Below are 110,560 nucleotides of genomic sequence, written 5' to 3' on the forward strand. Positions count from 1 at the left end.
GAGGGACCACATGGCTACGCAGTTCCCCGAGCGGGTGCACTACCACTCCGGTGGTGGTGGCGACACCGGGGTGTTCGGGTACATCGTGCTCGGGTTGATCGTGCTGGGGATCATCGTGTTCGTCATCGCGGTGATCGTCCGGGTTTCGAAGATGCGCCGGGAAGAGGCGATGAAGAGGGGTGGGCAGTTCACGCCTTCGGGGAACTTCCCGCCGCAGCAGGGGTTTGCTCCGCCGCCGGGTGGGTTCGCCGCGCCGCAGCAAGGGTTTCCGCCTACGTCGGGTGGGTTCCCCGCGCCGCAGCAGGGGTCGGGTGGGTTCGCGACAGCCCAATCGGGGTCTGGTGGGTTCGCAGCGGCCCAGCCGGGGTCCGGTGGGTTCCCCGTGCCTCAGCAGGGGTCGGGTGGGTTCCCCTCGCCGCAGCCGGGGTATCCGCCTGCGCCGCAGGCCGGGTTCGCGCCGCAGCAGGCCGGGTTCCCGCCTGCGCAACCGATGCCGCAGCCGGGCTTCCCGCCGTCGCAGCCGGTGCCGCAGGGGCCGTACGGGCAGCGTCCGGCGGGCCCGGGAGCGGGTCCGCAGAGCTGGTGATCATCCCCTTCGACAGCGCTTCGCCGGTCCCGCCGTTCGAACAAGTGCGGTCCGGGTTCGCGACGCGGATCAACGACCGGAGCCTCCCGGTCGGCACGAAGCTGCCCACGGTCCGCGCCCTGGCGGCCGAGCTGGGCATCGCGCCGAACACGGTGGCCCGCGCGTACCGCGAGCTGGAGGAGGCGGGCCTGATCGAGACGCGAGGCCGGGCAGGCAGCTTCGTCGCGGCAGCGGGCGACCAGACCCGCCGCCGAGCCCAGCAGGCGGCGGCCGGCTACGCGGACCTCACCCGTAAGCTCGGCCTGGACGACGCCGAGGCGCTGGCGATAGTCCGCGCCGCGCTCGACGAAGGAAGGGGCTGACGGTGGTGCTGAGCGTCCTGACGCTGCTGATCATCCTGGTGCCGATCGCGGTCATCGTGACGGTGGTGGTCCTGGTGATCAAGATGAACAAGCCGAAGCAGCCGCCGTACCCGCCGCAGCAGTACCCGGGTTACCCACCCCAGCAGGGGTATCCGCGACAGCAACCGGGCTATCCGCCGCCGGGGTACCCGCAGCAGCCGGGTTATCCGCCGCAGCAGGGCTACCCGGGACAGCAGGGGTACCCCGGACAGCAAGGCTTCCCGCCCCAGCAGGGCGGCTATCCCCCGCAGCAGTAGGCCATCCCCGCCGCGCGCCAATGTTCGCGCGCGGCGGCGATCGAGCGCGCCCGCCCAACGCGGCCTAAAGCACCAGCTCCAACGCGGCACAACCCAGCCCACGGCAGCGCCCCAACCGCCCGCCCAACCCGGCGCCGCCCAGCCCACAGCGGCGACCTACGGCACCGGCCCCAAGGCGGCAAGGCGCAGCGCACCGCAGCTTCTCGGCCGACCGCCGCGGCCCGACCGCGGTTGCCGCGAGCACCCTGCCCAGCAGCCCGGCCCAGCTCGCCTCACAAACACCACGCAACCATCCCGCGGCGAGCCCGCCACCCGCGTCACATCGCGCGGTAGTCGCGCAACTCGATCCGCGGCCCGAACCGCGGCCGTCGATGTCCCGCCGCCTCCAGGTACCGCACCGCCCGCTGCCGCTGCGGCGCGTACGGCGCCAAGACCTCCGCCATCCCCGCGTCGTCCAGCTTCACGCCCAGCACCGCGTTCCCCACCATCGACGGGATGTTGTAGTCCCCGAAGCTGACCGCGTCCGGGTCGCCCCACGCGCGCTGCGCGATCTCCGCCGCCGTCCACACCCCGATGCCCGGCACGTGACGCAGCAAATGCCGCCCAGCCAGCCCGCGCAGCTCCACCGCCCGCTCCAGGTGGCCCGCCACCCGCGCCGCGTTCAGCAACGCCGTGCGCCGCTTGATGTCGACGCCCGCGCGGTGCCAGTGCCAGTCCGGCAACGAACGAAGCGCCACCGGTGTCGGCGGGACGCGCAGCCGCTCCGGCCCCGGTCCGGGCGCCGGCGCGCCGAACCGGCGGCACAGCTCGGCCCACGACCGGATCGCCTCCTTGCCGGTCACCTTCTGCTCCAGCACCGCCAGCACCAGCCAGTCCCACACCACGCCCGTCGCGCCCAGCCGCAGCTCCGGGTTCTCCCGCCGGGCTCGCGCGACGACGTCGTGGTGCGCGACGAACTCCGAATCGTCGTCGTCCGCGCCCAGCAGCGCCGGGACGCCGGTCAGCAACCGGTCCGCTCCCTCGCCCCACGCCGCCGCCTCGATGCGGCCGTCCGAAAGGCGGCGCAGCGCCAGCGTGCCCGGGCCGTCCGGCGTGTTCGACGCCAGCCACGTGATGCCGCGCTCGTCGGTCAGGATGTTGAGCGACCCGCGCCCGCGCTTCAGCGGACTCAGGACACTGCCCAAGTCGACCTCGAACGCGGGACGCCAGAACATCGGCTACGCGTCGCTCGAGAAGCGGACGGAACCGTCGGGCAGCACGGTGTCCGGCCAGATCCGGGCGCCGTCGAGGAGTTCGCAGCCGGCGCCGACGGACACGCCGTCGCCCAGCACGACGCCGCGCAGCACCGCGCCGGCGCCGACGCGCGCGCCGTGCCCGAGCACCGAACGCTCGACGATCGCGCCTTCGGAGACGGCCGCGCCGTCGAACAGCACCGAGCCGTCGATCTTCGCGCCGGAGCCGACGACCGCGCCGCCGCCGATGGTCGAACCACCACAGAGGTGGGCGTCTTCGGCGACGGAAGCGCCGTCGAGCACCAGGAAGTCGCCGGGACGCCCGGGCAGCGCCGACGTCGGCGCCACGCCCCGCACCAGGTCGGCGGACCCGCGCACGAACGCTTCCGGCGTGCCGACGTCCAGCCAGTAGGACGCGTCGACGAAGCCGTGGATGTGCGCGCCCTGCTCCAGCAGCTGCGGGAACGTCTCGCGCTCGACCGACACGCGGCGCCCGGTCGGGATGGCCTCGATCACGGGGCGGCGGAAGACGTAGCAGCCGGCGTTGATCTGGTCGGTCGGCGGGTTCGGCGTCTTCTCCAGGAACGCCTGGACGCGGCCGGTTTCGTCGGTCGGCACCGAACCGAACCGGCTCGGGTCGGGCACGCGCTGCAGGTGCAGCGTGACGTCGGCCTCGGACTCGCGGTGCACGCGCAGCTGCTCGCCGAGGTCGGAGCCGGAGATGATGTCGCCGTTGAAGACGATCACGTGGTCGGCGCGCAGCTTGTCGTAGACGTTGCGGATGGCGCCGGCCGTGTCGAGCGGCTCCTCCTCGACGACGTACTCGAGGTCCAGACCGATCGACTTGCCGTCGCCGAAGTACTCCTCGAACACCTCCGCCCGGTAGCTCGTGCCCAGCACGACGTGCCGGATCCCGGCCTCGCGGATGCGGGAGAACAGGTGGCTCAGGTAGGGCGTCCCGGCTGTCGGGAGCATCGGCTTCGGTGCCGAAAGGGTCAGTGGACGCAGGCGGGTGCCCTTGCCCCCGACCAGCACGACGGCATCGACCTCAACCTCGGACGTCACGGAAATCTCCTCCTGTATCACGCACCGCTGAGCGACAAGCCGCGGGAAACCCTGACGGAGGTCGCCCGGAGGGCCTACCCTAGACAGGAAACAGGCGGGCCTTTCCCCAGAGGGCCCCGGGTCAGTCGGGAGGCCGAGGGGATGGACCCCCGCGATCGGGCGGACGCCCTGCTCGCACGAGCCCAGGCGCGTGGTGTGTTCGTCGTGACACCCGACAGCGCGACGTCGCCGATGGACTCGTCGAACACCCAGCAGATACCCCGGGCGCAGATCGACGGGCTCGACCGCAGCCAGGACCCCGACACGACCACGCAGCTGCCGGCGTCGCTGATCGAGGAGAACGACCACCCGCTGGCCGGCGCGGCGCCGACGCGGCGGCTGGAGGCCCGTGGCGGCCGCCGCCCGCAGGCGACGACGCCGCTGAGCACGCCGTCGCCGACTACCCCGCTGCCCGCGCCGCAGGTGACCACGCCGCTCGCGCGCCGGCCCCAGGCCGAGCCGATCACGAGCCCGCTGAAGGAGCCGGACCCGGAGGACACCGGCCTGGTGCCGACGGTGACGCAGACGAACGGCAAGTCCGACCTTTCGCGCCGGCTCGACGGGATCTAGCGGGTCTCGAGCTTCAGCCGCACGGCGAGGCCGAGCTTGGCCAGCGCGAGCACGGGCTTCCAGGCGAGGCCCTGGTGGCGGTCGGCGAGGTAGCGGTAGGCGCTGTCGTGGTGGGCCTTGAGCATCTTCGCCGACGCCTGCGACGTCGAGTGGCCGCCTTCGTGGGTGACGCTCGCCGAGGGCACGTAGACGTTCAGCCAGCCGGCCTGGGCGAGGCGGTCACCGAGGTCGACGTCCTCGAAGTACATGAAGTAGCGCGTGTCGAAGCCGCCGACGGAGTCGAACGCCTCCCGCCGGATCAGCTGGCAGGAGCCGGACAGCCAGCCGGACGTGCGCTCGACCGGGGTGCCGGTCTCCTGGCGGTACTGGCGGGTCCAGGGGTTGCCGGGCCAGACCTTCGCGAAGACGGCGTGCCCGATGCCGCGCCCGAAGGAGGGCAGCAGGCGGGCGGAGGGGTAGACGGTGCCGTCGAGATCGTGGATGAGCGGCCCGAAGGCACCCCCGCGCGGCCACCGGCTCGCGGCGTCGAGCAGGGCGTCGAGCGACCCGGGCTCCCATTCGAGGTCGGGGTTGACGACGACGACCCAGCCGTACCGGTCGTCGAGCTCGGCAACGCCCCGGTTGGCGGCGGTGCCGTAGCCGACGTTCTCGCCGATGCTGAGCAGCTGGACGTTCTGCCGCTTCTTCGCGACTTCTTCGAGGGCGCCTTCGACGGAAGCGTTGTCGGCGACGACCACCTTGACCTCGCGCTCGGTGGCCTTCTCGAGGGTGTCGAGGAAACGTTCGATGGTGTCCTCGGAGAAGTAGGTCACGGTCACGACGCCGACATCGTCGCCATAGCGGGGGTGCTCAGTCACCCGGCCATTGTCCACCGGTCACCTACCGCAACCCCGCCACCCCGCGGACGGTGACAGCCGGTCGGACTCACTTGCCGTCATGCGCCTTCTTGGCGGCGCGCTCCCGCTGACGCCTCGCGGCGGCCACCGCACCGGCCGGCGCGAAATCGATGATGTCGCCGGGCTGGATGGCGAAGGTCCCCGGTTTCCGGTCGCCCGGGCTCCGGACGAGCCAGGCACTCCCCGGCGGGGGATTACGCCCCTCGAACCACACGTCCTGCTGGCGCTCGGTCGCGATCAGCGGGTCCGGAGGTGCCGGGACCAAGCCTTGGCGTAAGCCTCCCGATGCCGCTCAGCGGTCGTAGCCCAGGAAAACTCCTTGGCCCGCTGCTGAGCCGCCGTGGCCAGTTCGGCCCGCCGCCCCGGATCGGCCAGCAACTCCGCCAACCCCGCCGCCACGTCACCAGCGCCGACCCCGCAGTACGCCACCGCGTCCCCACCCACTTCGGGCAACGACAACCGCCGCGTGGTCAACACGCAAGCCCCGCAAGCCATCGCTTCCAGCACCGGCAAGCCGAACCCCTCGCCCAGCGACGGGTAAGCCACCAGCTCGGAACCCCCGAGGAACCCCGCCAGCGTCCCGAAGGGCAAATACCCTGCCCGAATTACGCGAAGCCGATGCGGAACGCCGTCCAACGCCCGCTCCACCTGGGTATCCCACCCCGGCTGCCCAGCCAACACCAACGCCGGCGCGTCACGCTGTCCCGCCACCGCCCGGGCGAACCCGCGGATCAGCGCCGGCACGTTCTTGCGCGGCTCCAACGCCCCCAGGAACGCCACGTACGGCGTCCGCCCGAGGCCTACCGCCGAACGGGCGGCCGCGACCTCCGATGGTGACGGTGGGTGAAACCGCTCGTTGTCGACGCCGTGGTGAATGACTTCCAGGGACGCGTGCCGGACCGGGCCGACGCGGGCCAGTTCCGCCGCCGTGGCCGCCGAGGGGACCACGCACAGCGTCGCGCGGCGCAACGCCGTTGCCGTCCACGCCCGGAAGAACCTCGCCTTCACCGACGAGTGCAGCACCGCGTCGGTGAAGAACGTCGCGTCGTGGAGCGTGACGACCGATGCCGCCGACGTGGCCAGCGGCATCGTGTAGTGCGGCGAGTGGACGACGTCCGCGCCCAGGCGGCGCACCAACCTCGGCAGGGTCGCCTGTTCCCAGGTCAGCCGCGCGGTGCGGGTGGTCGTCGACGGCGACGCGGGCACCACGCGCGAGCGCGGCGCCAGCCGATCGTAAAGCTGCAGGTCCCGGGGCTGGCACACGACGGTGAGCCGCGCCCCGTCCGCGTCGAGCGCGGCGACGAGCGAATCCACGTACCGGCCGACCCCGCCGCGGTCCGCGGGAACCGCGGTCGCGTCGATCAGCACCCGGGGATCATCGCTCACCCCTGCAGGGTACGGCGGTGACCCCGCGTCATGGTGGGGAACTGGCAAACCGGTCAGCTCAACGAGCGCGTGTGGATCGCCCAGACGGCTTCGGCCGCGCGGCGCCAGGTGAACGTCCGCGCGCGCTCCCGCCCCGATCGAGTGAGGTCGGCGGCCACGGAGGGTGAACCCAGCACCTCGCGCAACGCCGACGCCAACGCCCGGGCGTCGCCGCGCGGGACCGTGATCCCCGCGCCGCCCGCGACCTCGACCAGCGCCGGGACGTCCGTGTGCACCACCGGGACCCCGGCCGCCATCGCCTCGAGCAGGCCCATCCCGAACCCCTCGGCGAGGCTCGGCACGGCCAGCGCGCTCGCCCCGCGCAACGCCGTCGCCAGCTCGGCGTCCGACACCTTCCCCAGCGTCCGCAGCCGGTCCGCGGGAAGGCCGCGTTCGAGCGCCAGCGCGGCCGGGTCGATGCCGCCCCAGCCGGGCTGCCCGGCGAGCACCAGCGCCACTCCGTCGAGCGCCGCGACCGCGTCGACCAGCACGTCGATCCCCTTGCGCGGCTCGATCGTCCCGACGGCCAGCACGTACCGCGGCGGCAGGTCCAGCGGCGCCGAGCCGGCCGGGACGCGCACGCCGTGCGGCACCACGCGCACCGGGACGTCGACGTCGATCAGCACCGCCAGCTCGTCGGCGACCGCCCGCGTCGGCACCACCAGCCCGGACGCCCGCCGCGCGGCCCGCGCGATCATCGACCGGTGCCAGCTGACCCCGCGCGCGGTCAGCGTCTCGGGGTGGGTCCAGGGCACGGTGTCGTGCACGGTGACGCTCAACGTCTTCCCGGCCGGCGCGCGCGGCGGCGCGAACGGCGTCGGCGCGTGCACCGCGTCGCCGCCCGGCCACCACGGCAGCCCCAGCTGCCAGGCCCCGACCAGCACCCGCGGCGGCGAGCGCAGCACCCGCGGAGCTTCGACGCCGTCGAGCCGGGCCGCGCCGACGTCGGCGTGCCGCGCGACGACGCTGGAAACCGTCCAGCCCTTCGGCGCGGTCTGCGCGAGGGCGGGCAGCAGTTCGGCCGTGTAGCGCCCGGTGCCACCGGGCACGGGCGCGAGGAGCTGCTCGGCGAGCACGACCAGTTCGGGCACGCGGCTATTGTGCGGGACGTGACCGCGAATCCCGCCACCACGGTGGTCGTCGTGACCTGGCGGGGTGCCGGGCACGTCACCGCCTGCCTCGACGCGCTCGCCGCGCAGACGCGTCCACATCGGACGCTCGTGGTGGACAACGCCTCCGACGACGGCACCGCCGCCCTGCTCGCGGCCCATCCTTCGCGTCCGCAAGTAATTCGCCTGCCGCGCAACACGGGTTACGCGGGCGCGCTCGCCGTCGCCGCGAAACGCGTCGAGACGCCGCTGATGGCGTGGCTGAACGACGACGCCGAACCCGAGCCGGACTGGCTCGCGACGCTCGAGGACACGCTGGAAAAAGCGCCGTTGGCCGGCGCGGCGACCTCCCGGCTCGTGCGGCCGGACGGCACCACGCAGTCCGCCGGCGTCCGGCTGACCGCCGACGGCCACGGCGCCGACCTCACCGAACCCGCCGCCGAGGTGTTCGGCTTCTGCGGCGGCGCCGCGCTCCTGCGGACGGACGTGCTGACGAGCGTGCACGGCGTCCCGGCCGGCTTCTTCTGCTACTACGAGGACACCGACACGGCGTGGCGGCTGCGGCTGGCCGGCTGGGACGTCGTCGCGGCGCCCGAAGCCCGCGTCCGGCACGCCCACGGCGTCAGCACCGAGCTGGGCTCGCCGCTGTTCCACCGCTGGAACGAACGCAACCGGCTGCTCATGCTGCTGCGCTGCGCACCTCGTGAGGTCGCGGTGAACCAGCTGGTCCGCTTCGCCGTGTTGACAGCGTTGCTGCCGCTGCGGCCGGGACGTCCCGCCGCGGCGAACTTCCGGTTCGGCCTGCGCTGCCGGGTGCTGGCCGAGGTGGTGACGCGGCTGCCGGCGACGCTGGCGGCCCGCCGCGCGATCGGCCGGGACGCCGCGCTCGGCCGAGGCGCGGTCTGGGAGGCTTGGGCCGGGCTTTAAGCTGGCGCTCAATCCCGACGAAGGAGCTGCTTTGGCGCAGGGGGAACCGCAACCGCTCGTCTCGGTGATCGTGGTCAACTACCGCGGTGCCGACGACACGATCACCTGCCTGCGCGCGCTCGCCGAGCACGACTACCCCGAGCTCGAGCTGATCTGCGTCGACAACTCGGACGAAGCCGCGCGCATCCGCGAAGCCGTCCCCCAGGCGGAGGTGATCGAGGCCGGCCGCAACACCGGGTTCGCCGGCGGCTGCAACCTCGGCGCGAAGCACGCGAAGGGCACTGTCCTCGGCTTCCTCAACAACGACGCCCGCCCGGCGCCCGGCTGGGTCTCCGCCGCGGTCGCCGAGCTGCGCACGCAGCCCCGCGTCGCGGCCGTGGCCAGCAAGGTCCTCGACTGGGACGGCACCGGCACCGACTTCGTCGACGGCGGCCTGACCTGGTTCGGCATGGGCTACAAGCGCCACGCGGGCTCGCCGCTGGCCGACGTCCCGGCCGCCGAGCACGAGGTCGCGAAGGACGTTCTCTTCGGCACCGGCTCGGCGATGTTCGTGCGCTCCTCGGTGTTCGCCGAGCTGGGCGGCTTCGACGAGCGGTTCTTCATGTTCTACGAGGACGTCGACCTCGGCTGGCGGCTCAACCTGCGCGGCTGGCGCGTCCGGTACGTCCCGGAGTCGCTGACGTACCACCGCCACCACGGCACGATGGCCGCGGTCGACGCTCCGGAAACCGGCCGCGAGACCTTCCTCCTGGAGCGCAACGCCCTCGCCGCGCTCTACAAGAACCTTTCCGACGAGACGCTCGCCCGCGCGCTGCCCGCGGCGCTCGCACTGGCCGTGCGCCGGGCCACCGCCCGCGGCGAGCTGGACGCGACCCAGCTGGACCTCGAACAGGGCGTCGGCCCGATCGAGTCCGGTGACGTCGCCGTCCCGCGCACCACGCTCGCCGGGCTCCTCGCGATCGACCAGTTCGTCGAGCAGCTGCCGTCGCTGGCCGAGTCGCGCGCGGTCGAGCAGGCCGCCCGCGTCCGCACCGACACCGACCTGCTTCCCTTGCTGCGCAAGGCTTTGGAGCCCGCCTACCCGCTGCCGCGCTACCTGGCCGCGCACGACATCCTCGTCGAGGCGTTCGGCATCGAGAAAGCGTTCGGCCAGCGTCGCAAGATCCTCGTCATCACCGGCGACGCGCTGACCGAGCGGATGGCGGGCCCGGCGATCCGCGCGTGGAACATCGCGCTCGCGCTGTCCGCCGAGCACGACGTCCACCTCGTCACCACCAACCCGCTCGCGACGCCGCCGCCCGCGCCGTTCCGCGTCAGCGCCGGCAAGCACCGCGAGCTGGAAGCGCCGATCGCCTGGGCCGACGTCGTCGTCCTGCAGGGGCACGTGCTGGAACTCGCGCCGTCGCTGAAGAAGGAGCACAGCGGCAAGATCGTCGTCGCCGACCTCTACGACCCGATGCACCTCGAGCTGTTGGAGCAGGGCAAGGGCATCGCCGACGACCGGCGCGCGGCCGACCTCGCCGGCGTCACCCGCGTGCTGGACGCCCAGATCGAGCGCGGCGACTTCTTCCTCTGCGCGTCCGAACGGCAGCGCCACCTCTGGCTCGGCCACCTCGCCGCGCTCGGCCGGCTGTCCCCGCGGCTCTACGACGCCGACCCGACGACGCAGTCGCTGCTCGCGGTCGTCCCCTTTGGACTCTCGCCGCAGGCCCCGGTGCGCACCGGGCCGGGGCTGCGCTCGTCGCTGGGCATCGGCGGCACCGACCACGTCATCCTGTGGGCCGGCGGGGTCTACAGCTGGTTCGACCCGCTGACGCTGATCCGCGCGATGGACGAGCTGCGCCGCCGCCGCGCCGACGTCCGGCTGGTGTTCCTCGGCATGAAGCACCCGAACCCCGAGGTTGCCGAGATGGACATCGGCACGCGCACGATCCGGCTCGCGGATTCGCTGGGGCTGACCGGGAAGCACGTCTACTTCAACGAGCAGTGGGTGCCCTACCACGAGCGCCAGAACTGGCTGCTGGACGCGAACTGCGGCGTCACCACGCACTACGAGCACGTCGAGACGACGTTCGCGTTCCGCACGCGCGTGCTCGACTACCTGTGGGCCGGGCTGCCGATCGTCACGACCGACGGCGACTCGTTCGCCGACCTGGTGCGGGCCGAACGGCTGGGTGTCGTCGTCCCGGCAGAGGACGCTTCCGCGCTGGCGGACGCGCTCGAGAAGTGCATGTACGACGAGGAGTTCGCCGCCGGCTGCGTCGAGCGGATCGCCGTCGTCGCGCAGCGGTACACCTGGCCCGAGGCGCTGAAGCCGCTGGTGGAGTTCTGCCGCGACCCGCGCCCGGCGGCCGACCGGCTGCCCGGGTCGGCGGACCTGACGACGACGGCACCGGTCCGCGGCCGCGCCATGCTGCGCCGCGACGCCGACCTGGTCCGCGAGTACCTCGCCGCGGGTGGCGCGTCCGAGCTGGCGCGGCGCGTCGGCGGCCGGGTGCTGAAGGTCGCGAAGCAACGGCTCCGCCGTGGCTAGGTCCCTGAGCGTCCTCCTCGACGGCACCCCGCTGCTCGGCGCGCGCACCGGGATCGGCCGGTACACCTCGGCGCTGATCGAAGAGCTAGTGTCGATCCCCGAGGTGGACACGCGCGCGGTGGCGTTCACGCTGCGCGGCTGGCGCCGGCTGCGGCACGTGCTCCCGTACGGCGCCCGGGCACGCGGAATGCCGGTGGCGGCGCGCCTGCTGCGGGCGGCGTGGGAGCGTTCGGACTTTCCGCCGGTGGAGCTGTTCGCCGGCCCGACGGACGTCGTGCACGGCACGAACTTCGTGCTGCCGGGCCGGTTGCGCGCGGCGGGCGTGGTGACGATCCACGACCTGGCCTTTTTGGACAACCCAGCGGAGCTGGCCCCCAGCGACCGGGGCCTCCCGGAGCTGGTCCGCCGCGGCGCCCGCCGGGCCAACGTGATCTGCACCCCGACGGCGGCGGTGGCCGACTCGGTGGCGGAGCGCTTGGACGTGTCGCGCGACAAGATCGTGGTGACGCCGCTGGGGGTCAACCCGGCGTGGTTCACGGCGCGCCCACCGGACGACGAGCGGCGGGCGCGTCTCGGCTTGCCTGGGCGGTACTTGTTGTTCGCGGGCGCGGCGGGGCCGCGGAAGGGCCTGGACTGGCTGACCCGCACCCACGAGGCGGCACCGGACCTGCCGGACCTGGTGTTCGCGGGGCCGGGCCCGTTCCCGCGTTCGGCCCGGACTTCGCAGACCGGCTATCTGTCCGATGTGGACTTGCGCACGGTGGTGGCGGGAGCGTCGGCGTTGGTGCTGCCATCGCGGGACGAGGGTTTCGGGTTGCCGGTGCTGGAGGCGATGGCCTCGGACGTTCCGGTGGTGTGTACGGACATCCCGGCGTTGCGTGAGGTGGCGGGTGACTGCGCGAGCTTGGTCTCGTACGGCGATGTGGACGGGCTGGCGGAGGCGTTGCGCATGGCGGTGACGGACCCGCACGCGGTGGCGACGTCGGCTTCCCGGCGGGCGCACGCGGCCAACTTCACGTGGCGGACTTGTGCCGAGTTGACGGTCGGGGCTTATCGGATGGCCTCAGGCCGTCACTGAGCCTCGAAGTAGGCCGCCAGGGCTTCTTCCCACGGCCGCAGCGGGGTCAGCCATGCCTCTTTCCACGACGCCGGCGACAGCACCGAGTAAGCCGGCCGCGTAGCCGCCTGCGGGTACTCCGCCGAAGTGCACGGCTTGACCCGGGACGGATCCGCCCCCAACTGGGAAAAGATCGCCCGAGCAAACCCGAACCAGGTCACCGAACCGGCGTTCGTGCAGTGCAGGATCCGCCGCTCCGGCCCGTCGCCGGCAGCCACGCGCGAAGCCAGCTCGAGAAGCCCCGCGGCCAAATCCGCCGTCCAAGTAGGACCGCCGATCTGATCGTCCACAACAGACAATTCAGGGCGGGAAGACTCCAACCGCACCATGGTCTTCACGAAGTTCGAACCCGAATGCCCGTACAGCCATCCGGTCCGCACGACCCACGAGGAAGCCCCCGACCCGAGCACGGCGTCCTCGCCGGCGGCCTTGGTCCGGCCGTACGCCGAACGCGGTCCCAGCTCGTCCGATGGCTCGTACGGCGAAGAAGCGTCCCCGGAAAAGACGTAGTCCGTCGACACGTGGATCAACGGCACCCGCCGGGAAGCGCACGCCGCCGCCAGGACCCGGGGGCCGTCCGCGTTCACCGCGAACGCCCGCTCCTCGTCCGTCTCCGCCTTGTCGACCGCCGTGTACGCCGCCGCGTTCACCACGACCGGGGAAGACCCGTTCTCGCGGGCGCGGTCGGCCAGCGCGCCGACCGCGGCCAGCACCTGACCCGTCGAAGTCACGTCCAGCTCCGAAGAACCGGGCGCCACCACGTCCACGGAAGGAGACGCGAGCGCGGCCAGGTCGCGGCCGAGCTGCCCGGAACCCCCGGGCACAAGCACCGTCAGCGGCACGAAAACCCCTACTTCTTCAGCGCGGCCCGCTCCGCCAGGGGCTCCCACCACGCGCGATTGTCCGTGTACCAGGCCACTGTCGCGGCCAGACCGTCCTCGAAGGACACGCGCGGAGCGTACCCCAGCTCGTCACCGATCTTCGTGATGTCCACCGAGTACCGGCGGTCGTGACCCTTGCGGTCCTCGACCGGCTCGACGCTGTCCCAGCTCGCCCCCACCGCCTCGAGCAGCCTCTCCGTCAGTTCCCGGTTCGTCAGCTCGGTGCCGCCGCCGATGTTGTAGATCTCGCCCGGCCTCCCCGCCTCGGCGACCAGCTGGATGCCGTGGCAGTGGTCGTCCACGTGCAGCCAGTCACGGACGTTGAGGCCGTCGCCGTAGAGCGGCACCTTCCGGCCGTCCAGGAGGTTCGTGACGAACAGCGGGATGACCTTCTCCGGGAACTGGTACGGACCGTAGTTGTTGGAACACCGCGTGACGCACACCGGCAGCCCGTGGGTGCGGAAGAACGACCGCGCCACCAGGTCGGACGACGCCTTCGACGCCGAATACGGCGAGTTCGGCTCCAGCACGTGGTCTTCGGTCCACGACCCGGTCTCGATCGAGCCGTACACCTCGTCGGTGGACACGTGCACGAACTTCGAGACGCCCGCTTCCAGGGCCGCCTGCAGCAGGTTCTGCGTGCCCAGCACGTTCGTCAGCACGAAGTCGGCGGCGCCGAGGATCGAACGGTCCACATGCGACTCCGCGGCGAAGTGCACGACCAGGTCGACCCCGCGCATGACGTCCGCGACCTTCCGCGCGTCGCAGATGTCGCCGCGGACGAACTCGAGCCGCGGGTCGGCGGCGACCGGGGCCAGGTTGGCTTCGTTGCCGGCGTAGGTGAGCTTGTCCAGCACCACCACCTCGGCGTCACGCAGCGCCGGGTAGGCGCCGGTCAGCACCTGCCGGACGTAGTGCGACCCGATGAAGCCCGCACCACCGGTGACCAGGACCCGCATAACCCCGCCTTTCCTCGCGCCCCGGACGGGGCAATCGGCCCCCAGCCTACGGAGGCCTGACAACACCCTCAGTAGAGTCATGGTGGAGGCACATCGGTGCCCTGGGGGAAGCACGGGGTTTCACAGGGGAGGAAGCGCGTGACCGAATGGCCTGCGCCCACCGTCCCGGCGCGCCGGAGCCACGGCGCCGCGGTCTACGCCCGCCGCGGTGGCAAAGTAGTGGTTTCGTTGCTGTCCGTCGCGATCCTGGCCCTGACCTGGTACGGCTGGCACTTCATCGGTGACCCGAACACCGGCCTGACGACCACGAACGTCTTCGCCGACACCGAAGCGCACGCGAAGCCGCTCGACGGCGCGATCGACATCCTCCTGGTCGGCCAGGACAGCCGCACGGACGCGCAGGGCAACCCGCTGCCCCGCGAAGTGCTGGACATGCTGCACGCCGGCGTCTCCGACGGCGAGCTCAACACCGACACGATGATCCTCGTGCACATCCCCCAGAACGGGAAGCACGCGATCGCCATCTCGTTCCCCCGCGACTCCTGGGTCGAGCTGGCGGGCGGCTACGGCAAGCACAAGCTCAACAGCGCCTTCGTCTACGCGTACACGGACACCTACAAGACGTTGCAGCGCCAGGGCATGACCGACCTCAAGCAGGCCGACCAGGAAGCCAAGGTCGCCGGGCGGAAGAACCTGATCGCCACGATCGAGAAGTTCATCGGCAAGCCGGGCATGATCGACCGCTACGCCGAGGTCAACCTGGCGAGCTTCTACGAGATCACCAAGTCGATCGGCGGCGTCGAGGTCTGCCTCAACGGACCGGTCAAAGAGGTGAAGTCCGGCGTGGACCTGCCGGGCGGGCGCCAGACGATCGAGGGCGTGCAGGCGCTCGCGTTCGTCCGCCAGCGCTACGGCCTGCCCAACTACGACCTCGACCGGATCGCCCGCCAGCAGGCGTTCCTCTCCGGACTCGCCCGCAAGGTCATCTCGACCGACGTCCTCACGAGCCCGGGCAAGATCGCCGACCTCGTGGCGGCGGTCAAGAAGTCGGTCGTGCTCTCGCAGGGCTGGGACCTGACCGAGTTCGCCGAGCAGATGCGCGGCCTGACCGGCGGCAACATCGAGTTCCACACCATCCCGACGCTGGGCAACGCGGTGATCGGCGGCGCGGACGTCCTGCGCGTCGACCAGGCCGCCGTCCAGGCCGAGGTGACGCGGCTGACGTCGGACGGCGACGCCCCGGCCCAGCCGACGTCGACGCAGCTGCCGGGCGCGAAGGCCGTCACGGTGGAGCTGTTCGACGGCACGGGCGCGCCGTCGCTGGCCGGCCAGACCCACACGCTGCTCCAGGGCAAGGGCTTCACGCTCGCCGCCGACCAGAAGCTGAGCACCCGCAACACCACCGTCGTCCGGTACAACCCGGCCGACAGCGCCGCGCTGGACCTGGTCAAGCAGGCGCTGGGCACGACGGTCCAGGCCGAGCCGGACCGCGACGTCACCGCCGGGCACGTGCGCGTGCTGCTGGGCAAGGACTTCCGCAGCTCGGCCGCCGGACCGGGCGGCGCCCCGGCGTCGTCGGCCCCGAAGACGCCGCCGTCGACCGCGGTTTCGTCCGCCCCCGCCGCGCCGCCGATCACCGCGGGCGACGTTCCCTGCGTCAACTAGACTGAGCACGCAGGGTGGTCGGGGGAGGTAAGCAGGGGATGGACGACGAGCAGGAACAGCCGGAACCGGCCGAATCGCCGGTGACGCAGCGCGACGATCCGGAGTGGAAGCCGTCGCCGTTCCCGCGGACGGCTCCGGCGGCCGAAGCGCCGTCGCGGGTCCGCCGCGCCGGGCGGGTGACGCGCCGGGTCGCGATCGGGCTCGTCTCGCTGCTCGCGCTCGGCGCGAGCGGCTACGCCTACGTCACCAAGGACCAGCTCCAGCAGAACGTCCCGACGACCGACGCGCTCACCCCGCGGGCCGGCGAGCCCGCGCCGCCGCCCGCGGACGACGGCGCCGACGACATCCTGCTCGTCGGCAGCGACGCGCGGACCGACGCCCAGGGCAACCAGCTCCCGCTGCGCGTGCTGAAGGAACTGCGGACCGAGGCCAACAACGGCGCGGTGAACACCGACACGGTCATCCTGCTGCGCGTGCCCAAGGACGGCTCGAAGCCGTCGGCGGTGTCCGTGCCGCGGGACACGTGGACCGACGTCCCCGGCCGCGGCAAGGCGAAGATCAACTCGGCGTACGGCATCGCGAAGGCCCACTTCGCGCAGCAGCTGCGTGCGCAGGGCGAGCGTGACCAGGCGAAGATCGAGCGCGACTCCGACACCGAGGGCCGCCGCGTCCTGGTGCAGGCGGTGCAGGACCTCACGCAGGTCCGCGTCGACCACTACGCCGAGATCAACCTGCTGGGCTTCTACCTGCTCACCGAGGCGCTCGGTGGCGTCAAGGTGTGCCTGAACCACTCGACCGAGGACAAGGACTCGGGCGCGAACTTCCGCCGCGGCGAGCAGACGGTGTCGGGCGGCGAAGCGCTTTCGTTCGTCCGGCAGCGCAAGAACCTGCCGCGCGGCGACCTCGACCGGATCGTGCGGCAGCAGGCGTTCCTGTCCTCGGCACTGCACCAGGTGCTCTCGGCGGGCACGCTGACCAGCCCGGGCACGCTGAACAACCTGATGGACGCGGTGCACCGGTCGCTGGTCCTCGACCCGGGGCTCGACCTGCTGCAGTTCGCGCAGCAGGCGAAGGGCATCGCGTCAGGCGACCTGTCGTTCGCGACGATCCCGGTGATCACCGCGAACGGGCGCAGCGAAGACGGTCAGAGCATCGTGGAGATCGACCCGAAGGCGGTCCGCGCGTTCGTCGCCGGCTTGGCGGGCCGCCCGGCCCCTGGCGGCTCCCCGGCGGCCGGTGGCGCGCTGCCTGCGGGTGGTGGCGGCTCGGGCAGCGGCGCCGCCCCCGCCGCGGCACCGCTGCTCCAAGCCTCCGACGGAGTCCCCTGCGTCAACTGATGGCACTTTCCCTATGAAAGCTCCACCCGAGGCGCAGCTTTCATAGGGAAAGTGCCGCCCTCAGGGCTGCGCTCAGGCGAAGTCGGCGCGGTGGTCCTCCACCCACTGGCGGAACGTGCGCGGCGCGTGGCCGGTCACCTCGCGCACCACGTCCGTCACCACCGACGGCTCCCTCGCCGTCCGTGCCCAGGCCCGCAGGACCTCCGGCGGCACCTCGGGCGGCCAGCCCAGCGCGACCATCCGCTCGGCGGCCTCCTCCGGCGACAGCTCCTCGACCGGCAGCGGCTTGCCGAGGACGTCGGCGAGCACCGCTGCCTGCTCCCGGAAGCTGAGCGGCTCCGGCCCGCTGAGCTGCAGCGCCTCCCCGACGTGCGAGCCGTCGGCGAGGATCTTCGCCGCGACGTCGCCGATGTCCTTCTCGTGGATCGCGCCGACCCGCGAGTCCGGGTACGCGGTGCGGACGACCCCCGACGCGATGTCCGCGCGCCAGCCCAGGACGTTCGTCGCGAACGCGCCCGGGTTGAGCCGCGTCTCCCCGAACGGCGCCGCGATCAGCGCCCGCTCCACGGCGTGGTGGAGCGCGGCGATGCGGCTCTGCGCGGACTCCGGTTCGAGCGTCGCGCCCGACGACAGCAGCACGACGTGCCGCACGCCGGCCGCCTCGGCCGCCTTCACGAATCCCTCGATCCCCGACGGCCGCGTGTACAGGAACACCGAATCGACGCCGTCGAGCGCGGCGTCCAGTGTGGACGGATCTTCGAGGTCGGCGCTCACCTTCGCCGTCGGCACGTCGAGCGTCGTGGCATCACGGCTTGACGCGCGCACGTCCTGACCTGCGGCGACGAGCGCGTCGAGCACGGCGCGGCCGACGTGTCCGCGCGCACCCGTGACGAGAACGGTCATGGCTGTCCCCCAGCTCTCCAGTTACATTTGCTTGCAAAGCAAACGTACTGAGATCCGCGTGGCGGTGTCAACCGGCGAAGCGCGTGGTCCGCGCTTTAGCCTGTGCGCATGAGCCTGACCGACGAGCTGCTGCGCCCGCTGCTTGCCTCGCCCGCGAAACCGTTGATCACCCACTACGACGACCAGCTGGGCAGCCGCGTCGAGCTGTCCGTCGTGACGACCGCCAACTGGGCGGCCAAGACGGCCAACTGGCTGACCGAGGAGTTCGACGTCGAGCCGGGCGACGCCGTGGCCGTGCAGCTCCCGGCGCACTGGCAGACGGTCGGCGTGCTGCTCGGCGCCTGGTGGTGCGGGGCGCGCGTGGTGACCGAGGGCGCCGGCGCGCGGGTGGCGTTCGTCGGACCGGACGACCCGGAGCCGACCGGCGCCGCGGCGACGGCCGTCGTCACGCTCGACCCGATGGGCCGCGGGCTGGCCGAGCCGCCCGGCGGCGGCGCGTTCGACTACCTGACGGAGTCCCGCGCGGCGGGCGACCAGTACAGCCCGCTCTTCCCGATCGCGGGCGACACGGCCGCGCTCTTCCACTCCACTGTGGACGAAGTGCTGGCGGAAGCCCGTGCGCGGGCGGGAAAACTCGGTCTCACCGCCGACGACCGAGTACTGTCCACGCGGGACTGGAGCGGACCGGAGGGCATCCTCGACGGCCTGCTCGTCCCCCTCGCCGCGGGCGCCCACCTGGTCCACGTGAGCAACGCGGACCAGGCGAAGCTGGGTGCCCGCCGTGATGCCGAGCGCACCACGGCGGACCTCCCGGCCTAGGCGTTCTGCAGCTCGCCGACCTCGGCTTCGCGGCGCGCCCGCTTGCGACCCCACAGCAGGTGGTCCAGCGAGAGCCGGCCGCCGTTGAAGCCGAGGGCGAGCCCGGCCAGCGCGAGCACCAGGACCAGCTCGTAGCCGCCCTGCCCGGTCAGGCCGTTGTCGATGTGCACCGAAAGCAGCGCGCCGACCGAGATCACGACGTACCCGATGCCCACCAGCGGCATCAGGAACCCGACGATGAAGGCGATCGAACCCAGGATCTCGACGGTCATCGCGAACACCGCGGCGACCGTGGGCAGCGGGATGCCCGTCATCTCGAAGAACTTGGCCGTGCCGTCGATGCCGTTGTTCCACTTCTGGAGCCCGTGCGCGAGGAAGACGACCGCGACGCCGATCCTCCCCAGCAGCAGCGCCACGTCCTTGACTCGTCCGAACATCGGTTTCAGCTCCCCGGTGGGTGAATTTTCAACTGACCCGCCCCAAGTTAGGGGTCCGGAACGCCCGATCGAAGCTCCGGAGGGTGATCGACAGGGAACCGACAGGGACCGGAAAATGGCTTGGACGCGCCCGAAACCGGCGCTATCTTCGCTCTGACCTGCGTCAACGACCGTGAGGAGACCCCGATGCGCCGACAGACCGTTCCGCCCGGCCTGTCACCCGCATCACAAAGGACTCCTCGCGACCGTGAAAACCCTGAACATCGGCATCCTCGCGCACGTCGACGCCGGTAAGACCAGCCTGACCGAGCGCCTGCTCTTCGAAGCGGGCGCCATCGACCACCTCGGCAGCGTCGACGGCGGCGACACCCAGACCGACTCCCTGGAGCTGGAACGCCGTCGCGGCATCACCATCCGCTCCGCGGTGGTCTCGTTCGTGTCCGGCGACACCCGGATCACGCTGATCGACACCCCGGGCCACTCGGACTTCATCGCCGAGGTCGAGCGCGCGCTGCGCGTGCTCGACGGCGCCGTGCTCGTCGTCTCCGCTGTCGAAGGCGTCCAGGCCCAGACCCGCGTGCTGATGCGCACGCTGCGCCGGCTCGGCATCCCGACACTGGTCTTCGTCAACAAGGTCGACCGGATGGGCGCCCGCGACCAGCTCGGCGACATCCGCGCGAAGCTGGCGCCGCGGGCGGTCGCGGTGACCGACGCGACGTCGCCCGAATTCCTCGCCGACGGCGACGACGCGTTCCTGGAGTCCTATGTGGACGGCCGCGTCGACGAAGCCGCCTGCCGCGCGGAACTGGCCCGCCAGGTCGCGCGGGGCGTGGTGCACCCCGTCCTGACCGGCTCGGCGATCACCGGCGCCGGCGTCGCGGACCTGGTGGCGGCGATGACCGAGCTGCTCCCGGCGACCGAACGCACCGGCGACGGGCCCCTGTCCGCGACGGTGTTCAAGATCGACCGCGGCCGCGCCGGCGAGAAGATCGCCTACGCACGCCTGCACTCCGGCTCGCTGGCCCCGCGGCAACGGATTCCTTTCTACCGCGGCGAAGTCGAGCTGGCCGGCCGGGTCTCCGCGGTCGAGGTCACCGGTGACGACGTGGCGCTCGCGGGCGACGTCGCCCGGGTACGCGGCCTGCGCGAGGTCCGGATCGGCGACCGGCTCGGCTCCCCCGGCACCGCCCGCGACGGCGGGTTCGCGCCGCCGAGCCTGGAGACCGTGGTGCGGCCGGTCCGGCCCGAGCAGGCGGCGGCGATGTTCACGGCGCTGACGCGACTGTCCGAAGAGGACCCGTTGATCGACGTCCGCCGTCGCGGCCACGACGTCTCGGTCCGGCTCTACGGCGAGGTGCAGAAGGAGGTGCTGCGCTCGATGCTGGCCGAGGGCGCCGGCGTCGACGTCGAGTTCGAAGAGACGCGCACGCTGTACGTCGAAAAGCCGATCGGCGCCGGCGAGGCGGTCGAGGGGCTGGATCCGGAGCAGCGGCTGTACTTCTTCGCGACGGTCGGGCTGCGCGTCGAGCCCGGCTCCGGCGTCGGGTTCGGGCTCTCGGTCGAGCTGGGCTCGTTGCCGCTGGCGTTCCACAAGGCGATCGAGGAGACCGTGCACAGCACGCTCGAGCAGGGGCTCTACGGCTGGGAGGTGCTCGACGTCGCCGTGACGCTGACGCACACGGCGTTCTTCAGCCCGCTCAGCGCGGCGGGCGACTTCCGCAAGATGACACCGCTGGTGCTGATGGCGGCGCTGAAGCAGGCCGGGACGCGGGTGCACGAGCCGGTGCACCGCTTCGAGCTGGAGGTCCCGGCGAACGCCGTCAGCGCGGTGCTGCTCAAGCTCGCCCAGCTGCGCGCGGTGCCCGGCGAACCCGCCGTCGGGCCGTCGTCGTGCACGCTGCACGGCACGATCCCGGCCGAGCACGTCCACGCGTTCGAGCAGGCGTTGCCGGCCCTGAGCCAGGGCGAGGGCGTCTTCCTCAGCGAGTTCGCCGACTACCGGCCGTACCCCGGTCCGCCGCCGACGCGGCCGCGGACCGGCGAGAACCCGTTGGACCGCAAGGAGTACCTCGCGCAGGTGGCCCGGCGTTAGCGCTTGTGCGCCCAGGCGGCGCCGAAGCAGTACGCGCCGAACGCGGCGAGGCCGAGCGCGACGACGGTCAGCAGCACGGTGCCGAAGGGCTGGGCGGCGAGCGTCTTGAGGGCGGCGTCCAGCCCGCCGGCCTTGTTCGGGTCGGCCTGGAACCCGGCGATGGCGACGAGGACCCCGACGATCGCGAGGACGACACCCTTGGCGAGGTAGCCGACCCGGCCGACGCCGCCGATCCAGCGCTTGGTCTTGCCCGGCAGCTCGGTCGTGTTCAGGTCTTCGAGGAACTTCTTCTTCACGCCCTTGACGCCGGCGGCGATCGCGACGCCGATGATGCACGCGGCGGCGATGACCACGAGCGCGGGCCCGGCGGGCAGCTGGAGCAGCTTGGCGGTGAACTCCTGCTGCGTCTGGCTGCTCGACCCGCCGCCACCGCTGCCGGTGGCCATCCGGAAGGCGGTGAAGCCCAGCGCGATGACGACGACCCCGCGGGCGGCGGCGCCGATCCGCTTGCGCGTCCGCTTCCCGCCGCTGACCCACTCGTAGCCGGTGGCGGCCATCAGGAACTGCCAGAGGCCGAACAGGACGAGGCCGATGGCCAGGATCCACAGCAGGACCTGCCCGAACGCCGTCGAGCCGATCTGCTGCAGCGCGCCCTTCTGGTCGGCCTGCTCGCTGTCGCCGAAGGCCACCTGGACGGCGAGGTAGGCGATGACGAGGTGCACGACGCCGTAGCAGGCCATGCCGATCCGGCCGAGCAGCTGGGCGGTGTCGCTCTTTTCGCCCCGCTGGGCGTCGGCCTCGGTCCGGTGCACGCCGCTTTCGGCTTTCGCCTCGGCCCGGTTCGCGCCGTCTGATGTCCGGTTCATGCCTGCTCAGGTACCCACTCCGGGCCGTGATCGGCTGGGCCAAGCGGCCTAATCACGTGCTGTGCCCGTGGCAGGATCGCGGGGTGAACACGCGATTGGTCGGTTACTGGTCGGAGTCGGAGCTGTACCCCGGCTCGCCCGAGTACACCGAACTCGGCTTCCGCGCCGACGGGACGGGCTGGCAGTACTGGTCGAGCTGGAGCACGGGCTTCTGCGTCCACCGCTTCGACTGGGCCGAACCGGAGCCGGGCCGGCTGGCCGTGCGGCTGCGGATGGAGCTGGACGGCACGTGGTCACTGGTGGAGGGGGAGGTCACCCACCGCATCGAGCGCCGCCAGCACGTGGACGAGCTCATCGAGCTGACGTGGACCCTGGAGCCGGGCCCGGACCTGACGCTGGACCGCCCCCTCGCCGAGTTCCTGGGCGGCACGCGGTTCCGGCAGGTCGAGGGCGGCGGCACGGACCCGACCCTGGCTTAGGCGGGCCGGCGCCGGACTTCGTCGAGGCGTGCCCAGCCACCGTTGACGGCCAGCAGCGTCAGCACCTGCTCGGCCTGCTCACCAAAGCGCGCGAGATCGTCGTGCAGCAGGGCGGCGCGTTCACCGTCGAGCTGGTCGAAGTCGTCGAACCAGAGCGAGATGGCCGAGCCGGCCGTAACGGCGAGCCCCTGGGTCAGGCTGAGAAACCCGGGCGACGGCTCGCGGGCGGCCGCCCGGTAAGCGGTTTCAATCTCGTCACAGGCGGCAAGCAGGTCCCGCAGCTGCCGAACAGCTCCGGCAGGCGTGCCATCCCAGGCGGCGGTCGGCCAGGCGCGATCGGACAGCTCGAGCCACAGCCGCCAGCCGGCGACGAGCTCGGCTTCGTCGTGGGGCGTCCAGGACGCGGGAACGGGCCAGTACATGCTTCGAGGGTGACACCGCCGGAGCGCGATTCCGCCCCGGCGGTGGGTTATGTCTCATGTGGCAAAGCTCAGCTGATCACGGGCGGAACGAGCACACAGGGCGGCGTCTTGGCGTGGGCCGGATCGAGGGCGTTGAGGACGAGCCCCTGAGCGACGGGGTCGTAGGTGATCCCGAGGTGGTCGGTGAAGTCGAGCCCGCAGACGTTCTGCAGCAGGATGTTCTTGACGTTCGGTTTTTGAGCGAGGAACGCACTGGTGTAGGGCGTGACGACATCGTCGTACCGGGTCTGGATGACGGTGTACTGGATGCCGTCGACGGTTTCGCCCCCGGAGTTGAGCTGGGTGAGGAAGTCCGAGCCGACGGCCTGTTCGTTGCAGGCCTGACAGACGGTCCCGAGCGCGGCGGGCACCCCGGGGATCATTTCGAGGGTGCTGAGCAGCCCGAAGAGATCGGTCCCGTGGTTGGAGGGCGAGAGCCCGACGAGCCGGCTGATCTTGTCGGCGCCCCCGAGGTACTTGATCCAGTACCGGACGTTCATCCCGCCTTGCGAGTGCCCGACAACGTCGAGCTTGGCGGCCCCGGTGGCCTGAAGGATCTTGTCCCCGAAGGCGGCAAGCGCTTTCGTGGTGTCGGCAATGGGCCCGACGGTCTGCAGGAAGGAGCCGGGCGCCCCACCGAAGTTGCCGGCGAAGACGCAGTAGCCGGCGTTGGCGAGCTTCTGGGAGAGGTTGGCCCAGTTTTCGTAGGCGTTGGCGGTGGTCCCGTTGGAGAGAAGGACGGGGTTGGGATGAGCGGCGGTGGGCTTACAACCCCAGTCGTTGGCACCGGGAGGAGCAATGGTGGGGTTGCCGAGCGAGTAGACGGCGGCGGTGAGGATGTTGGGCTGAACGGGCCCGGTCGGTTCTCGTTCAGCAGCCTGAGCGGTCCCCGCCCCCAGTACAAGCACGGCCCCCAAGGCAGCGGCGGCCAAGAGCCACCCGCGCGTCATCGCACCCATCCGTTTCACCTCTCTGTGAACCGATGGTGATCCGCATCACCGAGGATCTAACGCGCGAATAACTCGTCCGGACACTCCCCCTAGTGGGTCATTTTCTTCCCCCACCGACCCAACCGGAGGCCGGCATGCCATCCGAAGGCCAACGGAACCCAGACCTCCCCGCAACCCCGATCCGAAGCCAGAACACGGCCGGCGGCACCGGGTCAAGGCATCTTTCCCGCCTTGACGCGGTACCGCCGGCCGTAGTCACAATCGGCGAGCGGGGTGGCGAAGCCGACCAGCCCGCGCGCACAAAAACGGCCCCCAGCGCAACACCGCGCCGGAGGCCGTTTCTAGTCTTCGAAGGTCAGCCCTTGAGCAACGCCCGAGCCATAACAACCTTCTGAATCTGGTTCGTACCCTCATAAATCTGCGTAATCTTGGCGTCCCGCATCATCCGCTCAACCGGGAAGTCCCGCGTGTACCCAGCCCCACCAAAAAGCTGAACGGCATCCGTGGTCACCTCCATAGCAATATCGGAGGCGTAAGCCTTCGCAGCCGAAGCCATGAACCCAGCCCGCTTGTCCCCACGCTCCGAAGCAGCAGCCGAGGCGTACACAAGGTGCCGAGCAGCCTCGATCTTCGTCCCCATATCAGCCAACATGAACTGAACGCCCTGGAACTCAGAGATCGACTTCCCGAACTGCCGACGGTCCTTCACATAAGCCACCGCAGCATCAAGCGCACCCTGAGCAATCCCCAAAGCCTGAGCCCCGATCGTCGGCCGAGTGTGATCCAACGTCCGCAGAGCCGTCTTCAACCCGGTCCCCGGCTCACCAACAATCCGGTCCTCAGGAATAGTGCAGTTCTCGAAGTAGATCTCACGAGTCGGAGACCCCTTGATGCCGAGCTTCTTCTCCTTCGGCCCCACGGAGAACCCCGGGTCGTCCTTGTGCACGACGAACGCCGAAATACCGTTGGCCTTCTTCTCGGCCTCCGGATCGGTAACAGCCATGACGGTGTACCACGAAGACTCACCGGCATTGGTGATCCACGCCTTGGTCCCGTTCAGCACCCAGTGGTCACCGTCCAACCGAGCCCGAGTCCGCATCGACGCCGTGTCCGACCCCGCCTCACGCTCCGACAACGCGTACGACGCCGAAGCCTCGCCCGACGCGATCGACGGCAGCACCAGCTTCTTCACGCTCTCCGAACCGGACAGGATGATCGGCTGCGTGCCGAGCTTGTTCACCGCCGGGATCAGCGACGCCGACGCGTCGACCCGCGCGACCTCTTCGATCACGATGCAGGCGCCGACGGCGTCCGCGCCCTGGCCGTCGTACTCCTCGCCGATGTGGACGGCGTTGAACCCGGACTTGACCAGCGCGTTGTACGCCTCGATCGGGTAGCGCTCGTTCTCGTCGACCTCGGCCGCGTACGGCGCGATCTCCTTCTCGGCCAGGGCCCGGACCGCGGCCCGCAGCTCCTCGTGCTCCTCGGCAAGCTGGTACAGGCCGTCGGTCACTTCGGGTCACCTTCTCTACGACGTCGGAAAGTCCTGTTCGATGTTAGCGCTCGTTCACCGACCGGCTGCGTCCTTGTGTCGCGGACCGCAGAATTCGTATGGTCGAGTGATGCCGATCACCGCGCCGACGACGCCGCCCGGTCTGCCCCCTTCCCTCGACTACCCCGAAGTCCCGGTCGGTTCGATCCTCGCCGCGGGCGCCGCGCGCTGGGGCGACCGGACCGCCTTCGCCCACGACGGCCGCAGCCTCACCTTCACCGAGACCTACCGCGCGGCCTGCCGCTTCGCCCACGCGCTGCGGGCGCGGGGCGTCGGCCGCGGCGACGTCGTCGCGCTGCACCTGCCGAACTGCCTCGCCTTCCCGGTCGCCTACTACGGCACCATGCTGGCCGGGGCCACCTTCAGCCCGGCCAACCCGCTGCTCCCGCCGGACGACCTCGCCTTCCAGCTCACCGACTGCGAGGCCGCCGCCGTCGTGACGTTCGGCCCGGTCGCGGGCGCGCTGGCGAGCGTCGCCGACCGGATCCCGGCGCGGCTGACCGTCGTCGTCGGGCCGACCGGCGACCTGCCCAAGGGCGCGTTCGAGTTCGAGGCGTTCCAAGCCGGCCACCCCGACACGCGCCCCGACGCGGACATCGACGTCCACGAAGACCTCGCGCACCTCGCCTACACCGGCGGCACCACCGGCCGGTCCAAGGGCGTCCGGCTCACGCACCGCAACGTCGTGGTCAACACCCTCCAGCACGCGTGCTGGGGCAGCGGCTCGGTCCCGGCGCTCGACCCCCGCGGCGACGTCACCATCGACCAGATCGGCAGCGCCGACGAGTGGCCGACGCGCCTGGGCACCGGCGTCGCGATCAACCTGACGCCGTGGTTCCACGCGATGGGCATCATCGGCGGCCTGAACGCGGCGGTGATCGCCGGCACATCGATCGTCCTGCACTCGCGCTTCGACCCGCCCGCGTACGTCGCCGACGCCGAACGGCTGCGCATCACCGGCATCGGCGGCGCGCCCGCGCTGTTCGCCGCGCTGCTCGCGACGCCGTCGTTCCACACCGCGGACCTCTCGTCGGTACGCGCGATCGGCTCGGGTGCCGCGCCGATGAACCACGCGATGATCAACGCGCTGCGCGAGCGGTTCCCGGGCGTGGTGGTCAGCGAGGGCTACGGCCTCACCGAGGCGACGATGGGCGCGGTGATCTCGCCGACGTACGCCTCCGGCACGCGCAAGGTCGGCTCGGTGGGCGTCCCGATCTTCGACACCGAGGTCAAGGTCGTCCCAGCCGAGGGCGGCGAGGACCCGCTCCCGGCGGGCGAGAAGGGCGAGGTCTGCCTGCGCGGGCCGCAGATCATGCAGGGCTACCGCAACCGCCCCGAGGAGACGGCGGCCGCCCTGGTCGACGGCTGGCTCCACACGGGCGACATCGGCATCCTCGACGCGGACGGCTACCTGTCCATCGTGGACCGCAAGAAGGACATGCTGCTGTACAAGGGGTACAACGTCTTCCCGCGCGAGCTGGAGGAGCTGCTGATCACGATGCCCGGCGTCGCGGCGGCGGCCGTGGTGGGCCGCCCGGACGTCGAGGTCGGCGAGCTGCCGGTGGCGTTCGTCGTCCTGCGCGGCGCACTGGACGCCGACGAGCTCATGGCCGCGGTGAACGAAAAGGTGCTGCCGTACAAGCGGTTGCGGGAGGTGCACGTCGTCGAGCAGATCCCGGTGTCCGCGGCCGGGAAGGTGCTCAAGCGGCAGCTGCGGGACCAGCTGATCGGCGAGCTCGAGTAGCCGGGTGGCACTCGGCCCGCCGAGCGGGCCGAGTCCGCCTACTTGCCGGCCTTGGCGCGCAGGGCCGCGTCCTTGTCCAGGACCAGCTTCTCCAGGTCCTGCTGGAACTTGGCCATCTTCGACCGCAGCCCCTCGTCGGACGCCGCCAGGATGCGGACCGCCAGCAGGCCCGCGTTGCGCGCGCCGCCCACCGACACCGTGGCCACCGGCACGCCCGCCGGCATCTGGACGATCGACAGCAGCGAGTCCAGTCCGTCCAGGTACTTCAGCGGGACCGGGACGCCGATCACCGGGAGCACCGTCGCCGAGGCCACCATGCCCGGGAGGTGGGCCGCGCCGCCCGCGCCCGCGATGATCACGCGGATGCCGCGCGCCACCGCCGACGTCGCGTAGTCCAGCATGCGCTGCGGGGTGCGGTGCGCCGAATACACGCCCACCTCGTACTCGACGCCGAACTCGTCCAGCGCCGCACCGGCCGCTTCCAGCACCGGCCAGTCCGAGTCGCTGCCCATGATCACGCCCACCTGCGGCGCCATACCCGATACTCCCGTCAGTGGATCTCGTAGCCGTCGAGCCAGACGGCGTGGGACAGCCAGTGCGCCGAAAGCAGCGCGCGGTTGCGCAGGTCGTCCATGCGCTCGCCGGTGAAGTTGACGTGCCCGAGCTTGCGCCCCGGGCGCTCCTGCTTGCCGTACAGGTGCACCCGGACCTCGGGGTACCGCGCGAACAGGTGGTGCAGCCGCTCGTCCGGCCCCATCTTCGGCAGCTCCGGCGCGCCCAGCACGTTCGCCATCACGCACGCCGGCGCGATCAGGTCCGTCCGGCCCAGCGGGTAGTCGAGCACCGCACGCAGGTGCTGCTCGAACTGGGACGTGCGCGAGCCGTCCATCGTCCAGTGCCCGGAGTTGTGCGGGCGCATCGCCAGCTCGTTCACCAGCAGCCCGGTGTCGGTCTCGAACAGCTCGACCGCGAGCAGCCCGGTGACGTCCAGCGTCGACGCGATCCGCAGCGCCAGGTCCTGGGCCTCGTGCACGCGCGAGTCGGACAGCCCAGGGGCCGGCGCCAGCACCTCGGTGTTGATGCCGCTGGACTGCACCGTCTCGACCACGGGGTACGCCGCGCCCTGGCCGAAGGGCGAGCGGGCGACGAGCGCGGCCAGCTCCCGCCGCATCGCCACCTTCTCCTCCACCAACAGCGGCGTGCCCGCTTCAAGCAGCTCCGGCACGGTCTCGCGGGCGTGCTGCGCGGTGTCGAGCATCCAGACGCCGCGGCCGTCGTAGCCACCGGACGACGCCTTGAGCACCACCGGCCAGCCGTGCTCGCCGCCGAAAGCCACCACGTCATCCACAGTGGACACCTCGGCGAACGCGGGACCCGGCACGCCGAGGCCGGCCATCATCTCGCGCATCACCAGCTTGTTCTGCGCGAAGCCCAGCGCCGACGGCGCCGGCCGGATCGCGTAGCCCTCCATCGCCAGCGTCAGCAGGTGCTCGCCCGGCACGTGCTCGTGGTCGAACGTGAGCACGTCGACCGACGCCGCGAACTTCCGCAGCGCGTCGAGGTCGGTGTGGTGGCCCAGCACCACGTCACCCGCGACGAGCCCCGCCGCTTCGTTCTCGCTCGCGGCGAGCACGCGCAGCGACTGGCCGAGGGAGATCGCCGCCTGGTGGGTCATCCGGGCCAGCTGGCCGCCGCCCACCATGCCCACGACGGGCAGACCGGTGTGTTTGTCCATAGCGCCGATCAGCCTAGACGGCGACGACCTGCGGTGACCGCCGGACCAGGCGAAGCTCACGCGCCGCCAGCCCGAGGATCCCGCCCGCCGCCGCGAGCACGTAGACGTTGCCGAGGACCGACCAGCCCAGGCCCCAGCCGAATTCCGTGTCGCCGCCGTTGGGCACCAGCATCACGATCTGCGAGACGAACAGCAGGCCGACCGCCGCCGCCCACCGCCACCGCGCCTTCACCACCAGCAGCGTGAGCAACGGCACGCACCAGACCCAGTGGTGCGACCACGACACGGGCGACAGCAGCAGCCCGTAGAACGCCGTCACCAGCAGCGCGCCCGCGTCCTCGCCGCGCCGGTGCAGCCGCACGACCAGCCACACCGCGGGCACGGCGAGCACCGCCGCGATCCCGACCGCCACCACCAGCGACCAGGAGGCCAGCCCCGAAGCACGGTTGACCAGCCCGTTGAGCGACTGGTTGAAGATCCAGTGCACCGACCCGACCCGGCTCGGGTCGGTCGCCGAATCCCGCCAGAACCGCGCCGCGTCGACCGGGATGACCGCGAACATCACCGCTTCGAGCGCCACGAACGTGCCCAGGGCCCGCAGCCCGTCCTTCCACCGGCCCGTGAAGAACAGGTGCGGCACGAAGATCAGCGGGGTCAGCTTGATCGCCGCCGCCACGCCGATCAGCACGCCCGCCCACCGCGACCCCCGCGCGGACAGCACCAGGACGTCCAGCACCACGAACGCCATCAGTATCAAGTTGATCTGACCCAGGAACAGCGTCTTCCACACCGGTTCCAGGACCAGAGCGATGGCCGTTCCCGCCGGCAGCGCCCACCACCTTCTTCCCAGAAGGGATGCACGCCCCGGCGGCGACGAAACCACCGTGATGACGACGATAAGGGCGACCACCGACAAAAACGCGATCACGCCCCAGACCAGGCCGGACGGCACGAGGGCGAGCGGCAGGAACAGCGGCGCGGCTGCCGGGGTGTAGGTGAAGGGCAGCCGCACCCAGTCCGGCAGCGCGGTCAGCACGTCCCGCGTGTACAGCGGATCGCCGTGCACCAGCGTCAACGCACCGGCGCGGTAGACGGCGCTGTCCGCGCCCAGGTGCCACCCGGCCAGCCAGACGACGACCCCGAAGGCCAGTACCAGCAGCGCGATCCCGCCGGCGAAGAAGCGGCCGGCGCGCGCCTCAGACGCGGGTCGCGACGTCGACATGCTCGTCCGAAGCCGCCTTCTTCCTGGCCCGCCGCTGCAGGCCCCAGCGCAGGATCAGCGCCGCGGCCAGCACGACCGGCATCAGGATGTAGGCGTCCCCCAGCACGTTCTGCCACACCTTCCAGTGCAGCTCGACGTTGCGGCCGTTCGGCAGGATCAGCAGCACGCAGCTGACGAACACGAACGCCACCGCCCCGGTCCCGACCCAGCGCCGCCACGCCGTCTTCGGCGTGGTCTTCGGCAGCCGCGAGACCAGCAGCACGATCAGCGGGATGACCCACACCCAGTGGTGGGTCCACGAGATCGGCGAGATCAGCAGCGTCCAGAACGCCGTGACGAGTAGCGCCGCCAGCGCCTGGCCCTTGCGGTGGAAGCGGATCAGCAGCCACAGCGCCGGGATGGCGAGCAGGAACCCGATGCCCATCGCCGCCTTCGACGCCCACGGCGCGAGGTCGGTGGCCCGGTTCATCAGCGCGTTCAGCGACTGGTTGCCCGCCCAGTGCACCGGGCCGATCCGGCCGGTGTCCGGCAGCGTCACGGTCCAGTACTTGGCCGCGTCGTGGGAGTTGATCAGGAACATCAGCCCCTGCAGCACGAGGAACGTCGCGAAGCCGCGGATCGCGTCCATCCGGCGGCCGGTGACGAACAGGTGCCCGAGGAACACCAGCGGCGTCAGCTTGATCGCCGCCGCGACGCCGACCAGCACACCACCCCAGCGGCTCCCCCGCGCGCCGATGACCAGCATGTCCAGCATGATCATGGCCATCAGGACCAGGTTGATCTGGCCGAGGAAGATCGTCCGCCACACCGGCTCGAGGCCGAGGAAGACCAGGAAGAACACGATGGTCGAGCGGGCGGGCGAGGCCCACCAGCGCGGGCCGTCGGAGGCCGGTCGGGGCAGCGCGCCGATCGCGATCCGGATCGACAGGGCCATCGCCGCCAGCGAGATCGCGGTGATCAGGCCCCACGAGATCTGCGTCGGGAACGCGGCGAGCGGCACGAAGATCAGTGCGGCCGTCGGCGGGTAGGTGAACGGCAGCAGCGCCCACCACGGTTCGGGGGCCAGCGTGTTCGCGTCGTAGAGGGAGTCGCCGTGCAGCAGCGTGAGGGCACCGGCGCGGTAGACGGCGCTGTCGACGCCCAGCACCCAGTCGTGCTGCCAGCCCCAGATGCCGTACCCGATCGCGACCAGCGGGATCACCGCGAGGATCAGGATCGACCGCGGGCGGACGGACAGGCGGGCGAGTGACTTGCGCAGGGCCAGGCGGTGCTGCGGTCTGGCCGCGACTGGGCCGTCGACGTCGGTGGGTACGGTCCGGGTCACCTCACCAGGAAATCATGAGCCGCGCGATCCGGGTCAGAAGGGTCCGGGCGGAACCGGACTTTTCGCGCGTTCTACACCCTGGCGAGACGTGCCAGCAGGTCGCAGGCCATTTCGTGGGTGGCGGGCAGGCGCACGGCCGACACCCGCGGCCGGCCCGCGTCGGCCAGCTGCGAGTCGACCGACAGCCGCTCGTGCAACGCCCTTCGCAGCGCGACGCCGTCCGAAGCGACCTTCTCGTCCTTCGGGACCAGCGCGGCGACTACGGACGGTCCCAGCGAAGCGACGCTCTGCCCGCTGTCGAAGACCGCCCGCAGCGCGTCGGCGACCAGGATCATCCCGGTCAGCCGCGGGAACCCGGCGACCGCGCTGAGGTCGAGCGAGACGACCAGCAGGACGTGGTCCTCGGCGGCGGGCCGCTCACGCGCCGCCGCGGCCTGGTAGACCTCGGCGAGCCGGGTGCGCAGGTAGGCGGCCGAGGGCAGGCCGGTCAGCGGGTCGGTGACCTCGGTGTGCACGAGCTGGTCGGTGGCGACGTCGGCCCAGGCCAGCGCGGTGGTCCGGAGCAGCCGGGACGGGGTGGCGTCGACGTCCGGGGAGACGAAGCCGTCCTCGCCGTGGCCGAGCACCGCGTGCAGCGCGGCCAGGTCGGTGAGGGTTTCCGCGAGGCCGGCGCCGGCCGCCGCCCGCGCCCTCGCCAGCCCGGCCAACGCGGTCTCGGCGGCTTCGGCGCGGCCCTTGGCCAGCACCGCCGCGCAGACGGCGTCGACCTCGGGCAGGGCCCAGTCGCTGGGGAAGCGCCAGCCCGCGGCCAGGCTGGCCGTGCGCCAGCGGGCCCGGAGCGCGAGCAGGGCGCGGTCGGCGGGCGGAGCGTCACCGGGACCGGAACGCGTAGCCGGAACGTCCACTGGCCCCCTGTCCCTTTCATCCGGTCCGTGTCGATCTTGCTCGGTGCTTCACGGTGAGGACGTGCCCCACCGGATCCCGTGACGCGTACTCGTGAGTTTTGTTAAGAAGCTTTTCCACGGCGCGACCCGGGGATGGGTGATTTTGCTCCGCCGACGGAGTCAACACCCCGACCACCGCGTGACGGCCCGGGGTGGGTCAGTCACACTTGTCTCGCGCCCCGGACCGGCCTGTAATGGCAGGTCCTGGCCCTAGCCGACCGAGGAGTGCCGTGTCCACCGTTCCCGCCGATCTCAGCGGAAAGAGTGACGCCGAACTGATCGCCGAGGTCCGCGCCGGGAAGATCGAGTCGTACGGGCCGCTCTACGAACGCCACACCGGAGCGGCGCACAACCTCGCTCGTCAGCTGGCCCGTTCGAGCTCCGAAGCCGACGACTTGGTGTCCGAGGCGTTCTCGAAGGTGCTGGACACTCTCCGTGGTGGCAAGGGGCCGGACACAGCCTTCCGGGCGTACCTGCTGACTGCGCTGCGTCACACCGCGTACGACCGCACGCGCAAGGAACGCCGGGTCGACCTCAACGAGGACATGGCCGACGTGCCCTCCGAGGCGCTCACCGTGCAGTTCTCCGACACCGCCGTCGCCGGGCTCGAGCGGACGATGGCCGCCAAGGCGTTCGCACGGCTGCCCGAACGCTGGCAAGCGGTGCTCTGGCACACCGAGATCGAGCAGCAGAGCCCGGCCGAGGTCGCGCCACTGCTGGGCTTGACCGCGAACGGCGTCTCGGCGCTCGCCTACCGCGCCCGCGAGGGGCTGCGCCAGGCGTACCTGCAGGTCCACCTGCAGGAGAACGCCGAGGAACGCTGCCGCGCGTGCGCCGAGCGGCTCGGCGCGTGGACCCGCGACGGCCTGTCGAAACGCGAACGCAACCAGGTCGAGAACCACCTCGACGAATGCGACAACTGCCGCGCGCTGGCCGCGGAACTCGCCGACGTCAACGGCGGGCTGCGCGCGATCGTCGCCCCGATCGTCCTGGGCGGCGCGGCGCTCGGCTACCTCGCGACCATCGGCGCGGCGAAGGCGAGCGCGGCCACCGCGGGCGTGGCGGCCGTCGGCGCCGCCGCGGCCGGGGGCAAGGCAGGCGCGGCCGCGGGAGCCGCCGCCGCGGGACCCCGCCAGTTCGCCGGCGTCGCGGCCTCGGGCACGGCGATCGTCGCGGCCGTCGTCATCGCGCTCACCGCCGGCGGGGGGACGCAGGAGATCCCCGTCGCGGCCCAGCAGCCGCCGCCCGCGGTCCAGCCCGTCGAGCCGCCGGCGCCGCCGAAGCCCGTGCCGCCAGCCCCGCCCGCGCCGCCGCAGCCGCCGCCCCCGCCCGTGGCGCCGGCGGTCGAGCCCCCGCCGCCCGCGGTCGAGCCGCCCGCGCCGGCCCCGCCGCCTCCGGCCCCGCCCGCCCCGGCGCCGCCGTCGATGTCCGCGACGGCCCCGCCGGACGGCGTCGAGCTCAGCCCCGGCTCGGCGACGAACGTGCCGATCACCGTCCGCAACGACGGCGGCAGCCCGTCCGAGCCGGTGGCTGTCGCGCTGAAGCTGCCCCCGGGCGTGCACGCGGTCGACGCCGGTGGCGGCGGCGCGCCGATGGCGTTCGCCCAGGGCGGCGCCCCGATCTCGGTGAACTGCCCCGGCGGCGAGGGCACGGTGACCTGCAAGACGGGCACCGGCCTGGAGCCCGGCCAGACCGCGACGCTCAACTTCCGGCTCCAGGCCGACGAGGACGCCCAAGGCGGCACGGTGACCGGCTCGGTCACCGCCGGCTTGCAGATCAACGTCTCGGTGAGCGTCAAGGTCACCGTGAAGCAGCCGCCGGACGCGGTGGTCCTCGAAGCGCAGGGCGACGGGCTCTCGGCGTTCCCGTGGACCCGCAACCCGCTGGTCTACGTGCGGGTCCGCAACACCGGCGAGACGACCCGGCCGGTCACGGTCACCTTCGACCACCCGCTGTGGCAGTGGTGGAGCCTGCGCGGCTTCCCCTGCACGACGACGTCCGACGGCGCGTCCTGCACGACGAAGAGCGCGGTCGCCCCCGGCCAGCACGTCAACCTGTGGGTGCGGCTGAAGGGCCGTCCCGACGACGGGCGCGTCACGATCGGCGCGAAGCTCGGCAAGGCGTCCGCGGCGCCGGTGACGATCGACTTCGGCTGCTACCACCACTGGTGCGGCAAGGACCCGCTGCCGTCGCCGACACCGTCTTCGACGACGCCGACCAAGCCGAAACCGACCTCGCCGAAGCCCACGTCAACGCCGCCGACCACGACGAGCGAGACCGAGCCGACGGTCGAGCCGCCGACGTCGTCGACCACGACCAGCGCGCCGCCGCGGCCGGGCACCAAGCCGGGCAACCAGCCGCCGACCGTCACCCCCGAGAAGGGATTCGGCTGGCTGACCGGGTAGCGTCCGCGCGGTGCGCGAGCTGCTGAAGAAGCATCGCGAGCTCCTCCGCTTCGCCGTCGTCGGCGGGATCAGCTTCGTGATCACGATGTCCGTCAACTACGGCTTGAAGTTCACCGTGCTGCGGACCCACCCGGTGACGGCGCTGATCGTCGGCGTCCTCGTCGCGACGATCTTCTCGTACGTCGCCAACCGCGAGTGGTCGTTCCGCACCCGCGGCGGCCGCGAGCGGACGCACGAAGCAGCGCTGTTCTTCCTGTTCAGCGGCATCGCGCTGGGCCTGAACGCGCTGCCGCAGTGGTTCTCGAGGTACGTGCTGGACCTGCAGGCGCCGCGGCTGTCGCCGTTCGGCGTCGAAGTGGCCGACTTCGTCAGCGGGATCGTCATCGGCACGCTGCTGGGCACGGTGTTCCGCTGGTGGGCGTTCAAGAAGTGGGTGTTCCCGGACGAGGGTGCGCGGGTGGTGGAGGTCGCGGAAGATCCGGACATTCAGGACCGCAAGGCCGCCTGAACCACAGGTCAACGCGGTGTGCTCCTAGACTGCGTGGTGTGACCGTTGTGGAAACCGTGCTCAAGCGCACGCCGGAACCACTGCGTTCGGTGCTGATCAAGCACCGGGAGCTGCTGAAGTTCGCGATCGTGGGCGGCACGACGTTCCTGGTCGACAACGGCGTCTGGTACTTCCTGAAGCTGTCGGTCCTGGAGTCGAAACCGACCACGGCGAAGGCGATCGCGATCATCGTCGCGACGATCGTGTCGTACATCCTCAACCGCGAGTGGTCGTTCCGCACCAGGGGTGGCCGCGAGCGTCACCACGAGGCCGCGCTGTTCTTCGTGATCAGCGGGATCGCCGTCGTGGTGAACCTGATCCCGCTGTACGTGTCCCGGTACGTGCTGGACTTGGAGGTCCCGCACGTGACGCGGCTGGTGCAGGAGGTCGCGGACTTCGCGAGCGGGTCGATCATCGGCATGCTGCTGGCGATGTTCTTCCGCTTCTGGGGGTTCAAGAAGTGGGTGTTCCCGGACGAGCTGGGCGAACGTCGACGCGACAGCGGCGACGTGACCCGCCTGCACTAGAGAAACTAGTTGTCTTCTGACATGTAGTTGTCTACAGTCATCTTCGTCAGTGTTCCTTCGTGAGGACGCCGTCCGGGTTCGGCCGGGCGAGCGGGACGATTCGAGGTGGTTTCCGAGCGCGAAGAGGTCGCACCTGCTCCGCGGGTGACGATGGAACCTTTTCCCGGCTCGACGGGACGTGCGTCAACGCGCGTCCGCATCTCTCGTCCCCCCTGACGAAACAAGGACAATTTCTTGAGCACCACCGCGCTGCAACGCGCTCAAAAACCAGCCCTTGCCGGGCTTTTCCTGTCCGTCTTCCTCGCGATGCTCGACGCCCAGGTCGTCGCCACCGCGCTCCCCCGGATCGCCGCCGACTTCGGCACCACCGGGACCTACGCCTGGGTCACCACCGCCTACCTGCTCGCCGGGAGCGTCACCGCTCCCCTCTACGGCAAGCTCGGCGACGTCTTCGGCCGCAAGCGCGTGCTCCTCGGCGCGCTCGCCCTGTTCCTGCTCGGTTCGCTCGCCTGCGGGCTCGCGCCGTCGGCCGCGACGCTGATCGCCGGGCGGGTTCTGCAGGGCGCCGGCTCCGGGGGCCTCTTCGTCTCCGTCGGTGCTTCGCTCGGCGAGATGTTCTCGCCCCGCGAAGGCGCGAAGTACTTCGGGTGGTTCTCGATCTGCTTCGCCGTCGCGTCGCTCGCCGGGCCCGTGGCTGGCGGGCTGCTCACCGGTGTCGCCGGGTGGCGGTCGATCTTCCTCGTCAACCTGCCGCTCGGCCTGGTCGCCGTCGCACTTCTGCGGAAACTCGACCTGCCGAGACGACGGCGGGAAGCGCCCTTCGACTTCGCCGGCGTCGTCCTGCTCGGCGGCGCCATCACCGGGTTCACCCTGCTCACGCCGTGGTCGGTCGCGCTCGGTGCCGTCGCGGCCGTCTTGTTCGTGCTCGTCGAACGCAAGGCCGAAGCTCCGGTCCTGCCGCTGAGACTCTTCAGAGACCGGACGTTCACCGTCTCCGTCGTGCTCAGCGTGTTCGCCGGGTTCGCCTTCCTCGGCTCGGTCAACTACATCGCCGTCCTCCTCCAGCAAGACGCCGGACCGGCCGAAGGCGGGCTCCTGCTCGCACCCATGACGCTCGCCGTGGCCGCGTCCTCCGTCGTCGCGAGCAAGGTCATCACCCGCACCGGCCACTACCGCTGGGCCCCGCGGCTCAGCATGGCGCTCGGACTGCTCGCCGTCCTCGGCCTGCTCACCGTGAAAACACTCCCGGCGATCGTCGCCTGCCTGGTCGTCTTCGGCCTCGCGGCCGGGCTCAATCTGCAGGTCCTGGCCCTCGCCACGCAGAACACCGCGCCACCCGAAGACCGTGGCGCGGTCGCCGCCGGCGTCAACCTCGCCCGCGCGCTCGGCTCGAGCCTCGGCCCGGTCGCGCTCGGCTTCGCCTACTCCGCCGGCACCCACGGCGTCTTCCTCGCCCTGCTGCCGGTCCTCGCGCTCGCCCTCGTCACGGCGTTCGCGCTCCCCCACGTCCCGCTCAAGACAGGAAACTCCCGATGATCTTCGTCCTCGGCGCCACCGGCAAGGTCGGCCGCGCCCTCGTCCCCGCCCTGCTGGACGCCGGCGCCGCCGTCCGCGCGCTGACCCGCGACCCGGCCAAGGCCCGCATCGATCCGCGCGCCGAAGTCGTGCAAGCCGACCTCGACACCGCCAATCTGCCCGCGCTGTTCGACGGCGCGGACCGCGTTTTCGTGCTCACCCAAGGCGCTCACCGCGAAAGCGCCGTCGCCGAAGCGGCCGCGCGGGCCGGCGTCACCCACCTCGTCAAGCTGTCCACCACCGGTGTCCACTTCGGACAGACGGACCCGATCACCCGCGCCCACGCCGAAGCCGAGCAGGCGGTCCGCGAAGCCGGTCCCGCCTGGACGATCCTGCGGCCCGGCGCGTTCATGGACAACCGGTTCGCCTGGCTCGGCTCGATCCGCGACGAGAACGCCGTGTACGTGCCCGAAGGCGACCCCGCCTCCGCGCTGGTCCACGTCCGGGACATCGCCGCGGTCGCGACGCTCGCCCTCACGACGTCCGGCCACGAAGGCGCGACCTACGAGCTCACCGGCGGCGAAGCCCTCACCACCGGACAGCAGGTCGCGATCCTCGCCGACGCGATCGGCCGTCCGGTTGAATTCGTCGAAGAACCGGAAACCGCCGCGCGGGAACGCATGGTGCGCCGATTCGGCTGGCCCGCCGCGGCCGTCGACGGGTTCTTCGCCCTGAAAAGGGAATCCGCCGCGCACGAACACATCGTCTTCGACACCGTCGGGCGCCTGCTCGGCCGGCCGCCGCTGACCTTCGCGAAATGGGCACGTGAGAACGCGGCCGCCTTCACCTACCATTACGGGGGGTGACAGCGGGGAGGTGACCGGATGGGTCTGCGCGTGCTCGTCGTGGACGACCACCCGTTGTTCCGGTTCGGCGTGTGCACGCTGCTGGACGCCGAGCCCGAGATCGAAATCGTGGGCGAGGCGGCCAGCGGCGCCGCGGCGATCGAGGCCGCGGGCGCGCTGCTGCCCGACGTCGCGGTCATGGACCTGCACCTGCCCGACCTGTCCGGGATCCAGGCGACCCGGCACATCGCGGCCGTGAGCCCGGACACCGGCGTGCTGATGCTGACGATGGCCGACGAAAGCGAGTCGGTCTTCGCGGCGATGCGCGCCGGTGCCCGCGGCTACCTGCTCAAGGACGCCGAGCCGGACGAGATCATCCGCGCCGTCCAGGCCGTCGCCCGGCGGGAGGCCATCTTCGGCCCCGACATCGCGAACCGCGTGCTCGGCTTCTTCAACCAGCCGCCGCCCACGAGCGAGCCGGTGTTCCCGGAGCTGACCGGGCGCGAGCGCGAGGTCCTGTCCCTCATCGCGGCCGGGCACAGCAACGGCGTCATCGCGAACACTCTCTGCCTGAGCCCGAAAACCGTCCGTAACCACATTTCGAACGTTTTCGCGAAACTGCACGTCGCCGACCGCGCGGAAGCGATCGTCCGGGCCCGCGACGCGGGACTCGGCCGGTCCTGACGGGCACCCCACCGGGCAATTCGGGACGCCGGTCCCATGCGCTCGGGACACCTTTCCGGGCACTGTGGGAAGGGTGAGGGGTGGAAACCCTCGCACCGTTCGAGGGGAATGGGTGACGATGTTCGAATCCGACAGGACGCCGGTGGTGGTCCGCGCCACCGATCCGATCCTGCACAACGGCGTCTGCATGGCGCTGCGTTCGCGCGACGAAGTCCGGGTGGTCGACGGGGAGGCGGCCGACTCGGCCATGGTCGCACTGCTGGTCGCCGACCGGCTCGACGAGACGATGACCCAGCTGCTGTCCGCGCTGCACCACCAGGGCTTCACCCGCATCGTGCTGGTCGCGGGCGAGGTCGACGACAACGAAATCCTCAACGCCGTCGAGCACGGGGTCTGCGCGGTCGCCCGCCGCGCCGACGCCGGGCCGGAGGTGCTCGTCCGGCTGATCAAGGCGGCCGCGGCCGGGGAGGGCGCGCTGCCGCCCGACCTGCTCGGCCGGCTGCTGAGCCGGGTGTCCCGCCTGCAGCGCCAGGTGCTCCAGCCGCGTGGCCTGCACCTGGGCGGGATGAGCAACCGGGAGACCGAGGTGCTGCGGCTCGTCGCGGCGGGGTACTCGACGCAGGAGATCGCCGACCAGCTGTGCTACTCGCAGCGCACGGTGAAGAGCATCCTGCACGACGTGACCAACCGGTTCCAGCTGCGCAACCGATCGCACGCGGTCGCGTACGCACTGCGTGAAGGGTTGATCTGACCCATGATCGCCCAGGTCGACGAGGCACTGTGCCGGCTGCTGCGGCCCCGCTTGCCGTCGGGGACGCAGATCCGGCTCGACCCGCCGAAACCGGCCTGGCAGACGGAGTCGCAGGTGCGGAGCGTGGAGCTGTTCCTCTTCGCGCTGCGCGACGCCGTCGGGGAGGGAAACGAGGGGGAAGGGAAGCGCGTGGCCCGGCGCTGCGCGCTTTCCTACCTCGTCACGGCGCGGGCCGGGGCGGTCCAGGACGAACACGCCCTGCTCGACGCGGCGCTGCACGCAGTCCTCGACGCCGGGCAGCTGCCCGCGGAAAGCGCTTCCCCAGTGCGGATGTCCTTGGCCGCAACGGATCCGACGGGACTGTGGACGAGCCTGGGCATGCCTGCGCGAGCCGCGTTCGTCCTGCTCGTCACGGCCGACGCCGACTAACGCGGGACGCGCTCCGCGGGCCACCGCACCTCGGGCACGTCACTCGGCCGCGGCACCTTGAGGAAGAGGCTGAACACCGCCGGCCGCCGGTTCGACAGCTCCAGCCGGCCGCCGTCCGCTTCCACGAGGGCACGCGCCAGTGCCAGCCCGACGCCGGTCGACCCGCCGCCCGAGAAGCCGCGCTCGAAGATGTGCGGGGCCAGCTCGTCCGGCACGCCGGAACCGGTGTCGCTGACCTCGATCACGACCGTGCCCTCGGCGTCGCCGCGGCGGGCGGCCACCGTGACCGTGCCCGAACCGTGGCGCAGGGCGTTGTCCAGCAGCACCCCGACCACCTCGCGCAGGCGCCCCGGGGTCGCGCGGGCCATCAGGCCGTCGGCCACCCGCATCCGGAGGTTGCGGCCTTCCGCGCGGAGCAGCTCGCGCCACTCCTGCGCCATCTCGGGCAGCTGGTGGGGCAGGTCCACCGGCTCCGCGCCGACCTCGCGCGCGGCACGGGCCGCCGCCAGCAGCTCGTCCAACGCCTCGGCGAGCCGGTCGGCCTGTTCCTGGGCGGCCTTCGACTCGTCGGCCACCTCTTCGTCCGGGTGCACGGTCAGCGGTTCCAGACGCAGCTGCAACGCCGTCAGCCGGCTGCGCAGCTGGTGCGAGACGTCGCCGACGAGCTGGCGCTCCCGCTGCACGAGCTGGGCGAGCGCCGTGCCCGACGCGTCCAGTGCCTCGGCGACCATGTCGAGCTCACCGACGCCGTAGCGGCTCGGGTCGGGCCGGAAGTCGCCGCCGCCGAGGCGGGACGCGCGTTCGGCCACGTGCCGCAGGGGCTTCGCGAGCCGCCGGGCCGTCGCGATGGCGACCACCGCGCCGGTGCCGACCGACAGCAGCACCAGCAGCACGACGACCAGCGTCACGGTCGTCTGGCGCTCGTGCATCGGACCGGCCGGGACGGCGATCGCGACCTTGCCGTCGCGGGCCAGGTCGGCCGTCTCGGCCACGGTCCGGGGCCCGGGGTCGTTGCCGTAGCGCTTCTCCTGCTGGTTGGGGACCTGCACGGTGAGCAGGCCGTTCGCCGGGACCGCCGCGCGCACCTGGTCGAGGTCGATCGCCTGGCCGTTGGCGATCTCGGTGTCGAGGATCGCCGCCGCCGCGCGGGCGTTCTCGGCGAGCGTCTCGCGGTAGCTGGACTCGATCTGCCAGCTCGCCACGATGCCCAGCGGGATGCCGAGCACCGCCGCGGTGACGGCGACGGCCAGCAGGATGGCCAGCAGGATGCGGCGGCGCACGGCTTATTCGGCGTTGAACCGGAAGCCGACGCCGCGGACGGTCGCGATCCGCCGCTCGCCGTCGTGGGCCTTGCTGGTGCGCCCGGCGGCTTCGTCGGCGGCGATCGAGAGCTTCCGCCGCAGCCACGACATGTGCATGTCGAGGGTCTTGGACGTCTTCGACTCGAGGTCGTTCCAGACCTCGGCGAGGATCTCGTCGCGGCTGACGACCTGCCCGGCGCGGCTCATCAGGACGCGCAGCAGCTCGAACTCCTTGTTCGCCAGCTGGACCTCGTGCAGGTCGACGGTGACCAGCCGCGCGCCGAGGTCCATCCGCACCCCGCCGGCCTCCAGCACCTCGGGCACCCGGCGGCGCAGCAGCGCGCGGATCCGGGCGAGCAGCTCGGCGAGCCGGAACGGCTTGGCGACGTAGTCGTCGGCGCCCGCGTCCAGGCCGACGACGAAGTCGACCTCGTCGGTCCGGGCGGTGAGCATCAGGACGGGCAGCTCGGTGCCGTTGGCGCGCAGGCGGCGGCAGACCTCGAGCCCGTCCATGCCGGGCAGCCCGAGGTCGAGCACGAGCAGGTCGACCTTCTGGGCGGCGGTGGCGTCGAGGACCGAAGGGCCGTCGGTGACGACGTGGATCTCGTATCCCTCGCGTTCGAGGGCGCGGGAGAGCGGTTCGGCGATGGCCGGATCGTCTTCGGCAAGTAGGACCATGCTCACCTGGCCAACTCTACGGCGCGCGGGCGTGAAAACATCGTGACCGTGCCTGGCTACGAAGATGATCTGGCCCTCGCCACCCGGCTGGCCGACGCCGCCGACGCGATCACGACGGCGCGGTTCCGCGCCCTGGACCTGGCGGTGGAGCGCAAGCCCGACCGCACGCCGGTGACCGACGCGGACACCGCGGTGGAGGACGCGATCCGTGCCGTGCTCACGGAAGAACGCCCGGACGACGCGGTGCTCGGCGAGGAGCGCGGCGGCTCGGCGGCGACCGGCCGGGCGTGGGTGCTCGACCCGATCGACGGCACCAAGAACTTCCTCCGAGGTGTACCCGTCTGGGCGACCCTCATCGCCCTCGTGGAGGACGGTGCCCCGGTCGTCGGCATGATCAGCGCGCCGCTGCTGGGCCGCCGCTGGTGGGCGGCTTCGGGCGCGGGCGCGTTTTCTTCCGACAGCGCGGGGACGCGACAGCTGTCGGTTTCGAAGGTTTCGTCCCTTTCGGACGCTTATCTGTCCACTACGGACTTGAACTCGTGGACGGAGTACCACTCGCGCGAGAAGTACCTCGGTCTGGTGGACGCGTGCTGGGAGACCCGCGCGTTCGGCGACTTCTGGCACCACGTGCTGGTGGCCGAGGGAGCACTGGACGTCGCGGCGGAGTGCATCGTGAACCCGTGGGACGTCGCGGCGGCGCAGGTGATCGTCACCGAAGCGGGCGGGCGGTTCAGCGACCTCGACGGCGTGGCGAAGTACGACAACGGCAGCGCGCTGTCGACGAACGGCCGCCTCCACGACGACGCCTTGGCGATCCTCAAGCGCTGAAGCCGTCGTGAGTGAGGAACAGTGTTCTAACCCTGTTCCCCACTCACGACCCGGGCAGCAGGCCGACGGCGCCGCGGGCGACCTGCGCCCAGGCCAGCCGGCCGAAGAGGTAGTGGCACGCCACCTGTTCGCTGGTGAACCGCGCCCAGTCGTAGCGGTTGCCCTGCTCCCGCCAGAAGACCTCCCACGCCTCGTCCTCGCCCTGCATCAGGCACCAGGCGTTGTCGACTTCGGCGCCGAGCGAGACGACCTCCGGCGGCACGCCCAGCACGCCGAGCCAGCGCTGGATCGACTGGGTGTTCATCAGTCCTCTTCCTGCTTGGCCTCGGCGAGGTAGCCGAGGGTCACGAGCTCGTCGGCCGCCAGCAGCGAGCGGTACCGCGTACCCCCGCCGACCTGGCCGAACCAGTTCGCGGTCTCCGCGCGCCACATCGGCACCGCGCGCACGACGACGTACCGGCGGTACTCGGCGTCCAGCATCCCGGGCGGCAGCGAGCGTTCCGCGAAGGGCGTGCCGTCGGCGAAGAACACGCGGCCGTGCGCCGGGCCGAAGCGGTCGAGCACGATGTTCATCGGGACCATCACCGGGTCGCCGTGGTCGACGCAGCCTTCGGGGTAGTAGTCGCCCGGCGGCCACGCGTATTCGGGCCCGAGCTCGCTGTGCCCGACGACGAACCGGCGGATCCACACCGCCTGCGTCGCGTGGGCGTACGGCACGTACCCGTCGGTCAGGTGCCGGGGCACCGGCCGCGAGGGCGCCGTCGGCGACCGGCGGAACCCGGCGGTGACGTTGGTGAGCGCCTGGTCGTCGAAGATCAGCCGGGCGTCCGGGTGGTCGTTCGGGCCGAAGCCGTCCGGGTCGTCGGGCAGCGGCAGCTGCAGCGCCGGCTTGTCCATCGCCACCGGCAGGTGCCCGATCGGGAACATGTGCACCAGGAACAAGGCGACAACGCTTTCCCGTTCCGTGCGCGGCGAACCGAGCGGCGGCAGCGGCGCCGGCGAACCGGGGCTGAGCGGCGGGCCCGCGACCGGCGGTGGCGGCGCGACCGGTGCGGGAGCCGACACCGGAGCCGGCGGGGCCGGGGGCAGCGGGAACGGCGGCAGCAGCGGCGACACCGCGTGCGGCCACGCCGCGGGGTTGCCCGAGGGCGGGGTCGGCGCCTCCTCGAAGGCACCGGAATCCGCAGGCCCGTATTCGGGCAGCCGGATCGGCCCCGTGTCGAGGTCGGCCTCGACCGGTTCGGAGCCCGCCTCGGAAGGCTCGGTCACACCCATCCTCCGGCTCGGTCGGTGCCCGCGGGCACACATCGTTCGACGCGGCCGCGGTGCTGCCGGTCCCCCTTGATACCGCACCTGTCCGGCGCGGGTGCGGGCGAGGTCAGCTCAGCGCGGCGACCACGCGGGACGGGCTCGGGCGGCCGAGCTGTCCCGCCATCCAGGTGCTGGCCGCCACCAGCGCGTCCAGGTCGGCTCCGTGAGCGATACCCAGCCCGTCGAGCATCCACACCAGGTCTTCGGTGGCCAGGTTCCCGGTCGCCGACTCGGCGTACGGGCAGCCGCCGAGCCCGCCCGCCGAAGAGTCCACAGTCGACACTCCACATCGGAGCGCCGCGAGCGTGTTGGCGAGAGCCTGACCGTAGGTGTCGTGGAAGTGCACGGCCAAAGTACCGACATCGCCGAACAGCCCGATCAGGTTCTCCACCTGGCCCGCGGTCGCGACGCCGATGGTGTCGCCCAGCGAAAGCTGCGAGCACCCCATGTCGAGCAGGCGTCGGCCGGCGTCGGCGACCTGCTTGGCCGGCACGGCGCCTTCCCACGGGTCGCCGAAGCACATCGAGAGGTAGCCGCGCACCTCGACGCCCGCCTCCCGCGCCCGCGTCACGACCGGCTCGAACATCGCGAACTGCTCGTCCAGTGTCGAGTTCAAGTTCTTCTGCGCGAACGTTTCGGTCGCGCTGGCGAAGATCGCGATGTGCTCGACGCCGGCGTCGAGGGCCCGGTTGAGGCCCTTCTCGTTCGGCACCAGCACGGGGTAGCGGACGCCCGCGCGACGATCCAGGCCGGCGAGCAGCTGATCGGCGTCGGCCAGCTGCGGCACCCACTTCGGGTGCACGAAGCTGGTCGCCTCCAGCGTCGTCAGGCCCGCGCCCGCGAGCCGGTCGAGGAACTCCAGCTTGACCTCGACCGGGACGATCGTCTTCTCGTTCTGCAGGCCATCCCGCGGGCCGACCTCCCAGATCGTCACGCGCTCGGGCAGTTCGTTCGAGGAGGGGACCCGCTCGGGCAGGCCCAGTTCACGCGTGCCCATCAGCGGCGTCGATCGCCGCGCGGCGGGTGCCCGCCCTGGGGCGGCAGCGGCGTGGTCTGCTGGGGCTGCTGCTGCTGGGTGCCCGGCCGGTAGTCGTCGTACGGGTTGTCGTTGACCTCGCGGTAGATGACCGTGTGCACCTTCTCGACGTGCGGGATGTCCTCGAACCGCAGCGGCTCGTCCGACGCCGACTCGATGATCAGGGTGCCGCAGCCGAAGACCCGGTCGAGCAGGCCGTGCTCGAACTGGACGCTGTTGATGCGGCCCATCGGGATGTCGATGCCGGTGCGCTTCAGCACGCCCTCGCGGGCGATGAGGCGGTCGGTCGTCACGATGAAGTGGGTGGTCCGCCAGCGGACGAGCGGCGCCAGGAACAGCCACACGATCAGCACGAGGGCGACGACCCCGATGGCGATCAGCCCGACCGTGTTCCACGGCGAGCCGGCGTCCTTCGCGAGGATCGCCAGCCAGATGCCGGCGCCCAGGGTGACCAGGAACGCGAGCGTCGGGAAGATCAGCATCTTGAAGTGCGGGTGACTGTGCACCACGACGTGCTCTTGCTCGCTGAGCAAATCGTCCGGATAAGCCACGGCGGACGCTCCCAAGGTCGGTGCGGCGGTGTCGCCTCACCGTACCGGCGAGACGCCCGGCCGGTGAGTGCAACGCCCCGAAGAATCAGGCCGGGCGGACGTGCACCACGTCACCCGCGAACACGGTGTGCCGCTGGCCGCCCGCCATGTCCACCTGGAGCTGGCCGGCGGCGTCGATGTCGGCGGCGCGCCCGGTGAGCGACGTGCCGTCCGGCAGCTGCACCTCGACGTCCTGGCCGAGGGTCGCGCAGTGGGCGCGGTAGTCGCCGAGCAGGCCCGCTTCGGTGAGGTCGCCGCCCGCCAGGCGCCAGCGCCGCTCGAGGTCGTCGAACTCGGTGAGCAGCGCGATCGCGACGTCGGTGCGGTCGGTGTTGGTGGCGCCGAGCTCGGCGAGCGACGTCGCGGGCAGGCCGCCCGCGCCCGGCTGGACGTCGCCGAGCGGCAGGACGTTGAGGCCGACGCCGAGCACGATCGACGGCGGGTTCCCGGCGACGGCCTCGGCGAGGATCCCGGCGCACTTGGCCCCGCCGGAGAGGACGTCGTTGGGCCATTTGAGCGCGGCGTCCACCCCGACGGACGCCGCGGCCGCCCGGACGGCGAGCCCGGCGACCACGGAGAGTGAACCCAGCGCCGTGAACGGGACCTCCGGCCGCAGTGCGACGCTGAGGTACAGCCCGGCGCCCTTCGGGGAGCTCCACTGACGCGCCCGCCTGCCCACCCCCGCGGTCTGCTCTTCGGCCAGCAGAACGGTCCGGTCCTCGGCGCCGTCTTCGAGGGCTTTCCGCAGGTCGGCGTTGGTGGAGCCGGTGCGCTCGACGACGTCGATCTTCGCGTACCGATCCTTCAGGGCCGAGGTGAGGCGAGCAGCGTCGATCTCAGTCATGTGTCCACCATATGAGAGTCCCCCTAACGTGCAAGCTACTCAGTCGTTCACCAAGAGGTGCGCTCTTCTAAGTTGGAACCCGTGACGACCAAGCCGACCTCCTGGGCTCGTGGCGCGGCCTTGCGCGGCCTCGTCGCGCTGCCGCTCGTCGCGGGTCTGGTCACCGCGGGCTGGCTGCTGGCCGACCGGTCGCCCGAGCCCGCGCCGGCGGCCGCGCTGCCGGTGGCGCGCGACGCGGCTTCGGGCCCGTCGGTCCTCGAAGTCAGCGCACCGGTGAAGGCGCAGGAACCGGGCCAGGGCGCGTCCGGCCAGGGCGGCAAGAGCCCGCTTCAGCAATGGGCCGACCAGCTGGCCGGGCCGTTGGACATCCCGGCGGACGCGCTGATCGGCTACGCGAACGGCGAACTGGCGCTGCGGAGCGAAGACCCGTCGTGCCACCTGTCGTGGGTCACGCTGGCGGGCGTCGGCGCGGCGGCGTCGAACCACGGCCGCGGCGGCGAGAACGTTCTCGGTCTGACGGCGGCACAGAACAAGAAGTACGGCGGCGAGGCCCCGATCGCGGCCGGCCGCGCGCTGTGCGCGGGCGGCACGGACCTCGGCGCGGGCCCGGGCTGGTGGAAGGCGATCGCGGCCTACCACCCGGGCAGCGACACGGAGCTGTTCCGCCAGCGCGTCCTCGGCATGGCCCAGCTGTACGCGACGCTTTCCCTGGACCCGGCGTCGGCTTCATCGCCGCGCGTCCAGGCGACGCGGTTCGCCTTGGGCCAGCTCGGCCTCCCGTACGTGTGGGGCGGCAACGGCCCCGACGCGGGCGCGGCGGGCTTCGACTGTTCAGGGTTGACGAAGGCGTCGTACGACAGCGCGGGGGTGTCGTTGCCGCGGACGGCGGACAGCCAGTTCCGCGCGCTGCCGCCGGTGCCGGCTTCGCAGGAGCCGCGCCTGGGCGACCTGGTGTTCTACGGCAGCCCGGCGACCCGCATCCACCACGTGGGGCTGTACCTGGGCAACGGCTTGATGATCAACGCGCCGACCGAGGGCCAGGCGATCCAGATCCACACGTACCACTCGAAGGGCGACGACTACGCGGGCGCGGGCCGGCCCGCCTGAGTCAGCTCACCCATCGCCTGAGCCAGCAGCGCGGCCTCGTCCTCGGGCAGCGACTGCCCCAGCCGCACCATCTGCACCGCGGTCAGCAGCGCCGTCCGGTCCTCCGCCGTCCCGAGGTCCCCGAGGTACGCCGGCAGCAGCACCCCGAGCGCCCGGAAGTCCTTGCGCTCGCACAACTTGCCCAGCAGCTCGGTCAGCGCGTCGTCGTCCTTCGGCGCCGGGCGCAGCGCCGCCGCGATCGTGAACCGCATCCCGTCGCGGTACGGCCCGGCCGGCGCGTCCTCGAGCCGCCCGGCCGCCTGCCGGTAGTGCTCCCGCGCGCGGTCGGGGTTCCCGAGTTCTTCGTGTGCACGGGCCAGGTTCAGGTGCAGCGACGGGTAGAACCCGCGGACCCGCTCGTCGCCCACGCGGTCGGCCCGTTCCAGGCACTCCTGGTTCCAGCGCAGCACGTCCTCGGGGGTCGTCTGGTGCCGGGCGAGGTAGTGGGCCGCAACGCAGGCGCCGTAGTCGTCGGTTGCCGCGTCCCATGCCTGCCGGAACAGCGCGTGGGCGTCGTCGTTCCGGCCCGCCGCTTCGGCCTGCATGCCCTCCGCGCACAGGCGCACGACCGCGTCGTCGAGATCCATGGCGCCCATTTTGTCGGTGGTGGCCGCTAGCGTCGAGGCATGTTCGAAGTCGACTTCGTCGAGTTCCCGTCCACGTCGGCCACCGCGTCCGGCGAGTTCTTCGCGCGCGCCTTCGGCTGGGAGGTGACGCCGTACGGCCCGGACTACACGGACGTCCGGGCCGCCGGCCCCACGTTCGGCTTCCAGTCGGACCAGGCGGAGCAAGCCCGCGCACCGCTGGTCACGATCCGCACGGACGACCTGGCGGCGGCCCGCACCGCGATCGAGGCGGCCGGTGGTGAGGTGACGAAGGAACCGTTCGCCTTCCCCGGCGGCCGGCGTTTCCACTTCCGCGAGCCGGGCGGGAGCGAGCTGGCGGTGTGGTGCCCGGAATAGCTACCTGGCCAGCGCTTCGACGTAACCGGCGGCCCCACCGCCGTAGTAGGTCGCGGGATCACCCGGTTCCAGCGGCAGGCCGAGCGCGAACCGCGTCACCAGATCGGGGTTCGCGACGAAGTGCCGTGCGTACGAAACGGCGTCCGCGATCCCGGCCTCGACCACGGCATCGCCGGAGGCGCGGTCGAAACCGTTGTTCACGATCAGCGAGCCGCGGAACAGCCGCCGATACCGGGCGAAGCCGGCGAAATCCGGTCCGGTGTCGGGCCCACGGAGATGGAGGTAAGCGATATCGAGTGAAGCCACCAGGTCGTCGTACTCGGCGCGCAACGGATCGTCCACAGTGAACAGTCCGCCGGTCCACCACGGCGAAAGCCGTACCCCGACGGCGATCCCAGCCGCGCGCACAGCGTCGACGACCTCCAACAGCAGCTTGCTCCGGGATCGGCCGTAGGCGTCGGTGCGCCGGTTCAGCCGCGGGTGCAGGAACTGCGCGAGCAGGTACACGCCGTTGGCGGCCAGCTCGACACCGTCGAAGCCGGCGCGTCGCGCGTTCTCCGCCGCGTGGGCGTAGTCCGCGACGACCGCCTGGATTTCGGCCGTGCTCAACTCGCGCGGGGTCACGGTCGGCCGTCGGCCGGACGCGGTGTGCACGATTTCCTCCGGGTCGACCGCCGACGGCCCCGCCGGCCGTTCGCCGAGGAAGTCCGCGTGGGACACCGCACCGGTGTGCCACAGCTGCGCCACGATCCGGGCGCCGAGGGCGTGCACGACGTCGGTGACCGGCCGCCACCCGGCGACCTGGTCGTCGGTGTACAACCCGGGAACGCCTTGGAAGCCGACGGCCTTTTCGCTCACCCAGGTGCCTTCGGTGACGATCAGCCCGGCGCCCGCACGTTGCGCGTAATACGCGGCCTGCAGTTCGCCTGGCACTCCGTCCGGGACGCGCGCGCGAGTCGTCGGCGCGAGCACGACGCGGTTCGGCAGGCGCCACGCGCCCAGGTCGGCAGGGGTCAGCAAGCTCATCGGTCACCTCTGGTCGCCGGGATTCGTCGGGAGTGCGACGGTGGGTGCGGGCGAAAGGTGACCGATGGACGAGCTGGCCGGGGAGTTCGAGGCCGAACGCGGCAGGCTGCGCGGGCTGGCGTTCCGGATGCTCGGCTCGCTGCCCGAGGCGGACGACGCCGTCCAGGAAGCCTGGCTGCGCCTGAACCGCGTGGACGCGGTCGACAACCTGGCGGCCTGGCTGACGACGGTCGTGTCCCGCGTCTGCCTCGACGTCCTGCGGTCGCGGAAGGCCCGCCGCGAGGACCCGTTCGAGGTCGTGCCGGAGCCGGCGGCCGACGCGGATCCCGCGGGCGAGGTCGAGCTGGCCGACTCGGTGGGCCGCGCGCTGCTCGTCGTGCTGGACGCGCTGGGCCCGGCCGAGCGGATCGCGTTCGTGCTGCACGACCTGTTCGCGGTGCCGTTCGAGCGGATCGCGCCGGTGCTGGACCGCACGCCGGTCGCGGCGAAGAAGCTCGCGAGCCGCGCGCGGCAGCGGGTCCGGGGCACGTCCCCGCTGCCCCCGGCCGACCTGGCCAGGCACCGCCGGGTGGTCGACGCCTTCCTCGCCGCGGCCCGCGGCGGCGACCTCGACGAGCTCCTGGACGTGCTGGCGCCCGACGTCGTCCGCCGCGCCGACGCGGCCGCGTTGCCGGCCGGCGCGGCCCTCGAAGTACGTGGGGCGCGGGCGGTGGCGCAGGAGACGCAGGTGTTCGGGAAACGGGCTCACTTCGCCGAAGCAGCCTTGGTGGACGGCGCGGTCGGTGTCGTCGTCGCCCCGCGCGGCCGGCTGCTGCTCGCGCTCGCCGTGGCGGTCGAAGGCGAGCGGGTGGCGGCGTACGAAGTGGTCGCCGACCCCGCCCGCCTGGCCGCGCTGCACGTCACGCTCCTCGCGTGACCCGGTAGGACAGGTGCGTCACGCCGGTGCCCTCGACGACCTCGGGGCCGGTCAGCGCGATGGTCTTGTCCAGGTTGTCGAAGAAGCGGACGCCTTCGCCGAGGAGCACCGGGATCAGGTCGACCTGGATGCCGTCGAGCAGCCCGAGGTTGAGGCACTGCTGCGCGATCGTCGTGCTGGCGACGGCGACGTTCTTCTCGCCGGCCACCTTCTTGGCCTGCTCGACGGCGCTTTCGAGGCCGTCGGTGACGAACGTGAACGGCGCTTCGGGGTGCGGCCAGTCCGCAGGCTCCTCGTGGGTGACGACGAAGACCGGCACGCCCATCGGGTGCGCGCCGCCCCAGCCCTGGGTGAGGGTGAAGAGGCGGCGGCCGGTGATCAGCGCGCCGACGTTGGCCATGGCATCGCGAAGCATCTTCGCGCTGGCTTCGGAGGTCTTGAAGGTCGCCCACTCGACGGCGGTGGGGACCTCGACGTCGCCGTTGCCGAACCACCCGAACAGGTGGTCGACGCGGTCCTCGGCGTCGGCCACGAAGCCGTCGAGGGACATGGACATGTTGGCGATGACGTCGGCCATTTCTAGCTCCTTTGCGCTGGTCAGAGGCGGTTTGCCTCGATGGGGAGAAGTCTTCCGCGCCGCCCCGGCCGGAAGATCTGCCACCTGGCCGACATCCGGCCGCGGGTGGCCGATGCCTTGACAGCCGACGCGGTTCCGGCGACCATGAACGTGTGTTCATGAACGCGTGTTCACCACGGAGGAGATGGGGATGACCGGGATCGTCAACACCGCGCAGGCCGAGGCGTGGAACGGGTACGAAGGGGAGCACTGGGCGTCGCACGCGGACCGCTACGACGCCGTGAACAGCGGGTTCAACGGCTACCTGGTCGACCGGATCGGTGCCGACGACCGGGTGCTCGACATCGGCTGCGGCAACGGCCAGCTGACGCGGCTGGCGGCGGCCCGGGCCCGGTCCGCGACCGGGGTCGACCTGTCCGGGCCGATGCTGGCGACCGCGCGGGCCCGCGCGGCGGAGGTGCCGAATGTGACGTTCGAGCAGGGGGACGTCCAGGTGCACCTGTTCGCCGAAGGCGGGTTCGACCTGGCGGTCAGCCGGTTCGGGGTGATGTTCTTCGCCGACCCGGTGGCGGCGTTCGCCAACGTCCGGCGGGCACTGAGCCCCGGCGGGCGGCTGGCGTTCCTGTGCATGACGGCACTGGCGGGCACCGACCTCGGCCGGGTGTTCGGTGCGCTGGCCGAGTACCTGCCCCAGCCGACGGGACCGGACGGCAGCGGGCCGACGTCGTTCGCGGACCCGGACCGCACGAAGGCGGTCCTGACCGAAGCCGGCTTCTCGGACGTGGTGTGCACCCGCGTCGAGGCCGACCAGGTCTGGGGGCACGACATCCCGGACGCGGCCCGGTTCATCGGCGACTGGGGTCCGGTCCGCCACCACCTCGCCATGGTCGACGGCGAGACGGCGGCCAAAGCTACCGAAGCCCTGACGGCGGCGCTGGCGCCGTACGCGGGCCCGGAGGCGGTCCGCCTGCGCGGAACGGCGTGGCTGGTCACGGGAAGGAGGTCGTGAGGCCCTTACGATGGCGGTGATGTCACCGAGGAAAGCCGCGGCGCAGCGGGACGGCCAGTCGCTGCACGACCTGCTGGTCGAGACCGCCCAGAAGATGATCGCCACGCACGGGACGACCGGGATGACCGTGCGCGAGATCGCGCGCATGGCGGGCGTCGCCGACGGCGTGCTCTACAACCACTTCTCCGACAAGGAGGAGCTGGTGGCCCGGGCCTTGCTGGAGCACGTGCGCACGACGGAAGCGGAACTGGGCGACCTGCCGGTGGCGGGCGAAGGCACGGTGGCGGGGAACCTCCGCCGCCACCTGGAGTTCGGGCTGGCGCTGCACAAGGTGATCGTGCCGGCGTTCAGCGGCCTGCTCGGCCAGCCGAGGGTGCTGGAGCGCTTCGCGGAGATCAGCGAGCGATCGGGCTACTGGCGCGACCGCCTGCTGACGTACCTGAAGGAGGAGCGAGCCCTCGGCAGGCTCCGACCGGAGTCCGAAGTGGACGCGGCAGCGGCGATGCTGGTCGGCTACTGCCACGCCGCGGTACTGGCGGCGGTCTTCCCGCACACGGGCCCCGTCGACCCGCCGACGGCGGACTCGGTGGTGCGGGCGATGCTCGAGGGCATCGCGCCGTAGCGGGCACCCGACCAGCCGGCCTCGCATCAATGTCCGTCCTTTGTGGAGTACTCGACACCAACACCACCATTCGCCGAAAAAGAAGGGAAAGACCGATGGACTCTGCCGCGATACCCTCGCGGTATGGACGACGTCGAGGTCCGTGAGCTGCGGTACTTCCGCGCGGTCGCCGAAGAGCTGAACTTCTCCCGCGCCGCCGAGCGGCTCGGGATGGCGCAGCCACCGCTGTCGCGCGCGATCCGGTTGCTGGAGCGGCGGCTGGGCGTCCAGCTCTTCGAGCGGACCAGCCGGCACGTCGAGCTGACGCCGGCGGGGAACGTCCTGTTCACGGAGTCGGCGAAGGCGCTGGACGCGGTCACGAACGCCGTCCGGCGGACCCGGCGGGTGGGTCAGCAACCGCCGGCGCTCGTCGTCGCCGCGAAACCCGGGGTGGCCACCGAACTGCTGCGCCGGATCGCCGACGCGTTCCCGGGCCCGGTCGAGATCCGGGCCAGCGGGTTCGGCGAGCAGGTGCACATGCTGCGCGACGGCCGGGCCGACGTGGCTGTCGTCGGCTGCCCGGGCGACCACGGCGCCCTGGACGTCGAGGTGCTGTTCACCGAGCCGCGCGTGGCCGCGTTGTCCTTCCGGCACGAGCTGGCCGGCCGGTCCGCGCTCACCTGTGCGGACTTCGCCGGGCGGCCGACACCGTGCTGGCCGGAGGCGTCGGCCGCGGACCGGGCTTACTGGTCGGGCCAGGACGTGACCGGCCGCCCGGTCACCCCGGGGCCGGTGGTGCGCGACAGCTCCCAGCTGCTGGAGACGGTCGCGCTCGGGCAGGCGATCGCGCTGCTGCCGGTCTCGTTCGCGGAGGAACACCAGCGGGCCGACGTCGTCTACCGCCCGGTCGGCGACGCGACGCCGTACTCGCTCGCCCTCGCCTGGCCAGCGGGCGCGCGGGACGTGCGGATCGCGCGGTTCGTGCGCACCGCCGTCGAGGTCAGCGAAGCACAACCTCGACCGGGAGCCGTCCCGACGGGGTGACCGAGCGGCCCACCGGGCGACCTGGTCCGGCCCCTCGCCGCCTACCTGGACGCGGCGTCGTCGATCGCCGAGACCGCTACGGCGCTCGGCGTGCACCGCCACACCGTGGCGGCCCGGGTCGCGAAGATCGAGAGCTGCTCGGCGTCGACCTGTCCCGGATCACGGACCGGCGTGGAACAGCGCCCAGGCTACGAGAATTCAGCCTGCCTGGGCCGCCAGTTCGCCGCGGAACGTCGACCGGTACGCGCTCGGCGACACCCCGAGTGCGGCCTGGAAGTGCTGGCGCAGCGACGCCGCCGTGCCGAACCCGGCCTCCGCCGCCACGCGGTCGACCGGCAGGTCCGACTCCTCCAGCAGCTGGCGGGCGCGCTCGATCCGTTGCTGCGTCAGCCATTGCAACGCCGAGATGCCGACCTCCTCGCGGAAGCGGCGGGTGAACGTCCGGGTGCTCATCGCCTCGCGGGCGGCCAGCTCGCGCAACGTCAGCGGCCGGTGCAGGTTCTCCAGCGCCCACGCGCGCGCCGCCTTCGTCGACGACGTGCGCGGCTCCGGCACCGGCCGCCGGACGAACTGGGCTTGACCGCCTTCGCGGTGCGGGGAGACGACCGTGCCGCGGGCGACGTCGTTGGCGACGGCCGCGCCGTGGTCGTGGCGGATCATGTGCAGCACCAGGTCGATGCCCGACGCGACACCCGCCGAGGTCAGGACGTTGCCGTCGTCGGTGTAGAGCACGTGCGGGTCGACGTCGACCTCCGGGAACCGGCACTGGAGCTCGTCGGCGGAGCGCCAGTGGGTGGTCGCGCGGCGGCCGTCGAGGAGGCCGGCCGCGGCGAGCACGAACGCGCCGGTGCAGATCGACGCGATGCGCGCGTCCGCCCGGATCCGTTCCAGCGCGGCGGCCAGCGGCGGGGTCAGCACGTGCGCGAGTGGTTCGTACTCGGCGCGCGACGCGGGGATGATGACGGTGTCGGCCTCGGCCAGCACCTCCGGCCCGCGGTCGATCGGGATGGCGAAGTCCGAGTCGGTGCGGACCGGCCCGGGTTCGAGAGCGCAGGTCACGACCTCGTACAACGGCTCGCCCGACGCCGAGCGCGCCTGCCCGAACAGCCGGTGGACGATGCCCAGCTCCATCACGAGCATGCCGTGCCGCACCAGCACGGCGACGTGGTGGCGGTCCGGGTGCTCGAATTCGGCCATGGCTCGATTCTTCCACATGTTGGCTATCAGGCCACTCGATCGAGCGGACGGCCCGCGTGACCATCGAGGTCATGAACGTGTTGTGGGTATTCGCGCATCCCGAACCGCGCTCGCTGAGCGGCGCCCTCCGCGACGACGGCGTCCGGACGCTTCGCGAGTTCGGTCACGACGTCCGCGAGTCGGATCTGTACGCGATGAAGTGGAACCCGGTGGTCGACGCGGCCGACTTCGGCGCCGAGGCCGGGGACGAGCGGCTGATCGTCGGAGCGACGTCGGCCCGCGCGCACGCGAACGGCGAACTGTGCCCGGACATCGTGGCGGAGCAGGAGAAACTCGACTGGGCGGACGCGCTCGTCGTGCAGTTCCCGCTGTGGTGGTACGGCCTGCCGGCGATCCTGAAGGGCTGGTTCGACCGGGTGTTCGTGAAGGGTTTCGGTTACGGCGTCCGCGCGGAGGACGGCCGCACGTTGCGTTACGGCGAAGGCCGGCTCGCGGGCAAGCGCGCGATGGTGGTGCTCACCGCGGGAGCCCGCGAGCCGGCCATGGGGCCGCGCGGGGTGAACGGCGCACTGAACGACACCTTGTGGCCGCTGCAGCACGGAACGCTGTTCTACGCGGGGATGTCGGTCCTGCCGCCGGTACCGGTGTACGGCGCCGACCGGATGCCGGCCGAGCAGTTCGCCGAGGCCCGGCAGCTACTGCGCACGCGCCTGCGAACGCTGGAGACGACGGACCCGATCCCGTTCCGCACGCAGAACGGCGGCGACTACGACGACGACCTGGTCCTGCGCCCCGAGCACGCCCAAGGCGCGACGGGCCTGGCCATCCACCTCACGCAGGCAGGGTGAGGTGGGCCGCAGAACCGCCCCGCCGGACTCACGCCGGCAACGTGAGCCGCTGGCCCAGCCCACCGTCCACCGGCAAATCCGCTCCCGTCGTGAACGTCGCCTCGAACGCCAAGAACAGCACCGCCGCCGCCACCTCTTCCACCGTCGCGTGCCTCTTCAACGGCGTCACCTCGTCGCCCGTCTCCTTGAACGCCGCCAGCACCGAATCCGGCACGCCTGTCACTCCCATCGTCGGGGTGTCCGTGTAGCCCGGGCTGACCACGTTCACCCGGATCCCGCGCGGCGCCAGCTCGGCCGCGTACGTCAGCGCGAACGACCGGACCGCCGCCTTCGCCGCCGAATACGGGCCCATTCCGGCGATTCCCGCGCCGGCCGCCACCGATGTCGTGAACACGAACGATCCGCCCGGCCGGACCAAGCCCGCCAGCCGCTGGGCCGTGAAGTACGCGCCCTTCGCGTTCACGTCGAACGTCCGGTCGTAGATCTCCGGCGTCGCCTCCTCGTACGGCGTCAACGTGGCGAACCCTACGTTGATGAACACCAGGTCCACCGCCCCGAGCCGGTCGCGAACGACCGCGGCCAGCGCGTCGATGTCCGTCAGCGAGGAAGCGTCCGACGACAGCAAGTGCGCCCCCGGGACGTCCAGTCCCGAGACGTCACGGCCGGTCGCCACGACCTCCGCGCCGCCGTCCAGCAGCGCGCGCACCACCGCCAGACCCATTCCGTGCGTGCCGCCCGTGACGACCGCCTTCTTCCCCGAAAACTTCACCGGATCTCCTCGATGACACTCGCGATCGCGTGCGAACCGTGACCCGAAGCCACCGCGCGATCGAACAACTCCTGTACAGCCAAAGGAACTGACGCATCGATGCCCTGGGCGCGGCTCGTCTCCACCAGCAGCCCCAGCCCGGCCGCGTTGATGTCCAAAGCGGACACATCCGTTTCGTAGTCGCCGCTCGCCACCTGCGCACCGATGCCCGGCAGAAACCCGCCGACCGCCGAGAGCCACGACAGCGCCATCGGCGTGAACGTCGAAGGCGCCACGCCCTCCGTGCCGACCAGCGCCAGCGCGTGCAGGTACCCGGCCATCGTCGACCACATGATGCCCAGCAGCGCCAGGTCGTACAGCGCCGCCAGCCCGGCGTCCTCGCCGAGGAACACCGGCTCCCCCAGCACCGACAGCACGTCGCGGTGCGCGTCGAACGTCGTCGGCGAACCGCCGTAGAGGATTCGCGCGGCGGGCGTCCCGATGCCCTGCGGCACGGCCATGATCACGCCGTCCACGTACTCGATCCCCGCCGACGACGCCCACGACGCGGTCGCGCGAGCCTCCGCGGGCGTCCCCGAAGTGAGGTTGACCAGCACCTTCGGCGACGCGGCTTCCAGCACCGGCCGCTGACTGTCGTATGTGGACAGACAGCTGAGGACGACGTCCGCCGAGGCCGCCTCCGCAGGCGTCGCCGCGAGACGCGCGCCCCGATCCACCAGCGGCCCGGCCTTGAGCGGCGACCGGTTCCACACCACGACGTCGTGGCCCGCCCCCAGCAGTGCCCCGGCGAGGGCGGCGCCCATCCGCCCCAGGCCGAGCACGCCCACCTGTTCCTTGCTTTCTCCCATGGCGATCATGCTGCTGACGCGCTTTACGATGGACAAGTACCGACTAATAAGTCGGGTACCCACCAAAACGTAAGGATCCTGCATGCTGGCGAGAACCTACCGCTGCGGCCTGGACGCGGCGATCGACGTGGTCGGCGGCCGCTGGAAGGCCCTGATCCTCTGGGCGCTGCACGCCGAGCCGCTGCGGTTCGGCCAGCTGAAGCGGAAGGTGGCCGGGATCAGCGAGAAGATGCTCATCCAGGCGCTGCGGGAGCTGGAGGCGGACGAAGTCGTGCACCGCGAGGTGTTCCACGAGATCCCGCCGAAGGTCGAGTACTCGCTGACCGACCTGGGTCAGCGGCTGAACACCGCGCTGCTGCCGCTGGGCGACTGGGGCGAGGAGAACATGACCGGCATCGCGAAGCGCCGCGGCGTCACCCCGGCGCCCCCGCACACCCCTTCGGCGTGATCGCGACGGAAGTCCCTACGCCGTAACCAGATCCGCGCCGGTGAAGAACGTCGTGGCCGCCGACATCGCGTCGGCGTCGAGGAGCACGTCGCCCGGGCGGCTGCCGTTGCCCAGCAGCACCCCGCCCCAGCCCATCGCCAGGTACTCCGCGCACAGCTCCAGCGTGCCGATCAGCGGCTGGGCCTCACGCGCCGTTTCGCTCAGGACGCTCACGCCCCACAGCGTCTTGCCGCGCATCTTCGGCTTGAACTCGACCGGCAGCCGCATCCAGCCGGACCAGTAGTCCAGGTAGAGCTTCACGCTCGCCGCGACCGAGTACCAGTACACCGGCGACACGATCACGATGTCGGTCGCCGCGAAGGTCGCGTCCATCAGCACCTGCTCGTTCTCGCCGGGCGCCGGGTGCGAACCGGCGCCGTGGCGGCGGTCCTCGAACGGCGGCAGCGGCAGCTCGGGCAGCCGGAGCCACCGCTGCTCGACGTCCGAAGGCAGCTCCTTCGCCGCGCGCCGGGCCAGCATCTCGGTGTTCCCGCCGGCCCGCGCCGCGCCGACCAGGAAGAGGAAGTTCCGCGTCATCGTCGATCCCCTCAGTTAGTTGCATGTACATATAAAGACTGCCCATGGACTATCCTGGCGTCAAGAGGAGGGCGGGAAATGACCGTCGACGAACAGTCCTGGGGACGCATGCTCGTGCTGCACGCCCGCATCGAGCAGGAGCTGAGCAAGGCACTGCAACGGCGCCACGGGCTCGGCCTGTCCGAGTACCGCGCGCTCGGCAAGCTGGTCGCGGGCCCGCGCGGCGGCCTGCGGATGCAGGAGCTCGCCGAGGCGATCGGGCTCAACCAGAGTTCGGTCAGCCGGATGTGCGCGCGCCTCGAAGACGCCGGCCTGACCATCCGCGACCTGTGCGAAGACGACCGCCGCGGCGTCTACTCGGTGATCACCGACGCCGGGCGCAAGCGCTACGCCGAGACCGAGCCGACGTATTGCGCGGTGCTGCGGACGGCGCTCGACAAGGCCGCGGGCGACCCGGAGCTGGCCGGCGCGGTCGCCGCCGTCCGCGGCGCTTGACCCGTATATGCCTCGATGGTTATATACAGGCATGCCCGCGAAACTGCTGACCGACGAGGACCGCCCCGCCCTCCGGCTGGAACGCCGGCTGAAGCACGCGCCCGAGCACGTCTGGCGAGCCATCACCGACCCCGCCGAACTCGAGCACTGGTTCCCGGCGAAGGTCGACGTCGAGCTGCGTGACGGCGGCGCCATCCGGTTCACCTTCCCCGGCGAGGACACCTCGACGACCGGCCGGGTCGTGACGGCCGACCCGCCGCGCGAGTTCACCTTCGTCTGGAACGACGACACCCTGCGCTGGCTCATCACCCCGGACGGCGACGGCAGCCTCCTGGAGTTCACACACACCTTCGGCCGCGGCGAGCCGGCGATCGCGAAGCTGGCCGCGGGCCGCACCGCCGCCGGCTGGGACGTCTGCCTCGACGCCCTCGACGCGCGCCTGTCCGGCCGCGACTTCGAGCAGCCGGAGGACTGGCACGGCCCGATGGCGTCCTATGTGGACGAATTCGGCCTCGGCTACGGCGAAGTGCTCGAAGACGGCACGATCCGGTTCCGCCGCGACCTCGTCTGGAAGCCGGTCGACGAGGTCCGCGCGCTGCTCCCGGACGAACCCGGCTGGCACGTCACCCAGGACCCCCTCGATGGCACGCGCGTCGAGTTCACCGAGGCGCCGGAAGCGGACGTCCCCGCTCAACTGGCTCGGCGGCACGAGCAGCTCGACAAGCTCTTCGCCGCGACGCACGGTGTCGAGCTGCCGGACTGGCCCGCCGACCGCGTCGAGGCCGTGAAGAAGCATTACGCGGAGCGTCCGACCCAGGGTTGACGCGCGGCGCGCGGGTCCCGCATTACGTTCGGTTCATGCGAATTCGCGTGGTTCTGGACGCGCTCGCGGTCGTGGTGCTGGCGTTCGGGGCCGGCGGGAACCTCGCTGCGGGGGCGTGGGCGCTCCCGCCGTGGCTGCCCGGGTGGCTGGGCTGGACGATCATGCTGACGAGCGTCAGCCCGATCCTGCTGCGGCGCTGGTGGCCGCGGCCCGCGTACGTCCTCTCCCTCATGCTGACCGCGGCGGCCATCCCGATCGGCGGGCCGGTGCTCGCGGTCGCCGTCGTGGGGGCCGGGTGCGCGCTCTACACGTTCGTCGTGGCGCGGGGCAGCCGGGCGTCGCGGGTCGGGTTCGTGGCCGGGCTGCTCGCGGTCGGCCTGCTCGGCGTCGCGGTGCCGAACCCGAGCGTCGCCACCACCGTGAACTTCGGGGTGTCGGCGCTGATCGTCGGGTTCGCGCTCGGCATCGCCGTCCACGGCCGCCGCGAATACGCCGCGGCCGAGCGGGAAAACCACGCGCGGGAAGCGGTTTCCGCGGAACGGCTGCGGATCGCGCGCGAGATGCACGACGTCGTCGCGCACAGCATGAGCCTGATCGCGGTGAAGGCGGCGGTCGGCAACCACGTCGCGCTGGAGCAGCCCGCCGAAGCGCGCGAAGCGTTGCGCGTCATCGAAGACACGAGCCGCGAGACGCTGGCCGAGCTGCGGCGGATGCTCGGCGTGCTGCGCGACGGCACCGGCGTCCCGGCCCTGGCCCCCGCCCCGACGCTCGACGACCTGCGCGCGCTGGCCGAACGCGCGGAGCAGGCGGGGCCCGCGGTCGACCTCGCCGTCGACGGGCTCGAGGAGCTGCCGGGCGGCGTCGGCCAGTCGGTGTACCGGATCGTGCAGGAGGCGCTGACCAACGTGGTCAAGCACGCGAGCGCGGCGACGTGCCGCGTCCGGGTGGCGGGGGCCGACGGCGAGGTGACGATCGAGGTCCGCGACGACGGCCGCGGCGGGTCCGCGACACCGGGCCACGGACTGATCGGCATGCGCGAGCGCGTCGCGGTCTACGGCGGCGAGTTCTCGGCCGGCCCGTGCGACCCGGGTTTCCGCGTGTTCGCCCGGCTGCCCTACGAGACGGCGGTGGCGTGATGACCCGCGTCCTGATCGCCGACGACCAGGCGTTGCTGCGCGGGAGTTTCCGGGTGCTGGTCGACAGCGCACCGGGCCTGGAGGTGGTCGGCGAGGCATCGGACGGCGTCGAGGCGGTGGCGCTGGCCCGGCGGTTCGCGCCGGACGTCGTGCTGATGGACGTGCGGATGCCGTCGATGGACGGCATCGAGGCGACGCGCCGGATCTGCGCCGCGTCGGAGGTCCGGGTGCTGATGCTGACGACGTTCGACCTGGACGAGTACGTGTACGCGGCGTTGCGCGCGGGCGCGAGCGGATTCTTGCTGAAGGACACGCGGCCGGCGGACCTGCTGTCGGCGATCTCGATCGTGGCGTCCGGCGAGGCGCTGTTGGCACCATCGGTGACGCGGCGACTGGTGGCGGAGTTCGCCCGGCTGCCGACGGGGCCGGTGAAGCGTCTTGAGGGGGTGACGGCGCGGGAGCAGGAGGTGCTGGCGTTGATCGCGCGCGGGTTGTCGAACGACGAGATCGCGGCCCGCCTGCACCTGGGGATCGCGACGGTGAAGACCCACATCGGCCGGTTGCTGCACAAGCTGGCGGCGCGGGATCGGGCACAACTGGTGATCGCGGCCTACGAGTCCGGCCTGGTGAGGCCCACGACGTCGTGAACCGGCCGGGGACGTTGCCTACGCCACACGCGAAGTGACTAGCAAGTAGCTAAGCTCCGGTGCCATGAGCAGTGCGACGGAGCCGCTCGGGACGCCGCCCGAGGATGAACCGGACATCCACACCACGGCCGGCAAGCTGGCCGACCTCTACCGCCGGTACGACGAGGCGGTGCACGCGGGCTCGGCCCGCGCCGTGGAGAAACAGCACGCCAAGGGCAAGAAAACCGCCCGCGAACGCATCGAGCTGCTCCTCGACGAGAACTCCTTCGTCGAGCTCGACGAGCTGGCCCGGCACCGCTCGACCAACTTCGGCCAGGAGAAAAACCGGCCCTACGGCGACGGCGTCGTCACCGGTTACGGCACCGTCGACGGCCGGCCCGTCTGCGTCTTCAGCCAGGACGTCACCGTCTTCGGCGGCAGCCTCGGCGAGGTCTACGGCGAGAAGATCGTCAAGGTCATGGACCTGGCGATCAAGACCGGCCGCCCGATCATCGGCATCAACGAGGGCGGCGGCGCGCGCATCCAGGAGGGCGTCGTCTCGCTCGGCCTCTACGGCGAGATCTTCAACCGGAACGTCAAGGCGTCCGGCGTCATCCCGCAGATCTCGCTGATCATGGGCGCCAACGCCGGCGGGCACGTCTACTCCCCCGCGCTGACCGACTTCGTCGTGATGGTCGACGAGACCTCGCAGATGTTCATCACCGGCCCGGACGTCGTCAAGACGGTCACCGGCGAGGACGTCACCTTCGAGGAGCTCGGCGGCGGCCGGACCCACAACACGAAGTCCGGCGTCGCGCACTACCTCGGCAACGACGACGAAGACGCCATCGCCTACGTCAAGGAACTGCTCTCCTACCTGCCGCAGAACAACCTCTCCGACGCGCCGGTGTTCGATCCACCGGCCGAACGGCCCGGCTTCTTCGACGACGTGACGGACTCCGACCGCGAACTCGACACGATCATCCCGGACTCGCCGAACACCCCGTACGACATGCACGAGGTGATCACCCGCGTGGTCGACGACGGCGAGTTCCTCGAGGTCCACGAGCTGTTCGCGCCGAACATCCTGGTCGGCTTCGGCCGCGTCGACGGCCAGTCGGTCGGCGTCGTCGCCAACCAGCCGACGCAGTTCGCCGGCTGCCTCGACATCGACGCCTCCGAGAAGGCCGCGCGGTTCGTCCGCACGTGCGACGCGTTCAACATCCCGGTGCTCACCTTCGTCGACGTTCCGGGCTTCCTCCCCGGCACCGACCAGGAGTGGAACGGCATCATCCGCCGCGGCGCGAAGCTGATCTACGCCTACGCCGAGGCCACGGTCCCGCTGGTCACGATCATCACGCGCAAGGCGTACGGCGGCGCGTACGACGTCATGGGGTCGAAGCACCTCGGCGCCGACATCAACCTCGCCTGGCCGACCGCGCAGGTCGCGGTGATGGGCGCCCAGGGCGCGGCGAACATCGTCCACCGCAAGACGCTGGCCAACGCGGCGAACGAGGGCAAGGACGTCGACGCCCTGCGCGCCGAGCTGATCCAGGAGTACGAGGACACGCTGCTCAACCCGTACGCGGCGGCCGAGCGCGGGTACGTCGACTCGGTGATCGTGCCGGCGCACACCCGCGGCCACGTCGCCCGGGCGCTGTCGCTGCTGCGCAACAAGCGCGAGTCGCTGCCGCCCAAGAAGCACGGGAACATCCCGCTGTGAGCGACGAAAAGCCCTTGCTGAGGGTGGTGCGAGGAAACCCGAGCGACGCCGAACTGGCGGCGCTGACGGCGGTCGTCGCCGCGGCTTCGGCCGCGAAGGCGCCGGAGAAGCCGAAGCCGCGTACGTCGTGGTGGGGCGATCACGCTGCTTCGCTGCGTCGACCGCTCCACCCCGGCGAAGGCGCTTGGCGCGCTTCGGGGCTTCCCGGCATCTAACACGGGCAGGACGGCCCCTCCGTACAGACTCACGGCCCGCTTGACAGGAGTGCATCAACTCCTGCCAAGCGGGCCTTGTTGTACACTCGTTTGAGGATTATTAAATCTCACGAGGGCGGCGTAGCCTAGCCCTGAAGATGTACTCTCCCGACTGACAAGCCCAGATGGATCGATGTGAGACAGTTTGAACCAGATTAGCAACATAGAGGTTTCAGAAGAAGCACTTGCACGCATCCGACTGCTTCAGGCGGCCTGGCGAGCGACCGAACGTGAGGTCATCGACCGGCTGCTAGACGCCTTCGCCCAGCCTCGGCCGGTCTTAGCCCACAACGAACGCGACCAAAATGAACTCGAGGTCCACTCGAGCTACGAAGGCCAACTCATCAAAGGCACTTTCGACAGGCGGACAAGCAGCCTGCGAGTCGAAGACGGACCACTCGCGGGCCAATCGTTCAAGTCCCCAAGCGGGGCAGCCATGGCCATCGTGCGCCACCTGAACCCCGATGTGCACAGCAATCGCAACGGCTGGACCTTTTGGACAGTCACGAACACCGGCTACCCGCTGCAGTCCGTGAGACCGGAAGCGCCACGGAGAACGACATGAACGACCTGGCCGACGCAGCAGTCACGATAACGATCGCAAGCGTCTCGTACTCCGCTCTTCGACTTGCGGTTTTCGGCTACATCGTCCGGCAAGGGCAACGCAAAGCGCCGCCGGAAAGCCAGGTCAAACTCATTGAAGCCAGCGCGCGACTTGGCACTCGACTGCCTGACTCCGGCGCCTCCAGGCTGTGGACCCACTTCCGCCGCCGCCGCTGACTCTTAGACGACGTCCAGGAACACCGTCGGCACCTCGTTGTCCCGCACCACCCGGCCCAGCAGCGCCGCGAGCCGGTCGCGGTCGGACGTGGGCAGGCCCGACGCCAGCTCGTCCACGCGCCGGCACGTTGCCGCGTAGAACTCCTCCGCCAGGTCGCGGCCTTCGTCGGTCAACACCACGTGCACCGCGCGGCGGTCGTCCGGGTCGGGCTCGCGGCGGACGAGCCCGCGCCGGACCGCGCGGTCGACCAGGCCCGTCAAGCTGGACTTCTCGAGGCCGAGCGTCCCACCGAGATCGCCCATCCCGTACGGCCGGCCCATCAGCACGCACAGCAGCTGCCCTTGCTGGACGGTCAGCCCGTACTCGCGGGCCGACTCGGCGTAGACGGCGTTCACCAGGAACGACGCCCGCACCAGGCCGGCCACCACGCCGAGGTCCTCCCCGTTCTTCCCCATCGCGCCAGCCTACTTCGCGACGGCTTCCCGCACGGCGGGCACGATCTCCTCGGCCCAGCGCGCGGCCGACACCGCGTCGGGCGTGCTGCCGCCGGGGCCGAAGAGGACGAACCCGGCGGCGGCGTGCTCCAGCACCGCGCCGGTCAGCTCCTCGATCCACTGGTCCGGCGAGCCACCGATCCAGCGGCCGTCTTCGGTGCGGGTCTTCGCCAGCGGCGCCTCGGTGATGCGGCCGGGAAAGTTGTAGACGGTGGCGATATCGGCGGGATCGCGCCCGGCGTCGACGGCGGCCTTGTCGATCAGCGGACGTGACGTGCGAAAGCGCTCGCTGAGCCAGTCGGCGGCGTGGCCGGGCATCCACCCGTCGGCGACCCGCCCGGTGACGGCGAGGGACTTCGGCCCGACAGACCCGGTCCACACCGGCGGCATGGCTTCTTTCGCCGGTGCCAGGTCGGTGACCTGGTAGAACTCGCCGTCGAAGGTGACGGGGTCGCCGCCTCCGCCGAGCATCTTCACCAGCCGGATGCCCTCTTCGAAAGCACGGACGGCCTGGCCGGGGGTCAGCTTGGTGAACCCGAGCCGCGCGATGTCGTCCCAGAGCCCGCCGACCCCCATGCCGAGCACGATCCGGCCGCCGGTGAGCGCGGACAGGCTCGTGATGGTGCGCGCGAGCATCGGCGCCGGGCGCGTCGGCAGGTTGGTGACGCTGACCAGGCCGGAGATCCGTTCGGTGCGGCCGAGCAGGACCCCGATTTCGGCGTACGCGTCGAGCCGGTCCGCGTGGTAGGGGTGATCGGAGACGGTGAGCAGGTCCAAGCCGGCGCGATCGATCTGGACGGCGAGTTCCAGGGTGCTCGGGACGGCGGCGACCGCAGTGGACACGCCGATGCCGAAGTGCGTCATGGTTCCTCCCAGTGGTAGTTCGTGATACGAACTTACCATACATAGTTCTTAGCACGAACTACTAACTGTCTGCCCCAGTCGCGGACTCTTAGACCGCCACTTGCCGACGTGCTCGCATCACCAACGCTTCGGCACTCCGGCCTGCTCGCTTGAAGTCTTCGGATGTGGCGGACGTGTGGCTGTAACCAGCCTTGGTTTTCAAGGAGAGGAGCGCGCGCAGAGCCCGGCTCGCGTCCTTGTCCACCTTGGCGAGCAGTTCGACCGCGTCGTTGTGACTGTCGCCCTGCGCGTGCTCCCCCAGACCCGCGCAGCACAACGCGTCGGCGGCGGCAATCCCCGCATGCACGCAAAGAGTCACGTAGGCGTCCCCGATCTCACCGGAGTCCTGCTCGACGGCGAGGTCGCGCACCATTCCGGCCACTTCCCAAAATTGTTCCGCCTTCGCCAAGCGGCCACGCAGGACATCGGGACCACATCTCTTCGTTCGCACTTCAGCTCTTCCTCTTCCGGATCTGCCCGGACAGCCAGGCGTGCCGGCCCGCCACGGTGAGACCGTCGCGCACCACATCGCTCAGCACCGGCTCGTCGCGGCCGCGAGCCGCAACCTCGGCCACGGTGAATTCGAGGATCCGGGCGTCGTTGCCCGTCCACCGGGAAACATCGGCAGCCAAGCCGTCGACCTGAAGGCCCCAGTGATCTTCGTCGACGTCGTCGGGCCGGACCAGCAGGAGGTCGATATCGCTCTCGGCGTTCATGGAACCGCGCGCAGCCGAGCCGAACATCGCCGCGTACCGCGGCCGCGGTTTCCAGGCCGCCAAAGCGGCTTCGATCCGTTCGAGCAGCTTTCCCCGCAATCCCGCCAAGCCGGTGATGTACTCCGCGGCGAGGTGGTCCCGATTGAACCGGTAAGCGAAAGCGTTGCCCACCCGGTCGGCGTGCACGACACCCTGGCGCACCAACCGCTGCAAGACTTTCCGGATTCCCTCTTCCGAATGCCTGCCCAGAACCCGATGCAGCTGCCCGGTCGTGTACGTCCCCTCGAAGCCGGCCAGCATGGCGAGCACGTCGCCGTCAAGGGTCGGGGTCACCGTGGCCATCGGCCGGTTCAGCTCCATCACACCACCCGTACTTTAGTACGCTTAGACCAATTATAGTACAGGTTCGTTCGGCCGGATATTCGGTTTCGCCCCGGCGCCGCGGCCGCTAACGTTGCTCTCGCCCGGTGCGGCGGTGAGGGTTACTTCTCTGGTATCCCTTGGGTTCGACTCCCGAAAGCCTTCACCACTTCGATCTCGGGCACCGCACTCCCGGTGCGAGCACGACCTCGGGAGTCACGGCTTCACCGATGCCCGGTGCGCAGGCGAGGGTTACTTCCACTCCTGATGGGCGGGTCGGGGGTTCGAATCCCTCCCGGACCACGTGGTCCGGTAGCTCAGCTGGCAGAGCAGCAACGTACCTTCACCGACTTCGATCTCGGGCATCGCTGTGGCCGTGACTCCCTCCGAAAACAGGGGGAGAAATGAGCAAGTTCAACACCGCCCGCGCGCCCGCTGCGACTTCACCCGTCCGCAGCGAGGCGCCCGGTGTCACCTACGAGAGTGGCGCCGGTTACGCGCGCGACGCCCGGTCCGAGCTCTTCCTGCTCGCCGTCACCAACATGGTCGGCGAGCACACCTTCTACGAGTCCGCGAACGCGCGCGACACGCGCTTCACCGCGCTCGTCCACACCGCGACGCTCGAGGATCCACAGTGGACCGCGCGGTTCCTGCGCTGGCTGCGGTCCGAGGCGAACCTGCGCACCGCGTCGCTCGTCGGCGCGGCCGAGTTCGTCAAGGCTCGCCGCGACGCCGGGCTCGAGGGGTTCGGCCGGCAGGTCGTCGCCGACGTCCTGCAGCGGGCCGACGAGCCCGGGGAACTGCTCGCCTACTGGACTTCCGTACACGGCAAGAACATCCCGAAGCCGGTCAAGCGCGGCGTCGCCGACGCGGCGCGGAAGCTCTACGACGAACGTTCCAACGTCAAGTGGGACTCGGCGGCGCGGGCGTTCCGCTTCGCCGACGTTCTCGAGCTGACGCACCCGGCCAACCGCGACGCCGCCCAGGGCGCGCTGTTCAAGCACGTCCTCGACGAGCGCCACGACCGCGGCAACCCGCTCCCGGACACGCTGAACGTGCTGCGCGCCCGCGCCGAGCTGACGGCGTGGGACGCGCCGCGCCGTCGCGAGCTGTTCGCGCGGCCGGACGCGGCGGACGTCCTGCGTGCGGCGGGGATGACGTGGGAGTCGGTCGCCGGCTGGCTGCAGGGTCCCCTGGACGCGCGCGTCTGGGAGGCGCTGATTCCGTCCATGGGCTACATGGCGCTCCTCCGCAACCTGCGCAACTTCGACGAGACCGGCGTCTCGGACGAGGTCGCGCAGCGGGTCGCCGCGAAGCTCGCCGATCCGGCGCAGGTCGCGAAGTCGCGGCAGCTGCCGATGCGGTTCCTCTCCGCCTACCGGGCCGCGCCGTCGCTGCGGTGGGCGTGGGCGCTGGAACAGGCCATCGCGCACTCGCTGGCGAACGTTCCGGAGCTGCCCGGCCGGACGCTCGTGCTCGTCGACACCTCCACGTCGATGAACATGGGCTTCAGCCGCGACGGCACCCTGCTGCGCTGGGACGCCGCCGCGGTCTTCGGGCTCGCTGTGGGCCGTCGGTGCGCCGAGGCCGACGTCGTGTCGTTCTCGGACCGGCTGCTCGGCGGCACGCGCACCAAGACGTTCAAGCTGCGGCCCGGCGGGTCGCTGCTGAGCGACGTCGAGCGCTGGAAGTCCGGCGGGTTCTTCCTCGGCGGCGGTACCAACACCGCCGGCGCGGTGCGGAAGCACTTCGCGCGGCACGACCGCGTCGTCATCCTCACCGACGAGCAGGCCGGGGACGGTGACGTCGGGCGGGCGCTGCCGGCGCACGTGCCGCTGTACACGTGGAACCTGGCGGGTTACCGGTTCGGTCACGCGCCGTCCGGGGTGCCGCACCGGCACGTCTTCGGCGGGCTGACCGACCAGGCGTTCCGGATGATTCCCCTGCTCGAGGCGGGGAGGAACGCCGACTGGCCGTTCTGAGAGAAGCCGCGGAGGCCCCCATGACGGGATCATGGGGGCCTTCGCGCTGTGTACGGACCGTCACAGAGTTGGCCGTCGACCGGAGACTGGTCTGCGCCGTATAGTCCACGTGGAATAACCGACCTGGAGTCATCCGAAGGGACTAAAGATCATGGCCTCGGCCAAGCTGACCCCGCTCGGCATCGCCGTGCTGGAGCTGCTCCACGAGAAGCCCATGCACCCGTACGAAATGGCCCAGCTCATGCGCGAGCGGTACGTCGACACGCGGGTCAACGTGAAGGCGGGCTCGCTCTACCACACCGTGGAGCGCCTGCAGCGCAACGGCTTCATCGAAGTCGTCGACACGCAGCGCGACGGCAGGCGGCCCGAACGGACCGTCTACGGCATGACCCAGGCCGGCCTGGACGAGTTCAACCAGCGCGGCCGCGAACTGCTCGGGGACCTCACGAAGGAGTACCCCGCCTACCTGTCCGGGCTCGCCGTCATCGACGAGCTGGGCCCGGAAGCGTCGCTGCTCGAGCTCGAACACCGCGTCACGCGGCTGCGCGCCGGCGTGGCCGCCGACCAGGCCGTGCTCGACCACCTCGGCGGCGACGGGACGCCGCGCATCTACTGGCTGGACTGGCAGTACCAGTGCGACCAGCGGAAGTTCGAGCTGGAGTGGACCGAGCGGCTGCTCGACGACCTGCGCTCCGGGCGGATCCCGTTCCAGGACCACCACAAGCAACGCCACCTGAGCCTCATCACCAAGGAAACCGACGATGAACGCAAGACAAGCTAACCCCTGGGCCGCGCTCGGCGCGCTGTGCCTCGGCTTCTTCATGATCCTGCTCGACACGACCATCGTGTCGATCGCGATCCCGACCATGCTGCGCGAGCTGAACGCCGGGCTGAACTCCGTCGTCTGGGTGATCAGCGTCTACCTGCTCACCTACGCCGTGCCGATGCTGTTCACCAGCCGGCTCGGCGACCGCTTCGGCCCGAAGCGGGTGTTCCTCGCCGGGCTGGTCGTGTTCACCGGCGCGTCGCTGTGGTGCGGCCTGTCCGGCAACGTCGAAATGCTGATCGCCGCGCGCGCGGTGCAGGGCCTCGGCGCCGCGCTGATGACGCCGCAGACGCTGGCGTTCATCACGCACCTGTTCCCGCCGGCCAAGCGCGGCCCGGCGATGGGCATGTGGGGCGGCGTCGCCGGCCTGGCGACCATCACCGGCCCGCTGCTCGGCGGCGTGCTCGTCGACCACTTCGGCTGGGAGTGGATCTTCTACGTCAACGTCCCGATCGGCGTGATCGCCATCGCCATGACGCTGGTCCTGGTGCCGGACTGGCAGCCGAAGCACTCGCACTCGTTCGACCTGATCGGCATCCTGCTCTCCAGCCTGGCGCTGCTGTTCATCGTGTTCGGCGTGCAGAACGGCCAGCAGTACGACTGGGGCACCGTCTGGGGCGGGATCACGGTGTTCGAGATCATCGGCGCCGGCGTGCTGCTGCTGATCGCGTTCCTGGTGTGGCAGAAGTACAACAAGCGCGAACCGCTGCTGCCGCTGCAGGTCTTCTCGAACCGCAACTTCTCGGCCGGGACGCTCACGGCGACGACGGTCGGCTTCGCGATGACCGGCATGTTCCTGCCGCTGGTCATCTACATCCAGTCGGTGCTCGGCCTGACGCCGACGATGGCCGGCCTGCTGACCGCGCCGATGTCGCTGCTGTCGGGGCTCGTGGCGCCGTTCGTCGGGAACCTTTCCGACAAGGTGAACGGCAAGTACCTGGTGATGTTCGGCCTGGCGGCGCTGGCCGGCGGGCTCGGCGTCATCGCGCTGCAGGCGTCGCCGGACAGCAGCCCGTGGAGCTTCATCCCGGCGCTCCTGCTCTGCGGCCTGGGGATCGGCTGCATCTTCTCGCCGATGAGCAACATGACGATGGGCTCGGTGGAACCCCGGCTGGCCGGGACGGCGTCCGGGATCTTCAACACCTCGCGCCAGGTCGGCGGCGTGCTCGGGTCCGCGGCGATCGGCGTGCTGCTGCAGGCGCGGGTCAGCTCGTCCATCGCGGACGAAGCGGCAAAGGCGGCGACGCAGCTGCCGGAGCAGTACCGGGCGCCGTTCGCGGAAGGAATCGCGAAGGCGGCGGCGAGCACCGGTGAGTTCGGGTCGGCCGGCGGGCCGGCGCCGATGCCGGGGCTGCCGGCCGAGGTCGCGGCGCAGGCGGGCAAGCTGGCCTCGGAGGCGGTCCACAGTGGACTGACCGACGCGGCCCGCGTGACGATGCTGCTGCCGATGGTCGTGCTGCTGCTCGGGGTGCTTTCGGCGGCCATGCTGCGGAAGGTGAAGCCGCGCTGGGAAACCCCGGCGCCGGCCACCGAGGCCGCCGCGGCGTGAAACCGGGCGAGCCTCCGGTGGTCGGGTACCGGAGGCTCGCACGGACCGCGGGAGCGGTGGCTCTAGTGCCGTCGATAAGACAGGCCGTACCCGTACGGGAACAGCGCCCGCTGCCCGTCACCGACGTTGATCGGTTCCTGCGACGAACTCTTCGGCCAGGTGAAGCTGAGCTTCCCGGTCGGGTTGTAGTCGCCGTACAGGACGTCCGCGACGCCGGCGCCCTCCGAACCCGGCAGCCAAGCGGCCACCAAGCCGTCGATCGAAGGCAGCTGCGCCGAAATGTCCAGCGGCCGCCCGGACACCGTCACCACGACCAGCGGCACGCCCGAGGCCTTCAGCTTGCCGATGAGGGCGACGTCTTCGGCGTCGAGGCCGAGTCCACCCGGCCGGTCTCCCTGCCCTTCGGCGTACGGCGTTTCGCCCACCACGGCGACTGCGACCTGGAAACTGGCGTCGATTCCATCACCCGAACGGTCATAGGTCACCTCCGTGCCCTTCCCGGCACCGCTCTTGATGCCGTCGAGGATCGTCGTGCCGGGGATCACGCGCTCGCCGCTCTGGCCCTGCCAGGTGAGCGTCCAGCCGCCCGCCTGGTTGCCCAGGTCGTTCGCGTTCTTCCCGGCCACGAAGATCTTGTTGTTCTTCTTCGCCAGCGGCAGGACGCCGGAGTTCTTCAGCAGCACCTGCGACTCGCGCACCGCCTGCCGCGCCACCGCGCGATGCGCCGCGCTGCCGAAGTCCTTCTGCAGCGAGCGATCCGTGTACGGGTGCTCGAACAGCCCCAGCTGGAACTTCTTCGTGAGGATCCGCCGGTTGGCGTCGTCGATGCGCGACAGCGGGACGTGTCCATTTTGGACTTCCGCACGCAGGGTGTCGATGAACTTCTGGTAGTCGTACGGGACCATCACCATGTCGATGCCGGCGTTGACGGCCTGGCTGACCTCGGCCGCGGTGAACCCCGGCTGGCCGTCGATCTGGTTGATGCCGTCCCAGTCCGAGATCACGTACCCGGAGAAGCGCAGCTCGCCCTTCAGCAGGTCGGTGATGAGGAACTTGTTGCCGTGGTCCTTGACGCCGTTCCAGCTGTTGAAGCTGATCATCACCGAGCCGACGCCGTGGTCGACCGCGGCCCGGAACGGCGGGAGGTGGATGCGCCGCAGCTCGTCCAGGCCGATCTGCGTGTTGCCCTGGTCGACGCCGCCGGTCGTGCCGCCGTCGCCGATGAAGTGCTTGGCCGTGGCCATGATCGAGTCGCGGTCCGCCAGTGAGCGGCCTTGCAGTCCTTCGATGACAACGGAATTCGCGACGGCGTTGCGCGGGATCTCGCCGAAGGACTCGTACGTGCGGCCCCAGCGGTCGTCGCGCGCGACGCACAGGCACGGCGCGAAACCCCACTTCACGCCGGTGGCGGCGGCTTCGGACGCGGTGACCGCGCCGATCTTCTCGACCAGCCGCGGGTCGTTCGCCGCGCCGAGGCCGATGTTGTGCGGGAAGACCGTCGCGCCGTAGACGTTGTTGTGGCCGTGCACGGTGTCGGCGCCGTAGACGATCGGGATGCCGAGGCCGGTCGACGTCGCCGCCCGCTGGTACGCGTCGATCATGTCGGCCCAGCCGGCCGGGGTGTTCGGCGTCGGCGTCGACCCGCCGCCGGAGAGGACGGAGCCGAGGCGGGCGGTCGCGGACTGGGCGGGCGTGGCGGCCTGGCGCTCGGCCTCGGTCATCTGCCCGACCTTGTCGTCGAGCGTCATCCGCGACAGCAGGTCCTGGACGCGCGCGGACACCGGGGCGTGCGGGTTCTTGTAGAGCGGCGGCGCGGCGGCCGAGGCGACGGGCGCGGTGCCGGACAGGAGGAGAGCGGCGAAGACGGTGGCGCGCAGCGATCTCTTGGTGCGGAGGAGCGGCATTGTTCCCTCCGAAAACGATCAATCGACCCATATGTTGCGAGCCACAACAAACTAACTCCGTTGCGAAGTGACGCCGGTCACAATTCGGTCACGACGGGCACCCGGGTACGTTCGCGCTGTGCCCGTTCAAGCTGTGCAGTTCGTCCTCGCCTCCCAGTCCCCCGCCCGCCTCGCCCTCCTGCGTTCCGCGGGCCTCGACCCGGCCGTGTTCGTCTCCGGCGTCGACGAGGACGCCGTCGCGGCTTCGCTGACCGACCCGTCGCCGTCGGAGCTGGTCGCCGCCCTCGCCGCGGCCAAGGCCGAAGCGGTCGTCGACAAGGTCGCCGCGATCCACCCGGACGCCGTCGTCGTCGCCTGCGACTCGATGCTCAACATCGGCGGGCGGATGGTCGGCAAACCGGCCGATCCGGACACCGCGCGGGAGCGCTGGGCCGGGATGGCGGGGAAAACCGGTGAACTCCTCACCGGGCACGCGGTCGTCCGGCTCGACGGCGGGACGCGCGCGAAGGAGACCAGCGGCTGGGAAGCGACCACCGTCCGGTTCGGGACGCCCAGCCCGGCGGAGATCGACGCCTACATCGCCACCGGCGAGCCGCTGCACGTGGCGGGCGGGTTCACGATCGACGGCCTGGGCGGCTGGTTCGTCGACGGGCTCGACGGCGGCCACACGAGCGTCATCGGCATCAGCCTGCCGCTGACGCGCCGGCTGCTCGCCGAGGTCGGCGTGAGTGTCGTGGATCTCTGGCGTCGTTCCGCATCCTGAGAAAGGCGCCACACGAACGGGTCATCCGGAAGAGTCCCGCCTTGCCTAACGTTCTCTTGACGAGGCAAGACAGGAAATTTTCGAGCACCGGAGTAGCCCCGTGTCTTTCGTACGGACATACACCAAGCCGCGGGTGTTCGCGGCCGCAGTCCTCGGCTCCCTCGTCGTCGGCGCCCTGCTGGGTGTCGTCGCGCGGCAGACCGGGGCCGGCTGGCTGACCGATCTCCTCGACCAGATCGGCACCATCTTCACCACGCTGCTGCAGATCGCGGTGATCCCGCTGGTCTTCACGGCGATCGTGGTCGGCATCAACAGCCTGCGGAAGCTCGGCGGCGGCCGCACCGCCGCCCGGCTCGGCGGCAAGACCGTGCTGTGGTTCGCGATCACGTCGTTCATCGCGTCGCTGATCGGCATCGCGGTCGGCAAGATCTTCAACCCCGGCTCCGGCGGGCTCGGCGGCGTCACGGCGACCGCCAAGAACGCCGACAAGGCCGCGGCCAGCGTCGACCACTGGGGCTCCTGGGACGCCTTCGTCAACGGGCTGCTGCCGGAGAACTTCCTGAAGGCGTTCACCGACGGGGAGACGCTGCAGGTGCTGTTCCTCGCGCTGGTCATCGGCGCGGCCGCGTACAGCCTGGGTGACAAGGCGAAGCCGTTCGTGGACTTCACGACGAGCGTCTTCGAGATCATCCAGCGCTACCTCGGCTGGATCGTCCGGCTGGCCCCGATCGGCATCATCGGCCTGATCGGCGCGGCGGTGTCGAACTACGGCGACGCGCTGTTCCGCCCGCTGTTCTCGACGACGCTCGCGGTGTACGTCGGCTGCCTGCTCGTGCTGTTCGTCGTCTACCCGATCCTGCTGCAGTTCGTGGCGAAGGTCAGCCCGCTGAAGTTCTTCTCCAAGGCCGGCACGGCGATCCAGTTCGCGTTCGCTTCGCAGTCTTCGGCCGCGACGCTGCCGCTGACCCGCCAGTCCGCGGTGAACCTCGGCGTCCAGCCCGCGTACGCGGCGTTCGCGACCCCGCTCGGCAGCGCGACGAAGATGGACGGCTGCGCGGCGGTCTTCCCGGCGATCGCGGCGATCTTCGTCGCGAACATCGCCGGGGTGTCGCTGAACTTCTGGCAGTACGTCGGCATCGTGGTGGTCGCCGTGGTCGGCGCACTGGCGACGGCCGGGACCACCGGCTGGCTGACGGCGTTCACGCTGACGACGTCGTTCATCGGCCTCGACGCCAAGCAGGTGGCCCTCGGCCTGGCGCTGATCTACTCGGTCAACCCGATCATGGACATGATGCGCACGGCGACGAACGTGGCCGGCCAGGTCGCAGTGCCAGTGATCGTGGCGCGCGGCGAAGGCCTCCTCGACGACGAGGTCCTCAACGCCCCCACCGACCGCCCGCAGACAACGGACGACGGCACTTCAGCACGCCACACCGAGCCCGCCCCGGCCTGAGCGCCACTTTCGGTACGAAAGTGTTCTGGAGGTCAGTCCTCCGGAACACTTTCGTACCGAAAGCTCCGAGTTCGCTCAGGCGGGGCAGGTGCGGAGGTCGGCGCGCGTGAGGCGGATGTCCGGCCAGCCGCGCAGGTCCGACGGCGAGGTGTAGCGGCGCGTGCAGCCGAGCGACTTGCCCGTCACGTCGTACACCTGGCCCAGCACCGGGGCCGCGTCGCACTTGGCCGTGCCCGAGTCCGCGCCGCGGCAGTCGTGGCGGACCACGATCACGTCGGGCCGCCCGTCGGCCGTGACGTCGTAGAGGGACAACGTTCCCGCGTCCGCGAAGTACGGCTTGCCCGGCGCGCGCCACACCCCCGCGCTCGCCACGAGCAGCTCGCCGTACGCCGCTTTGCCTTCCTCGCCGACGTCGCCGCGGACCAGGCACGTCGGTGCCGCGCCGTCGATGCAGCGCAGCGAGTTCTGGTCCAGCCGCACGCCCAGCTGGGCGATCGACAGCTCGAACACCGTCCCCGGCTCGGCCCCGACGCGCACCCGCGCCGAGCCGCCCGCCGCGTCGGAGAGCAGCACGACCGGCGTCCCGCCGACCGTCACGGCCGCGAGCTGGCGGCACGGGCCGCCGCCGCACGTCACCACGGCGGTCACCGGGGCGGCCGCCGCGGGCTCGGCCGCGCCGGACGGCACCTCGGGCCGCGGCCGCAGCAGGAACACCGCGCCGATCGCGCCGAGCGTCACCACCGCCGCCAGCACCGCGGTGAGCAACGCCGACCGAGGCGTCCGCGCTGCCGAAGTCCGCATGAGACAGAGCGTAAGCCGCTTCGCGACTGTGTGTGGGCGGCGCCCCGGCGGGGTGTGGCCGAAATCCCCCGGCCGGGCACCCCGCCAGGTCAACCCGGCTTGACAGAGCGTGTCCGTCTATGTTGTCCGGGTGACCAACCCGAACCTTCCCCCTGCCCTGTACCTCCCGACCGGCCCGGCCAGCGCCGAGACCGAAGGCGCCTCGATCGAGCTGCGCCGCACGCCCGACGGCCGCACCGCCCTGGTCGCCTTCACCGCGCTGGACCGGCTGGTCGACTGCTGCGGCGAGCACCAGCCGTGGGTGCTGGTGAACACCGAGCACCTGCCGAAGGTGCACGCGGCGAACCCGTACGACGTCATCGTGCTGGACTCGCCGCTGCCCCAGGAGCTGCGCCACCACGTCTGAGCGTGGTTCAGCTCTCACTCAAGGGACTCCCGACGCCATATCCGTAGACTTCCCCGTACCGCGAAAGCGGTCAGCAATGCAGCTGTCGGGACGCAGGAGGTGCGGGGTGGCCGAGCAGGTCGGCGAATCCACCGGTGGTCCGGTGACCAAGATCCTGGTCGCCAACCGGGGCGAGATCGCGGTACGCGTGATCAGAGCCGCCAAGGACGCTGGACTGGCCAGCGTGGCGGTGTACGCCGATCCGGACCGCGACGCACCGCACGTGCGCCTGGCCGACGAGGCGTTCGCGCTCGGCGGCACGACGGCCGCCGAGAGCTACCTGAACTTCGACAAGCTCCTCGACGCCGCCAAGCGCGCGGGCGCCGACTCGGTGCACCCGGGCTACGGCTTCCTCTCCGAAAACGCGGACTTCGCCCAGGCCGTCCTCGACGCCGGGCTGACCTGGATCGGGCCGAGCCCGCAGGCCATCCGCGACCTCGGCGACAAGGTCACCGCCCGCCACATCGCGACGCGCGCGGGCGCGCCGCTGGTGCCGGGCACGAAGGAGCCGGTCAAGGACGCGTCCGAGATCGTCGCGTTCGCCGACGAGCACGGCCTGCCGGTGGCCATCAAGGCCGCGTTCGGCGGCGGTGGCCGCGGCCTCAAGGTCGCGCGCACCCGCGAAGAGATCCCCGAGCTGTTCGAGTCGGCGACGCGCGAGGCCGTCGCCGCGTTCGGCCGCGGCGAGTGCTTCGTCGAGCGCTACCTGGACAAGCCGCGCCACGTCGAGGCCCAGGTCCTGGCGGACATGCACGGCACCGCGATCGTCGTCGGCACCCGCGACTGCTCGCTGCAGCGCCGCCACCAGAAGCTCGTCGAAGAGGCGCCCGCGCCGTTCCTGAGCGACGAGCAGCGCAAGCGCATCCACGAGTCCGCGAAGGCGATCTGCAAGGAAGCCGGGTACTACGGCGCCGGCACGGTCGAGTACCTCGTCGCGACCGACGGCACGATCTCCTTCCTCGAGGTCAACACGCGGCTGCAGGTCGAGCACCCGGTTTCCGAGGAAACCACCGGTCTGGACCTCGTGCGCGAGATGTTCCGCATCGCGCGTGGCGAGAAGCTGCGGATCACCGAGGACCCCGAGCCGCGCGGCCACTCGATCGAGTTCCGCATCAACGGCGAGGACGCCGGCCGCGGCTTCCTGCCCGCGCCGGGCACGGTGACGAAGTTCGTCGCGCCGAGCGGTCCCGGCGTGCGCGTCGACTCCGGCGTCGAGTCCGGCAGCGTCATCGGCGGCCAGTTCGACTCGATGCTGGCGAAGCTGATCGTCACCGGCTCCGACCGGAACAACGCCCTGGAGCGCAGCCGCCGGGCGCTGGCCGAGATGGTCGTCGAGGGCATGGCGACGGTGCTGCCGTTCGACCGCGTGATCGTCGACGACCCCGCGTTCATCGGCGACGAGAACGGCTTCAGCGTGCACACGCGCTGGATCGAGACGGAGTTCGACAACAAGATCGAGCCGTTCGTGGCGCCGGACGTCGAGACGCCCGACGAGGAACCGCGGCAGAACGTCGTCGTCGAGGTCGGCGGGCGCCGGCTCGAGGTGTCGCTGCCGGGCGGGTTCGCGCTCGAAGGCGGCGGTGGCGGGGGCGGCACCGCCGTGAAGGCGAAGCCGCGCAAGCGGGCCGGCGGCGGGAAGGCCGCGGTGAGCGGCGACGCCGTCACCGCGCCGATGCAGGGCACCATCGTCAAGGTGGCCGTCGAAGAGGGCCAGAGCGTCGAAGCCGGCGAGCTGATCGTCGTGCTCGAGGCGATGAAGATGGAAAACCCGGTCACCGCGCACAAAGCGGGCACCGTCACCGGTCTTTCGGTCGAAGTGGGCGCCGCCGTGACGCAGGGCACGCAGCTTCTCGAGATCAAGTAGGACAGTTCGTTACAGATGTCGTGGTGGGCCGCCCCCGAGGCGGCCTACCATCGACTACGTGACCGAAGTCCCGTCTCCGCAGCTGCGGATCAGCGACCAGAACCGCGAGTCCGCGCTGTCCGCGCTCGGTGAGCACATGAGCGCGGGGCGGATCGACATCGACGAGTACGGCGAGCGCTCGGCGCGGATCACCGCGGCGAAGACGCGCGGCGAGCTCGTCGACATCTTCGCGGACCTCCCCGCGCCACACCCCCGGTACGAAGACGCGCCCCAGGCCATCGCGGCGCCCGAACCGGCGGCCGCGCCCGTGCCCGCGTCGCCGAAGACCCCCGACAACTGGTCGCCGCCGCAGCGGTTCCTCGCCGCGATCGTGCCGCTGGCGTTCATCGCCGCGATCGCGCTGATCGCCACGGGCACGCTGGGCTGGCCGATCATCTTCGTCCCGATCGGGCTGACCGTGTTCGGCAAGTCGATGTGGGGCCACGACTGGAACCACGACCAGCACCACCGCGACCGCCACGAACGGCACCTGCGCGACCGGGAGCGCCGGCGCGAGCTGCGCGACTCGTTCCGCGACCACCGGCGTGGCCTGGACCGCTGAGCCCGCCGTGAGCGACATTCGGTTGAGCGACGCCGAACGCCAGGACGCCCTGGACGTCCTCGAAGAGCACGTCCGCAGCGGGCGCCTCGACATCGACGAGTACGGGACCCGGTCCGCGAAGGTCACCGCGGCCAAGCGGGTCAGCGAGCTCGTCCCGCTGTTCGACGACCTGCCGTCGCCGCGGCCGAGCGCCCTGCTCAACGGGGCCGCCGCGCCCCAGGTGCCGGTGATGTCCGGCGACAGCCCGCTGGTCACCTTCCTGCAGCGCGGCGCGGTCCCGATCGCGATCGTCCTGGCGATCGTCGTGCTCATCCTGTCCCGCGGCCGCCTGCTGATCATCTCCATCGCGCTGCCGCTGGTGATCGCGATGCTCGCCGGAGCCCGCAGACGGCGCTGAGCCTGCGAGAATCGGCCCGTGATGGGCGTGGTTCCGGGCGCGCTGGACGCCCGAGGCGAACGGCTGGCGGGCCCGATCTTCACCGGGGTCGGCCTGGCCGCGCTCGCCGCGTGCGTGCTCTGGGGGCCCGGCGTCCGGGGCGCCACGCTGGTCGTCGTCGTGGTGACGGCGGTGTGGGTGCCGTTGCTGATCCCGCTGTTCCGGCACCGGCGGACGCACCCGTGGCTCGCCGCGGGCTACTACGCCGGCGTGCTCGCGGCGGCGACGCTGCTGGTGGCGCGCGAAGACACGTTCATGGGCTTCGCGTCCTTCGGCTATCCGCTCGCCTTCGTGCTCTTCCCGGCGCGGTGGGGGTTCTTCGCGGTGGCCGCGACGGCGACGCTGCCGCTGCTGGCCGCCAACTCGGACTCACCCAGCCCGACCTGGGTGCTCGTGCTGTCGATGGCCGGGCCGCTGCTGTACGCGGCGTGGTTCGTCGGCGTGGAGAGCGAGCAACGGCGGAAGGCGAACGTCCGGCTGGAAGCCGCGTTGGCCGAAAACGCGAGCCTGCACGCGCAGCTGGTGGCGCGGGCACGGGAAGCGGGCGTGCTCGACGAGCGGCAGCGGCTGGCCCGCGAAATCCACGACACGCTCGCCCAGGGCCTGACCGGGATCGTCACGCAGCTGCAGGCCGCCGACGGCGACGGCCCGGACCGTGACCGGCGGCTGGCGAAGGTGCGCGAGCTGGCCCGCGACAGCCTCGGCGAAGCGCGTCGCGCGGTCCAGGCACTGCGGCCGGAGCCCTTGGACGCGGCCCAGCTGCCGGAAGCGCTTTCCGAGCTGGCCGGCCGGGTGTCTTCAACGTCCGGCATCGCGGTCCGCGTCGAGACGACCGGCGAGACCCGGCCCCTGCTGCCCGAGCTGGAGGTGACGCTCTACCGCGTCGCCCAGGAGGCGCTGGCGAACGCGGAGAAGCACGCCCGGGCGTCCCGGATCGGGATCACCCTGTCCTATTCGGACGATCTGGTCCTGCTCGACGTCGTCGACGACGGCGTGGGTTTCCGCACGGGCGACCGCGGCGACGGCACCGGCTTCGGACTGGAGTCCATGCGCCGGCGCGTCCAGCGGGTGGCGGGCACGCTGACGGTCGAGAGCACGCCGGGCGACGGCACCGCCGTGAGCGCGCAGGTGCCCGCTCTCTGAGATTGCTCCGTTTGCCCGGCAACCGGTTCCCCTCCTCGGACGTGGAAGGCACGCAGGTCGGGGGAAAGGGGACGAAATGAAGCAGATGTGGATGCGGGCGGGGGTGCTCGCCACCGTGGCGATCGCCGTTACCGCACTGGGGGTTCCGGCGCAGGCGCAGGCCGGGAGGTTGTCGTGGAAACCGACGGTCCTGCCGTTGCCGGACGGCCCGAACTCGCTGGGGTACCTGACGGGCTCGAACGGCCACGGCGAGTACACCGGTTCGTTCCAGGTCGCCGGCAAGTTCCAGGTCGTGAGCTGGCGCGGCGGCAAGCCGGTGGTGCGCGGAGTTCCGGAGGGCTACGAGTGGGCGATGGCCGAGGACGAGAACAGCGCCGGAACGATCGTCGGCACGGCGATCGACTACGACACGAGCGTCACGCGGTCGTTCGTGCTCGACGCGACCGGCTTCCACCTGCGTGACACGCCGGCCGGCTACAAGGACACCCAGAGCAGGGCCGTCAACTCCCGCGGCGACGTGCTCGGCTCGGTCTTCCACTCCGACCCCGCCCAGGACGCCACCATCGTGTGGCCGGCGGACGGCAGTGCGCCGGTGATCATCCCGAAGGTCCACGAGTACCAGTACCCGATGGACATCGACGAGGACGGCACCGTCCTGTTCTCCGGGCCCGACCAGCCCCTGCTGTGGAAGGACGGCACCTACCGGTCGCTCGTCGCCCCGGGTTTCGAGTACGCCTCGGGGTACGGGATCCGCGACGGCGTGGTGGTCGGCTCGGCCTCGGACGGGACGGTCGCGGGCTCGCGGGCCGTCCGCTGGGATCCGGCGGGTGCGATGACCTTCCTGCCCGGCGGCGACGCTGCCTACGCGCTCAACCGGGCCGGCCTGTCCACCGGTACGGCCCCGGTCCCGGGCTCGTTCCGCGGCAAGCCGATCGCGTGGCGCGGCAGCACGCCGGGCGGCGACCTGAAGCGGCCGGGGACGTACGCCAACTTCCAAGCCCGCCTCGTCAGCGACGACGGGACGTTCGCCGGCACCGCGTCCGACCGCCCGCTGGACGAGGGCGGACTGCCGGTCGTCTGGCGCCTGACGCCCTGATCGGGGCCTTGATCACCAGGCCGGGGGCGACGCGCTCCCGGCCTGGCTAGGCTGGGCGGAGTGGAACCGGTGGAGATCAACGCGGGCACGTACTACCTGCGCCAGCTGCGCGCCGACCGGCACCTCGACGACCGCCCGCTGCTGATGGAGGCGTTCGCCGACCCGACGCACCGCAAGTACGTGCTGAACTACCGCTTGCGCACGCTCGACGAGGCCACCGAGTACGTCGCGCTGCGCGCGGCCCAGTGGGCGGGCGACGAGCGCTGTTCGTGGGCGATCGCGGAGCCGACGTCCGGCCGGCTGCTGGGCGAGGTGGGGTTGCGCGAGCTGGACTTGTCCTCGGCGTACGCGGAGGCGACGATCTGGGTGCACCCGACCGAGCGCGGCAAGGGCATCGCGACGACGGCGTTGAGCGCGGCGCTGCGGTTCGGGTTCGGCGGGCTGGGGTTGACCGAGGTGACGTACCGGTACGAGGAGAGCAACGCCGCCTCGGCGATCGTGGCGGAACGCTGCGGGTTCACGCTGGTGGGCCCGGAGGCCGAGCGGGCGCCGACCGGTGAGCGGCTGATCCGCTGGCACCGGACGGCCTGAAACAGCCCCCGCCGCTCCCAGGGGGGGCGTCCCCTTGGCCAGTCTATCGGCGCCCCCGGACAAAACCCGCGCCGAAGGCGGTCCGCCGCCTTGGTTGTCCACAACTGGCGGAGGCTGGGGACAACCTCTCAGCTCACCGGCTCCACGATGCCCGCCCGGGCCTCCGGAGCCGCCGACCTCAACGCGTCCGCCGCTTCGTCGCTCGGCTGGCTCTGCGACTCCCGCTCCGCCTCCACCCGCGCGTTGTAGACCTCGATCTCGCGCTTCACCGTTTCGGGTGACCAGCCCAGAACTTCACCCACCAGGGTGGCCACCTGCTCGGCGCAGTCCACGCCTCGGTGGGCGTACTCGATCGAAATGCGCGTGCGGCGGGCCAGCACGTCCTCCAGGTGCAGCGCGCCCTCGTGCGAAGCCGCGTACACCACCTCGACGCCCAGGTAGTCCGGGGCGTGCTCGATCGGCTTCAGCAGCTCGGGGCGGCCGCTCGCCGTTGCCAGGACCTCGTTGACCAGGGAGCCGTAGCGGTCCAGCAGGTGGCGGACCCGGTACGGGTGCAGGCCGTGCTCGGCGGCCAGGTGGTCGGCCTGGTTGACCAGCGCGTGGTAGCCGTCCGCGCCCAGCAGGGGGACCTTGTCCGTGATCGACGGTTGCGACCGGCCCGGCAGGTCGACCGCCGCCGCGTCGACCGCGTCCGCCGCCATCACCCGGTACGTCGTGTACTTGCCGCCCGCGATCGCGACCAGGCCGGGCGCCACCCGCGCCACCGCGTGCTCGCGCGAAAGCTTCGACGTCTCTTCGCTCTCCCCCGCCAGCAACGGACGAAGGCCCGCGTACACGCCTTCGATGTCGTCGTGCGTCAGCGGCGTCGCCAGGACGCTGTTGACGTGCTCCAGCAGGTAGTCGATGTCGTGCTTCGTCGCCGCCGGGTGGGCCAGGTCGAGGTTCCAGTCCGTGTCCGTGGTTCCCACGATCCAGTGATTCCGCCACGGGATGACGAACAGCACCGACTTCTCCGTGCGCAGGATCATCCCCGACTCCGAGACGATCCGGTCGCGCGGCACGACGATGTGCACGCCCTTGCTCGCCCGCACCCGGAACCGCCCGCGGCCGCCGGACAGGCGCTGCAGCTCGTCGGTCCAGACGCCGGTGCAGTTGATCACCGCGGCCGCCGAGATCTCCGTCTCGCGGCCGTCCTCGACGTCGCGCACGCGCACGCCGGACACCCGGTCGGCCTCGCGCAGGAAGCCGACGACCTGGGTGGACGTCCGCACGACCGCGCCGTAGTGCGCCGCCGTCCGCGCGACCGTCATCGTGTGGCGGGCGTCGTCGGACTGGGCGTCGTAGTAGCGGATCCCGCCGATCAGCGCCGACCGCTTGAGCGCGGGCACCATCCGCAGCGCGCCCGCGCGGGTCAGGTGCTTCTGGCCCGGGACGCTGCGGGCGCCGCCCATCGTGTCGTACATCAGCAGGCCGGCCGCGGTGTACGGCCGTTCCCAGACGCGGCGCGTCAGCGGGTAGAGGAAGCTGACCGGCTTGACGAGGTGCGGCGCGATGGTCGTCAACATCAGCTCGCGCTCGCGAAGCGCTTCCCGGACCAGGCCGAACTCGAGCTGTTCCAGGTAGCGCAGGCCGCCGTGGAACAGCTTGCTCGACCGGCTCGACGTCCCCGAAGCGAGATCTCGGGCTTCAACGAGCGCGACCCGCAGCCCGCGCGTCGCGGCGTCGAGCGCCGTGCCCGCGCCGACCACGCCGCCGCCGATGACGACGAGGTCGAACGTCTCGTTGCCGAGCCGTTGCCAGGTCTCGTCCCGTTTGGCCGGGCCCAGTCGAGCCGGGTTCGTCTCCGCTGCGTGCTGCGCCACGTGACATTCCTCCTCGTGCCGGCGAGGGTTCCAGCATCGCACGACCTGGTGATCCTCCGCCCGTTCGCGGATGACACGTGTGGCGTAACCCGCTTCGTTCGCAAAAAGATTCGGCTACCCGGTGCCTGGAATGATCTTCGGCGCACCGGTAACGTCCCCCGGACGTGGGTCGGCAACGGTGCCGTGGCACGCCGTGATCGACCCTGCGCAGAGTGTCCAGTGTGGAGGTGCAGCGGTGAGTGCTGGGGCAACAATCGTCTGGGAACTACTGGGAACGGCCGCGCTGATCCTGCTCGGCAACGGTGTGGTCGCGAACCACGTGCTCCGCAAGAACAACGGGCACCAAGCCGGCTTCCTGTTCATCAACTTCGGCTGGGCGTTCGCCGTCTTCACCGGCGCCAGCATCGCCGCGCCGAGCGGGGCCCACCTGAACCCGGCCGTGACGCTGGGGCTCGCGATCGCGGACAAGACGCCGTGGAAGGACGTGCCCTTCTACTTCATCGGGCAGTTCGCCGGCGCGATCATCGGCGCCGTGCTCTGCTGGGCCGCCTACAAGCTGCAGTTCGACGACCACCCCGAGCCCGAGAACACGCTCGGCATCTTCTCCACCGCACCGCAGATCCCCAACACCGTCTGGAACCTCGTCACCGAGGTCATCGGCACTTTCGTGCTGGTGGCCTGGATCCTGCTCAGCCCGGTCTTCGCGGCCGGCGACGGCGGCACCCCGAACTTCGGCAACTCCGCACTCGGCTACGCGGGCGTGTCGTTCGTCGTGCTCGTGATCGGTACCTCGCTCGGCGGGCCGACGGGCTACGCCATCAACCCGGCGCGCGACCTGGGTCCGCGCATCGCGTACGCGTTCCTGCTCCCGATCCGGAACAAGGCGAACGCCAACTGGGGTTACTCGTGGATCCCGGTCGTCGGCCCGCTCGCCGGTGGTGCGCTCGCCGCGTTGCTCTACCTCCTCGTGCACAACCTGACCTGATCGCCGTCCGAGAAGAACTCCTGGAGCACACATGACTTCGTACGTAGCCGCGATCGACCAGGGCACCACCTCGACCCGGTGCATGATCTTCAACCACGAAGGCCGCGTGGTCTCGGTCGACCAGCGCGAGCACGAGCAGATCTTCCCGAAGGCGGGCTGGGTCGAGCACAACGCCGAGGAGATCTGGGAGAACACGCGCCGGGTCGCCGCGGGCGCGCTGGCCAAGGCGGACCTGACCGCCAAGGACATCGCCGCCGTCGGCATCACCAACCAGCGCGAGACGGCGCTCGTCTGGGACAAGACGACCGGCAAGCCGGTGTACAACGCGATCGTCTGGCAGGACACCCGCACCGACAAGATCGTCACCGAGCTCGGCAACCTCGGCGGTGGCCAGGAGCGCTACCGCGACAAGGTCGGGCTCCCGCTCGCGACGTACTTCTCGGGGCCGAAGGTCAAGTGGATCCTCGACAACGTCGACGGCGCGCGCGAGAAGGCCGAAGCCGGTGACCTGATCTTCGGCAATATGGACACGTGGGTGCTGTGGAACATGACGGGCGGCGTCGACGGCGGCGTGCACGTCACCGACCCGACCAACGCGTCGCGCACGATGCTGATGGACCTCGACACCCTGCAGTGGGACGAGGGCATCGCCGGTGAGATGGGCATCCCGCTGTCGATGCTGCCGGAGATCCGGTCGTCGTCCGAGGAGTACGGCAAGGTCCGCGAGAAGGGCGCGCTGGCCGGCGTACCGATCGCGGGCATCCTGGGCGACCAGCAGGCCGCGACGTTCGGCCAGGCCTGCCTTTCGCCCGGCGAGGCCAAGAACACCTACGGCACCGGCAACTTCATGCTGCTCAACACCGGTACCGAGAAGGTGATGTCGCAGAACGGGCTCCTGACGACGGTCTGCTACAAGATCGGCTCGAACGACACGGTGTACGCGCTGGAAGGCTCCATCGCGGTGACCGGGTCGCTGGTGCAGTGGCTGCGCGACAACCTGGGCATGATCACGACGGCGGCCGAGATCGAGGAGCACGCGCGCAGCGTCGAGGACAACGGCGGCGCGTACTTCGTCCCGGCGTTCTCGGGTCTGTTCGCTCCTTACTGGCGTTCTGACGCACGCGGCGCGATCGTCGGGCTCACGCGGTTCGTCAACAAGGGACACCTGGCGAGGGCGGTCCTGGAGGCGACGGCGTTCCAGTCGCGCGAGGTGATCGACGCGATGAACGCCGACTCGGGTGTCCCGCTGAAGTCGCTGAAGGTGGACGGCGGCATGGTGGTCAACGAGCTGCTGATGCAGTTCCAGGCCGACATCCTCGGCGTGCCGGTGATCCGCCCGGTGGTGAACGAGACGACGGCACTGGGCGCGGCGTACGCGGCCGGGCTGGCGGTCGGGTTCTGGGAGTCCGAGGACGACATCCGGAACAACTGGGCGCAGGACAAGCAGTGGGACCCGGCGATGGACGACTCCCGCCGCGAGCGCGAGTACCGCAACTGGAAGAAGGCGGTGACGAAGACCTTCGACTGGGTCGCGGACGAGGACTGACGGCAAGGCGGGTCGGGGGCGCGAGTGCGCGCCCCCGGCCCGGCCGGCCTCAGTCCTCCCAGCCCTCCGGCTTCCCGGACCGCTCGTTCGGCGCGATGACCAAGAACGCCACCCCCTGGTCGTCCAGCACCCGCACCTGCCGCCCGTAAGGCGAATCGAACGGCTGGTCCAGCACTCGCCCACCCAGCTCGGTCACCCGAGCCGCACTCGCGTCGGCGTCCGCCACCGAGAAGTACGTCGACCAGTTCGACGGCACCTCCGCCGGTACCGACTCCGGCAGCGCACCGAGACCCCCGACCGGGCGGCCGTCGATCAGCAGCACCGCGTACGTGAACTCCTCGTTCGACAGATCTTCGAACCCGAACCCGAACACCTGCTCGTAGAACGCCTTCGCCGCCGGGTAGTCGCGGCTCATGCACTCGTTCCACGCCGGCGTGCCCGGGGCCGCCGTCACCTGCGTGCCCAGGTGGTGGCCCGGCTCCCACAGGCCGAACACCGCGCCCGCCGGGTCGGCCGCCACCGCCATCCGGCCTTCCTTCAGGACCTCCATCATCGGCATCACGATCCGGCCGCCCGCTTCGGTGATCGACGCGACCGTCTTGTCCACGTCGGACACCGACAGGTACGTCGTCCACACCGGAGGCACGTTCTGTCCCGGCGGGATCTGGCCGATGCCGGCGACCGGCCGGCCACTCAGCTCGGCCATGCCGTAGAAGCCGGTCTCATCACCGCCCGTCCGCACGTCCCAGCCGAACAGGCCGCTGTAGAACGCCACCGCTTTCGCCTGGTCGGGCACCATCAGGTCCACCCAGCTGGGCGTGCCGTCAGGCCACCGCTCGTCCCGGAACAACATTTCGCACTCCCAACCCTCGTCGGCGCCGCCTCGGGTGACGGCCGACACAGTCTGGCACCCACCCCCGACAAAACCAGGGCCGAAGGACTCTCAGCCGCCGATGAGGTGGGCGTACACCACGATGTTGTCGACGTAGTTGTGCGCGCTCCGGTCGAAGACACCGCCGCAGGTGATCAGCCGCAGCTCGGGCCCGGCCGTGTCGTCGTAGACGCCTTCCCCCTCGAACTCCTGCTTCGGCACCTGATGCACCTTCGTCACCTCGAACAGCGCCGTCGTGCCGTCCGCGCGCGCGATCGAGACGCGGTCGCCCGCGGTCAGCTCCTTGAGCCGGAAGAAGATGCCCTTCTGGTGGTTGCCGTCGACGTGCCCGAGGACGATCGCCGGGCCGACCTCGCCCGGCGTCGGCGCGTACGTGTACCAGCCCGCCTGCAGCGGCGTGGTCACCGGCGGCACCTGGATCGTGTTGTCCGCGTTGACGCCCAGCGGGACCAGCGACGAGTGCGCGCCGATCTTCGGGATGTCGATCGAAACCGGGTCCGACTTCGGCAACGCGGCGACGGCGCCGGGCGCCGGGTCCACCGCGACCGGCCGCGCGGGCGGCGGTTGCGCCGTCGACGGCTCGGGGTCGCCGCCGAGCGTCAGCGCCAGCACCACCAACGCGGCCAGCAGCGCCACGATCAGCGCGATCAGGTAACCCCGTCTGCCGGTGCTCCTCGTGGTCATGTGCTCCCCCTCGTGCGGTGACACGTCCGGGCGGCCCGGACGCTACCCCCTCAGCGGCGCCGGGCCCGCTTGGCCAGCACGAGACCGCCGCCGGCCGCGAGGACGCCCATCGCGGCCGCGGCCGCCAGTGGGTTGCCGTCGGACGGCCCGTCGGTACCGCCGGTCTGCGGCGCGCCCGCGGGCACCTTGGTGACCTGCTTGGCGGCCGAGGCACCCAGCACGGTGAACTTCGCCGTGATCTCCGCGCCCCCGCAGGAGAACGCCACCGGGTAGACGCCCGGCTCGACCTGCTTGACGACCGCGGTCGCGACGGCGGACGGCGCCACCGCGGGGTCGGTCTGCGGGCCGGTGCGGCGCAGCGCGCTGATCGTGAGCGCCGGTGACGTCAGCCCCTGCGTGCTCTCGGCGGCGCAGCCGAGGCGGATCTCCACCTTGCCGCCCGGGCGGGCGACCTTCGGCAGCACGCGCAGGTACGCCTTCGGCACGCCCGCGTGCTCCGAAGCGGGTTCCGGCGTGGTGGTCGGTGTGGTGCTCGCGAGCGCCGCACCGGGCGCGACGACGAGGAAAGCCGCGGCGACACCCGCGACGACAACGGTCTTCTTCATTCTTTACTCCCCTGTGGAATGATTCGGCACGGCAATTCCCTCCGGCGCCGGTCGCAGTTCCCCCTGCCTCGGCGTCGTCCGTTTGCCTATACCTTCAAGACGTCCCTACCTGCGCAAGGTTGCGCCCGGGCAAAACAAAAACCGCCCCGGAGCGAGGCTCCGGGGCGGTTCGGTGCAAAAGGAGAATCAGCCGGCCATGCTGCCGTCGCCGGCTTTCGCGGCGCCCGACGGCACCTTCGAAACCTGCGGCGCGGGCACGGTGAACTGCGTGGTGTACGTCTGGCCGCCGCAGGTGACGGTCAGCGGGTACGTCCCGGCTCCGGTACCCGGCTTGAGGGCGGCGTCGGCGCTGATGTTCGCGTCGGTGCCCATGAACGGGCCCGGCGTGTAGTTGGAGAACGTCAACGCGGGCGAGGAGAACTCCGGCGAAGCGCCGTCGCACTTCGCGAGCGCCACGTTCGGTGCGTCCCGGACGTACTTGTCCACGAGCGTCCGGTTGATCGCGGTGTTCACGTTGAGCTGGACGCTGCCCTTGGCCGGCGCGCCACTCGGAGCCGGGACCGTGCTCTGCTGCGCCGATGCCGGCCCCGCCAGCGTCGTCGCCCCGATCACCGCTGCCACAACGAAAACCACCGTCTTGCGCACCTTCGCACCCTTCGCGTCCTTCAGCCGTACAACCGACAAGACGCGACGGGGCGCGACGGGTTGCCTACCGAGCTCAGTCGAGATCGTCGTGGCGCATGAGCTGGCGGCCGGCCTCGGTGATCGACCCCGACAGCGACGGGTACACCGAAAATGTCAGTGCCAGGTGGTCCACTGTGAGCTGGTTCTGGACGGCGAGCGCGATGGGGAGGATGAGCTCGCTCGCTTGCGGCGCCACGACGACGCCACCGACGACCACGCCGGTGGCGGGGCGGCAGAACAGCTTCACGAAGCCTCGGCGGAGGCCCTCCATCTTCGCGCGCGCGTTGGTGGCCAGGGGCAGCATGATGGTGCGCGCGGGCACCTCGCCGGAGTCGATCGCCTGCTGGCTGATGCCGACGGTGGCGATCTCCGGGTGGGTGAACACGTTGGCGGCGACGGTCTTGAGCTTGATCGGCGCGACGCCCTCGCCCAGCGCGTGCCACATCGCGATGCGGCCCTGCATGCTCGCCACCGAGGCCAGCATGAGCACGCCGGTGCAGTCGCCGGCGGCGTAGATCCCGGGAACGGAGGTGCGCGAGACGCGGTCGACGGTGATGAACCCGCCGGGGCCGGGTGCGATGCCGACCTTGTCGAGGCCGATGTCCTTGGTGTTCGGGACCGACCCGACGGTCATCAGCGCGTGGCTGGCTTCGATCACGCGGCCGTCGGCGAGGAAGATCTCGACACCCTTTTCGGTGCGCTCGACGCGGTCGGCGCGCGCCTGCTTCGCGACGGTCGTGCCGCGCTGCGAGAAGACCTCCTCGAGCACGGCGGCGGCATCGGCGTCCTCGTGCGGGAGGACGCGGTCGCGGCTGGACACGACGGTGACCTTGACGCCCATTTCGGTGTAGGCGGACGCGAACTCGGCGCCGGTGACGCCCGAGCCGATCACGGCGAGGTGCTCGGGCAGCTCCTGGAGCTCGTAGAGCTGGCGCCAGTCGAGGATGCGCTCGCCGTCGGGCACCGCGCCGGGCAGGACGCGCGGGGTGGCCCCGGTGGCGATCAGGACGACGTCGGCGGGCAGCTTCTCGGTGCCTTCGGACGTCGTCACGGCGACCTTGTGGGTCGCGAGGCCGGGCTCTTCGTCGCAGAAGCGGGCTTCGCCGATGAGGACGCGGACGCCTTCGCGCTGGACGCGGGCGCGGATGTCGGCGGACTGGGCGAGCGCGAGGCCCTTCACCCGGCCGTGGACGGTCGGGAGGTCGATGCTCGTGTCGGCCAGGTCGGTGTTGATGCCGAGCTCGCCGAGGTCGTGCATCTTGGCCAGCGCGCCGGAGCTGGCGATGAACGTCTTCGAGGGGACGCAGTCGTAGAGGACGCAGGCGCCGCCCAGGCCGTCGCGCTCGACGATCGTGACGTCGGCTCCGTGCTGAGCCGCGACCAGCGCGGCTTCGTAGCCGGCCGGGCCCCCGCCCATGATCACGATCCTGGTCACCTGGGTCCTCCTCAAGGCTGTCAGTGCGGTGCTCTCACCGTACGCGGCGGAGGTGTCCGGACACTGAAGTGGGCGAACACGGCGAGTGCGTCCACTCGGGTGAGCGAGGTGTCGCTACGCTGTCGGGCGTGCCGTTGTATGCCGCGTACGGATCGAACATGGAGCCCGCCCAGATGCTGGAGCGCGCGCCGCACTCTCCGATGGCCGGCACCGGCTGGCTGGAGGGGTGGCGCCTGACCTTCGGCGGCGAGGACCTCGGCTGGGAAGGTGCACTGGCGACGATCGTCGAGGACCCGGGTTCCCGGGTCTTCGTCGTGTTGTACGACGTGACGCCGCTGGACGAGACCGGGCTGGACCGCTGGGAAGGCGGCGAGCTCGGGATCCACTCGAAGATCCGGCTGCGGGTGCAGACGATGGACGGCTCGGCGCTCGCCTGGCTGTACGTCCTGGACGCCTACGAGGGCGGCCTGCCCTCGGCGCGGTACCTGGGCGTGCTGGCCGACGCCGCGGAAGCCGCCGGGGCCCCCGCGGACTACGTCGGCGACCTGCGGACCCGCCCCTGTTCGGGCATCACCGGCTGACTCCACACCCTGTGGACAACTCGGCGGCCTGAGCGCTACCACGGCCCCTCGCCGGACCGCGCCGGCACCCCCGCGACCACGCTCACCCGGACCGTCGCGCCCTCGTCGACCCGCCGGCACGCGAACGCGATTCACGTTGCTGCACAAGGGAAACCGCAGGTAGACCGGGCTCCCGGAGCCAGGCCGCCGTCCAGTCTGCCGCCCTGATCGCGGGCGCGCAAAACGGCCCTCCCCCGATCAGGGGAAGGGCCGGATCACGGCCTGTGGACAACTGCGAAAAGCTGTGGACAACCCCGCTCAGGCGAGGGAGGTCAAAGCGGTGTGGACCAGGGTCCGCACCCCGCACAGCAGGGCCCGCTCGTCGAGGACGAAGGTCGGGCGGTGGATGTCCGACTGCGGGTCCGGCTCGCCGGGCCAGACACCCAACCGGGCGAACGCACCCTGGACGTGCTCGAGGTACCAGCCGAAGTCCTCGCCGCCGGACGACTGCTCCGTCGGCGCCACCGCGCCCTCGCCCAGCGCCGCTTCGGCGCCCGCGCGCATCAGGGCCGTCGAGTCCGGATCGGACACCACCGGCGGGACCCCGCGGCGGTAGTCGAGCGAGAAGCCGACACCCGTGGGCGCCAGCAGGGACTCCACCGACGACGCCACCAGCGGCTCCAGCGCCGTCCAGACCTCGTGGTCCGCGGTCCGCAGGGTGCCGCGCAGGACGCCGTCCTGCGGGACCGCGTTGGCCGCCTGGCCCGCGTGCACCGCGCCCCACACCAGGACCGTGCCCGAGCGCGGGTCGACCCGCCGCGAGAGCAGCGCGGGCAGCCCGGTGATCACCGTGCCCAGCGCGTGGACCAGGTCGGCCGTCAGGTGCGGCCGGGACGTGTGGCCGCCCGGCGAGGTCAGGCGCAGCTCGATCAGGTCCGCCGCCGACGTCAGGGCGCCGACGCGCATGCCGACCTTGCCGACCTCGAGCCGCGGGTCGACGTGCAGGCCGTAGATCCGCTCGACGCCGTCGAGCGCGCCCGCCGCGATCATGTCCAGCGCGCCGCCGGGCATGACCTCCTCGGCGTGCTGGAAGACCAGCCGGACGCGGCCGGGCAGCTCCGGCGCGCCGGCCAGGGCGCGGGCCGCGCCCAGCAGGATCGCCGTGTGGGCGTCGTGGCCGCACATGTGGGCCGCGCCCTCGACGGTCGAGGCGTAGGGCAGCCCGGTCGCCTCGGTGAGCGGCAGCGCGTCCATGTCCGCGCGCAGCGCCACGCACCGCTCGCCGCTGCCGATGTCGCAGACGACACCGGAGCCGCCGGGCAGCACCCACGGCTTGAGCCCGACCGAGCGCAGCAGCGTGACGACCAGTTCCGTGGTCGCGAACTCGTGCCGCGACAGCTCCGGGTGCGCGTGGATGTGCCGGCGCCAGGCGAGCACGTCGGTCGCGTTGGCGCGCAGCCAGTCGTCGAGCCAGAAGGGGCCGCGGCCCGCACCAAGGTCCTCCACGGGAGCCATGGTTACGCCGGCTTCGGAAATGAGCGCTTCGGACCCCTCCATGGGGTTGATGATGCGCCCATGGGGGTCGCCTGGAACGTCCGGTCGTGAGTCCAACACCGTCACGCCGCACCTCCTCCCGCAACACGGGTAACCCGGGCAGCGGCTGGGGTCACGCAACGTGCCGATCGATCTGTCGTACGCATTTGCAGACGATCGTGCACCATGCAGGCGGCAACGCGCGCCTCGAAAACGGCCGTCCTAGATGGCCGGTACCGGATCTGCGTTGAACGGTGTGCAGTACTTCGGCACACCCGAACGCATCAGGAGCTCTTGGCCTTCTTCGAACGGATCCGCCGTCCCCAGATGACGATGCCGAGCAAAGCGACGGCGACGACGCCCGCGATCAGCTTGTTCTTCGTCTTCTCGGTGTTCGCCTTGTCGGTCTGGGCCGGGTCGAGGACCGGGCCCGGCGGCTGGGTCTGCGCCGGGACCGGCGCGACGGCGGCGTGCACGACCGCCACGGCCACCGCGTTGTCCGGACGCACCGGTTCGGCGGACGCCGGCGACGCGGTGAACAGCACCGCGCCCAGCACCCCGGCCAGGACCAGACCCCGCAGCTTCGCCATGTCATCCCTTCGCCACGACCAGGCATTCTGCCCGCGGACCGCCCCGGCGTCAGCCACCAGCGGGTGGATTGAACGCGTCGAGGATCCGCTGAGCACCGAGGGTAGCCGTCAGTTCACCGTCGCGCACCGCCCGTTCGACGTCGGGAACGACCGTTCGCACGTCCGGATGCGCCGCCAGGCGACTCAAGAGCTGTTCGCGAACCATCGCCCACGTCCAGTCGACTTGCTGTTGCCGTCGGCGCGCGTCCAGTTCGCCGGACGCCGTGAGCGCGTCGCGGTGCTGCTCGATCGCGCCCCAGACCTCGTCCAGCCGCAGGTTGTGCAGGCCACTGCAGGTGAGCACGGGCGGGGTCCACGACGCTTCGGGCCCGTAGATCATCCGCAGCGCGCCCGAAAGCTCCCGCGCCGCCCGTTTCGCGTCCCGTTCGTGGTCGCCGTCGGCCTTGTTGACGGCGATGACGTCGGCGAGCTCCAGCACGCCCTTCTTGATGCCCTGGAGCTGGTCGCCGGTGCGGGCCAGGGTCAGGAACAGGAAGCAGTCGACCATGTTCGCGACGGTCACTTCGGACTGTCCAACGCCGACAGTCTCGACCAGGACGGTGTCGTAGCCGGCCGCTTCCATCAACACGATCGTCTCGCGGGTCGCCCGCGCAACGCCGCCGAGCGTCCCGGACGTCGGCGACGGCCGGATGAACGCCCGTTCGTCGACCGCCAGGCGCGCCATGCGGGTCTTGTCGCCGAGGATCGAGCCGCCGGTGCGCGTCGACGACGGGTCGACGGCGAGCACGGCGACGCGGTGGCCGGCCGAGGTCAGGTCCGTACCCAGCTGGTCGATGAATGTCGACTTGCCGACACCCGGCACGCCGGTGATGCCGACGCGCCGCGCGCCGCCGGCGGACGGCAGCAGCTCGACCAGCAGTTCCTGCGCGAGCGCCCGGTGGTCCTCCCGCTGCGACTCGACCAGCGTGATCGCCTTCGAGAGCGTCCCGCGGTCGCCCGCCAGCACGCCCTTGGCGTAGGCGGTGACGTCGATCTTGCGCGGCAAGGGTCAGGACTCCTGCGCCGTCAGCTGGCCGAGCAGGTCGATCGCCGCGTCCGCGAGCACCGTGCCGGGCCCGAAGATCGCGGCCGCGCCGGCTTCGCGCAGCGCCGGGTAGTCCTGCGGTGGGATGACCCCGCCGACGACGACCATGATGTCCTCGCGGCCCAGCTCGGCGAGCTCGTGGCGCAGCGCGGGCACCAGCGAGAGGTGCCCGGCGGCCAGCGAGGACACCCCGACGACGTGCACGTCCGCCTCGATCGCCTGGCGGGCGACCTCGGCCGGGGTGGAGAACAGCGGGCCGACGTCGACGTCGAAGCCGATGTCGGCGAAGCCGGTGGCGATCACCTTCTGGCCGCGGTCGTGGCCGTCCTGACCCATCTTCGCGACGAGGATCCGGGGACGGCGGCCCTCCTCCGCGGCGAACTCCTCGACCAGCGCGCGGGCCTTCTCGACGTTCTGCGACTTACCCACCTCTTCGCGGTAGACGCCCGAAATCGTCCGGATCTGCCCGGAGTGCCTGCCCCAGATCTTCTCCAGCGCGTCGGAGATCTCGCCGACCGTCGCCTTCGCGCGGGCGGCGTCGATCGCCAGTTCCAGGAGGTTGCCGCCGTTGCCGGCGCCTTCGGTGAGCCGCCGCAGCGCGTCCTCGGTCGCCTGGCCGTCACGCTCTTCGCGCAACCGGCGCAGTTTTTCGAGCTGCTGCGTGCGGACGCCCGCGTTGTCCACTTTGAGCACTTCGATGTCTTCGTCGCTCGTGACCTGGTACTTGTTGACGCCGATCACGGGCTGGCGGCCGGAGTCGATCCGCGCCTGCGTGCGCGCGGCGGCTTCTTCGATGCGCAGCTTGGGGATGCCCGCGTCGATCGCCTTGGCCATGCCGCCGGCCTGCTCGACCTCGCTGATGTGGCCCCACGCCTTGCGCGCGAGGTCGTAGGTCAGCTTCTCCACGAAGGCGCTGCCACCCCACGGGTCGATCACGCGGGTGGTGCCGGATTCCTGCTGCAGCAGCAGCTGCGTGTTGCGGGCGATCCGCGCGGAGAAGTCGGTCGGGAGCGCGAGGGCCTCGTCGAGGGCGTTCGTGTGCAGCGACTGCGTGTGCCCCTGGGTCGCGGCCATCGCCTCGACGCAGGTGCGGACGACGTTGTTGTAGACGTCCTGCGCGGTCAGCGACCAGCCGGACGTCTGCGAGTGCGTCCGCAGCGACAGGGACTTCGGCGACTTCGGGTCGAAGCCCTTCACGAGCTTCGCCCACAGCAGGCGCGCCGCGCGCAGCTTCGCGACCTCCATGAAGAAGTTCATCCCGATCGCCCAGAAGAACGACAGCCGCGGCGCGAACTTGTCGACGCCGAGTCCCGCGTCGACACCCGATCGGATGTACTCGACGCCGTCCGCGAGCGTGTACGCCAGCTCCAGGTCGGCGGTCGCCCCGGCTTCCTGCATGTGGTAGCCGGAGATGGAGATCGAGTTGTACTTCGGCATGTGCTGCGAAGTGAAGGAGAAGATGTCGGAGATGATCCGCATCGACGGCTGCGGCGGGTAGATGTAGGTGTTGCGGACCATGAACTCCTTGAGGATGTCGTTCTGGATGGTCCCCGCGAGCTGCTCCGGCTTCACCCCCTGCTCCTCGGCTGCGACGACGTAGAGCGCGAGCACCGGCAGCACCGCGCCGTTCATCGTCATGGACACCGACATCTTGTCGAGCGGGATGCCGTCGAAGAGCTGGCGCATGTCGTAGATGGAGTCGATAGCGACGCCCGCCATGCCGACGTCGCCGGAGACACGCGGGTGGTCGGAGTCGTAGCCGCGGTGGGTGGCCAGGTCGAAGGCGACCGACAGGCCCTTCTGCCCGGCCGCGAGGTTGCGGCGGTAGAAGGCGTTGGACTCCTCGGCGGTGGAGAACCCGGCGTACTGGCGGATGGTCCACGGCTGGTTGACGTACATCGTCGGGTACGGGCCGCGCAGGAACGGCGCGACGCCCGGGTACGTGCTCAGGAAGTCCACATCGGACAGGTCGGCGGCGGTGTAGACCGGCTTGACGCCGATGCCTTCGGGCGTTTCCCAGGCCAGGGCGTCGGGGCCCTTGCCGGTGGCTTCCTGGACGGCCTTGGCCCAGGCGTCGCGGTCGCCCGGCGACGGCGTGCCGAGGTCGAGACCGGCGAAGTTCGGGATGCTCATCGGGAAACTCCCAGCTCGGCGTGCAGGCCGTTGAGGACGTCGAGGGCGTCGCAGCCGGCGAAGACGTTGCCGTCCACGCCGTCGAAGGAGCCCTTGCCCGCCAGCAAGACGTGTTCGGCGCCGAGCGACTCGGCGACCTCGGCCGCGTGTGCCTCGTAGGCGTCGTCGGTGCCGCAGAGGCAGGCGACCTTGGCGCCGGACGCGCGGAACGCGCCGGGCAGGTCGTCGGTCGCGCCCGGGTTGACGGCCTCGATCCCGCCCGCCTGGAAGAGGTTGGCGGCGAAGCCGGCGCGCGTGGTGTGCGCGGCGACCGGGCCGAGCGTGGCGAGGAAGATCTTCGGCCGCTCACCGTGCGAAGCGAGGTACGCGTCCGACGCGTCCCTCAGGGCTTCGAAGCCTTCGGCGTACCGGTGCCGCGGCAGCCCACCGTCCACAGGGGACTCCAGCGGCGTCCTGACCACCGGTTTCTCCGTCAGGTTCGGGAACTCGCTGACGCCGGTGAGCGGGTCGCGGCGGGTGGCGATGCGCGACGACCGCTTCTCCCACGTCTCGGCGAGCCGGCCTGCCAGCGCGCCGGACGCGAGCTCGTCGACCAAGCCGCCCGCGCCTTCGATGGCGGTGAACTCGGCCCAGGCCGCGTGCGCGAGGTCGTCGGTGAGCTTCTCGACGTACCAGGAGCCGCCCGCCGGATCGACCACGCCGGCCAGCTTGGACTCCTCCAGCAGCACCGCGTGGGTGTTGCGGGCGATCCGCGCGGAGAAGGCGTCGGGCTTGCCGATCGCGGCGTCGAACGGCAGCACCGTGACCGCGTCGGCGCCGCCGACACCGGCGCCGAAGCAGGCGACCGTCGTGCGGAGCATGTTCACCCAGGGGTCACGCCGGCTCAGCATCGCCGGCGACGTCACGGCGTGCTGGCGCATCGGCGACGAGAAGCCGCACACCTCGGCGACGCGCGCCCACAGGCGGCGGGCCGCGCGCAGCTTGGCGATCGTCGAGAACTGGTCGGCGGTCGCGGCGATCCGGAACTCGAGCTGACCGGCCGCGGCTTCGACGTCGAGGCCGGCGTCGGTCAGCGCGCGCAGGTAGACGACGCCGGCGGCGACCAGCGCGCCCAGCTCCTGCGCGTCCGACCCGCCCGCTTCGTGGAACGGCAGGCCGTCAGCGACGATCGTGCGCACCTTCGGGTACTTCCCGGCGACACGCGCGGCGAGCGCGGCGGCCGGTCCGAGGTCGGCGGCCGAGCCGGTGCGCGCCGCGAGCCCGATCGGGTCGGCGCCCAGCACCGCGGCGGCCTCGCTCGCCGGGATCTCGCGCTCGGCGAACAGCTCGAACAGGGCATCAGCGGCGGCTTCGAACTCGGCACCCGCGTCCAGGACGACCGGTGCCAGGTCGAGGTAGACCTCGTTGAGCGCGTCGGCCAGCGACGCGGGCGGCACCGAAAGCCAGATCGACGTCACGCCGCCTTCGAGGTCGGCGAGGATCGCCTTGTTGACTTCGCGGGCGTCGTCGCCGGTGAACCGGGCCCGGACGTCCCAGCCGGTGCTGACCTGGCCGTCCGGCCGCGCGCCGCGCACGTACGGCGGCAGGCCCGGGAAGCCGGCGTCGCCCGGCACGTCCTCGGCCGTGTACAGCGGCTGGATCTCGATGCCGTCGTAGGTCCGCGTGACGAGCTTGCTCTCCGGGGCACCCGCGAAGTCCTCCGGCAGCTTGCCGCTCTTGCGCAGGACACCGGCGACGAGCTCCTGCCACTGCTCACGCGTCGCCTGGGGGAACTCGGCCGCCAGGTCGAGTTCGGAGATCGGCACTGACTCCGGACCGGCCACTTCAGTCATACCCAGTGATGGTAGAGGCACGGGCCGCGTCCGACCTGTGACTCTAGTCGCGCCCCTAGGCAGTCAGGGGTGATTCGGGTACGACACAATCAGGGGGTGCCCCCCTCCAGCGAAGAGACACGAGTGGTCGCCGGTCGCTACCGGCTGCGTTCGGTGCTCGGCTCCGGGTCGATGGGCACCGTTTGGTCCGCCTACGACGAGTTCCTGCACCGCCAGGTGGCCGTCAAGGAGATGAAGGTGCCGCCGGGCATCCCGGCGTCCCAGGCGGACGAGCTGCGGGAGCGGACGCTGCGCGAGGCCCGCGCGATCGCCGTCCTCTCCCACCCGAACGTGATCATCCTGCACGACGTCGCCCGCGAGGACGACCAGCCGTTCGTGGTCATGGAGCTGCTGCCCTCGCGCAGCCTCGCGCACATCCTGCGCGACCACGGGCCGCTGACCGTCGAGCAGGCCGCCGCGGTCGGCATCGCCGTCGCCTCCGCGCTGGAGGCCGCGCACGCCGCCGGCATCACCCACCGCGACGTCAAGCCGGGCAACGTCCTGGTCGCCAGCGACGGCCGGATCAAGCTGACCGACTTCGGCATCGCGCGCAACGTCTCCGAAGCGACCATGACCCGCACCGGGATCATGCTCGGCTCCCCCGCCTACATCGCGCCCGAGGTCGCCTCGGGCGGCGCGGTCGTCCCGGCCGCCGACCTGTGGGGCCTCGGCGCGACGCTGTTCGCCGCGGTCGAGGGCGCACCCCCGTACGACGCCGACGGCGACCCCCTGGAGACCGTCGGCAAGGTCGTCAACGGCAAGGTGCCCAAGCCGAAGGCCGGCCCCCTCTCCGACGTCATCACGGCGTTGATGAAGAAGGAGCCCGGCGACCGGATCACCCTGCGCGAGGTCCGCCACCGGCTCTACCCGCTGCAGTCGAAGGCGGCGCTCGACCTGTTCGGGCCCGAACTGTTCCGCACCCCGGACGGGAAGAAGACGTCCGCGCAGCCGGACGCCACCGATACCCAGGTGATCAAGACCGTCCTGCCCGAGAAGAAGTCCGAGGAGTCGAGCAGCGAGCTCGCCACGGACCCCGGTCCGCTGCCGTTCCTGCGGCCGCCGACACCGGCGCCCACGCCGCCGCCATCCGCGTCTTCGCCCTCGTCTTCTCCCTCGCCTTCGCTTTCGCCTTCGCCCGAGCCGGCGACGCTGTTCGTCGCGCCGCCGCGGGCCGGGCGGCGCACCGCGCGGGCGACGGCCGTGCTCGTCGCCGTCGCGATCCTGCTCTTCCTGCTGGCCGCGGGCGGCGGGTTCGCGCTGGCCAGGACGGTCGGCGGGCAGTCGCTGCTGCCCCCGGCCGCGGAGCCGGCGGCCAAGTCGAACGGCCCCACGCAGGTGCCGCCGCCGACCCTGGTCCACCAGGTCGGCAACGGCAGCTACCTCAACAACGACGGCGGCCAGTACTCCCTCGACGTGCCGGAGGGCTGGCAGAAGTTCGTCGCCCCGCACAACACGAAGTTCGGGCTGAGCCTGGTCGTCCAGTACGTCTCCCCGGACGGCCGCCGGTCCCTGCGCCTGGAGCGGCTGGCGAAGTACTTCGACCAGTCCGAGGGCTACGACGACTACATCAGCTGGCTGCGGTCGTCCTACCCGGAGAACGCGTTCGAGCTCTTCCCGGCGTCGAACTCACCGGACGGCAAGGGCGTGACGCTGACCTACCGCCTCGCCGAGGGCGGCACGCTCCCCCAGAGCGACGGCGGCGGGGGAACGCGCGTGACGTTCGTGAAGATGGTCCAGGCCGAGACGAGCCTGTGGATCCTGTCGGTGACGGTCCCGGCCGAGCAGGAGAGCGCGGGCCAGCAGGACGTCTTCGACCGCGTGGCGGGAACGCTGCAGGTCACCGACTAGGGCGCCCGGTCCAGCACTTCGCGGGACACGAACTCCTGCGCGAGGTGGCGCAGGCCGGTGAAGATCTGGTCGCCCAAGACCGTCGCCACCAAGCCCGCCTCGATGATCTTGTCGAACGACGTCAGTCCCGTCACCACCTCGACGTCCAGCTCCGCGACACGCATCGCCAGCGCGAAGTACTCGTCGAGGCGGTCACCGAGCTTTTCGTGGCCCAGCTCCTTCGCCGTGGCCAGCGCCGCGATCACGTTGCCGACCGTGTGGTCCTCGGCGCCGTGCCACTTCCAGCCGTGGCGCTCGGCCAGCTCCCGCAGGACGCCGGTCGCCCACTCCGCGGCCTCGCCGGACACCTGCGGGGGCGGCCCCGCCAGCTCCTGCTGGACCACGCCCATCGTCTGGTGCGGGGTCTCGTCGCCGTCGATCGCGGCGAGGACCGCTCCCACCGACGCCAGCGGCAGCCCGCCCACCTCGGTGAGCGCCTTGATCAGCCGGAGGCGCTGGACGTGCGCCGGGGAGTAGCGGGCCTGGTTGGGGCTCGTGCGCTCGCCGGGGAACAGCAGGCCTTCGCGCAGGTAGTACTTGACGGTCGCGACCGGCACCCCCGACTCGGCGCTCAGTTCGGCCATCCGCATGCGCATCCGCTCCGATCCCGGGGTCCGTCTCGGGGACAACCCTGAAGACTTCTCAGCATGGATAGTTTAGCTTCCCATAACGGAGAGCTTGACTATCCATTCTGGGAGGAACCATGACCATCCTTGCCGACGTCCGGAGCAGAGCGCGCGGGTGGCACCGCCCGTCCGCGATCGCGGCCGCCACCCTGGGGGTGGTGGCGGTGCTGTGCGTCGCCGCGCTGCTCGTCGACCAGCGGACCCTCGCCGGCGCGCCGATCTGGGCCAAGCCGTTCAAGTTCGCCGTGTCCGGCGCGCTCTACTTCGCGACCTGGAGCTGGCTCGTCTCGCTGCTGCCGCGGTTCCGGCGCACGGCGGGCTGGCTGACGAACTTCCTGGTGGCGATCTTCGCCGCCGAGTACGTCCTGCTCGTCTTCCAGGCGGCACGCGGCCGGGCGAGCCACTTCAACAACGCGACCCCGCAGGACGCGCTCATCTACGACGTCATGGGCAAGATGATCATGGCGCTCTGGGTCGCCACGCTCGTGCTGACCGTGCTCGTCATGTTCACCAAGCTCGAGGACCGGGCGAACTTCTGGGCCGTGCGCGCCGGCGCCGTGCTGTCGCTGGTGGGCGTCTCGCTGGGCATCCTGATGACGTCGCCGACCGCGCAGCAGCTCGCGCAGTGGCAGACGGGCGGGACGCCGGACATGGTCGGCGCGCACACCGTCGGGCTCGCCGACGGCGGTCCCGGCCTGCCGATCCTCGGCTGGAGCACGGTGGCGGGCGACCTGCGGATCCCGCACTTCGTCGGGATGCACGCGCTGCAGGCGCTGCCGCTGCTGGCCATCGCGCTCGCGGCGCTGGCCCCGCGGTTCGCCCGGCTGCGCGACGACGCCGTCCGCGCGCGGCTCGTCCTGGTCGGCGCGGCCGGCTACGCGGGGCTGACCGCGCTGGTGACGTGGCAGGCGCTGCGGGCGCAGTCGATCGTGCACCCGGACGCGACGACGCTGGGTGCGTTCGCGGCGCTGGTCGCGGCCGTCGGGCTCAGCTCGTGGGCCGCGGTGCGCGTCCGATGACCCTCTTCGACCTCGCGTTCCCGCTGGCCGTGCCGTTCTGGGCGCTGATGATCCTGGCGCCGAACTGGCGGTGGACGCCGCGGGTCATGGCGTCGCCGTGGGTGCCGCTGCTGCCGCTGGCCTGCTACTTCGCGCTCGTGCTGCCGCACTTCGGCGAGTGGGGGCGGGCGATGCTCTCGCCCGACCTCGGCGTGCTGCAGTCGCTGCTGGGCACGCCGTGGGGCGCCGGGCTCGTCTGGGCGCACCTGATCGCGTTCGACCTGTTCATCGCGCGGTGGATGTACTTCGAAGGCCGGTCGGCGGGGATCTCGCCGTGGATCGTCAGCCCGATCCTGGTGCTGACGATCTTCCTGTCGCCGTTCGGGCTGGTCGTGTTCCTCGTGGTGAGGGCCGTCCGGATACGCTCCCTCGCATGAGTGAACACGAAGCCGCGAGCGCCATCGCGAACCGCACCGGCGTGGACGCGCACGACATCGCGGTGGTCCTGGGGTCGGGCTGGCGCCCGGCGGCGGACGTCATCGGGGAGTGCGAGACGGAGATCCCGTTCGCCGAGCTGCCCGGCTTCACCACGCCCGGCGCGGTGGGCCACGGCGGCACCATCCGCTCGCTGAAGATCGGCGACAAGAACGTCCTGGTGCTGCTCGGCCGGACCCACTTCTACGAGGGCAAGGGCATCGACCCGGTGGTGCACAACGTGCGCACCGCGGCGGCGGCCGGCGTCCGGACGGTGCTGCTGACGAACGCGGCGGGCGGCCTGCGCCAGGGGTTCAAGGTGGGTCAGCCGGTGCTGATCTCCGACCACCTGAACCTGACCGCGCGCTCGCCGATCGTCGGCGCGAACTTCGTCGACCTGACCGACCTGTACTCGGCGCGGCTGCGGAAGATCGCGCGGGAGATCGACCCGTCGCTGGAGGAAGGCGTCTACGCGGGCCTGACCGGACCGCACTTCGAGACGCCGGCGGAGATCCACATGCTGCGCACGCTGGGCGCGGACCTGGTCGGCATGTCGACGGTCCTGGAGGCGATCGCGGCCCGCGCGGCCGGCGTCGAGGTGTTCGGCCTGTCGCTGGTCACGAACCTGGCGGCGGGCATGACGGGCGAGCCGCTGAACCACCAGGAAGTCCTGGAGGCGGGCCGCGCCGCGGCCACCCAGATGGGCTCCCTGCTGCGCGAACTCGTCACCCGCGCCTGACCCAAGCGCCCCAATGTGGCCTTGGTTGCGTCAGACGCACCCAATGTGGCCTTCGGTGCGTCTGACGCACCGAAGGCCACATTGGGGCGCTTCAGACCAGGGTCGGGAGCTGGGCGGCCACCTCGGGTGGGGACGGCATTGCCGCCACCTCGGCCGCCAAGGTGCGGGCCGCGTCGCGGACTGAAGTGTCTGTGAGCAGGTGGCGGGCCTTGGTGGCGACGGCGTCCGCGGTGACCTCGTGAGCGAGCAGGCGGGAGCCGACGCCGGCCGCCGAGACCGCGTCCGCGTTGGTGAACTGGTCCGCTCCCTGCGGGAGCAGCAGCTGCGGGAGGCCCGCGCCGAACGCGCCGAGCGTCGTGCCGCTGCCGCCGTGGTGGACCACCAGGTCCACGTGCGGGAGCAGCTCCGACTGCGGGACCCACGCCTCGAGCCGGACGTTGGCCGGCACCTCGCCCAGTGCCGCCGGGTCGACCGTCGGGCCCGTCGCGACCAGGACGTCGGCGTCCAAACCGGACAGACCGGCGATCGCGGAGCTCAACACGCCCGCGTGGCCCATCGCCGTCCCGAGCGTCAGGTACACCAACGGCCGCGTCCGGTCCAGGACTCCCGCGGGCAGCTCGCCCGGCTCGCTCCAGCCGACCGGCCGCAGCGGGACGCGCTTGGTGCGCGCCAGGAAACCGGGGTCCTGCACCGACTCCGGGCAGATGTCGATGAACGGCCCGCCGAACGCCAGGTCTTCCCCGACCGGGATACCCAGGGAAGCGCCGTGCTCGCGGATCGCGTCGCGGATGCGCGTCACCATCGGGTCGTCGCTCGACACGCGGCCGAACCCGTGCGCCACCACGGGAATCCCGGCCTTGATCGCGGCGAACGCGCCGCCCGAGTTGCCCGCCTCGCTCACGACGAGGTCGGGCCGGAACCGCGAGAACAGCGGCAGCAGGTCGGCGACGAACCGCTTCGGCATCAGCTCGCCGAACACCTTCGCGACGATCGGCCTGAGCACCTCCGGCGGAACCTCGCCCGGCGGCCGGCGCGGACCGGACCGTCCCGACGAGGCGAACACCTGGCCGAAGGCGTCCTTGATCGCGAGCCCGGCGGCCGCCGTCTCCAGGCCGGCTTTCGTCAGCTGTGGCAGGAAGTCTTCCGAGGTGGCGAAGACGACGTCGTGGCCCGCGTCGCGCGCGGCGACCGCCAGCGGGACGAGCGGGAACGTGTGACCGAAGGACCCCAGTGAGGTGAAGAGCAAGCGCACTCCCCCGACCCTAGCCCGTAGGCTGTCGCGGTGACATTGACTTCCACGCTGCGTGACGCCGCGTTCCGGTGGATCGCGGACGACCCGGACGAAAGCACCCGCACCGAGCTGCAGAACGTCGTCGCGAAGGCGATGGGCGGCGACGCCGGGGCGGCCGGCGAGCTGGCCGACCGGATGGCCGGGCCCCTCGAGTTCGGCACCGCCGGGCTGCGCGGGCCGGTGCGCGCCGGGCCGAACGGGATGAACGTCGCCGTCGTCACGCGCACGACTGCCGGTGTCGCGGAGTGGCTGAAGGCGCACGGGCACGCCGGCGCGCTGGTCGTCATCGGCCGGGACGCGCGGCACGGCTCGGAAGCCTTCGCGACCGCGGCCGCCGAAGTGCTGACGGCGGCGGGCTTCGACGTCAAGGTCTTCCCGAAGCCGCTGCCGACGCCGGTGCTCGCCTTCGCCGTCGGCCGGCTCGGCGCGGTGGCCGGGATCCAGATCACCGCGTCGCACAACCCGCCCGCCGACAACGGGTACAAGCTCTACGACGCGACCGGCGGCCAGATCGTCCCGCCGTCCGACGGCGAGATCGAGCGGGCCATCCAGGCCGCGCCCGCCGCGGTGAGCGTGCCGCGGGCGCCCGGCGCCGAGGTCGTCGACCTGCTCGACCGGTACCTCGACGAGGTCGCGACGCTGCCGATGGGTGCCGAGCGCGCGGTGCGCGTGGCCGCGACGGCGTTGCACGGCGTCGGCGCCGACACGCTGCAAGCGGCGTTCGAGCGCGCCGGGTTCACCGACCTGCACCTGGTCGGCGACCAGGCCGCACCCGACCCGGACTTCCCGACCGTCTCGTTCCCGAACCCGGAGGAGCCCGGCGCGACCGACCTGCTGCTGGCGCTCGCGTCCGAAGTGGACGCCGACCTGGCGATCGCGCTCGACCCGGACGCCGACCGCTGCGCGCTGGGCGTGAAGGACCACGACGGCGGGTGGCGGATGCTGCGCGGCGACGAGACCGGCGTCCTGCTCGGCTCGTACGTGCTGTCCACTGTGGACCGCACGATGCTGCCCGACCCGCTGGTCGCGACGACGATCGTGTCGTCGTCGATGCTCGGCGAGATCGCGAAGGCCGAAGGCGCCCGCTACGCCGAGACGCTGACCGGGTTCAAGTGGCTCGTCCGCGCCGGCGAAGGCTTGGTCTTCGCCTACGAAGAAGCGCTCGGCCTGTGCGTGAACCCGGGTTTCGTGCGCGACAAGGACGGCATCGCCGCCGCGACGCTGGCCGCCGGCTACACCGCGCGGCTCAAGGCCGAGGGCCGCACACCGCTGGACGTCCTCGACGAGCTGGCGCAGCGCCACGGCGTCCACCTCACCGACCAGGTTTCGCTGCGGGTGACCGATCTCGCCGTCCGCGGGCAGCTGATGGCGAAGGTGCGGGAGACGCCGCCGGCCGAACTGGGCGGGGTCGCCGTCACGCTCGAAGACCTGCTGCCGGACGCGGACGTGCTGCGCCTGACCGGCGACGGCGTGCGCGTGGTCGTCCGGCCGTCGGGAACCGAGCCGAAGCTGAAGGCGTACCTGCAGGTCGTGGCCCCGGTGACGGGCTCGCTCGCGGAAGCTCGTGACACCGCCGGCACCAAGCTGAGCGCGTTGCGAACGGCGGTCGAGGAGCTGCTCGCCTGATGCCGAGGCTGCTGATCGTGCACCACACGCCGTCGCCGTCGACGCAGGCGCTGTTCGAGGCGGTGCTGGCGGGCGCGACGCACCCGGACATCGAAGGCGTCGAGGTGGTCCGCCGCGCGGCGCTCGCGGCGACCGTCCCCGACGTCCTCGCGGCGGACGGCTTCCTGCTGGGCACCCCGGCGAACCTGGGCAGCATGAGCGGTGCGTTGAAGCACTTCTTCGACACCGTCTACTACCCGTGCCTGGACGCGACGCGCGGCCGGCCGTTCGGCTACTGGATCCACGGTGGCAGTGACACTTCGGGGACCGAACGTCAGCTGCTGTCCATCACCACGGGCTTGGCTTGGGAAAAGGTGGCGGAGCCGGTGATCAGCACGGGTGAGCCGGACAAGAAGACCCTGGACGCGTGCACCGAACTCGGCGGCACCGTGGCCGCGACGCTGATGTCCTAGAAAAGATGTCCTGGAAAAGTAAGGGGCCTGTCACCGGAAGCCCTGGGGGTCGACCTCCGGCAACAGGCCGTGACCAAGGGATCGCCGCGAGGGCGTTCGACCTTGGCAAGCTGAAGCGTACTACACCCAGGCGATCATGACGAGTCGAGAAGACGCGACAGCCTCTCGTCTTGCGGTTCCGTACACCCCCAGGGTACGGAGAGCAAGACGAGAGGCGTGCCAACTGTAAACCACTGCATACGATAGCTGTCAACATGTGCGTACAGTGGTTTCCCGGCTAGAATTTTCACGGCGGAAACTCAGGGGGCGGGTATGGCACGGGAACGCACTTTCGCGGAACGGCTGAGCGCCCTGATCGAGGCGGCTCGGCTGGACGGGCGCGCGCCGCACAGCTACCGGGAGATCTCGGCGGCGGTGGAACGGGCGGGTGGGCCGGCGATGTCGCCCGCCTACCTGCAGCAGCTGGCCACGGGCAAGCGCGTCAACCCGAAGATCCACTACGTTGAGGCCTTGGCGAAGCTGTTCGGCGTGCCCGTCACGTACTTCTTCGACGAAGAGGCAGCCGCGCCCCCGGCCGGGGAAGCGCAGCTGATGGCGATGCGGGCGCAGGAGCTCTCCCCGCAGGGGCGCCGGCAGGTGATGGACCTGCTGGAGCTGGTGGAGCGCTACGAACGGGCCGAACGCGAGGGCCGCAACCCGGAGGACACCGCGCGATGAAGGAACGAGAGCTGCGCCGCCGCTGCCGCAAGCTGCTGAAGCAGCTCGACATCGGCCCGCCGCTCGACGTCGAAGTGCTCTGCGCGCGGCTGGGCGAGCAACGCGGCAAGCCGATCCGGCTGATGCCCTACCCCCTGGAGGTGCCGGGGCCGTTCGGGTGCTGGATCGCCACTTCTTCGGCGGATTACATCTTTTACCAGGCCGAAACCACGAAATCCCACCAGGATCACATCATCCTGCACGAACTCGGCCACATGCTGGCCGACCACCACCCGCACGGCGACGCCGAGCCGGCGGACTTCCTGCGCGGGCCGGTTCCGGATCTTGACCCGGATGCAGTACACCGCGCACTGCGCCGGTCGTCCTACGATGACGCCCACGAGTGGGAAGCCGAGACCGTCGCGACCATCATCCTCGAGTGGGCGTCGGTCCTGAACTACACGATCCCGCGGCGTGCTGCGGACCGGGATCTCCGCCGGATCCAGGGGACGCTCGGCGATCACCAAGGGTGGTTGTGAGCACACTTTTCAGCCCCGTGAACGTAATCGCGATGGTGCTGTTCGCCGCTGCCCTGGCGTGGCGGATCTACCAGGTGCAGCGCGCGCCGACGGTGCCGAACTGGGCCGTCACCGCGTGCATCGCCGGGTTCGCCGCGGCGTTCCTGCTGCAGCAGCAGGTGATCTCCGACGACATCGACGCGGTCATCGGCCTGGGCGCGGCGCGCGTGCTCAACAACGCGCTGCTCGCGTGCGCGGTGTGCGCGCTGGTCGTCTTCTTCCTGGGCTCGACCCTGGGTCCGCGGCGCTACCGGCGGGTGGCGGTCGAGCTGGTGCCGCTGGCCGCGGCGATCACGCTGATGGTCGTCGCGATGGCGCTGACCCGGCCGGAGCTGCGCGGGCAGGCGCTCGGGCCGTCGACGATCCACGACAGCGGGATCGCGGTGTTCTACCTCGGCGCCGGCCTGTACCTGATCTACGGCCTGATCGCGTGCACGGCGTGGATCGTGCGCTACCTGCGGGTGGCCGACCGCGACCTGCGGATCGGCCTGCGGATGGGCGCGGTCGGCATGGCCAGCGCGGCGATCGGCAGCATCTTCCGCGCGCTGTACGTCGTGGTGGCGTGGGTGTTCGGCCCGGTGGTCAAGATCCTGCTGCTGCTCGGGGTGCCGTTCGTGATCGTCGGCGGGATGCTGTTCCTGCTCGGCGTCACCTACCCCGGCGTGCGGGCGCGGTTCTCGGCGTTGCGGCGGCGGCGCCAGCACCGCCGCGAGCACGAGGCGCTCGGTCCGTTGTGGACGGTGCTCGTGCAGGCGTTCCCCAGCATCGTGCTGCGGACCCCGCCGCGCGGCCGCGGCGAACGGCTGTCGCCGCGCAGCATCCACCGCGTGCACTACCGCCGGGTGATCGAAATCCGCGACGGCCTGGTGCAGTTGTCGCCGTACCTGGACGAGGGGTTCGGCGAAGTCGTCGCGGCCGATCCCGTGTCCGCGGCGGCCGCGTTGAAGGCGGCGCTGGCGCGGCACGCGGCGGGTGAGGAGAGCGACGGCCACGCCAAGCAGGTCCTGCCGGCACCGGCGGACGACATCGAATCCGACGTCCGGCCGCTGCTGGCGCTGTCGGCCGCGATGGAGTCGTGACGTGGACACGCTGATCACGGCCGGCCGGGTGCTGCCGCGGCCCTCGGCACCGGTGTCCGACGGCGCGGTTCTGGTGCGCGACGGCGTGATCGTGGCGGCGGGCCCGCGTGCGGAGGTGCTGCCGCTGGCCGCGCCGGACGCCGCCCGGCACGACTTCCCGACCGGCACCGCGTTGGCCGGGCTCTTCAACGTCCACGTGCACCTGGCTTTCGACGCGTCGCGGGAGATGCTGGCCCACTTCTCCGAAGGCACGACGGTCGAGGACGCGCGTTCGCGGCTGTCGTCGATGCTGCGCAGCGGCGTGACGACGGTGCGGGACCTCGGCGACCGCGGGCACCTCGGGGCGGCGGTGCGCGAGTCCTTCTCGAACGAGGTGGCCCCGCGGCTTCTCGTGTCGGGGCCGCCGATCACGGTGCCGGACGGACACTGCCACTTCTTCGGCGGCGAAGTGACGTCCGACGACGCGATCCGCGCGTTGATCGACGCGAACGCCGAAGCGGGCGCGGACGTCATCAAGGTGATGGCCAGCGGCGGCCAGATCACCGAGGGCGGCGCGGACATGTGGGAATCGCAGTTCGACGCGCGGCAGCTTTCGGTGGTGGTGGCGCACGCGGCGTCGCACGGCCTGCCCGTGGCGGCGCACGCCCACGGCGCGGACGCGATCGAGGCGGCGGTCGCCGCGGGGGTGTCGACGGTCGAGCACTGCACGTTCCTGACCGGGCCGCGGTCGTTCGACCGGCGTGACGCGGTGGCTTCGAAGATGGCGGCCGCGGGGATTTCGGCGTGTTCGACGAGCAGCCGCAACTGGCGGGTGATCGTCGAGAAGGTCGGCGACGAGGCCGCGCAGGCGATGTACGGGCGGTTGCCGTGGCTGGAGGAGCACGGCGTCCGGTTGCTCGCGGGGACGGACGCGGGGCTGCCGGGGTCGGTGTTCGACGACCCGGTGGGCGCGTTGGAGTTGTACGAGTGGCTCGGGTTCCCGCGGCGGCGGATTCTGGAGATCGCCACTTGCGATTCGGCGGCGGGTCTCGGGCTCGGCGACGTGACAGGACGGCTCGAAGCCGGTCTCGCGGCGGATGTCCTGGTGGTCGAAGGTGACC

At 71.3% G+C, this 110,560-nt stretch carries 112 protein-coding genes, 1 tRNA gene and 1 pseudogene (1 of these 114 only partly in view); 63 read left to right on the plus strand and 51 right to left on the minus strand.

Annotation, left to right across the window (positions count from 1 at the left end):
- Nucleotides 1-10: 10 nt before the first annotated feature.
- The 3 genes from ACIQWX_RS00575 to ACIQWX_RS00585 are packed head-to-tail and all read left to right on the plus strand — an operon-like array spanning nt 11 to nt 1,244.
- Nucleotides 11-586 (plus strand): hypothetical protein, encoded by a 576-nt coding sequence (locus ACIQWX_RS00575; RefSeq protein WP_400863652.1) that lies wholly within the window; start codon nt 11-13, stop codon nt 584-586.
- Nucleotides 583-948, plus strand: a complete 366-nt coding sequence (locus ACIQWX_RS00580) for a GntR family transcriptional regulator (protein ID WP_400863654.1) — start codon at nt 583-585, stop codon at nt 946-948. The genes ACIQWX_RS00575 and ACIQWX_RS00580 overlap by 4 nt, the downstream gene beginning before the upstream one ends.
- Nucleotides 949-950: 2 nt before the next feature.
- Entirely contained in the window at nt 951-1,244 is a 294-nt protein-coding gene (locus tag ACIQWX_RS00585) for a hypothetical protein (RefSeq protein ID WP_400863656.1), read from the plus strand.
- 317 nt (nt 1,245-1,561) lie between these two features.
- Here the strand turns inward: ACIQWX_RS00585 and ACIQWX_RS00590 are convergent, their stop codons facing one another.
- Both ACIQWX_RS00590 and ACIQWX_RS00595 read right to left on the minus strand, forming a co-directional pair.
- Nucleotides 1,562-2,458 carry a DNA-3-methyladenine glycosylase family protein gene (locus ACIQWX_RS00590; protein ID WP_400863659.1) on the minus strand — a complete coding sequence of 299 codons (897 nt, stop codon included), beginning with the start codon at nt 2,456-2,458 and terminating at the stop codon, nt 1,562-1,564.
- Between the two features lie 3 nt (nt 2,459-2,461).
- Nucleotides 2,462-3,541 carry a sugar phosphate nucleotidyltransferase gene (locus ACIQWX_RS00595; protein WP_400863662.1) on the minus strand — a complete coding sequence of 360 codons (1,080 nt, stop codon included), beginning with the start codon at nt 3,539-3,541 and terminating at the stop codon, nt 2,462-2,464.
- 141 nt (nt 3,542-3,682) lie between these two features.
- On the opposite strand from ACIQWX_RS00595, the gene ACIQWX_RS00600 reads away from it, so the two are divergent.
- Nucleotides 3,683-4,150, plus strand: coding sequence for a hypothetical protein (locus tag ACIQWX_RS00600; protein WP_400863664.1), 468 nt, complete (start codon nt 3,683-3,685; stop codon nt 4,148-4,150).
- Here the strand turns inward: ACIQWX_RS00600 and ACIQWX_RS00605 are convergent.
- The 3 genes from ACIQWX_RS00605 to ACIQWX_RS00615 form a co-directional block, all read right to left on the minus strand.
- On the minus strand, nt 4,147-5,007 hold the full coding sequence (locus tag ACIQWX_RS00605) for a glycosyltransferase family 2 protein (protein WP_400863667.1): 861 nt from the start codon (nt 5,005-5,007) through the stop codon (nt 4,147-4,149). The genes ACIQWX_RS00600 and ACIQWX_RS00605 overlap by 4 nt on opposite strands.
- A gap of 276 nt (nt 5,008-5,283) precedes the next feature.
- Entirely contained in the window at nt 5,284-6,414 is a 1,131-nt protein-coding gene (locus ACIQWX_RS00610) for a glycosyltransferase family 4 protein (protein WP_400869326.1), read from the minus strand.
- A gap of 71 nt (nt 6,415-6,485) precedes the next feature.
- On the minus strand, nt 6,486-7,562 hold the full coding sequence (locus ACIQWX_RS00615; protein ID WP_400863670.1) for a glycosyltransferase family 4 protein: 1,077 nt from the start codon (nt 7,560-7,562) through the stop codon (nt 6,486-6,488).
- A gap of 9 nt (nt 7,563-7,571) precedes the next feature.
- Between ACIQWX_RS00615 and ACIQWX_RS00620 the strand changes: the two genes are divergently transcribed.
- From ACIQWX_RS00620 to ACIQWX_RS00630, 3 genes are read left to right on the plus strand one after another with little or no spacing between them, the layout of a single operon-like run.
- On the plus strand, nt 7,572-8,507 hold the full coding sequence (locus ACIQWX_RS00620) for a glycosyltransferase family 2 protein (RefSeq protein WP_400863673.1): 936 nt from the start codon (nt 7,572-7,574) through the stop codon (nt 8,505-8,507).
- 31 nt (nt 8,508-8,538) lie between these two features.
- The gene (locus ACIQWX_RS00625) at nt 8,539-11,040 is read left to right on the plus strand and encodes a glycosyltransferase (protein WP_400863676.1); all 2,502 of its coding nucleotides are present in this window, start codon (nt 8,539-8,541) and stop codon (nt 11,038-11,040) included.
- The gene (locus tag ACIQWX_RS00630; RefSeq protein ID WP_400863679.1) at nt 11,033-12,118 is read left to right on the plus strand and encodes a glycosyltransferase family 4 protein; all 1,086 of its coding nucleotides are present in this window, start codon (nt 11,033-11,035) and stop codon (nt 12,116-12,118) included. Before ACIQWX_RS00625 ends, ACIQWX_RS00630 begins: the two co-directional genes overlap by 8 nt.
- Here ACIQWX_RS00630 and rfbD read toward each other — a convergent pair.
- Together rfbD and rfbB are read right to left on the minus strand one after the other, a co-directional pair.
- On the minus strand, nt 12,112-12,999 hold the full coding sequence (gene rfbD, locus ACIQWX_RS00635) for a dTDP-4-dehydrorhamnose reductase (RefSeq protein ID WP_400863682.1): 888 nt from the start codon (nt 12,997-12,999) through the stop codon (nt 12,112-12,114). The genes ACIQWX_RS00630 and rfbD overlap by 7 nt on opposite strands.
- Before the next feature lie 8 nt (nt 13,000-13,007).
- Nucleotides 13,008-13,997 (minus strand): dTDP-glucose 4,6-dehydratase, encoded by a 990-nt coding sequence (gene rfbB, locus ACIQWX_RS00640; protein WP_400863685.1) that lies wholly within the window; start codon nt 13,995-13,997, stop codon nt 13,008-13,010.
- A gap of 138 nt (nt 13,998-14,135) precedes the next feature.
- On the opposite strand from rfbB, the gene ACIQWX_RS00645 reads away from it, so the two are divergent.
- Nucleotides 14,136-15,662 (plus strand): LCP family protein, encoded by a 1,527-nt coding sequence (locus tag ACIQWX_RS00645; protein ID WP_400863688.1) that lies wholly within the window; start codon nt 14,136-14,138, stop codon nt 15,660-15,662.
- Between the two features lie 38 nt (nt 15,663-15,700).
- Nucleotides 15,701-16,999, plus strand: coding sequence for an LCP family protein (locus ACIQWX_RS00650; RefSeq protein WP_400863691.1), 1,299 nt, complete (start codon nt 15,701-15,703; stop codon nt 16,997-16,999).
- A gap of 72 nt (nt 17,000-17,071) precedes the next feature.
- On the opposite strand, the gene ACIQWX_RS00655 is transcribed toward ACIQWX_RS00650, so the two are convergent.
- Nucleotides 17,072-17,902: an NAD(P)H-binding protein gene (locus tag ACIQWX_RS00655; protein WP_400863694.1), complete on the minus strand. Its 831-nt coding sequence runs from the start codon at nt 17,900-17,902 to the stop codon at nt 17,072-17,074.
- Between the two features lie 108 nt (nt 17,903-18,010).
- Between ACIQWX_RS00655 and ACIQWX_RS00660 the strand changes: the two genes are divergently transcribed.
- Complete coding sequence (locus ACIQWX_RS00660) at nt 18,011-18,721, plus strand: TIGR03089 family protein (RefSeq protein ID WP_400863697.1); 711 nt, start codon at nt 18,011-18,013, stop codon at nt 18,719-18,721.
- Here ACIQWX_RS00660 and ACIQWX_RS00665 read toward each other — a convergent pair.
- Nucleotides 18,718-19,158, minus strand: coding sequence for a DoxX family protein (locus ACIQWX_RS00665; protein ID WP_400863700.1), 441 nt, complete (start codon nt 19,156-19,158; stop codon nt 18,718-18,720). The genes ACIQWX_RS00660 and ACIQWX_RS00665 overlap by 4 nt on opposite strands.
- Before the next feature lie 247 nt (nt 19,159-19,405).
- Between ACIQWX_RS00665 and ACIQWX_RS00670 the strand changes: the two genes are divergently transcribed.
- Nucleotides 19,406-21,250, plus strand: a complete 1,845-nt coding sequence (locus ACIQWX_RS00670; protein ID WP_400863703.1) for a GTP-binding protein — start codon at nt 19,406-19,408, stop codon at nt 21,248-21,250.
- Here the strand turns inward: ACIQWX_RS00670 and ACIQWX_RS00675 are convergent.
- Nucleotides 21,247-22,062, minus strand: a complete 816-nt coding sequence (locus ACIQWX_RS00675; RefSeq protein ID WP_400869328.1) for a DUF1206 domain-containing protein — start codon at nt 22,060-22,062, stop codon at nt 21,247-21,249. The two genes, ACIQWX_RS00670 and ACIQWX_RS00675, sit on opposite strands and share 4 nt — an antisense overlap.
- A gap of 137 nt (nt 22,063-22,199) precedes the next feature.
- Between ACIQWX_RS00675 and ACIQWX_RS00680 the strand changes: the two genes are divergently transcribed.
- Nucleotides 22,200-22,595, plus strand: coding sequence for a hypothetical protein (locus ACIQWX_RS00680; RefSeq protein ID WP_400863706.1), 396 nt, complete (start codon nt 22,200-22,202; stop codon nt 22,593-22,595).
- Here the strand turns inward: ACIQWX_RS00680 and ACIQWX_RS00685 are convergent.
- The 3 genes from ACIQWX_RS00685 to ACIQWX_RS00695 all read right to left on the minus strand — a co-directional run bounded on the left by ACIQWX_RS00685 (nt 22,592) and on the right by ACIQWX_RS00695 (nt 25,519).
- Nucleotides 22,592-23,017, minus strand: coding sequence for a hypothetical protein (locus ACIQWX_RS00685; RefSeq protein WP_400863708.1), 426 nt, complete (start codon nt 23,015-23,017; stop codon nt 22,592-22,594). The genes ACIQWX_RS00680 and ACIQWX_RS00685 overlap by 4 nt on opposite strands.
- A 68-nt stretch (nt 23,018-23,085) precedes the next feature.
- Nucleotides 23,086-24,015 (minus strand): esterase/lipase family protein, encoded by a 930-nt coding sequence (locus tag ACIQWX_RS00690; RefSeq protein WP_400863710.1) that lies wholly within the window; start codon nt 24,013-24,015, stop codon nt 23,086-23,088.
- Between the two features lie 346 nt (nt 24,016-24,361).
- Nucleotides 24,362-25,519 (minus strand): acyl-CoA dehydrogenase family protein, encoded by a 1,158-nt coding sequence (locus ACIQWX_RS00695; protein WP_400863713.1) that lies wholly within the window; start codon nt 25,517-25,519, stop codon nt 24,362-24,364.
- 109 nt (nt 25,520-25,628) lie between these two features.
- On the opposite strand from ACIQWX_RS00695, the gene ACIQWX_RS00700 reads away from it, so the two are divergent.
- A complete protein-coding gene (locus ACIQWX_RS00700; protein WP_400863715.1) occupies nt 25,629-27,302 on the plus strand; it encodes a class I adenylate-forming enzyme family protein in 1,674 nt (557 codons plus the stop codon).
- A gap of 38 nt (nt 27,303-27,340) precedes the next feature.
- Here ACIQWX_RS00700 and purE read toward each other — a convergent pair whose 3' ends face one another.
- The 5 genes from purE to ACIQWX_RS00725 form a co-directional block, all read right to left on the minus strand.
- Entirely contained in the window at nt 27,341-27,838 is a 498-nt protein-coding gene (gene purE / locus ACIQWX_RS00705; RefSeq protein ID WP_400863718.1) for a 5-(carboxyamino)imidazole ribonucleotide mutase, read from the minus strand.
- Nucleotides 27,839-27,852: 14 nt separating this feature from the next.
- The gene (locus ACIQWX_RS00710; RefSeq protein WP_400863721.1) at nt 27,853-29,037 is read right to left on the minus strand and encodes a 5-(carboxyamino)imidazole ribonucleotide synthase; all 1,185 of its coding nucleotides are present in this window, start codon (nt 29,035-29,037) and stop codon (nt 27,853-27,855) included.
- A gap of 13 nt (nt 29,038-29,050) precedes the next feature.
- Entirely contained in the window at nt 29,051-30,259 is a 1,209-nt protein-coding gene (locus ACIQWX_RS00715; protein ID WP_400863723.1) for a glycosyltransferase 87 family protein, read from the minus strand.
- On the minus strand, nt 30,234-31,583 hold the full coding sequence (locus tag ACIQWX_RS00720; protein WP_400863725.1) for a glycosyltransferase 87 family protein: 1,350 nt from the start codon (nt 31,581-31,583) through the stop codon (nt 30,234-30,236). The genes ACIQWX_RS00715 and ACIQWX_RS00720 overlap by 26 nt, the downstream gene beginning before the upstream one ends.
- 71 nt (nt 31,584-31,654) lie before the next feature.
- Nucleotides 31,655-32,488 carry a GGDEF domain-containing protein gene (locus ACIQWX_RS00725; RefSeq protein WP_400863728.1) on the minus strand — a complete coding sequence of 278 codons (834 nt, stop codon included), beginning with the start codon at nt 32,486-32,488 and terminating at the stop codon, nt 31,655-31,657.
- 269 nt (nt 32,489-32,757) lie between these two features.
- On the opposite strand from ACIQWX_RS00725, the gene ACIQWX_RS00730 reads away from it, so the two are divergent.
- The 8 genes from ACIQWX_RS00730 to ACIQWX_RS00765 all read left to right on the plus strand — a co-directional run bounded on the left by ACIQWX_RS00730 (nt 32,758) and on the right by ACIQWX_RS00765 (nt 40,230).
- Complete coding sequence (locus tag ACIQWX_RS00730) at nt 32,758-34,932, plus strand: sigma-70 family RNA polymerase sigma factor (protein WP_400863730.1); 2,175 nt, start codon at nt 32,758-32,760, stop codon at nt 34,930-34,932.
- Nucleotides 34,933-34,942: 10 nt separating this feature from the next.
- Nucleotides 34,943-35,440, plus strand: a complete 498-nt coding sequence (locus tag ACIQWX_RS00735) for a GtrA family protein (RefSeq protein ID WP_400863733.1) — start codon at nt 34,943-34,945, stop codon at nt 35,438-35,440.
- 38 nt (nt 35,441-35,478) lie between these two features.
- Nucleotides 35,479-36,006: a GtrA family protein gene (locus ACIQWX_RS00740; protein WP_400863736.1), complete on the plus strand. Its 528-nt coding sequence runs from the start codon at nt 35,479-35,481 to the stop codon at nt 36,004-36,006.
- 234 nt (nt 36,007-36,240) lie between these two features.
- Nucleotides 36,241-37,542, plus strand: a complete 1,302-nt coding sequence (locus tag ACIQWX_RS00745) for an MFS transporter (protein WP_400863739.1) — start codon at nt 36,241-36,243, stop codon at nt 37,540-37,542.
- Nucleotides 37,539-38,387: an NAD(P)H-binding protein gene (locus ACIQWX_RS00750; RefSeq protein ID WP_400863742.1), complete on the plus strand. Its 849-nt coding sequence runs from the start codon at nt 37,539-37,541 to the stop codon at nt 38,385-38,387. The genes ACIQWX_RS00745 and ACIQWX_RS00750 overlap by 4 nt, the downstream gene beginning before the upstream one ends.
- 18 nt (nt 38,388-38,405) lie before the next feature.
- Nucleotides 38,406-39,050, plus strand: a complete 645-nt coding sequence (locus tag ACIQWX_RS00755; protein ID WP_400863745.1) for a response regulator — start codon at nt 38,406-38,408, stop codon at nt 39,048-39,050.
- A gap of 118 nt (nt 39,051-39,168) precedes the next feature.
- Nucleotides 39,169-39,801 (plus strand): response regulator transcription factor, encoded by a 633-nt coding sequence (locus tag ACIQWX_RS00760; protein WP_400869330.1) that lies wholly within the window; start codon nt 39,169-39,171, stop codon nt 39,799-39,801.
- A 3-nt stretch (nt 39,802-39,804) separates the two neighbouring features.
- A complete protein-coding gene (locus ACIQWX_RS00765) occupies nt 39,805-40,230 on the plus strand; it encodes a Pvc16 family protein (RefSeq protein WP_400863747.1) in 426 nt (141 codons plus the stop codon).
- Here the strand turns inward: ACIQWX_RS00765 and ACIQWX_RS00770 are convergent.
- Nucleotides 40,227-41,510 (minus strand): ATP-binding protein, encoded by a 1,284-nt coding sequence (locus ACIQWX_RS00770; protein ID WP_400863750.1) that lies wholly within the window; start codon nt 41,508-41,510, stop codon nt 40,227-40,229. The two genes, ACIQWX_RS00765 and ACIQWX_RS00770, sit on opposite strands and share 4 nt — an antisense overlap.
- A 3-nt stretch (nt 41,511-41,513) precedes the next feature.
- A complete protein-coding gene (locus ACIQWX_RS00775) occupies nt 41,514-42,209 on the minus strand; it encodes a response regulator transcription factor (protein ID WP_400869332.1) in 696 nt (231 codons plus the stop codon).
- 42 nt (nt 42,210-42,251) lie between these two features.
- Here ACIQWX_RS00775 and hisN point away from each other — a divergent pair, with 42 nt between their 5' ends.
- Entirely contained in the window at nt 42,252-43,037 is a 786-nt protein-coding gene (hisN, locus tag ACIQWX_RS00780; protein ID WP_400863753.1) for a histidinol-phosphatase, read from the plus strand.
- A gap of 43 nt (nt 43,038-43,080) precedes the next feature.
- On the opposite strand, the gene ACIQWX_RS00785 is transcribed toward hisN, so the two are convergent.
- The 5 genes from ACIQWX_RS00785 to ACIQWX_RS00805 form a co-directional block, all read right to left on the minus strand.
- Entirely contained in the window at nt 43,081-43,341 is a 261-nt protein-coding gene (locus tag ACIQWX_RS00785) for a hypothetical protein (RefSeq protein ID WP_003105220.1), read from the minus strand.
- Nucleotides 43,341-44,306 carry a TNT domain-containing protein gene (locus tag ACIQWX_RS00790; RefSeq protein WP_400863756.1) on the minus strand — a complete coding sequence of 322 codons (966 nt, stop codon included), beginning with the start codon at nt 44,304-44,306 and terminating at the stop codon, nt 43,341-43,343. The genes ACIQWX_RS00785 and ACIQWX_RS00790 overlap by 1 nt, the downstream gene beginning before the upstream one ends.
- 109 nt (nt 44,307-44,415) lie before the next feature.
- Nucleotides 44,416-45,345 (minus strand): hydroxymethylglutaryl-CoA lyase, encoded by a 930-nt coding sequence (locus ACIQWX_RS00795; RefSeq protein ID WP_400863759.1) that lies wholly within the window; start codon nt 45,343-45,345, stop codon nt 44,416-44,418.
- Nucleotides 45,345-45,935 carry a PH domain-containing protein gene (locus tag ACIQWX_RS00800; RefSeq protein WP_400863761.1) on the minus strand — a complete coding sequence of 197 codons (591 nt, stop codon included), beginning with the start codon at nt 45,933-45,935 and terminating at the stop codon, nt 45,345-45,347. The genes ACIQWX_RS00795 and ACIQWX_RS00800 overlap by 1 nt, the downstream gene beginning before the upstream one ends.
- 85 nt (nt 45,936-46,020) lie before the next feature.
- On the minus strand, nt 46,021-46,818 hold the full coding sequence (locus ACIQWX_RS00805) for a biotin--[acetyl-CoA-carboxylase] ligase (RefSeq protein ID WP_400863763.1): 798 nt from the start codon (nt 46,816-46,818) through the stop codon (nt 46,021-46,023).
- Nucleotides 46,819-46,899: 81 nt separating this feature from the next.
- Here ACIQWX_RS00805 and ACIQWX_RS00810 point away from each other — a divergent pair, with 81 nt between their 5' ends.
- Nucleotides 46,900-47,925 carry a C40 family peptidase gene (locus ACIQWX_RS00810; RefSeq protein WP_400863766.1) on the plus strand — a complete coding sequence of 342 codons (1,026 nt, stop codon included), beginning with the start codon at nt 46,900-46,902 and terminating at the stop codon, nt 47,923-47,925.
- Here the strand turns inward: ACIQWX_RS00810 and ACIQWX_RS00815 are convergent.
- Nucleotides 47,898-48,551, minus strand: a complete 654-nt coding sequence (locus ACIQWX_RS00815) for a tetratricopeptide repeat protein (protein WP_400863769.1) — start codon at nt 48,549-48,551, stop codon at nt 47,898-47,900. The genes ACIQWX_RS00810 and ACIQWX_RS00815 overlap by 28 nt on opposite strands.
- A gap of 39 nt (nt 48,552-48,590) precedes the next feature.
- On the opposite strand from ACIQWX_RS00815, the gene ACIQWX_RS00820 reads away from it, so the two are divergent.
- Nucleotides 48,591-48,926, plus strand: coding sequence for a VOC family protein (locus ACIQWX_RS00820; protein WP_400863771.1), 336 nt, complete (start codon nt 48,591-48,593; stop codon nt 48,924-48,926).
- On the opposite strand, the gene ACIQWX_RS00825 is transcribed toward ACIQWX_RS00820, so the two are convergent.
- Nucleotides 48,927-49,952: an alkene reductase gene (locus ACIQWX_RS00825; RefSeq protein ID WP_400863774.1), complete on the minus strand. Its 1,026-nt coding sequence runs from the start codon at nt 49,950-49,952 to the stop codon at nt 48,927-48,929.
- Between the two features lie 64 nt (nt 49,953-50,016).
- Between ACIQWX_RS00825 and ACIQWX_RS00830 the strand changes: the two genes are divergently transcribed.
- Nucleotides 50,017-50,868, plus strand: a complete 852-nt coding sequence (locus ACIQWX_RS00830) for a sigma-70 family RNA polymerase sigma factor (RefSeq protein WP_400863777.1) — start codon at nt 50,017-50,019, stop codon at nt 50,866-50,868.
- Here the strand turns inward: ACIQWX_RS00830 and ACIQWX_RS00835 are convergent.
- Nucleotides 50,852-51,445, minus strand: coding sequence for a dihydrofolate reductase family protein (locus tag ACIQWX_RS00835; RefSeq protein ID WP_400863779.1), 594 nt, complete (start codon nt 51,443-51,445; stop codon nt 50,852-50,854). The two genes, ACIQWX_RS00830 and ACIQWX_RS00835, sit on opposite strands and share 17 nt — an antisense overlap.
- Before the next feature lie 190 nt (nt 51,446-51,635).
- Between ACIQWX_RS00835 and ACIQWX_RS00840 the strand changes: the two genes are divergently transcribed.
- The 3 genes from ACIQWX_RS00840 (at nt 51,636) to ACIQWX_RS00850 (ending at nt 54,099) form a co-directional block, all read left to right on the plus strand.
- Nucleotides 51,636-52,454, plus strand: a complete 819-nt coding sequence (locus ACIQWX_RS00840) for a class I SAM-dependent methyltransferase (protein WP_400863781.1) — start codon at nt 51,636-51,638, stop codon at nt 52,452-52,454.
- A 10-nt stretch (nt 52,455-52,464) separates the two neighbouring features.
- Nucleotides 52,465-53,076 carry a TetR/AcrR family transcriptional regulator gene (locus tag ACIQWX_RS00845; protein ID WP_400863784.1) on the plus strand — a complete coding sequence of 204 codons (612 nt, stop codon included), beginning with the start codon at nt 52,465-52,467 and terminating at the stop codon, nt 53,074-53,076.
- Between the two features lie 123 nt (nt 53,077-53,199).
- Nucleotides 53,200-54,099: a LysR family transcriptional regulator gene (locus tag ACIQWX_RS00850; protein WP_400863786.1), complete on the plus strand. Its 900-nt coding sequence runs from the start codon at nt 53,200-53,202 to the stop codon at nt 54,097-54,099.
- 198 nt (nt 54,100-54,297) lie between these two features.
- On the opposite strand, the gene ACIQWX_RS00855 is transcribed toward ACIQWX_RS00850, so the two are convergent.
- Nucleotides 54,298-55,296 carry a GlxA family transcriptional regulator gene (locus ACIQWX_RS00855; RefSeq protein WP_400863789.1) on the minus strand — a complete coding sequence of 333 codons (999 nt, stop codon included), beginning with the start codon at nt 55,294-55,296 and terminating at the stop codon, nt 54,298-54,300.
- 71 nt (nt 55,297-55,367) lie between these two features.
- On the opposite strand from ACIQWX_RS00855, the gene ACIQWX_RS00860 reads away from it, so the two are divergent.
- Nucleotides 55,368-56,144, plus strand: a complete 777-nt coding sequence (locus ACIQWX_RS00860) for an NAD(P)H-dependent oxidoreductase (protein WP_400863792.1) — start codon at nt 55,368-55,370, stop codon at nt 56,142-56,144.
- Nucleotides 56,145-56,172: 28 nt separating this feature from the next.
- Here ACIQWX_RS00860 and ACIQWX_RS00865 read toward each other — a convergent pair whose 3' ends face one another.
- Both ACIQWX_RS00865 and ACIQWX_RS00870 read right to left on the minus strand, forming a co-directional pair.
- Nucleotides 56,173-56,913 carry an SDR family oxidoreductase gene (locus tag ACIQWX_RS00865; RefSeq protein WP_400863795.1) on the minus strand — a complete coding sequence of 247 codons (741 nt, stop codon included), beginning with the start codon at nt 56,911-56,913 and terminating at the stop codon, nt 56,173-56,175.
- On the minus strand, nt 56,910-57,761 hold the full coding sequence (locus tag ACIQWX_RS00870; RefSeq protein WP_400863798.1) for an NAD(P)-dependent oxidoreductase: 852 nt from the start codon (nt 57,759-57,761) through the stop codon (nt 56,910-56,912). Before ACIQWX_RS00870 ends, ACIQWX_RS00865 begins: the two co-directional genes overlap by 4 nt.
- 82 nt (nt 57,762-57,843) lie before the next feature.
- Between ACIQWX_RS00870 and ACIQWX_RS00875 the strand changes: the two genes are divergently transcribed.
- The gene (locus ACIQWX_RS00875) at nt 57,844-58,209 is read left to right on the plus strand and encodes a winged helix-turn-helix transcriptional regulator (protein WP_400863801.1); all 366 of its coding nucleotides are present in this window, start codon (nt 57,844-57,846) and stop codon (nt 58,207-58,209) included.
- A gap of 15 nt (nt 58,210-58,224) precedes the next feature.
- Here the strand turns inward: ACIQWX_RS00875 and ACIQWX_RS00880 are convergent, their stop codons facing one another.
- Entirely contained in the window at nt 58,225-58,785 is a 561-nt protein-coding gene (locus ACIQWX_RS00880; protein WP_400863803.1) for a flavodoxin family protein, read from the minus strand.
- A gap of 78 nt (nt 58,786-58,863) precedes the next feature.
- On the opposite strand from ACIQWX_RS00880, the gene ACIQWX_RS00885 reads away from it, so the two are divergent.
- From ACIQWX_RS00885 to ACIQWX_RS00915, 7 genes are all read left to right on the plus strand, one after another.
- Entirely contained in the window at nt 58,864-59,280 is a 417-nt protein-coding gene (locus ACIQWX_RS00885) for a MarR family winged helix-turn-helix transcriptional regulator (RefSeq protein ID WP_400863806.1), read from the plus strand.
- A gap of 31 nt (nt 59,281-59,311) precedes the next feature.
- Complete coding sequence (locus tag ACIQWX_RS00890) at nt 59,312-60,103, plus strand: SRPBCC family protein (protein ID WP_400863809.1); 792 nt, start codon at nt 59,312-59,314, stop codon at nt 60,101-60,103.
- Between the two features lie 35 nt (nt 60,104-60,138).
- Nucleotides 60,139-61,239 carry a sensor histidine kinase gene (locus ACIQWX_RS00895; protein WP_400863812.1) on the plus strand — a complete coding sequence of 367 codons (1,101 nt, stop codon included), beginning with the start codon at nt 60,139-60,141 and terminating at the stop codon, nt 61,237-61,239.
- Nucleotides 61,239-61,886, plus strand: coding sequence for a response regulator (locus tag ACIQWX_RS00900; RefSeq protein ID WP_400863815.1), 648 nt, complete (start codon nt 61,239-61,241; stop codon nt 61,884-61,886). Before ACIQWX_RS00895 ends, ACIQWX_RS00900 begins: the two co-directional genes overlap by 1 nt.
- Nucleotides 61,887-61,950: 64 nt before the next feature.
- Entirely contained in the window at nt 61,951-63,588 is a 1,638-nt protein-coding gene (locus ACIQWX_RS00905; RefSeq protein WP_400863818.1) for an acyl-CoA carboxylase subunit beta, read from the plus strand.
- Nucleotides 63,585-63,803, plus strand: coding sequence for an acyl-CoA carboxylase subunit epsilon (locus ACIQWX_RS00910; RefSeq protein ID WP_400863821.1), 219 nt, complete (start codon nt 63,585-63,587; stop codon nt 63,801-63,803). The genes ACIQWX_RS00905 and ACIQWX_RS00910 overlap by 4 nt, the downstream gene beginning before the upstream one ends.
- Before the next feature lie 600 nt (nt 63,804-64,403).
- Nucleotides 64,404-64,622 (plus strand): hypothetical protein, encoded by a 219-nt coding sequence (locus tag ACIQWX_RS00915; protein WP_400863824.1) that lies wholly within the window; start codon nt 64,404-64,406, stop codon nt 64,620-64,622.
- 3 nt (nt 64,623-64,625) lie between these two features.
- On the opposite strand, the gene ACIQWX_RS00920 is transcribed toward ACIQWX_RS00915, so the two are convergent.
- From ACIQWX_RS00920 to ACIQWX_RS00935, 4 genes are all read right to left on the minus strand, one after another.
- Nucleotides 64,626-65,078, minus strand: a complete 453-nt coding sequence (locus tag ACIQWX_RS00920) for a MarR family winged helix-turn-helix transcriptional regulator (RefSeq protein WP_400863827.1) — start codon at nt 65,076-65,078, stop codon at nt 64,626-64,628.
- A 9-nt stretch (nt 65,079-65,087) separates the two neighbouring features.
- A complete protein-coding gene (locus tag ACIQWX_RS00925; protein WP_400863830.1) occupies nt 65,088-65,981 on the minus strand; it encodes an LLM class flavin-dependent oxidoreductase in 894 nt (297 codons plus the stop codon).
- An 88-nt stretch (nt 65,982-66,069) separates the two neighbouring features.
- Nucleotides 66,070-66,429: a hypothetical protein gene (locus ACIQWX_RS00930; RefSeq protein WP_400863833.1), complete on the minus strand. Its 360-nt coding sequence runs from the start codon at nt 66,427-66,429 to the stop codon at nt 66,070-66,072.
- 43 nt (nt 66,430-66,472) lie between these two features.
- The gene (locus ACIQWX_RS00935; RefSeq protein WP_400863836.1) at nt 66,473-67,096 is read right to left on the minus strand and encodes a nucleotidyltransferase domain-containing protein; all 624 of its coding nucleotides are present in this window, start codon (nt 67,094-67,096) and stop codon (nt 66,473-66,475) included.
- 234 nt (nt 67,097-67,330) lie between these two features.
- Between ACIQWX_RS00935 and ACIQWX_RS00940 the strand changes: the two genes are divergently transcribed.
- From ACIQWX_RS00940 to ACIQWX_RS00955, 4 genes are all read left to right on the plus strand, one after another.
- Nucleotides 67,331-67,399 (plus strand) — tRNA-OTHER (locus ACIQWX_RS00940).
- 101 nt (nt 67,400-67,500) lie between these two features.
- Nucleotides 67,501-69,078, plus strand: a complete 1,578-nt coding sequence (locus ACIQWX_RS00945; RefSeq protein ID WP_400863839.1) for a TROVE domain-containing protein — start codon at nt 67,501-67,503, stop codon at nt 69,076-69,078.
- A gap of 151 nt (nt 69,079-69,229) precedes the next feature.
- Nucleotides 69,230-69,859 (plus strand): PadR family transcriptional regulator, encoded by a 630-nt coding sequence (locus tag ACIQWX_RS00950; protein ID WP_400863841.1) that lies wholly within the window; start codon nt 69,230-69,232, stop codon nt 69,857-69,859.
- Nucleotides 69,840-71,453 (plus strand): DHA2 family efflux MFS transporter permease subunit, encoded by a 1,614-nt coding sequence (locus ACIQWX_RS00955; RefSeq protein WP_400863844.1) that lies wholly within the window; start codon nt 69,840-69,842, stop codon nt 71,451-71,453. The genes ACIQWX_RS00950 and ACIQWX_RS00955 overlap by 20 nt, the downstream gene beginning before the upstream one ends.
- A gap of 62 nt (nt 71,454-71,515) precedes the next feature.
- Here the strand turns inward: ACIQWX_RS00955 and ACIQWX_RS00960 are convergent, their stop codons facing one another.
- Nucleotides 71,516-73,357 (minus strand): glycoside hydrolase family 3 protein, encoded by a 1,842-nt coding sequence (locus ACIQWX_RS00960; RefSeq protein ID WP_400863846.1) that lies wholly within the window; start codon nt 73,355-73,357, stop codon nt 71,516-71,518.
- Between the two features lie 133 nt (nt 73,358-73,490).
- Between ACIQWX_RS00960 and ACIQWX_RS00965 the strand changes: the two genes are divergently transcribed.
- Both ACIQWX_RS00965 and ACIQWX_RS00970 read left to right on the plus strand, forming a co-directional pair.
- Nucleotides 73,491-74,120, plus strand: a complete 630-nt coding sequence (locus tag ACIQWX_RS00965; RefSeq protein ID WP_400869334.1) for a Maf family protein — start codon at nt 73,491-73,493, stop codon at nt 74,118-74,120.
- A gap of 100 nt (nt 74,121-74,220) precedes the next feature.
- Nucleotides 74,221-75,573, plus strand: coding sequence for a dicarboxylate/amino acid:cation symporter (locus ACIQWX_RS00970; protein WP_400863848.1), 1,353 nt, complete (start codon nt 74,221-74,223; stop codon nt 75,571-75,573).
- Nucleotides 75,574-75,648: 75 nt separating this feature from the next.
- Here ACIQWX_RS00970 and ACIQWX_RS00975 read toward each other — a convergent pair whose 3' ends face one another.
- Nucleotides 75,649-76,374, minus strand: coding sequence for a hypothetical protein (locus ACIQWX_RS00975; RefSeq protein ID WP_400863851.1), 726 nt, complete (start codon nt 76,372-76,374; stop codon nt 75,649-75,651).
- A gap of 130 nt (nt 76,375-76,504) precedes the next feature.
- Here ACIQWX_RS00975 and ACIQWX_RS00980 point away from each other — a divergent pair, with 130 nt between their 5' ends.
- From ACIQWX_RS00980 to ACIQWX_RS01010, 7 genes are all read left to right on the plus strand, one after another.
- Complete coding sequence (locus ACIQWX_RS00980; protein ID WP_400863854.1) at nt 76,505-76,780, plus strand: SAV_915 family protein; 276 nt, start codon at nt 76,505-76,507, stop codon at nt 76,778-76,780.
- 106 nt (nt 76,781-76,886) lie between these two features.
- On the plus strand, nt 76,887-78,683 hold the full coding sequence (locus ACIQWX_RS00985; RefSeq protein WP_400863856.1) for an acetyl/propionyl/methylcrotonyl-CoA carboxylase subunit alpha: 1,797 nt from the start codon (nt 76,887-76,889) through the stop codon (nt 78,681-78,683).
- Between the two features lie 58 nt (nt 78,684-78,741).
- Nucleotides 78,742-79,284 carry a DUF1707 domain-containing protein gene (locus tag ACIQWX_RS00990; protein WP_400863858.1) on the plus strand — a complete coding sequence of 181 codons (543 nt, stop codon included), beginning with the start codon at nt 78,742-78,744 and terminating at the stop codon, nt 79,282-79,284.
- 7 nt (nt 79,285-79,291) lie between these two features.
- Complete coding sequence (locus ACIQWX_RS00995) at nt 79,292-79,681, plus strand: DUF1707 domain-containing protein (protein ID WP_400863861.1); 390 nt, start codon at nt 79,292-79,294, stop codon at nt 79,679-79,681.
- A 21-nt stretch (nt 79,682-79,702) separates the two neighbouring features.
- Nucleotides 79,703-80,863 (plus strand): sensor histidine kinase, encoded by a 1,161-nt coding sequence (locus tag ACIQWX_RS01000; protein ID WP_400869336.1) that lies wholly within the window; start codon nt 79,703-79,705, stop codon nt 80,861-80,863.
- Between the two features lie 76 nt (nt 80,864-80,939).
- Nucleotides 80,940-81,959, plus strand: a complete 1,020-nt coding sequence (locus ACIQWX_RS01005; protein ID WP_400863864.1) for a hypothetical protein — start codon at nt 80,940-80,942, stop codon at nt 81,957-81,959.
- Nucleotides 81,960-82,019: 60 nt separating this feature from the next.
- Nucleotides 82,020-82,550 carry a GNAT family N-acetyltransferase gene (locus ACIQWX_RS01010; protein WP_400863867.1) on the plus strand — a complete coding sequence of 177 codons (531 nt, stop codon included), beginning with the start codon at nt 82,020-82,022 and terminating at the stop codon, nt 82,548-82,550.
- Between the two features lie 128 nt (nt 82,551-82,678).
- Here ACIQWX_RS01010 and ACIQWX_RS01015 read toward each other — a convergent pair whose 3' ends face one another.
- On the minus strand, nt 82,679-84,412 hold the full coding sequence (locus ACIQWX_RS01015) for a glycerol-3-phosphate dehydrogenase/oxidase (protein WP_400863870.1): 1,734 nt from the start codon (nt 84,410-84,412) through the stop codon (nt 82,679-82,681).
- A gap of 235 nt (nt 84,413-84,647) precedes the next feature.
- On the opposite strand from ACIQWX_RS01015, the gene ACIQWX_RS01020 reads away from it, so the two are divergent.
- Both ACIQWX_RS01020 and glpK read left to right on the plus strand, forming a co-directional pair.
- Nucleotides 84,648-85,397, plus strand: coding sequence for an MIP/aquaporin family protein (locus ACIQWX_RS01020; RefSeq protein WP_400863873.1), 750 nt, complete (start codon nt 84,648-84,650; stop codon nt 85,395-85,397).
- Nucleotides 85,398-85,428: 31 nt separating this feature from the next.
- Nucleotides 85,429-86,943 (plus strand): glycerol kinase GlpK, encoded by a 1,515-nt coding sequence (gene glpK / locus ACIQWX_RS01025; protein ID WP_400863875.1) that lies wholly within the window; start codon nt 85,429-85,431, stop codon nt 86,941-86,943.
- A gap of 49 nt (nt 86,944-86,992) precedes the next feature.
- Here the strand turns inward: glpK and ACIQWX_RS01030 are convergent, their stop codons facing one another.
- The 5 genes and pseudogenes from ACIQWX_RS01030 to ACIQWX_RS01050 form a co-directional block, all read right to left on the minus strand.
- Nucleotides 86,993-87,796, minus strand: coding sequence for a VOC family protein (locus tag ACIQWX_RS01030; protein ID WP_400863877.1), 804 nt, complete (start codon nt 87,794-87,796; stop codon nt 86,993-86,995).
- Nucleotides 87,797-87,886: 90 nt separating this feature from the next.
- A complete protein-coding gene (locus tag ACIQWX_RS01035; protein ID WP_400863880.1) occupies nt 87,887-88,519 on the minus strand; it encodes a class F sortase in 633 nt (210 codons plus the stop codon).
- Between the two features lie 50 nt (nt 88,520-88,569).
- Complete coding sequence (locus ACIQWX_RS01040; protein WP_400863882.1) at nt 88,570-89,124, minus strand: hypothetical protein; 555 nt, start codon at nt 89,122-89,124, stop codon at nt 88,570-88,572.
- 186 nt (nt 89,125-89,310) lie between these two features.
- Complete coding sequence (locus tag ACIQWX_RS01045) at nt 89,311-89,769, minus strand: hypothetical protein (RefSeq protein ID WP_400863885.1); 459 nt, start codon at nt 89,767-89,769, stop codon at nt 89,311-89,313.
- A gap of 73 nt (nt 89,770-89,842) precedes the next feature.
- Nucleotides 89,843-91,273, minus strand: a pseudogene (locus ACIQWX_RS01050) (NAD(P)H-quinone dehydrogenase); the annotation flags it as partial.
- Nucleotides 91,274-91,371: 98 nt separating this feature from the next.
- Here ACIQWX_RS01050 and ACIQWX_RS01055 point away from each other — a divergent pair.
- Nucleotides 91,372-91,824, plus strand: coding sequence for a gamma-glutamylcyclotransferase (locus ACIQWX_RS01055; protein ID WP_400863887.1), 453 nt, complete (start codon nt 91,372-91,374; stop codon nt 91,822-91,824).
- Between the two features lie 297 nt (nt 91,825-92,121).
- Here ACIQWX_RS01055 and ACIQWX_RS01060 read toward each other — a convergent pair whose 3' ends face one another.
- The 5 genes from ACIQWX_RS01060 to ACIQWX_RS01080 form a co-directional block, all read right to left on the minus strand.
- Complete coding sequence (locus ACIQWX_RS01060; protein ID WP_400863890.1) at nt 92,122-93,423, minus strand: amidohydrolase; 1,302 nt, start codon at nt 93,421-93,423, stop codon at nt 92,122-92,124.
- A 197-nt stretch (nt 93,424-93,620) separates the two neighbouring features.
- On the minus strand, nt 93,621-93,926 hold the full coding sequence (locus tag ACIQWX_RS01065; RefSeq protein ID WP_400863893.1) for a hypothetical protein: 306 nt from the start codon (nt 93,924-93,926) through the stop codon (nt 93,621-93,623).
- 49 nt (nt 93,927-93,975) lie between these two features.
- Nucleotides 93,976-94,971 (minus strand): methylmalonyl Co-A mutase-associated GTPase MeaB, encoded by a 996-nt coding sequence (gene meaB / locus ACIQWX_RS01070; protein ID WP_400863895.1) that lies wholly within the window; start codon nt 94,969-94,971, stop codon nt 93,976-93,978.
- A 3-nt stretch (nt 94,972-94,974) separates the two neighbouring features.
- The gene (gene scpA / locus ACIQWX_RS01075; RefSeq protein ID WP_400863898.1) at nt 94,975-97,143 is read right to left on the minus strand and encodes a methylmalonyl-CoA mutase; all 2,169 of its coding nucleotides are present in this window, start codon (nt 97,141-97,143) and stop codon (nt 94,975-94,977) included.
- Nucleotides 97,140-98,975, minus strand: coding sequence for a methylmalonyl-CoA mutase family protein (locus ACIQWX_RS01080; protein WP_400863900.1), 1,836 nt, complete (start codon nt 98,973-98,975; stop codon nt 97,140-97,142). Before ACIQWX_RS01080 ends, scpA begins: the two co-directional genes overlap by 4 nt.
- 123 nt (nt 98,976-99,098) lie before the next feature.
- Here ACIQWX_RS01080 and ACIQWX_RS01085 point away from each other — a divergent pair, with 123 nt between their 5' ends.
- Nucleotides 99,099-100,862, plus strand: coding sequence for a serine/threonine-protein kinase (locus tag ACIQWX_RS01085; RefSeq protein ID WP_400869338.1), 1,764 nt, complete (start codon nt 99,099-99,101; stop codon nt 100,860-100,862).
- Here ACIQWX_RS01085 and ACIQWX_RS01090 read toward each other — a convergent pair.
- On the minus strand, nt 100,859-101,491 hold the full coding sequence (locus tag ACIQWX_RS01090) for a MerR family transcriptional regulator (protein ID WP_400869340.1): 633 nt from the start codon (nt 101,489-101,491) through the stop codon (nt 100,859-100,861). The genes ACIQWX_RS01085 and ACIQWX_RS01090 overlap by 4 nt on opposite strands.
- A 113-nt stretch (nt 101,492-101,604) precedes the next feature.
- Here ACIQWX_RS01090 and ACIQWX_RS01095 point away from each other — a divergent pair, with 113 nt between their 5' ends.
- The 3 genes from ACIQWX_RS01095 to ACIQWX_RS01105 are packed head-to-tail and all read left to right on the plus strand — an operon-like array spanning nt 101,605 to nt 103,738.
- A complete protein-coding gene (locus tag ACIQWX_RS01095; protein ID WP_400863903.1) occupies nt 101,605-102,546 on the plus strand; it encodes a hypothetical protein in 942 nt (313 codons plus the stop codon).
- A complete protein-coding gene (locus ACIQWX_RS01100) occupies nt 102,543-102,962 on the plus strand; it encodes an ABA4-like family protein (protein WP_400863905.1) in 420 nt (139 codons plus the stop codon). The genes ACIQWX_RS01095 and ACIQWX_RS01100 overlap by 4 nt, the downstream gene beginning before the upstream one ends.
- Entirely contained in the window at nt 102,959-103,738 is a 780-nt protein-coding gene (locus tag ACIQWX_RS01105; RefSeq protein ID WP_400863907.1) for a purine-nucleoside phosphorylase, read from the plus strand. Before ACIQWX_RS01100 ends, ACIQWX_RS01105 begins: the two co-directional genes overlap by 4 nt.
- A gap of 91 nt (nt 103,739-103,829) precedes the next feature.
- Here ACIQWX_RS01105 and ACIQWX_RS01110 read toward each other — a convergent pair whose 3' ends face one another.
- Nucleotides 103,830-104,990 (minus strand): glycosyltransferase, encoded by a 1,161-nt coding sequence (locus tag ACIQWX_RS01110; protein WP_400863910.1) that lies wholly within the window; start codon nt 104,988-104,990, stop codon nt 103,830-103,832.
- 30 nt (nt 104,991-105,020) lie between these two features.
- On the opposite strand from ACIQWX_RS01110, the gene ACIQWX_RS01115 reads away from it, so the two are divergent.
- The 6 genes from ACIQWX_RS01115 to ACIQWX_RS01140 all read left to right on the plus strand — a co-directional run.
- On the plus strand, nt 105,021-106,655 hold the full coding sequence (locus tag ACIQWX_RS01115; RefSeq protein WP_400863912.1) for a phospho-sugar mutase: 1,635 nt from the start codon (nt 105,021-105,023) through the stop codon (nt 106,653-106,655).
- Nucleotides 106,655-107,107, plus strand: coding sequence for a flavodoxin family protein (locus ACIQWX_RS01120; RefSeq protein ID WP_400863915.1), 453 nt, complete (start codon nt 106,655-106,657; stop codon nt 107,105-107,107). Before ACIQWX_RS01115 ends, ACIQWX_RS01120 begins: the two co-directional genes overlap by 1 nt.
- Nucleotides 107,108-107,419: 312 nt before the next feature.
- Nucleotides 107,420-107,824, plus strand: a complete 405-nt coding sequence (locus tag ACIQWX_RS01125) for a helix-turn-helix transcriptional regulator (protein ID WP_086673833.1) — start codon at nt 107,420-107,422, stop codon at nt 107,822-107,824.
- On the plus strand, nt 107,821-108,342 hold the full coding sequence (locus tag ACIQWX_RS01130; protein ID WP_400863919.1) for a hypothetical protein: 522 nt from the start codon (nt 107,821-107,823) through the stop codon (nt 108,340-108,342). Before ACIQWX_RS01125 ends, ACIQWX_RS01130 begins: the two co-directional genes overlap by 4 nt.
- Nucleotides 108,339-109,460, plus strand: coding sequence for an MAB_1171c family putative transporter (locus tag ACIQWX_RS01135; protein ID WP_400863922.1), 1,122 nt, complete (start codon nt 108,339-108,341; stop codon nt 109,458-109,460). The genes ACIQWX_RS01130 and ACIQWX_RS01135 overlap by 4 nt, the downstream gene beginning before the upstream one ends.
- Before the next feature lies 1 nt (nt 109,461).
- Nucleotides 109,462-110,560: the 5' portion of an amidohydrolase family protein gene (locus ACIQWX_RS01140; RefSeq protein ID WP_400863925.1), read on the plus strand. The gene runs 65 nt beyond the window's last position; only the first 1,099 of its 1,164 coding nucleotides appear in the window; its start codon is at nt 109,462-109,464; its stop codon lies off the right edge, out of view.

The sequence above is a fragment of the Amycolatopsis sp. NPDC098790 genome, from assembly GCF_044759945.1.
GTDB lineage: Bacteria > Actinomycetota > Actinomycetes > Mycobacteriales > Pseudonocardiaceae > Amycolatopsis.

Excerpts from the sequence above, each read along its gene's own strand:
- ACIQWX_RS00955 (WP_400863844.1), top strand. The coding sequence starts at position 69,840 with ATGAACGCAAGACAAGCTAACCCCTGGGCCGCGCTCGGCGCGCTGTGC.
- ACIQWX_RS00900 (WP_400863815.1), top strand. The coding sequence starts at position 61,239 with ATGACCCGCGTCCTGATCGCCGACGACCAGGCGTTGCTGCGCGGGAGT.
- rfbB (WP_400863685.1), bottom strand. The coding sequence starts at position 13,997 with ATGCGGGTCCTGGTCACCGGTGGTGCGGGCTTCATCGGGTCGCACTAC.
- ACIQWX_RS00880 (WP_400863803.1), bottom strand. The coding sequence starts at position 58,785 with ATGACGCGGAACTTCCTCTTCCTGGTCGGCGCGGCGCGGGCCGGCGGG.
- ACIQWX_RS00950 (WP_400863841.1), top strand. The coding sequence starts at position 69,230 with ATGGCCTCGGCCAAGCTGACCCCGCTCGGCATCGCCGTGCTGGAGCTG.
- ACIQWX_RS00915 (WP_400863824.1), top strand. The coding sequence starts at position 64,404 with ATGAACGACCTGGCCGACGCAGCAGTCACGATAACGATCGCAAGCGTC.
- ACIQWX_RS00860 (WP_400863792.1), top strand. The coding sequence starts at position 55,368 with ATGAACGTGTTGTGGGTATTCGCGCATCCCGAACCGCGCTCGCTGAGC.
- ACIQWX_RS00925 (WP_400863830.1), bottom strand. The coding sequence starts at position 65,981 with ATGACGCACTTCGGCATCGGCGTGTCCACTGCGGTCGCCGCCGTCCCG.
- ACIQWX_RS00760 (WP_400869330.1), top strand. The coding sequence starts at position 39,169 with ATGTTCGAATCCGACAGGACGCCGGTGGTGGTCCGCGCCACCGATCCG.
- ACIQWX_RS01105 (WP_400863907.1), top strand. The coding sequence starts at position 102,959 with ATGAGTGAACACGAAGCCGCGAGCGCCATCGCGAACCGCACCGGCGTG.
- ACIQWX_RS00820 (WP_400863771.1), top strand. The coding sequence starts at position 48,591 with ATGTTCGAAGTCGACTTCGTCGAGTTCCCGTCCACGTCGGCCACCGCG.
- ACIQWX_RS00905 (WP_400863818.1), top strand. The coding sequence starts at position 61,951 with ATGAGCAGTGCGACGGAGCCGCTCGGGACGCCGCCCGAGGATGAACCG.
- ACIQWX_RS00750 (WP_400863742.1), top strand. The coding sequence starts at position 37,539 with ATGATCTTCGTCCTCGGCGCCACCGGCAAGGTCGGCCGCGCCCTCGTC.
- ACIQWX_RS00830 (WP_400863777.1), top strand. The coding sequence starts at position 50,017 with ATGGACGAGCTGGCCGGGGAGTTCGAGGCCGAACGCGGCAGGCTGCGC.
- ACIQWX_RS00755 (WP_400863745.1), top strand. The coding sequence starts at position 38,406 with ATGGGTCTGCGCGTGCTCGTCGTGGACGACCACCCGTTGTTCCGGTTC.
- ACIQWX_RS00785 (WP_003105220.1), bottom strand. The coding sequence starts at position 43,341 with ATGAACACCCAGTCGATCCAGCGCTGGCTCGGCGTGCTGGGCGTGCCG.
- ACIQWX_RS01000 (WP_400869336.1), top strand. The coding sequence starts at position 79,703 with ATGGGCGTGGTTCCGGGCGCGCTGGACGCCCGAGGCGAACGGCTGGCG.
- ACIQWX_RS00870 (WP_400863798.1), bottom strand. The coding sequence starts at position 57,761 with ATGGGAGAAAGCAAGGAACAGGTGGGCGTGCTCGGCCTGGGGCGGATG.
- ACIQWX_RS00590 (WP_400863659.1), bottom strand. The coding sequence starts at position 2,458 with ATGTTCTGGCGTCCCGCGTTCGAGGTCGACTTGGGCAGTGTCCTGAGT.
- ACIQWX_RS01065 (WP_400863893.1), bottom strand. The coding sequence starts at position 93,926 with ATGGCGAAGCTGCGGGGTCTGGTCCTGGCCGGGGTGCTGGGCGCGGTG.
- ACIQWX_RS00650 (WP_400863691.1), top strand. The coding sequence starts at position 15,701 with ATGGACGACGAGCAGGAACAGCCGGAACCGGCCGAATCGCCGGTGACG.
- purE (WP_400863718.1), bottom strand. The coding sequence starts at position 27,838 with ATGGCGCCGCAGGTGGGCGTGATCATGGGCAGCGACTCGGACTGGCCG.
- ACIQWX_RS00945 (WP_400863839.1), top strand. The coding sequence starts at position 67,501 with ATGAGCAAGTTCAACACCGCCCGCGCGCCCGCTGCGACTTCACCCGTC.
- ACIQWX_RS01040 (WP_400863882.1), bottom strand. The coding sequence starts at position 89,124 with ATGAAGAAGACCGTTGTCGTCGCGGGTGTCGCCGCGGCTTTCCTCGTC.
- ACIQWX_RS00975 (WP_400863851.1), bottom strand. The coding sequence starts at position 76,374 with ATGCGGACTTCGGCAGCGCGGACGCCTCGGTCGGCGTTGCTCACCGCG.
- ACIQWX_RS00815 (WP_400863769.1), bottom strand. The coding sequence starts at position 48,551 with ATGGATCTCGACGACGCGGTCGTGCGCCTGTGCGCGGAGGGCATGCAG.
- ACIQWX_RS00655 (WP_400863694.1), bottom strand. The coding sequence starts at position 17,902 with ATGACCGTTCTCGTCACGGGTGCGCGCGGACACGTCGGCCGCGCCGTG.
- ACIQWX_RS00795 (WP_400863759.1), bottom strand. The coding sequence starts at position 45,345 with ATGGGCACGCGTGAACTGGGCCTGCCCGAGCGGGTCCCCTCCTCGAAC.
- ACIQWX_RS00935 (WP_400863836.1), bottom strand. The coding sequence starts at position 67,096 with ATGGAGCTGAACCGGCCGATGGCCACGGTGACCCCGACCCTTGACGGC.
- ACIQWX_RS00805 (WP_400863763.1), bottom strand. The coding sequence starts at position 46,818 with ATGACTGAGATCGACGCTGCTCGCCTCACCTCGGCCCTGAAGGATCGG.
- ACIQWX_RS00845 (WP_400863784.1), top strand. The coding sequence starts at position 52,465 with ATGGCGGTGATGTCACCGAGGAAAGCCGCGGCGCAGCGGGACGGCCAG.
- ACIQWX_RS00960 (WP_400863846.1), bottom strand. The coding sequence starts at position 73,357 with ATGCCGCTCCTCCGCACCAAGAGATCGCTGCGCGCCACCGTCTTCGCC.
- ACIQWX_RS00920 (WP_400863827.1), bottom strand. The coding sequence starts at position 65,078 with ATGGGGAAGAACGGGGAGGACCTCGGCGTGGTGGCCGGCCTGGTGCGG.
- ACIQWX_RS00665 (WP_400863700.1), bottom strand. The coding sequence starts at position 19,158 with ATGTTCGGACGAGTCAAGGACGTGGCGCTGCTGCTGGGGAGGATCGGC.
- ACIQWX_RS00885 (WP_400863806.1), top strand. The coding sequence starts at position 58,864 with ATGACCGTCGACGAACAGTCCTGGGGACGCATGCTCGTGCTGCACGCC.
- ACIQWX_RS00600 (WP_400863664.1), top strand. The coding sequence starts at position 3,683 with ATGGACCCCCGCGATCGGGCGGACGCCCTGCTCGCACGAGCCCAGGCG.
- ACIQWX_RS01080 (WP_400863900.1), bottom strand. The coding sequence starts at position 98,975 with ATGACTGAAGTGGCCGGTCCGGAGTCAGTGCCGATCTCCGAACTCGAC.
- ACIQWX_RS01030 (WP_400863877.1), bottom strand. The coding sequence starts at position 87,796 with ATGTTGTTCCGGGACGAGCGGTGGCCTGACGGCACGCCCAGCTGGGTG.
- ACIQWX_RS00765 (WP_400863747.1), top strand. The coding sequence starts at position 39,805 with ATGATCGCCCAGGTCGACGAGGCACTGTGCCGGCTGCTGCGGCCCCGC.
- ACIQWX_RS01005 (WP_400863864.1), top strand. The coding sequence starts at position 80,940 with ATGAAGCAGATGTGGATGCGGGCGGGGGTGCTCGCCACCGTGGCGATC.
- ACIQWX_RS01100 (WP_400863905.1), top strand. The coding sequence starts at position 102,543 with ATGACCCTCTTCGACCTCGCGTTCCCGCTGGCCGTGCCGTTCTGGGCG.
- ACIQWX_RS00700 (WP_400863715.1), top strand. The coding sequence starts at position 25,629 with ATGCCGATCACCGCGCCGACGACGCCGCCCGGTCTGCCCCCTTCCCTC.
- ACIQWX_RS00710 (WP_400863721.1), bottom strand. The coding sequence starts at position 29,037 with ATGGACAAACACACCGGTCTGCCCGTCGTGGGCATGGTGGGCGGCGGC.
- ACIQWX_RS00775 (WP_400869332.1), bottom strand. The coding sequence starts at position 42,209 with ATGGTCCTACTTGCCGAAGACGATCCGGCCATCGCCGAACCGCTCTCC.
- ACIQWX_RS00895 (WP_400863812.1), top strand. The coding sequence starts at position 60,139 with ATGCGAATTCGCGTGGTTCTGGACGCGCTCGCGGTCGTGGTGCTGGCG.
- scpA (WP_400863898.1), bottom strand. The coding sequence starts at position 97,143 with ATGAGCATCCCGAACTTCGCCGGTCTCGACCTCGGCACGCCGTCGCCG.
- ACIQWX_RS01095 (WP_400863903.1), top strand. The coding sequence starts at position 101,605 with ATGACCATCCTTGCCGACGTCCGGAGCAGAGCGCGCGGGTGGCACCGC.
- ACIQWX_RS00850 (WP_400863786.1), top strand. The coding sequence starts at position 53,200 with ATGGACGACGTCGAGGTCCGTGAGCTGCGGTACTTCCGCGCGGTCGCC.
- ACIQWX_RS01090 (WP_400869340.1), bottom strand. The coding sequence starts at position 101,491 with ATGCGGATGGCCGAACTGAGCGCCGAGTCGGGGGTGCCGGTCGCGACC.
- ACIQWX_RS00890 (WP_400863809.1), top strand. The coding sequence starts at position 59,312 with ATGCCCGCGAAACTGCTGACCGACGAGGACCGCCCCGCCCTCCGGCTG.
- ACIQWX_RS00715 (WP_400863723.1), bottom strand. The coding sequence starts at position 30,259 with ATGTCGACGTCGCGACCCGCGTCTGAGGCGCGCGCCGGCCGCTTCTTC.
- ACIQWX_RS00855 (WP_400863789.1), bottom strand. The coding sequence starts at position 55,296 with ATGGCCGAATTCGAGCACCCGGACCGCCACCACGTCGCCGTGCTGGTG.
- ACIQWX_RS01035 (WP_400863880.1), bottom strand. The coding sequence starts at position 88,519 with ATGACCACGAGGAGCACCGGCAGACGGGGTTACCTGATCGCGCTGATC.
- ACIQWX_RS00685 (WP_400863708.1), bottom strand. The coding sequence starts at position 23,017 with ATGTACTGGCCCGTTCCCGCGTCCTGGACGCCCCACGACGAAGCCGAG.
- ACIQWX_RS00660 (WP_400863697.1), top strand. The coding sequence starts at position 18,011 with ATGAGCCTGACCGACGAGCTGCTGCGCCCGCTGCTTGCCTCGCCCGCG.
- ACIQWX_RS00835 (WP_400863779.1), bottom strand. The coding sequence starts at position 51,445 with ATGGCCGACGTCATCGCCAACATGTCCATGTCCCTCGACGGCTTCGTG.
- ACIQWX_RS00875 (WP_400863801.1), top strand. The coding sequence starts at position 57,844 with ATGCTGGCGAGAACCTACCGCTGCGGCCTGGACGCGGCGATCGACGTG.
- ACIQWX_RS00575 (WP_400863652.1), top strand. The coding sequence starts at position 11 with ATGGCTACGCAGTTCCCCGAGCGGGTGCACTACCACTCCGGTGGTGGT.
- ACIQWX_RS00690 (WP_400863710.1), bottom strand. The coding sequence starts at position 24,015 with ATGGGTGCGATGACGCGCGGGTGGCTCTTGGCCGCCGCTGCCTTGGGG.
- ACIQWX_RS00825 (WP_400863774.1), bottom strand. The coding sequence starts at position 49,952 with ATGAGCTTGCTGACCCCTGCCGACCTGGGCGCGTGGCGCCTGCCGAAC.
- glpK (WP_400863875.1), top strand. The coding sequence starts at position 85,429 with ATGACTTCGTACGTAGCCGCGATCGACCAGGGCACCACCTCGACCCGG.
- ACIQWX_RS01130 (WP_400863919.1), top strand. The coding sequence starts at position 107,821 with ATGAAGGAACGAGAGCTGCGCCGCCGCTGCCGCAAGCTGCTGAAGCAG.
- ACIQWX_RS00840 (WP_400863781.1), top strand. The coding sequence starts at position 51,636 with ATGACCGGGATCGTCAACACCGCGCAGGCCGAGGCGTGGAACGGGTAC.
- ACIQWX_RS01120 (WP_400863915.1), top strand. The coding sequence starts at position 106,655 with ATGCCGAGGCTGCTGATCGTGCACCACACGCCGTCGCCGTCGACGCAG.
- ACIQWX_RS01125 (WP_086673833.1), top strand. The coding sequence starts at position 107,420 with ATGGCACGGGAACGCACTTTCGCGGAACGGCTGAGCGCCCTGATCGAG.